At 62.2% G+C, this 115,343-nt stretch carries 84 protein-coding genes and 1 pseudogene (2 of these 85 running past the window's edge); 39 read left to right on the plus strand and 46 right to left on the minus strand.

Annotated elements, in window-relative coordinates:
- Positions 1 to 1,134 carry the 3' portion of a flavin-containing monooxygenase gene (locus ASH04_RS24615; RefSeq protein ID WP_200937364.1) on the plus strand. It extends 792 nt beyond the left edge of the window, so 1,134 of the gene's 1,926 nt are visible here — the last part of the coding sequence; its start codon lies off the left edge, out of view; the stop codon is at positions 1,132 to 1,134.
- On the opposite strand, the gene ASH04_RS24620 is transcribed toward ASH04_RS24615, so the two are convergent.
- The 3 genes from ASH04_RS24620 to ASH04_RS24630 are packed head-to-tail and all read right to left on the minus strand — an operon-like array spanning position 1,135 to position 3,118.
- Positions 1,135 to 1,767: a hypothetical protein gene (locus tag ASH04_RS24620; protein ID WP_057474802.1), complete on the minus strand. Its 633-nt coding sequence runs from the start codon at positions 1,765 to 1,767 to the stop codon at positions 1,135 to 1,137.
- Positions 1,767 to 2,399 (minus strand): hypothetical protein, encoded by a 633-nt coding sequence (locus ASH04_RS24625; protein ID WP_156394653.1) that lies wholly within the window; start codon positions 2,397 to 2,399, stop codon positions 1,767 to 1,769. The genes ASH04_RS24620 and ASH04_RS24625 overlap by 1 nt, the downstream gene beginning before the upstream one ends.
- 14 nt (positions 2,400 to 2,413) lie before the next feature.
- Entirely contained in the window at positions 2,414 to 3,118 is a 705-nt protein-coding gene (locus ASH04_RS24630; RefSeq protein WP_235580097.1) for a hypothetical protein, read from the minus strand.
- Between the two features lie 229 nt (positions 3,119 to 3,347).
- On the opposite strand from ASH04_RS24630, the gene ASH04_RS24635 reads away from it, so the two are divergent.
- Complete coding sequence (locus ASH04_RS24635; RefSeq protein WP_057474804.1) at positions 3,348 to 3,875, plus strand: hypothetical protein; 528 nt, start codon at positions 3,348 to 3,350, stop codon at positions 3,873 to 3,875.
- 12 nt (positions 3,876 to 3,887) lie between these two features.
- On the opposite strand, the gene ASH04_RS24640 is transcribed toward ASH04_RS24635, so the two are convergent.
- Positions 3,888 to 4,361 (minus strand): ArsR/SmtB family transcription factor, encoded by a 474-nt coding sequence (locus ASH04_RS24640; RefSeq protein WP_057474805.1) that lies wholly within the window; start codon positions 4,359 to 4,361, stop codon positions 3,888 to 3,890.
- A complete protein-coding gene (locus tag ASH04_RS24645; protein WP_057474806.1) occupies positions 4,358 to 5,461 on the minus strand; it encodes a serine hydrolase in 1,104 nt (367 codons plus the stop codon). The genes ASH04_RS24640 and ASH04_RS24645 overlap by 4 nt, the downstream gene beginning before the upstream one ends.
- Before the next feature lie 158 nt (positions 5,462 to 5,619).
- Here ASH04_RS24645 and ASH04_RS24650 point away from each other — a divergent pair, with 158 nt between their 5' ends.
- The gene (locus ASH04_RS24650) at positions 5,620 to 6,222 is read left to right on the plus strand and encodes a TetR/AcrR family transcriptional regulator (RefSeq protein ID WP_057474807.1); all 603 of its coding nucleotides are present in this window, start codon (positions 5,620 to 5,622) and stop codon (positions 6,220 to 6,222) included.
- A gap of 32 nt (positions 6,223 to 6,254) precedes the next feature.
- Positions 6,255 to 6,686, plus strand: a complete 432-nt coding sequence (locus ASH04_RS24655) for a GNAT family N-acetyltransferase (RefSeq protein ID WP_057474808.1) — start codon at positions 6,255 to 6,257, stop codon at positions 6,684 to 6,686.
- A gap of 56 nt (positions 6,687 to 6,742) precedes the next feature.
- On the opposite strand, the gene ASH04_RS24660 is transcribed toward ASH04_RS24655, so the two are convergent.
- Both ASH04_RS24660 and ASH04_RS24665 read right to left on the minus strand, forming a co-directional pair.
- Positions 6,743 to 7,516, minus strand: a complete 774-nt coding sequence (locus ASH04_RS24660; protein WP_057474809.1) for an 8-oxoguanine DNA glycosylase OGG fold protein — start codon at positions 7,514 to 7,516, stop codon at positions 6,743 to 6,745.
- Positions 7,517 to 7,559: 43 nt separating this feature from the next.
- Positions 7,560 to 8,434 (minus strand): annotated as a pseudogene (locus ASH04_RS24665) (helix-turn-helix transcriptional regulator).
- Between the two features lie 86 nt (positions 8,435 to 8,520).
- Between ASH04_RS24665 and ASH04_RS24670 the strand changes: the two are divergent.
- The 14 genes from ASH04_RS24670 (at position 8,521) to ASH04_RS24735 (ending at position 36,153) form a co-directional block, all read left to right on the plus strand.
- Entirely contained in the window at positions 8,521 to 9,306 is a 786-nt protein-coding gene (locus ASH04_RS24670; protein ID WP_057474810.1) for an SDR family NAD(P)-dependent oxidoreductase, read from the plus strand.
- A 405-nt stretch (positions 9,307 to 9,711) separates the two neighbouring features.
- On the plus strand, positions 9,712 to 10,116 hold the full coding sequence (locus tag ASH04_RS24675) for a hypothetical protein (RefSeq protein WP_156394654.1): 405 nt from the start codon (positions 9,712 to 9,714) through the stop codon (positions 10,114 to 10,116).
- Between the two features lie 206 nt (positions 10,117 to 10,322).
- Complete coding sequence (locus ASH04_RS24680; protein WP_057474812.1) at positions 10,323 to 10,730, plus strand: helicase-related protein; 408 nt, start codon at positions 10,323 to 10,325, stop codon at positions 10,728 to 10,730.
- A gap of 78 nt (positions 10,731 to 10,808) precedes the next feature.
- Positions 10,809 to 11,039 (plus strand): hypothetical protein, encoded by a 231-nt coding sequence (locus ASH04_RS24685; protein ID WP_057474813.1) that lies wholly within the window; start codon positions 10,809 to 10,811, stop codon positions 11,037 to 11,039.
- Positions 11,036 to 12,421, plus strand: coding sequence for a hypothetical protein (locus ASH04_RS24690; protein ID WP_235580091.1), 1,386 nt, complete (start codon positions 11,036 to 11,038; stop codon positions 12,419 to 12,421). Before ASH04_RS24685 ends, ASH04_RS24690 begins: the two co-directional genes overlap by 4 nt.
- Positions 12,422 to 12,860: 439 nt before the next feature.
- Entirely contained in the window at positions 12,861 to 14,372 is a 1,512-nt protein-coding gene (locus tag ASH04_RS24695; protein ID WP_057474815.1) for an ATP-binding protein, read from the plus strand.
- Between the two features lie 130 nt (positions 14,373 to 14,502).
- Entirely contained in the window at positions 14,503 to 15,330 is an 828-nt protein-coding gene (locus tag ASH04_RS24700; protein ID WP_162247566.1) for a PD-(D/E)XK motif protein, read from the plus strand.
- A gap of 2 nt (positions 15,331 to 15,332) precedes the next feature.
- Positions 15,333 to 18,281 carry a Z1 domain-containing protein gene (locus ASH04_RS24705; RefSeq protein ID WP_156394655.1) on the plus strand — a complete coding sequence of 983 codons (2,949 nt, stop codon included), beginning with the start codon at positions 15,333 to 15,335 and terminating at the stop codon, positions 18,279 to 18,281.
- Between the two features lie 221 nt (positions 18,282 to 18,502).
- Complete coding sequence (gene pglW / locus ASH04_RS24710; RefSeq protein ID WP_057474817.1) at positions 18,503 to 22,684, plus strand: BREX system serine/threonine kinase PglW; 4,182 nt, start codon at positions 18,503 to 18,505, stop codon at positions 22,682 to 22,684.
- Positions 22,681 to 26,292, plus strand: coding sequence for a BREX-2 system adenine-specific DNA-methyltransferase PglX (pglX, locus tag ASH04_RS24715; RefSeq protein WP_057474818.1), 3,612 nt, complete (start codon positions 22,681 to 22,683; stop codon positions 26,290 to 26,292). The genes pglW and pglX overlap by 4 nt, the downstream gene beginning before the upstream one ends.
- Positions 26,247 to 30,119 carry a DUF6079 family protein gene (locus tag ASH04_RS24720; protein ID WP_057474819.1) on the plus strand — a complete coding sequence of 1,291 codons (3,873 nt, stop codon included), beginning with the start codon at positions 26,247 to 26,249 and terminating at the stop codon, positions 30,117 to 30,119. Before pglX ends, ASH04_RS24720 begins: the two co-directional genes overlap by 46 nt.
- Positions 30,110 to 32,752, plus strand: a complete 2,643-nt coding sequence (pglZ, locus tag ASH04_RS24725) for a BREX-2 system phosphatase PglZ (protein ID WP_082519414.1) — start codon at positions 30,110 to 30,112, stop codon at positions 32,750 to 32,752. The genes ASH04_RS24720 and pglZ overlap by 10 nt, the downstream gene beginning before the upstream one ends.
- A gap of 14 nt (positions 32,753 to 32,766) precedes the next feature.
- The gene (gene brxD / locus ASH04_RS24730; RefSeq protein ID WP_235580092.1) at positions 32,767 to 34,080 is read left to right on the plus strand and encodes a BREX system ATP-binding protein BrxD; all 1,314 of its coding nucleotides are present in this window, start codon (positions 32,767 to 32,769) and stop codon (positions 34,078 to 34,080) included.
- A 3-nt stretch (positions 34,081 to 34,083) separates the two neighbouring features.
- Positions 34,084 to 36,153 carry a DEAD/DEAH box helicase gene (locus ASH04_RS24735; RefSeq protein WP_057474822.1) on the plus strand — a complete coding sequence of 690 codons (2,070 nt, stop codon included), beginning with the start codon at positions 34,084 to 34,086 and terminating at the stop codon, positions 36,151 to 36,153.
- A gap of 156 nt (positions 36,154 to 36,309) precedes the next feature.
- Here ASH04_RS24735 and ASH04_RS24740 read toward each other — a convergent pair whose 3' ends face one another.
- The 5 genes from ASH04_RS24740 to ASH04_RS27465 form a co-directional block, all read right to left on the minus strand.
- Positions 36,310 to 41,652 (minus strand): DEAD/DEAH box helicase, encoded by a 5,343-nt coding sequence (locus ASH04_RS24740; protein ID WP_057474823.1) that lies wholly within the window; start codon positions 41,650 to 41,652, stop codon positions 36,310 to 36,312.
- Positions 41,645 to 42,691 (minus strand): hypothetical protein, encoded by a 1,047-nt coding sequence (locus ASH04_RS24745; RefSeq protein WP_057474824.1) that lies wholly within the window; start codon positions 42,689 to 42,691, stop codon positions 41,645 to 41,647. Before ASH04_RS24745 ends, ASH04_RS24740 begins: the two co-directional genes overlap by 8 nt.
- Positions 42,688 to 44,772 (minus strand): hypothetical protein, encoded by a 2,085-nt coding sequence (locus ASH04_RS24750; protein WP_156394656.1) that lies wholly within the window; start codon positions 44,770 to 44,772, stop codon positions 42,688 to 42,690. The genes ASH04_RS24745 and ASH04_RS24750 overlap by 4 nt, the downstream gene beginning before the upstream one ends.
- Positions 44,769 to 45,665, minus strand: coding sequence for a hypothetical protein (locus ASH04_RS26730; protein ID WP_156394657.1), 897 nt, complete (start codon positions 45,663 to 45,665; stop codon positions 44,769 to 44,771). The genes ASH04_RS24750 and ASH04_RS26730 overlap by 4 nt, the downstream gene beginning before the upstream one ends.
- A 656-nt stretch (positions 45,666 to 46,321) precedes the next feature.
- Positions 46,322 to 46,447, minus strand: coding sequence for a hypothetical protein (locus ASH04_RS27465; RefSeq protein WP_268793688.1), 126 nt, complete (start codon positions 46,445 to 46,447; stop codon positions 46,322 to 46,324).
- A 449-nt stretch (positions 46,448 to 46,896) separates the two neighbouring features.
- Here ASH04_RS27465 and ASH04_RS24755 point away from each other — a divergent pair, with 449 nt between their 5' ends.
- The 6 genes from ASH04_RS24755 (at position 46,897) to ASH04_RS26735 (ending at position 57,615) form a co-directional block, all read left to right on the plus strand.
- Entirely contained in the window at positions 46,897 to 47,319 is a 423-nt protein-coding gene (locus ASH04_RS24755; RefSeq protein WP_057474826.1) for a hypothetical protein, read from the plus strand.
- Between the two features lie 98 nt (positions 47,320 to 47,417).
- Entirely contained in the window at positions 47,418 to 50,150 is a 2,733-nt protein-coding gene (locus tag ASH04_RS24760) for a PD-(D/E)XK nuclease family protein (RefSeq protein WP_235580093.1), read from the plus strand.
- A 1-nt stretch (position 50,151) separates the two neighbouring features.
- Positions 50,152 to 53,418 (plus strand): UvrD-helicase domain-containing protein, encoded by a 3,267-nt coding sequence (locus tag ASH04_RS24765; RefSeq protein ID WP_057474828.1) that lies wholly within the window; start codon positions 50,152 to 50,154, stop codon positions 53,416 to 53,418.
- A gap of 319 nt (positions 53,419 to 53,737) precedes the next feature.
- Positions 53,738 to 55,339, plus strand: coding sequence for a hypothetical protein (locus ASH04_RS24770; protein WP_156394658.1), 1,602 nt, complete (start codon positions 53,738 to 53,740; stop codon positions 55,337 to 55,339).
- 973 nt (positions 55,340 to 56,312) lie between these two features.
- Positions 56,313 to 56,936 (plus strand): hypothetical protein, encoded by a 624-nt coding sequence (locus ASH04_RS24775; RefSeq protein ID WP_156394659.1) that lies wholly within the window; start codon positions 56,313 to 56,315, stop codon positions 56,934 to 56,936.
- Positions 56,937 to 57,003: 67 nt separating this feature from the next.
- A complete protein-coding gene (locus ASH04_RS26735) occupies positions 57,004 to 57,615 on the plus strand; it encodes a hypothetical protein (RefSeq protein WP_156394660.1) in 612 nt (203 codons plus the stop codon).
- A 174-nt stretch (positions 57,616 to 57,789) separates the two neighbouring features.
- Here ASH04_RS26735 and ASH04_RS24785 read toward each other — a convergent pair whose 3' ends face one another.
- The 7 genes from ASH04_RS24785 to ASH04_RS24815 all read right to left on the minus strand — a co-directional run bounded on the left by ASH04_RS24785 (position 57,790) and on the right by ASH04_RS24815 (position 66,565).
- Positions 57,790 to 58,611, minus strand: a complete 822-nt coding sequence (locus tag ASH04_RS24785; protein ID WP_057474832.1) for an ABC transporter permease — start codon at positions 58,609 to 58,611, stop codon at positions 57,790 to 57,792.
- Positions 58,611 to 59,435, minus strand: a complete 825-nt coding sequence (locus ASH04_RS24790; protein ID WP_057474833.1) for an ABC transporter permease — start codon at positions 59,433 to 59,435, stop codon at positions 58,611 to 58,613. Before ASH04_RS24790 ends, ASH04_RS24785 begins: the two co-directional genes overlap by 1 nt.
- A complete protein-coding gene (locus ASH04_RS24795; RefSeq protein ID WP_057474911.1) occupies positions 59,432 to 60,196 on the minus strand; it encodes an ABC transporter ATP-binding protein in 765 nt (254 codons plus the stop codon). The genes ASH04_RS24790 and ASH04_RS24795 overlap by 4 nt, the downstream gene beginning before the upstream one ends.
- A 76-nt stretch (positions 60,197 to 60,272) precedes the next feature.
- The gene (locus ASH04_RS24800; RefSeq protein WP_057474834.1) at positions 60,273 to 61,289 is read right to left on the minus strand and encodes an ABC transporter substrate-binding protein; all 1,017 of its coding nucleotides are present in this window, start codon (positions 61,287 to 61,289) and stop codon (positions 60,273 to 60,275) included.
- 175 nt (positions 61,290 to 61,464) lie between these two features.
- Positions 61,465 to 62,673 (minus strand): amidase, encoded by a 1,209-nt coding sequence (locus ASH04_RS24805; RefSeq protein WP_327213009.1) that lies wholly within the window; start codon positions 62,671 to 62,673, stop codon positions 61,465 to 61,467.
- On the minus strand, positions 62,670 to 64,487 hold the full coding sequence (locus tag ASH04_RS24810; protein WP_082519417.1) for a hydantoinase B/oxoprolinase family protein: 1,818 nt from the start codon (positions 64,485 to 64,487) through the stop codon (positions 62,670 to 62,672). The genes ASH04_RS24805 and ASH04_RS24810 overlap by 4 nt, the downstream gene beginning before the upstream one ends.
- On the minus strand, positions 64,484 to 66,565 hold the full coding sequence (locus ASH04_RS24815; protein WP_057474836.1) for a hydantoinase/oxoprolinase family protein: 2,082 nt from the start codon (positions 66,563 to 66,565) through the stop codon (positions 64,484 to 64,486). Before ASH04_RS24815 ends, ASH04_RS24810 begins: the two co-directional genes overlap by 4 nt.
- 314 nt (positions 66,566 to 66,879) lie before the next feature.
- Here ASH04_RS24815 and ASH04_RS24820 point away from each other — a divergent pair, with 314 nt between their 5' ends.
- The 6 genes from ASH04_RS24820 (at position 66,880) to ASH04_RS24845 (ending at position 72,908) form a co-directional block, all read left to right on the plus strand.
- Positions 66,880 to 67,614 carry a FadR/GntR family transcriptional regulator gene (locus ASH04_RS24820; RefSeq protein ID WP_057474837.1) on the plus strand — a complete coding sequence of 245 codons (735 nt, stop codon included), beginning with the start codon at positions 66,880 to 66,882 and terminating at the stop codon, positions 67,612 to 67,614.
- Between the two features lie 131 nt (positions 67,615 to 67,745).
- Positions 67,746 to 68,294: a MaoC family dehydratase gene (locus ASH04_RS24825; RefSeq protein WP_057474838.1), complete on the plus strand. Its 549-nt coding sequence runs from the start codon at positions 67,746 to 67,748 to the stop codon at positions 68,292 to 68,294.
- Positions 68,291 to 69,508: a CaiB/BaiF CoA transferase family protein gene (locus ASH04_RS24830; RefSeq protein ID WP_057474839.1), complete on the plus strand. Its 1,218-nt coding sequence runs from the start codon at positions 68,291 to 68,293 to the stop codon at positions 69,506 to 69,508. The genes ASH04_RS24825 and ASH04_RS24830 overlap by 4 nt, the downstream gene beginning before the upstream one ends.
- Positions 69,505 to 70,875, plus strand: a complete 1,371-nt coding sequence (locus tag ASH04_RS24835) for an MmgE/PrpD family protein (RefSeq protein ID WP_057474840.1) — start codon at positions 69,505 to 69,507, stop codon at positions 70,873 to 70,875. Before ASH04_RS24830 ends, ASH04_RS24835 begins: the two co-directional genes overlap by 4 nt.
- A 39-nt stretch (positions 70,876 to 70,914) precedes the next feature.
- Positions 70,915 to 72,078 (plus strand): acyl-CoA dehydrogenase family protein, encoded by a 1,164-nt coding sequence (locus tag ASH04_RS24840; protein ID WP_032384865.1) that lies wholly within the window; start codon positions 70,915 to 70,917, stop codon positions 72,076 to 72,078.
- The gene (locus tag ASH04_RS24845; protein ID WP_057474841.1) at positions 72,075 to 72,908 is read left to right on the plus strand and encodes an HpcH/HpaI aldolase/citrate lyase family protein; all 834 of its coding nucleotides are present in this window, start codon (positions 72,075 to 72,077) and stop codon (positions 72,906 to 72,908) included. Before ASH04_RS24840 ends, ASH04_RS24845 begins: the two co-directional genes overlap by 4 nt.
- Positions 72,909 to 72,910: 2 nt before the next feature.
- Here ASH04_RS24845 and ASH04_RS24850 read toward each other — a convergent pair whose 3' ends face one another.
- The 19 genes from ASH04_RS24850 to ASH04_RS24940 form a co-directional block, all read right to left on the minus strand.
- Positions 72,911 to 73,288 carry a DUF6941 family protein gene (locus ASH04_RS24850; RefSeq protein WP_032384867.1) on the minus strand — a complete coding sequence of 126 codons (378 nt, stop codon included), beginning with the start codon at positions 73,286 to 73,288 and terminating at the stop codon, positions 72,911 to 72,913.
- 61 nt (positions 73,289 to 73,349) lie between these two features.
- Positions 73,350 to 74,660: a cytosine permease gene (gene codB, locus ASH04_RS24855; RefSeq protein WP_057474842.1), complete on the minus strand. Its 1,311-nt coding sequence runs from the start codon at positions 74,658 to 74,660 to the stop codon at positions 73,350 to 73,352.
- Positions 74,657 to 75,121 (minus strand): nucleoside deaminase, encoded by a 465-nt coding sequence (locus tag ASH04_RS24860; RefSeq protein WP_156394662.1) that lies wholly within the window; start codon positions 75,119 to 75,121, stop codon positions 74,657 to 74,659. The genes codB and ASH04_RS24860 overlap by 4 nt, the downstream gene beginning before the upstream one ends.
- A gap of 87 nt (positions 75,122 to 75,208) precedes the next feature.
- A complete protein-coding gene (locus ASH04_RS24865) occupies positions 75,209 to 76,045 on the minus strand; it encodes an SDR family oxidoreductase (RefSeq protein ID WP_057474844.1) in 837 nt (278 codons plus the stop codon).
- A gap of 9 nt (positions 76,046 to 76,054) precedes the next feature.
- Positions 76,055 to 77,986: a hydantoinase B/oxoprolinase family protein gene (locus tag ASH04_RS24870; RefSeq protein ID WP_057474845.1), complete on the minus strand. Its 1,932-nt coding sequence runs from the start codon at positions 77,984 to 77,986 to the stop codon at positions 76,055 to 76,057.
- Positions 77,986 to 80,085: a hydantoinase/oxoprolinase family protein gene (locus ASH04_RS24875; protein ID WP_057474913.1), complete on the minus strand. Its 2,100-nt coding sequence runs from the start codon at positions 80,083 to 80,085 to the stop codon at positions 77,986 to 77,988. The genes ASH04_RS24870 and ASH04_RS24875 overlap by 1 nt, the downstream gene beginning before the upstream one ends.
- Before the next feature lie 248 nt (positions 80,086 to 80,333).
- The gene (locus tag ASH04_RS24880) at positions 80,334 to 80,996 is read right to left on the minus strand and encodes an SRPBCC family protein (RefSeq protein WP_057474846.1); all 663 of its coding nucleotides are present in this window, start codon (positions 80,994 to 80,996) and stop codon (positions 80,334 to 80,336) included.
- A complete protein-coding gene (cutA, locus tag ASH04_RS24885) occupies positions 80,993 to 83,473 on the minus strand; it encodes an aerobic carbon-monoxide dehydrogenase large subunit (RefSeq protein WP_057474847.1) in 2,481 nt (826 codons plus the stop codon). Before cutA ends, ASH04_RS24880 begins: the two co-directional genes overlap by 4 nt.
- The gene (locus ASH04_RS24890; protein WP_057474848.1) at positions 83,470 to 84,108 is read right to left on the minus strand and encodes a (2Fe-2S)-binding protein; all 639 of its coding nucleotides are present in this window, start codon (positions 84,106 to 84,108) and stop codon (positions 83,470 to 83,472) included. The genes cutA and ASH04_RS24890 overlap by 4 nt, the downstream gene beginning before the upstream one ends.
- On the minus strand, positions 84,108 to 85,022 hold the full coding sequence (locus ASH04_RS24895; RefSeq protein ID WP_057474849.1) for an FAD binding domain-containing protein: 915 nt from the start codon (positions 85,020 to 85,022) through the stop codon (positions 84,108 to 84,110). Before ASH04_RS24895 ends, ASH04_RS24890 begins: the two co-directional genes overlap by 1 nt.
- Positions 85,023 to 85,102: 80 nt before the next feature.
- The gene (locus ASH04_RS24900) at positions 85,103 to 86,563 is read right to left on the minus strand and encodes a uracil-xanthine permease family protein (protein ID WP_057474850.1); all 1,461 of its coding nucleotides are present in this window, start codon (positions 86,561 to 86,563) and stop codon (positions 85,103 to 85,105) included.
- A gap of 129 nt (positions 86,564 to 86,692) precedes the next feature.
- Positions 86,693 to 88,360: a helix-turn-helix domain-containing protein gene (locus tag ASH04_RS24905; RefSeq protein WP_082519418.1), complete on the minus strand. Its 1,668-nt coding sequence runs from the start codon at positions 88,358 to 88,360 to the stop codon at positions 86,693 to 86,695.
- Positions 88,354 to 89,496 (minus strand): XdhC family protein, encoded by a 1,143-nt coding sequence (locus ASH04_RS24910; protein WP_057474851.1) that lies wholly within the window; start codon positions 89,494 to 89,496, stop codon positions 88,354 to 88,356. The genes ASH04_RS24905 and ASH04_RS24910 overlap by 7 nt, the downstream gene beginning before the upstream one ends.
- A gap of 141 nt (positions 89,497 to 89,637) precedes the next feature.
- Entirely contained in the window at positions 89,638 to 91,014 is a 1,377-nt protein-coding gene (locus tag ASH04_RS24915) for an amidase (RefSeq protein WP_057474852.1), read from the minus strand.
- A 21-nt stretch (positions 91,015 to 91,035) separates the two neighbouring features.
- Positions 91,036 to 92,754, minus strand: coding sequence for a PucR family transcriptional regulator (locus tag ASH04_RS24920; protein WP_032364364.1), 1,719 nt, complete (start codon positions 92,752 to 92,754; stop codon positions 91,036 to 91,038).
- 42 nt (positions 92,755 to 92,796) lie between these two features.
- The gene (locus ASH04_RS24925) at positions 92,797 to 94,245 is read right to left on the minus strand and encodes an amidase (RefSeq protein WP_057474853.1); all 1,449 of its coding nucleotides are present in this window, start codon (positions 94,243 to 94,245) and stop codon (positions 92,797 to 92,799) included.
- Between the two features lie 105 nt (positions 94,246 to 94,350).
- Positions 94,351 to 95,457: a ring-opening amidohydrolase gene (locus ASH04_RS24930; protein WP_032375321.1), complete on the minus strand. Its 1,107-nt coding sequence runs from the start codon at positions 95,455 to 95,457 to the stop codon at positions 94,351 to 94,353.
- A 78-nt stretch (positions 95,458 to 95,535) separates the two neighbouring features.
- The gene (locus ASH04_RS24935; RefSeq protein WP_057474854.1) at positions 95,536 to 97,116 is read right to left on the minus strand and encodes a carboxyl transferase domain-containing protein; all 1,581 of its coding nucleotides are present in this window, start codon (positions 97,114 to 97,116) and stop codon (positions 95,536 to 95,538) included.
- Positions 97,113 to 98,285, minus strand: coding sequence for a CaiB/BaiF CoA transferase family protein (locus ASH04_RS24940; RefSeq protein WP_032364454.1), 1,173 nt, complete (start codon positions 98,283 to 98,285; stop codon positions 97,113 to 97,115). The genes ASH04_RS24935 and ASH04_RS24940 overlap by 4 nt, the downstream gene beginning before the upstream one ends.
- 203 nt (positions 98,286 to 98,488) lie before the next feature.
- Here ASH04_RS24940 and upp point away from each other — a divergent pair, with 203 nt between their 5' ends.
- A complete protein-coding gene (gene upp / locus ASH04_RS24945) occupies positions 98,489 to 99,112 on the plus strand; it encodes a uracil phosphoribosyltransferase (RefSeq protein ID WP_027497743.1) in 624 nt (207 codons plus the stop codon).
- 145 nt (positions 99,113 to 99,257) lie between these two features.
- On the opposite strand, the gene ASH04_RS24950 is transcribed toward upp, so the two are convergent.
- On the minus strand, positions 99,258 to 99,464 hold the full coding sequence (locus tag ASH04_RS24950; protein ID WP_082519419.1) for a helix-turn-helix domain-containing protein: 207 nt from the start codon (positions 99,462 to 99,464) through the stop codon (positions 99,258 to 99,260).
- Between the two features lie 296 nt (positions 99,465 to 99,760).
- On the opposite strand from ASH04_RS24950, the gene ASH04_RS24955 reads away from it, so the two are divergent.
- Entirely contained in the window at positions 99,761 to 101,506 is a 1,746-nt protein-coding gene (locus tag ASH04_RS24955) for a TerD family protein (RefSeq protein ID WP_057474856.1), read from the plus strand.
- Between the two features lie 130 nt (positions 101,507 to 101,636).
- Complete coding sequence (locus ASH04_RS24960) at positions 101,637 to 101,924, plus strand: hypothetical protein (protein ID WP_057474857.1); 288 nt, start codon at positions 101,637 to 101,639, stop codon at positions 101,922 to 101,924.
- Positions 101,925 to 101,926: 2 nt separating this feature from the next.
- Here the strand turns inward: ASH04_RS24960 and ASH04_RS24965 are convergent, their stop codons facing one another.
- Complete coding sequence (locus ASH04_RS24965; RefSeq protein ID WP_057474915.1) at positions 101,927 to 103,552, minus strand: long-chain fatty acid--CoA ligase; 1,626 nt, start codon at positions 103,550 to 103,552, stop codon at positions 101,927 to 101,929.
- Between the two features lie 106 nt (positions 103,553 to 103,658).
- Between ASH04_RS24965 and ASH04_RS24970 the strand changes: the two genes are divergently transcribed.
- Positions 103,659 to 104,057, plus strand: coding sequence for a PPOX class F420-dependent oxidoreductase (locus tag ASH04_RS24970; protein ID WP_057474858.1), 399 nt, complete (start codon positions 103,659 to 103,661; stop codon positions 104,055 to 104,057).
- 7 nt (positions 104,058 to 104,064) lie between these two features.
- Here the strand turns inward: ASH04_RS24970 and ASH04_RS24975 are convergent, their stop codons facing one another.
- The 4 genes from ASH04_RS24975 to ASH04_RS24990 all read right to left on the minus strand — a co-directional run bounded on the left by ASH04_RS24975 (position 104,065) and on the right by ASH04_RS24990 (position 108,516).
- Complete coding sequence (locus tag ASH04_RS24975; RefSeq protein ID WP_057474859.1) at positions 104,065 to 105,120, minus strand: alpha/beta hydrolase; 1,056 nt, start codon at positions 105,118 to 105,120, stop codon at positions 104,065 to 104,067.
- 69 nt (positions 105,121 to 105,189) lie between these two features.
- Complete coding sequence (locus ASH04_RS24980; protein WP_032383251.1) at positions 105,190 to 106,074, minus strand: tagatose-bisphosphate aldolase; 885 nt, start codon at positions 106,072 to 106,074, stop codon at positions 105,190 to 105,192.
- Positions 106,075 to 106,145: 71 nt separating this feature from the next.
- Positions 106,146 to 107,501, minus strand: a complete 1,356-nt coding sequence (locus ASH04_RS24985; RefSeq protein WP_057474860.1) for an FGGY-family carbohydrate kinase — start codon at positions 107,499 to 107,501, stop codon at positions 106,146 to 106,148.
- Between the two features lie 10 nt (positions 107,502 to 107,511).
- Entirely contained in the window at positions 107,512 to 108,516 is a 1,005-nt protein-coding gene (locus tag ASH04_RS24990) for a LacI family DNA-binding transcriptional regulator (protein WP_045840794.1), read from the minus strand.
- Positions 108,517 to 108,590: 74 nt separating this feature from the next.
- Here ASH04_RS24990 and ASH04_RS24995 point away from each other — a divergent pair, with 74 nt between their 5' ends.
- Complete coding sequence (locus ASH04_RS24995) at positions 108,591 to 109,163, plus strand: AAA family ATPase (RefSeq protein WP_082519420.1); 573 nt, start codon at positions 108,591 to 108,593, stop codon at positions 109,161 to 109,163.
- Here the strand turns inward: ASH04_RS24995 and ASH04_RS25000 are convergent.
- Positions 109,156 to 110,163 (minus strand): LacI family DNA-binding transcriptional regulator, encoded by a 1,008-nt coding sequence (locus tag ASH04_RS25000; RefSeq protein ID WP_057474861.1) that lies wholly within the window; start codon positions 110,161 to 110,163, stop codon positions 109,156 to 109,158. The two genes, ASH04_RS24995 and ASH04_RS25000, sit on opposite strands and share 8 nt — an antisense overlap.
- Before the next feature lie 30 nt (positions 110,164 to 110,193).
- The gene (locus ASH04_RS25005) at positions 110,194 to 110,919 is read right to left on the minus strand and encodes an SDR family oxidoreductase (RefSeq protein WP_027497731.1); all 726 of its coding nucleotides are present in this window, start codon (positions 110,917 to 110,919) and stop codon (positions 110,194 to 110,196) included.
- Between the two features lie 406 nt (positions 110,920 to 111,325).
- Here ASH04_RS25005 and ASH04_RS25010 point away from each other — a divergent pair, with 406 nt between their 5' ends.
- The 4 genes from ASH04_RS25010 to ASH04_RS25025 all read left to right on the plus strand — a co-directional run.
- Complete coding sequence (locus ASH04_RS25010; RefSeq protein ID WP_032364377.1) at positions 111,326 to 112,105, plus strand: ATP-binding cassette domain-containing protein; 780 nt, start codon at positions 111,326 to 111,328, stop codon at positions 112,103 to 112,105.
- Positions 112,102 to 113,199, plus strand: coding sequence for an ABC transporter permease (locus tag ASH04_RS25015; RefSeq protein WP_032364378.1), 1,098 nt, complete (start codon positions 112,102 to 112,104; stop codon positions 113,197 to 113,199). Before ASH04_RS25010 ends, ASH04_RS25015 begins: the two co-directional genes overlap by 4 nt.
- 54 nt (positions 113,200 to 113,253) lie before the next feature.
- Complete coding sequence (locus tag ASH04_RS25020; protein ID WP_032364379.1) at positions 113,254 to 114,225, plus strand: ABC transporter substrate-binding protein; 972 nt, start codon at positions 113,254 to 113,256, stop codon at positions 114,223 to 114,225.
- A 103-nt stretch (positions 114,226 to 114,328) separates the two neighbouring features.
- Positions 114,329 to 115,343: the 5' portion of a mannitol dehydrogenase family protein gene (locus ASH04_RS25025; protein WP_057474862.1), read on the plus strand. It continues 464 nt past the right edge of the window; 1,015 of the gene's 1,479 nt are visible here — the first part of the coding sequence; it begins with the start codon at positions 114,329 to 114,331; its stop codon lies beyond the right edge, outside the window.

The raw sequence follows: 115,343 nt of genomic DNA on the forward strand, positions 1-115,343 counted from the left end.
ATCACCGCTACTGGTCAGCTCAATCGGCCGAAGGTGCCCCACATTCCCAGGCTCGAGTTGTTCGACGGGCCGATCTTCCACACGGCGAACTGGCCGGCCGAGCTGGATCTGGCTGGTAAGCGCGTCGCCATCGTCGGAACCGGGGCCAGTGCCATGCAGGTGCTGCCGGCCATCGCGTCGACGGTGGGGCATGCGACGGTCTTTCAGCGTTCACCGCAGTGGGTCTCGTCGAGCGACGTGTACTTCACCGAGATGGGCGACGACGCAAACTACCTGATGGATGTCGTTCCGCTGTACCGGCTCTGGTATCGGACCAGGCTCGCCTGGAACTTCAATGATCGTGTGCATAGCTCGCTGCAGGTCGATCCCGAGTGGGAGCATTCGCAGCGCTCGATCAACCCGATGAACGACGCGCATCGACGCGTGTTCACCCGCTACATCGAAGCCGAGCTCGAAGGACGACCCGACCTGATCGAAAAGTCGTTGCCCGATTACCCGCCTTTCGGCAAGCGGATGCTGCTCGACAACGGCTGGTACGCCGCGCTCAAGCGCGACAACGTCACCCTCGTCGCCGACGCCGTCTCGTCCATCACCGCCAACTCGGTTGTCGCGAGCGACGGTTCGAAGACCGAGGTCGACGTCGTGATTCTCGCGACGGGCTTCGAGACCCACAAGCTGCTGACGCCGATTGACGTGCGCGGACGATCGGGGGAGTCCATTCGCGATATCTGGGGCCCGGAAGATGCGCACGCGTATCTCGGCATCACCGTCCCGGACTTCCCGAACTTCTTCATCACCTGCGGTCCCGGAACGGTGTTGGGCCACGGGGGTAGCTACATCACCATCGCCGAATGCCAGGTGCGCTACATCGTCGATGTCTTGATAGACATGGTGGACAAGCGAATCGGAGCCATCGAGTGCAAGCCCGACGTGGAGGCGGAGTACGTCCGCAAGCACGACGAGGCGCACGCGAAGATGATCTGGTCGCACGGCGGCATGGACAACTGGTACCGCAACGATGCCGGACGCGTGGTCTCGACGCTGCCGTGGCGCATCGTCGACTACTGGGAGATGACGCGACGGGCCGATCTCAACGACTTCGTCATGGAACCTCGACGGGATGAGGCTCGCTGATCAGTTGGAGGTCGCCTGCTGTGCCGACAACACGAAACCGTGCCCGCCGCCCGCGTCGCAGACCATCGCGTCGACGCGGGAGTAGCAGGTGTAGCCGAGGTGCGAGATCGATGTGTTGTAGTCCAGCGATTGCGCGTTCTCGACCCCGAAAGCGCCTTGGTTGAAGCACATCGGGGTGACCGTGCCCGGGTCCAGGAAGAAGCCTTTGCTCATCTCGTCGGCCGAGAACGGTGGCTTGTCGCAGTCCGCGCCGTCGGGCACCGGGGCGTCCGTGGCCTGGCATCCGGACGAGAACGCTGTGGAGCCGAGCTTGCAGTAGATGTTGCCCGACGGTGACTTCCAACCGACTTCGTTGTTGATGGCGGCATATCGGGCCGGGTCGACGGGAGTGATCGGCGCGGAGTCGACCGATGGTGTTGTCGCAGAATCGGACTCGGACTGGCTGCCACCCGGTTGCGGAGCAACCGTCACCTGCGGTGCAGCCGCGGTCGAGGTCGCCGGCGCACCCGCGACCACGGTGGGGATGACCGACGGCATTGCATCGGTCGGTTCGTCCGAATTGCTGCATCCCGTCAGGAGAATGCCGGTGAACATCATGGCGACGACGACGGCGCGCCTGCTGTGTCTCGCCATCAGTTGGACGTCGCTTGCTGCATCGACAACACGAAGCCATGCCCGCCGCCGGCGTCGCAGATCATTGCTTCGACGCGGGAGAAGCACGTCATCCCATTGAACGTGATGGAGGTGTTGTACTCCAACGTCTGCGCGTTCTCGACTCCGAATTGGCCTTGGTTGAAGCAGGTCGGCGTCACCTTTCCCGGCGTCATGTAGAAGCCTTTGCTCAGTTGGTCGATAGTGAACGACGGGGTGACGCAGTTCGCGCCGTCCGGTACTGGAGCATCTCCTGACTGGCAACCGGACCCGAATTCGGAAGAGCCGATCTTGCAGTAGATCTTGCCCGAGGGCGACTTCCACCCCACCTCGTTGCCGTATGCGGTGTAGAGGGCCGGGTCGACGGGAGTGATCGGTGCGGTGTTGTTCACCGGATTCGGTTTGCTGTGCGATGAATCCGTGGTCTCCGGCGCGGCAGTGTCCGTGGTGTCGACCGGGGGGTTGGCAATGGTCACTTGCGGTGGAGCAGGAATTGCTGATGCGGCGTTGGAGGCGGGGGTCGGTGCAGCCGCGGGGGCCTCCTCGCCGCCGCAGGCGGTCAGCGCGAAGGCGAGGGCAGCAGTGGACGCGAGTAGAGCACTTCTTCGGATCATTCGGAGCTCCTTCATCAGAAAGCGATGTTGACGTCGCGGGAGATCATGAAGCCTCTGTCGCCGTCGTAGCAGGTAACGCCGGCTTCGGTGGACCGGCAGAAGTTGCCTGTCACTCCGATGACCTGGCCGTATTCGAGAACTCGTGGGCCGGGATTCCCGCCGAAAAAGATTCCCTGGTTGGTGCATATCTGTTCGACGGTGCCGTCCTGTGTGATCTGCACGCCGTAGGTGTTGTTCTCGGTGTTGAGGCACTCGCGTCCGGTGTTGCCCGGTACCGAGTAGCGGACCTGGCAGCCCACGATGGTTCCGGGTGCATTGACTGAACTGAAAGCGCAGAAGACATTCCCGCTGGGGGATTGGAAGAAGTACTGGCCACCGTCTACCTCGAAGTCGCGTGCGTCGACGTTGACGTCGTCACGATTCGGGGCAGGTGGCACGGCAGCAGGTCCCGCTTCGGTGGGCTGCTCCAGCGCCGGAGTCACGACCTCGGGAGTATCGACGGCCGGTCCGTCCGTACCGGTGCCACTACCTGTGTCGGGAGACCCACCCGCTGACGGAGCGGTAGCGGCGCTGGTGACCGGCGCTGCATCGGTGCTGGTCGGTCCCTCGGACCCGCAGGCCGTAAGAGTCAGGGTGATAGCAGCGACCAGGGCACACATGGCCACGATGTTGCGGACTTGCCTCATTCGTTCGTCCTCACCGGTGGCTGCAGAGTGCATCACCTCTGAACTATGAATCGAACGTGCCAGATGGTCTGTTAACGTCCTTCGGGTCACGACCCCGTCACGAATCGGTATACGGCTGGAACATCGGACAATTCGCCTGAGAGGGTGAAGAGAAGAAACACTCAACAGCCAGTTGATGTTTCAGCTTCAACCTGAAGTGATGGATGCCGATTCTGGAGCGACTCGGAATCCCATTGCGCGACATCGACGAAAGGCATGAGGTATGCGAAAGTCATTGCGGCGAGCGGTAGTAGGCACGGCCCTGACTGTGCCCCTGGCGTTCGGGATCGGAGCGGGTACGGCAGCGGCCACCCCTCAGGTGACGAACCTCCAGGTTCCCATCGTGACCGGTTTCCAGATCGCTCCCGGTGCCGTCCCCGGCGGCTTCTTCCAGACCATTCCGATGAAGGCCACCGTGGGCGACGAGCCCGGTGTCGCAACCTTCTCGGCTGCGAATATTGCCCCGTTCGCCGATCAGTATCCCTACCGGTACCTCAACTTGAACTGGCGAAACCTGGCGACGGGTGCGACGGGTGCAGCCGACCTACGGCATTGGCAGGACGATCCGACGCCGCCCGCGGACAACTTTTTCAGTAAGCAGTACCTTCCACTCGAGGTGGTGGCGAACACCGGTTCGGGGCCTGTTGTGGTGACGGTGACGCATTCTCGCGACTACTCGTACGGTGCCGAGTGGGGCTCGCCTTACCTCGACACTCTTCTCCCCGGTGCCGGCGTGGTGCTGGTTCCCTGATCGGGTAAGGCCTCAGGTGCCGAGGTCTCCCGCGATGTCGGCGGCGGTGAGCATCGAAACCAGGATCGGCACAACGCGTTTGGCGGCGATGCGGTAGTCGCCGCGGCCTTGCTGCTCCACGATGCTGGCCGAGCTCAGTGTCTTGAGATGGTGGTAGATCTGGCCCGAGGAGCCGACTCCCACCGCGGCATGGAGATCAGCGGCGTTCGCCGGACCGCGCAGCAAGGTTCGCACGATCTGTAACCGCACCGGATGGCCCAGCGCAGCAAGCACTTCCGACATCGAGGAGATGGGCAGATCCACGATGGCGTCGGGAGAGTAGCTGATGTCCCAACGGGCAGTGCCGTGCAAGTGCACGTCGCCCTGATAGGCCACGATGCCGCCCGTCGACGGGGCGGCATCGACATGCTCGGGAGCTTCGCGTCGTTCCAGCTCGGCGACGCGGGCTTCCAGCTCTGCCAGTCTCGACTCGAACTCTGCGCTCACACCACGCAGGCTATCCGGTCGAGGACGTCCGGCGATTGCATAGCCTCGAGGATGAGTTGCTGCTGGACTCCGATGCCGGCCATGGCTTGATCGAATTTGTCCCCTGGGATGCCGTCGATCAGCCACACTGCGGTAGCGACAGTTCCGTCGGTGCGGCGTAACTCGATTCCCTGGGTCAGTACACCAGGGAGGCTGCCGCCTTTAAAACCGACACCGAGAACGCTGTCACCTGCGGGTTGCCATTCCAGTTGGCGCAGAATGGTTTCGGACGCAGTGTCGTACGTCCCGTCCGTGAAAGCGCGATACAGTCCATTGAGTTGTTCCGCCGAGGCACCGCGAAAGTTGTTCTGCACGCGGGTGGCCTGGTCTTCGTAAGTCGGTAGTTGCGCGGCTGCGTCGACCTGGGTCCGAAACTCCGGGTCGAATGCCCACTTCTGCGCCGTCTCCCAGCGGTCTTCGTCGGCGAGGGCGGGGTCGAACACCGATAGGATGTCGGCCACCAGGCTGGGCACCTCGAAGTTCTCCCACCCTCCGGTGGCAGCTGCGTCGATGATGGCTTGGTCGCCGAGTCGGTATCGGAGGTAGTCGGGGACGGAGTTGTCGCTTTCCTGGATCATGGCCGTAACCATGTCGTCGATGCGGACCGTGGCATTGGGGTCGGTTGCGTTGGTGCCGGTGTTCGCGATTCCCAAGCGGTTCAGGGCATTCAGATGCGCGCCACCGTCGGTGCCGGGTACGTACCAGCGCTCCCAATCCGAGAGCGACACTTGCTCGTTCGGGTCGATGCTGCCGTTCGCGACGGCTTGGGCGTAGGCGGCGAGATGCACCACCTTGATCGCCGATGCGAGTACCTGCTCCTGATCGGTTCGGTGTTCGACGGTGCGGCCGCGTCCGTCGTCGATCACGAGGCCGACGGTGTCGGGTACCTGATCGATCAGTCCGATCCACCCGTCTTCGGTGGCGAGGTCGGTCGAGGTGACGGGTGCACAGTTCTCCGGTGTCGGGGTGGCGGCTTCGGCGGTGTCCGAGTCGGTGGAGGCGCATCCGCTCATCAACAGGACCGCCGCGCAGGCTGCCGAAACCAGGGTGAGGCGTCGCATCTCGAGCTCCTTGGTTGTTATTCCGTAATTACGGAATAACAGTAGAACGGATTGTGCGTCTCGGCAACCACTCCGTGTGGCGTTCGCAAGATGGCTCGTCGTAACACCTGTTACGCTTGTCCGTAACAGGTGTTACGGACAAGCGGAGGTGGGAACGAGTGACTCTCGAATCGGACGACCCGCTGCACCGCATTTCGCAGGCCGTGTGGGACACGATCGCGGAGTTGGGAATCGAGGCGACGACGGTGCGCGCGGTCGCGACTCGGGCGGGCTGCACCACCGGTCTGATCATGCACCGCTTCGGCTCCCGGTCTGCGATGTTGGTGCACGCGCGTCAGACTCTGTTCGAGCGCACGGCAGCGCGGGCCGACGAAGCCGGTACTGGTGGCACGCAGTCCGCGGCGGAGCGGCTGTATTCCGTTGTCTGCTCGGTACTTCCGCTCGACGACGAGCGCATTGTCGAAGCTCGAATCTTCACGGGTTTCGCGGCGGCGGCGATCGCGGACGCCGAGCTGCGGAACCCGCACGTGACCCACACGCGTCAGTGGCTCACGCGCACAGCGGGTCTCGTTGCCGACCTCGGCACTCACCTCACCGATGCCGAGGCCGCAGAGTACGCCTTACAGATTGCTACCGCGGTGGAAGGCATCGTGGTCCTGGCGGTACTCGATCCCGAGACGTATCCGCCGGCGACGCAGAAACGACTGGCCCAACGCACGATCGCCAACGTGGTCGACCGCTGCGCCGCAACCGGCCGGTGACCTTGTCCCTACCTTCGACTGAACGGACCCCCATGCCCACTCTCCATCACGCCCCGCTGGCACGCGTGGACCAGAAAACCCTGTACCGCATCATGGCGCTTCGGGTCGCGGTATTCGTGCATGAGCAGGGAATCGTCGACGACATCGAACTCGATGGCGCGGACCTGCTTCCGACGACGGAGTTGTTCTGGATGCAGGACGACGACGGTGAGGTGCTGGCGACCATTCGAGTCCTCGTCGACGATACGGTTCATATCGGCCGAGTCGCGACCGCCGCCAGTGCACGGGGTAAGGGCTACGCCGGAGAACTCGTGAAGGCGGCACAGGAGGCATATCCCGGGGTCGTCGAACTCTCCGCTCAGGCGCACCTCGAAGAGTGGTACGGCCGCTTCGGATTCGTTCGTGTGGGTGAGAACTACTTGGACGCTGGAATCCCGCACGTGCGTATGGTGACGCGCGGATGATGAACCCTCTTCTGTTCTGACCAATGCCGTTGGGTTGCAATTGTATTTCGAGCGGTTCAGAACAATGTGGGTGCGGTGTATCGGCCGTGTCGTGCTTCGTTGAGTCGTGCGCTCCAGCGCTGTACGAGCCACATTTCGACGAGCTCGGGGCTGGTGCCGATGTCGGTGGCCCATGCGGTGATGAGTTCGACGTAGCGGTCGTAGCGGCGACGAGTGAATCCGGTGACGGATGGGTCTTCGAGCCATCCTTCGTGGATGAGTGTCGAGACTCCGTATTGGTCGATCAGCTGCGCCGGTCCGCCGTAGACCGATGCTTTTACCGCCCATAGGAACGTGGCCATGAGAGACATTCCGACGCCTGGCGCATCGGGCCAACCGGACCAGGTGGAGTTCGGATGGTCGGGGACTACGCGGTTGCGGACGCAGCTGTCGAGCACCGCGAGAGTCTTCGCGACGGGGTTCTCGTCGGGATGGCTGAGGTGTGGGTTCATGACGTCGGGGAATCGACGTTTGGATCTGCGGTGTTTGTGGCTGCCCTGCCAGGCCGCGCAGAGAAACAACAGGCCGAGCGAATCATGTTCGCCTACGGCCAGATCGGTGCCGTGTCGAAGATCGTTGCGCTGCACGGTGGCACCGCCGTACTCGACGATTTCGCCGTCGAGGTTGCGGCCGCGCAGTCGAAGGTCATGACCGGCTCGGTCGAGGTGGTCGTTCCACCAATCGAGGTCCACCTCCACACCGTCGTCGAGCACATGCAGGTCGTAGCTGCGGTGCTGACACCACTGCACACAGGCCGTGGGAGGCGGGAACCCCTCGTCGAGTCGTGACATACCGCCATCGAAGCATCGGGTACCGACAGATCGAAGGCTGCTGTCACTCCGAGCGGGTTCCGGCTGGTTTGTCGTGGTGGTCAGTTTCGTGCGGTCCGATCATGGCCAGTATCGCCAATTTGTCGGCATCGGGGGTGCCGTGAGCAGCGGTATACAGGATCAGGTGCTGGTCGAGTTCGACGAGTTTCAGCGAATCGCAGTCCACCGTGATCTCTCCAACGGATGTGCTCCGAAAGGTCTTTCGCAGGGCGGGGGACACTCGACGTCGTGTCGTTCCCACAGTCGCGCGAAGTCGGGGCTGCCCTCGCGCAGTTCGGTGACGAGGTTGCTCACAGTCTCGTCTGTCGGATATCGGGTGAGTGCGGTGCGGAGTTCGTTGACGGCGCTGTGGCGGAAGTGGACGTCGTCGGAGATGCCGTAGAGCCGCTCGCTCGGCTGCTCGGTGCCGAGGAACGCTTTGCGGGCAAGGTTGCGATCACGAGGCGGCAGGGCACCGAAATCTTCCATGAGCGCGGCGGCGAGATCGTTCCAGGCGAGAACCTCGAACGCCGCCGACATGACGATGCCGGCGGTCTGCGGTAACCGTTCCAGGAGCGTGAGAATGCTGGGCCGAACATCGCGCCGGTGTACACCTGACCTCGCGGGCGCGGTGCCCGCCAGCGCGTGCAGATGGTCGGACTCGGTGTCGCCGAGGCACAGGGCAGCGGCAATCCCCGCCAGCACCTCTGCCGACGGGCGTGGTGCGCGGCCTTGTTCGAGGCGCACGTAGTACTCCGTCGAAATATGCGCGAGCACGGCTACTTCTTCACGGCGAAGACCCGGGGTCCGGCGGCGAGGGCCGGACGGTAGACCCACATCCTGCGGTTGAAGCTTTTCGCGGCGGCTACGGAGAAACGCCCCGAGTTCCTGCTTGTCCATGAGTTCGATTGTGCCCCGAGTCGAGCGCCGGACCCTAGTACCGTTTGTGCCTGTATCCGGTGTTGATGAGCCTTGATGCTTGCATCATGACCATCGAAACAGCTTCCAGTACAGCCGGCCTTCTGGCCGGAAAGATCGTGTTCATCACCGGTGCCAGTCGAGGAATCGGTGCCGCTGCGGCTCACCTCTTCTCGGCTGAAGGAGCTGCTGTTGTGCTCGCCGCCCGCAACGTCGACGCGCTCGATCAGCTCGTGGAGACAATCCGAACGGCCGGAGGTACCGCCGACGCGGTCTCCATGGACCTTGCTGACTCCGACAGCATCCGTGCCGCCGTCGCCCGCGTCGAGCAGCTGCACGGACGACTCGACGGCGCGTTCAACAACGGTGGCGTCAACCAGCAGCAGATAGGTCCGCTCGACACCACCACCGAAGCCGACCTCGACGAGCAGTTCACCGTCAACTTCCGCGCTCACTGGACCGCGATGAATGCCGAAGCCGCCCTTATGCGTCGGAGCGGAGGCGGTGCCATCGTGAACACCTCGAGCATCGGCAGCCGCCGTGCCGTTCCGCCGCTTCCGGCGTACGGGGCGATGAAGCGGGCGCTAAACAGCATCACCGAAACAGCAGCGGTCACCTGGGCCCCCGAGGGTATCCGTGTCAACGGTCTGATGCCCGGAGGAACTGCAACAGAAATGATGGACGAATGGGAGGCAAAGACGCCAGGCGCTATCGCGGCCAGTAGCGCTGCGTCACCGATGGGTCGCATGGCGGAGGCCCTCGAAGTTGCCGAGGCCGCCGCGTGGCTGCTGAGTGACAGGGCTTCCGCGGTGACCGGGGCGATCGTGCCCGTCGACTGCGGTTCGGGGGCCTGAACCTGATAGCCACGTTCGTGCCTTCCTGAGACCAACCTTCACAGGCTCGCACTGACGGTGAATCGGCGATGGTTCATGTCCCTGCGAACTGTCGGCACCATATGAAACTGTGGGGTCTGGTTAGCCATCAGAACGAACAGGGGAGTGCCGGTGCCCGTTGCCGACAATGCTGTCGACAGGCCACTCGTCGACGTGGTGGTCGACGCCATCGACGCGGACGATGAACTGTCCGATGGGGTCAAGGACTACGTTCTCGCAGCCCTCGAAGGCGGCCGACTGCGCTGGGCGACGGCGTCTTGGTGCCGCACATCCCTTAGGTGTCCGGCCTGTGGACCACCGAGGAGCTGGACGGCACGGTTTTGGCAGTAAGGCGGGTTACAGAGTCCAGGGGTCTCGTAACATCCAATGAAAAAACTGTTCGTAGATTTTTCTTTGAACATGTTGTACGTTTCCTTTATGACATCATTCGACGACATCCGCAAGCACGTAGCCGACGAGGGAGGCGTGGCGACCTTTGAGGCATGGGAGCTTCGCGACGCACTGCAAGCAGGGCGCCTCACCCGACGCATAAACGGCATGATTTCGGAAACGCTGCGATCGTACGGTCTAGGCCATGTACCGATTGACCCGGAGAACCTGCCGACCAACCAGTACGAATCGGTCCGCGTTTACGACGCGACACTGCCGGTGGGAAAAGCAATCGAAGCAGCTCACACTCCAGGGGAGGCAAACGACCGGCTGCTGAAAGAATCCATCAAAGGAGACGCCGCGCGAATCCTGGCTCAGATTCGCGCGCTGGTCGAGGATTAGAATCTTCGGGAGAGGCCATCGTGCATTTATCGGACGGTGCTACTTCCACCCTCAACGACTCGACATCTCCGTGACTGCAGCCTTGTCGTCAGTGACGAGACGCACCAGATCGAAAACAAAGCTTCGCAACGATCTATCGCGTCGCGCAAGCTGATCGGTAAGGCCAGACGAGTAGTTCTTCTCAGTGGGACTCCCGACGTAACCAGGTGGACGTAGTCAAGGAGCTGCCGGAACTCATCGAAGTCGAGGACTGGGTGCAACCGACGGCCGACGACAACTCGCGGTACCGGGACGCGGTGGCATCACGAAATTTCATGGCGATGCGACAGTCGGCATACGCAGGTTCGGGGCACACGAAGTCGGCCAAGATTGAACGGTTGCGGGAAATCGTGGAGGAGGCTGAGGACGACGGCGTCAAGATCATCGTGTTCTCGTTTTTCAAGTCAGTGCTCGACGCAGTCTGCCGCGAGGTGCCAGGCGTCGTATTCGGCCCACTGAATGGTGCAACGTCATCGACCCAACGGCAGCAGATGGTCGACGACTTCACATCGCACAATGGTCGGGCAGTGTTGGTCAGTCAGATCGAAGCCGGCGGCGTGGGCTTGAACAACTAGGCCGCCTCGGTGGTGATCCTGACTGAGCCCCAATGGAAGCCGAGCACTGAGGTCCAGGCGATCGCAAGGGCGCATCGGATGGGCCAGATACGTACCGTGCAGGTGCATCGATTGCTGGCGAAGGACACAGTCGACGAGCGGATGCGCGAAGTGCTCGAACGAAAGACCCAGCTGTTCGACGAGTATGCGCGACGCAGTCAGGCGAAGGAGAGGGACCATGCGTCCGTGGACGACGGGTGGGATCAGGGCATCGCTCCGGCAGAGAACTGGATCATCGAGATGGAACGCAAACGGCTAGGTCTGGCGTGACGGGAGCCAAGTTTGCCGATGCGCTCAAGAACCTGTCGGTCGGTTCAATTAATGTCTGCGCTTACAACCTCAGGAGGCTTGGTATGACCGATGACTGGATGAACCAGGAACTGACCGACTTCGACAGGGAGCTGCTCGAGTCCTCTGGAATTTCGGTGCACGTGGAGCCGGAGGGCCTGCTGATTTCGGGTGATGACGACGCGGTTGCGGGTTACCTCAGCCGAATCAAGGACCTTGCCGGCGATGGGGTGCAGGTTGCCGGCATCGACAAAACCGCTGTAGCGAACGCGGGTGGACTGATAGCCGCTGCAGCCGCAGCGAAGATGCAGCATGGTCACTTCGTGAAACTTGCTCCTCAGACTGTTGACATGCTGAAGTCCTACAAGGTCATTCCGGGACTCCCCGGATACAACCGTATGACTCTGGTCGACTCGGCACACAAGTTCCGCCATCAGATGCAGTGGCAGCCGGTCTCAATGACACCGACCCGAGCCCTGGGAATTCAGATCATGGTGGTGCAACTCGCCTTGCAGACAGCAATCAGCGAGGTGTCGGACGGAATCAGGCGCATCGAGGGCGAGGTCGACAAGATCCTCCATCTAGCCCAAGCGGCGCAAGTGGGGGATGTCGTTGGCCATCATTCCGCTTTGTCGGCCATCATCAAGGTCCACAAAGAGACTGGCGCACTCCCCACAACAGACTGGGAGAGCGTTGCCTCGTTGGGCCCTCAGCTCCAAGTGGGTATCGAGCGACTCCGGGACCATGCGAAGCGAACCGTCAACAGCTTCGATGCGGACAAGCCGGTCCAGGAGCGCGCTGCATACCTGACGCGAGCAGTCAAGGACGAGCGTCTCGGTGAGACCCTGCAGCTCTTGGTGATCGCTGAGCGCTCGCTCTACCTGTGGCAGACGCTCCGTATTGCTCGTGTGCGCGCGGTGGAGCCCGAACATCTCGACGCCGTCGTCGCGTCGGCCCGGGAAATGCTTGCTGAGCACGTCGAGCGCGATGGCGACCTATTGCGTCACGCCAGGCTCGAGCTCTCCAATTACGGAACGGTCAAGCCGCTGGAAATTGTGCGCTGGATGGCGACAGGGGATCTCAAGCGTGATATCACCCAGCTGCGCAATGACTTGGACGCTTTCGCATCGGCACGGAACAGTCAGGTCACCGGTTGGATCGACAACGAGGACCCTTCCATCAGCGATGCATTCTCCGAGCTGGGTAACCGTGCGAAAGCCATTGGTGGTGCCGCAGCTGAAATTGGTGGTAAGGCAGTCAGCATCGGCGCGGCGGGTGCAGGTTGGGTCGGCAAAGGCGTGAAGGGGATCGTATCGAAGAGGCCGGCAAAATCCGATGACGAACACGAAACTGAAAAGCACTGAGGCAGTGTTGCTAGCTGAATTGGATCGGCCCTCGGCATTGTCACATTGAAATTGCCAATTGGTGTCTATGTAAACGCCGGTCGTAGGTTGGCGGTGTCGACGCAATGTGCATGCTCTCGGTGTTATCGAGTATGTAGTCCGGGTAGCCACCAGCGTATGAGCAGCAGTGTTGCCTACGAAACCGCAGCGGCGACTTCGGATGCAGTTCTGTCTCGGCGATTCCGCTAGACATCAGCGTCGTAGTCCGTAATGTCTGTTAGGAACGCGCACCGTTTTCTTCGGGGGAAGAACGGCCCAACCAAGAGTAGGAGAGTGCCATCACCCCGATCCGACGACGTGTTGAGCTGGTGCTTCGGCAGCCATTCGCCTGCACGACAACCCTTCCGCACCCCACCGGACGCCCACGCGCCTGCGCTCCTTCGCAGGACGGAGGCCTTCGATGACAGTCAGAACAGACGTCGAAGACACGATCAGGCTTGAACCTGCTGCGGGCTTGGTTAAGAGCCTCGGGTCTCACTACTCCTTGGAGTCGGCCCTTGCCGATCTCGTCGACAATTGCGTGGATGCAAAAGCTCGCCACGTCTCCGTCAGGCTACTCACAACGGAGGACAAGCTGGCACAGGTCGAAGTGGTCGACGACGGCACCGGCATGGCGGGAAACACGGCAGATGCTGCCATGACCCTGGGCTACCAGCGCGCATACTCGACAGACGATCTCGGACACTATGGAGTCGGGCTCAAGGCCGCGTCCTTCAGTCACGCCGACACGCTTACATTGTGGTCCAGCACCGGGGACGAAGTACCGGTGGGCAGAAGGATCCGAAGAGCCGACTTTTCTCGCGATTTCGCATGTGAGCGACTGACCACGAGATCCGCAACGATCGAACGGAACAAGCGCAAGCACCAGACGGGTTCGGCTGCCGGAACAACCGTTGTGTGGTCGGACCTACGATCGTCATACGACGGCAGCAACACCGAGGAAGCGCGCACGTGGATTGCGCAGGCAGAGCTGAGGATCAGGTCTCACCTGGGTGTCGCGTTCCATCGGTTGATCAGCAGCGGTGCCTTGACTCTGTCGATTTTGGTGGACGACATAGATCAAGCGGATGACGCGGTAGGAACTCCGGTGCGCGCGGTGGATCCTTTCGGTTACGCGCAGTCAGGCAACCCCGATTACCCCAAGACCTTGATCGCTCGGGTCGGTTCTCAGAGCGTGGGTCTGCGATGTCATATCTGGCCGGGCAAGGCAGACATTCCGGGATTCCGCATCTCCGGCAAGGCCGGTGACGCCTTTCAGGGGTTCTACGTCTACCGAAACGATAGGCTTCTGCAAGTCGGTGGATGGTCCGATGTTGCCAATACTTCTAAGCAGCGACAGTTGGCTCGGGTCCTCATCGAGGGTTCGGAAGCGATCGGTTCGCTGCTCACCATGAATCCGGAGAAAGCAGGTCTGAGATTCGAACCGCCGTTCCGGCAGGCCTTGGTTAAGTCCGTGGCATCGGACGGAACCACTTTCGATCAATATCTCGAAGCGGCCGAAAGTACCTACAAAGAAGCGCATCGGAAAGTCAGTAAACGATACCCGGTTATTGCTCCCGGTCGTGGGTTCTCTCCGGACCTGACCAAAACTCTCAAGGCCGAGACCAGTCTGCGACGATCGGGATCGGTGTCCGTCAAATGGACACGGCTCCCTAGCGGTGGACTGTTCGACATCGACTTCCAAAAAAAAGAAATTCTGTTGAACAGGAAGTACCGTTCGACACTGTCTCCCGGTGGGGGAAGCTTGAATGACGCGCCGCTGGTGAAGACGTTGATATTTCTCTTGACCCACGAAATTTTCGAAGGTCTGGCCTTTGGGTCGAAAGACAAAGACAATATCGCTCTCTGGCGAGCAGTGCTCGGTAGTGCAGCAGAGACCGAGTTCAGGATGCGCAGTGCCAAGGAAAACTGACAATGCACGGGATTATTCATCGGCGACAATAGACGAGGTGTGGGCCGCGGGGGTTCCTGTGGTTCTGCCCTTCAGGGGTTCGCCGCGATGCAACGTCGACATGGACCCCAAAAGCAATACGTTGACCCTAATGACCAAGCACGTGCCTCCGGCCCCTGAGTTGGACAGGTGGGAACACCTCGGCTTCAGCGTGGGTCATGACGAGATGGCGCGCCTGACTGTCGACGTATCTGACAATCTGCATGGGGCTTTCGGGCTGCTCACAAGCATCGCCGACGAAATGCAACTCCATGGATCTTCGCTCGCCGCGGCGACCTTGTCGGCGATTGCGAAACATCGAGAACTATTCTCCAACCTGTCAGGTATGGGAACTGAAAGGGAGCTGGGGCTATTCGGTGAGCTGCTGATTCTTGAGCGCCTTGTCGACCTTGTAGGCATCGACACGGCCTTAAAGTCGTGGCAGGGACCGTCCGCGGGTCAACACGATTTCGTCTTGGAGCAAGTAAATCTCGAAGTGAAAACGACAAGCTCCGAAAAAAGGTCACACATGCTTCACGGCTATTATCAGCTTGTCCCAGTCGGGGGAAGTGAGTTGTGCCTTCTGTCCATTCAGCTGACGCGGAATGGTGCGAGCGGTGCCCTTGGCCTGCCGGAACTGGTCGACCGGGTCAGGAGTCGAGTGGGCCAATACCGGCATTTGCTGGACGGGAAGCTTGCAAAGGTTGGTTGGCATGATGCTGACGCTACGTTGTATCCATCGGCGTGGGCGATACGCAGCAATATCACTGCTTATCTCCTTGATAGCAAATTCCCTGTGCTGACGCAGGATCGATTGCGCGCGAGTGTCCCTCAAATGAATCGAATTGGCGACATTTCATATCGAGTCGATTTGACCAACTACCCGAATTACACCCTCCCCGGCCGTTTATTCGGTCTCACCAGTGAGATGGAGAAATGACCATGAGTGATATGACAGCGATTTCCCAGCCACTGAAAAACGTGCTTCAAGGACTCTCGGATCAACGACCGGTACCTCTACTGCCGACTCTCAGTATTTTCGCAGGACACGAAGTCTCAGAACCGCAACTCGTCGACTTTGTGTGGTCGGCAAATCCAAACGATGGAGGACTGGTCCAGCTTCGCCTGGCACTTGCCAAATGGGACGCGAGTGCCGAACTCGATGTCGAGGACGAGCTCGGGACAGCTACCGAACCGGGCTCACCCGCGAGGCGCCGCGCCGTTGTCCGCGCATTGGGTTTGAGTGAGAGCGCGGAGTCGAAACTTGCCGAGCTGATTCCAGTTCACGTCGATGGTGCGATCATAATTTCGAAAACATTCGAGCCGTGGTACGACAAGGCGCGGAACGAACGAAGCACCTTGTATTGGGACGACTACGAAAAGTATCTGTCGGAAGTCAAGAAGTGGCCGGCACCGCTGATTGCGGGACTCGACAGAAGCACGACCTCCGTCGTCGAGCGGCTCACCGATCCCACGCGCGCTGAAGTTAAGGCGACCAAGGGACTTGTCGTCGGCTACGTCCAGAGTGGCAAGACCGCGAACTTCACCGGAGTAGCGGCTAAAGCGATCGATGCTGGTTACCGCTTGGTGATCATCATGACTGGCACCATCGAAATTCTTCGCTCGCAGACGCAGAGGCGAATCGACATGGAGCTCATGGGTGTCGAGAACGTCCTGGCGGGTCAGGACGCAAGCGATCCAGTGGTGGCGCGTAACCTCGATTACCAGCAGGATGAGGAATGGCTTGCCGGCAATTTTGTCAGACACTCACAGCAAGCTCTCGATCAACCGGGCGCTACGCGGATCCGTCGGGTCACCACACACAAGTACGACTACAAGAATCTTCCGCAGGGTCTGTCGCAGCTCCGTTACGACCGGGTTGACAAAAGCAAGCCGCTCAACGATCCGGTGAATTTGAACCATGTTGACGCATATGTAGTTGTCGTCAAGAAAAACTCTAGCCCTCTGAAAAAATTGATAAGTGACCTCAAGCCGATCCAGTCCGGGCTTGGAGAGCTGCCGGCATTGATCATCGACGACGAGTCAGATCTTGCGTCGGTCAACACGAAGGATCCGAAGAAGTCCGCCGAACGAACAGCGATCAACAAATTGATTCGTGAAGTCATGGAGGTGGTGCCACGCGCTCAATACGTGGGATATACGGCAACACCCTTCGCGAACGTGTTCATCGACCCAGACGACGAGTCCGACCTGTTCCCATCTGACTTTGTTCTTTCGCTACCTCGGCCCACGGGGTACATGGGCGTGCAAGAATTCCACGATATCGACGTCGACTGGGATCTTGTTCCGAAAAACTTCGAAACGTCGAATGAGCTCGCATTCGTCCGAGCGATCAAGGGGGATCCGGCTACGGATCCGGCGAATCAGAGAAAAGAGCTGGCCGCGGCGCTGGATTCTTGGGTGCTGAGCGGTGCGATCAAGAAATATCGTGAGAAGTATTCCGATCGCGAATTTCGGCATCACACGATGCTCGTCCATGAGAACGTCAAGAACGCGGCGCACGATGAAGCAGCCGAGCTCGTCCGCAAACTCTGGGACAACGGCCGATTCGGGTCATCCGACGGCTTGGCGAGGCTCAAGGCTCGGTTCGAGACGGACTTTCAGCCAGTTATGCAGGCACGGGCAGAAAATGAGCCTGTGCCGCCTTCGTTCAGCGATCTGAAGAGCTTCATCGGCGAGGCTCTTGCGGAGATGACCAGTGGTGGGTCAAACCCCGTCCTGATCGTGAATTCCGATGCGAATGTCCAGCAACAACAAGAGGCCCTGGACTTCGACAAAGGCAAGGTATGGCGTGTGCTGGTCGGAGGAGCCAAGCTGAGTCGAGGGTTCACTGTCGAAGGTCTGACTACTTCCTTCTTCCGGAGGAAAGCAGGACAGGCCGACACTCTGATGCAGGCCGGGCGTTGGTTCGGGTTTAGGGCCGGATACAGAGACCTCGTGCGGCTGTATATCAGGCGGGACGACAAAGTGGACCTGTACGAGGCGTTCGAGGCGCTCCTTCTCGACGAGGAGTCGTTTCGTGAGGAACTCACGAAGTATGTCGGTGTCGACGAGGATGGTCGCCCGATTGTGGAGCCGAGACAGATCCCTCCGCTTGTCAGCCAGCATTTACCTTGGTTGAAGCCATCGGCGCGGACGAAAATGTTCAACGCTGTTGTCCAGTCGCGCTCGTCCGTGGGCGCTTTCCATCAGCTGAATTCAGTCCCCCCCAGAAACGAACGTGGCAAACACGCTCTGAACTTGTCGACGGCGCTGATACCAATGCTTCTGTGCGCGACCAAGCAGGTGAAACTCCCATACGTTGATTCTTCGACCGGCAAACGCTCGTCGCAGCCAGTTCTGGTCGGTCTCATAGACGCTGACAAATTTCTGTCACTGTTCGAAACGATGACATGGCATCCGGACTATATGGATGTGATCAAACCTCTCAAAGCCTGGATCATCGCAGCCACGAAGGATGGGCGTATTCAGGACTGGGCGGTGATCTGGCCTCAGTCCAGAACCGGTTCCGATGCATACTTCGTCGAGTTCGAGGAACTCGGTGTGAGCGCACCTATCTGGAAACGTAAGAGACGTACCGAGCAACGAATTGATTTCACTGGTGAAAACAAGAGAAACATTTTGGCCGCTGAAGCCGTTCCGTCCGGTGCGGATGTGGAAAGCCTGGGGCGCAGTGAAACCCGAGGTGCTTTGGTCATTTCGCTCGTAGACGACCGTGTTCAGACGGATACCCAGCCAACACGTGGCGACGTTACGGGGTTGTTGTCCTTGCGTGCGCCGGACAAGGCGGTACGAAACAAACGGGGCCTGATTCAATATGGGGTTCTGGTCAAGGCGAAGGCCGGCGCGGTGAGTGTTGACAAAGAATGAACACCTGTGTGCAGTCAAGGTCCGCCGGCTCCAGGTCGCGTCAGAGGCACTCGGGCGGCGGACACCGACGTTTTCCATCGTGACTGCATCGAGCTTGCGCGCGAACTGGGCGTACCGACCGCTTCGGGCGGGCTACCGTCGAATAGGATTTGCATGATGATTGTGGTCGAGCCCGTCTCTGGCACCAGGATCGCGCCCATGCCTGGGCATGGAGTGGCGAGATGAAGCATGACTCCCCGTTGTGGAAGGTGATGGGCGACGCGGCCAGCCCCGCGGAGGCTGCAGCGCTCGATATCTTCCGCGACCTGCTTCCCGACGACGGTATCGCTACTGCATGGGCGAACCTTACGTTCATCAACGATCAAGGGCGTACAGCCGAGGTCGATGTCCTCTTGCTGACCACCCAGGGGATGTATCTGGTCGAGCTCAAGGGCTGGCACGGCAGGGTCACCGGAAACGCGCAGCGGTGGAATCAGGGGCAGCGGAACTCAGAGAATCCCAGACTGCTCGCCGACCGCAAGGCGAAGTGGCTCAAGGGCCTTCTACAGGACCGGGCACCCCAGGCAGCGAAGGCGCTGATCCCGCGAATACATGCGGTCGTTGTCATGCATGGTGAGGGCAGCACCGTCGACATAGCGGCTCCGGGCGACATCGGTGTCCTCACACTGGACGGCTACCACGTCAAGTCGTCGCCGCGACTTCGCAAGTTCTCCGAATTCCTTGCTCAGCCGCCCCACGACTTTCGTCAGCAGATGGACCTCCGAAGAGTCAGAGAAGTGCGCAAGCTCTGTGACGCTGTCGGCTTTACTCCGACGCCGAAGACCCGAATGGTGGGGGACTTCGTCGTGACTGATGACGAGCCGATTGCGCAGGGTCGGGATTGGCAGGATGTGCTGGTCAGCCTCCCCGCTTTGCCTGGGGTCAAACGGCGACTGCGACTGTACGACGTACCAGCCACGGCGTCTTCTGCCGACCGGCAACACGTCGAGCAGCTTGCCCAGCGCGAATTCCAGCTCACGCAGGACCTGCGTCATGCAGGTATCGCTGTCCCGCTCGACTTCAAGCGAACCGATGACGGTCCTGCCTTGGTGTTCGAGCACGATGCACGAGAACTGCCGCTGGACGCGTACATGGCGGGGGAGGGTGTCGAGTTGGATCTCAACCAGCGAATCGCCTTGGTGATTCGCTTAGGCGAGATCCTCCGGTTTGCGCACAACGTCCACTTACGTCACCGTGCGCTGTCGCCCCGACGTGTTTGGGTAACGCCCGTGAAAGACGCATTGCCCCAGCTCACCATTCGCGACTGGTATTTCGCCCAGCGCGACAGCTCCACCCGCAATGGGTCACGACTCACCGCGATCGGCGCTGGCGTTGATGACTTGATGGGTGTCGCCGACCAGAACGACTGGATTTGGCTCGCCCCTGAAGCTCGTCACTCAGTGGAAGGGCTACCGCCCATCCCGCTTGACATCTACGGCTTGGGAGCGCTTGCCTATCTTGTTTTGACGGGTAGGCAACCGGCCGAGACCTTTGTCGAGTTGGAGCAGAGGCTTGTCGAGGCGGGTGCGCTCGATCCGCGCGCAGCCTCCCCCGGTATGCCCGACGATGTGGCCGAAGTGATCACGAAGGCGACCAGCGCGGTGGAATCGACGCGCCCGTCCACGATCGAGGAAGTGCTCGACCGCCTCCGGAAAGCAAGCGACGATCTGCGGCGGGGAGAGAAGGTCGACGGTCCGACGCCCATCGATGATCCCGTCGATGCGCAGAGGGACGACATCATTGCCGACCGGTTCATTGTCGCCGGCCGCCGCGGCGAGGGGTCGAGTGGTGTCGCCCTCGGTGTCTACGACACTGACTCTGACGACCCCAATCGTGAACTGGTAATGAAAGTCGCTCGCACCGAGCCTGCAGGCCGGCGACTCTCGCTCGAAGCCGACGTGCTCCGCGCACTCGATGATCGCCGTATCGTGCGGCTCATTTCCGGTCCGCTCGAAGTCGGGGACCGCCGTGCCATCCTGCTGAGTGACGCAGGAAAGGAAACGCTCGCTACTCGGCTGTCCAAGGAGGGACGTGCCACGGTCGGCCAACTCGAGCAATTCGGAAGCCAGCTCCTGGAAGCAATGATGTATCTGGAAACCCAGGGTGTCTTTCACCGTGACATAAAGCCGTCCAATCTGGGGATCATTCCGGATCCTGGTACCAGGCGGCCGTCACTGGTGCTTTTCGATCTTTCGCTCGCAAGCGAAAGTGTCGATAACATTGCGTCGGGAACACCGAGCTACCTGGACCCGTATTTGGGCCGAGGTCGCCGGCAGAAGTACGACCGCGCCGCCGAGCTGTGGGCGGTATCGACCACCTTGTTCGAGATGGCGACCACCCAGCTTCCTTGGTGGGGAGAGGGGGCGGGGCGTCCTGCTGACCAGAGCGACGCGCCCATCATCGAACCAACGAGTTTCGAGCCGGCTGTAGCGACTCAACTCACCGCGTTTTTCCAGCGAGCACTGCACCCCCAGGCAACAGCAAGATTCAGCAGCGCGGATCAACTGGCTGTCGCGTGGCAAGGAATCTTCGCCGACCTCGACACGCAGGAAGACGGGGCAGGCGGTAGCGACGAACTCGCCGACAGTGCAAGCCTTGACACTCCGCTAGATCGTGCGGGTTTGTCTGCTCGAGCGTTATCTCCTCTCGCACGGTTGGACGTGACGACCGTGGGTGAACTTCTCGGCGTGCATCCGACTCGAATCAACTCGATTCGCGGTCTGGGGGAGAAGTACCGCAAGGAGATTCAAGCAAGGATCCGTGGCTGGCGGGCAAGGCTCAGTAGTCCGCAAGAGACTCCCGCAGATCAGCCGATGGGTACCGAGCGACTGGTCGGTGCCCTGGTCGGCCAACTCGCCGGTGCAGAGAAGGTAGTTGTCGAGCGTCTACTCGGATTGACGGGAGACGTTGTGGCAGGCGACTGGCCGTCGACTGCGGATACAGCACAGTCGCTCGGGAGAACCCGAGATCTGGTTAACCACTCTGTCGACAAGGCGGTTGGGACATGGAGTAGGTCGACAGGCCGCGCGCTCGATGCCATGCTTGCCGAAGTTTCCACCCTGATGGCACGCACTGGGCGCGTGGCGACTGTGCCGTGGCTAGCGAACGCATTGGTTGTTCAGCGCGGCTCTCTGCTCGATGGCGAAGAGCGCCTTCGTCACGGCACTGCTCTGCTACGAGCCGCGTACGAGTTCGATGCTCGCAGCACGAACGAGCCGGCATTGGAACTACGACGCGGAGTCGGTAAGCGCGCCAACGTCATAGCGTTGCGCGAGACAGCGGACCCCGACGAATCGGGAGAAGATTTTCCGCCGGCGGAGGTGTTGACGGAAGCAGCGATCGAATTAGGGCGCAAGGCGGATGAGTTAGTTACTACCGGAGTGGTCCCGTATGCGACAGCGAGCGGTGCGCTCACGGATCTCGTGAACGACGTCGGCGCGACTACACTCGCCGCCCTGACTGGTCGTCAATTACTCACATTGGCGGCGTCGGTCTCGATAACAGCCACGGTCTCGAGGTTCGATGAGCTCTACCCAGTCGACCTTGATCCCCGGCAGGCGGTCGAACTCGCACTACGCGGCAAGCCCGGCCGGAGCATCAGTGAGTCCGCGGTCCGGAAGAGTGTGACTGCGCGGTTCCCGCAAGTCGGCCTACCGTCGGCGCGATCTGAACTCGACAAGCTCGTCTACGAGGTCTTGCCTGGAGTTGTAAACCACGACGGCGTGTACGAGCTTGTTTCCGAGAGGAATTCGACCTCCCATACAGCAACCGGCCTGACTGTGTATGCGCCGGACGCTATCTCGGAGGCTGCGACGAAATTGGAAGGATCACTCTCTCGCCACGGCGCAGTTGTGTTGACAACCCCGCCTAAGCGTTACGAGAAGGCAACGCGCGAACTTTGCAGCAGATACGGGATCAACGTCTTCGACGTAGCATCTTTGGTCGTCTCTGCCGCGCGTGCCCATGCAGCGGAGAACAGCGTGCCGTGGGAAGTAGTTCTGGGGGCAGATGCCCTTGACCGGAGTCAAGGCGATTGGGCGAATCTCGTCCGTCTAGTTCGGGAGGCCGTAGCTCCCCGCTGGCACGAGCAATTGGCGAGAACCGAGCCGCTGCTCATCATCAACGCCGGCCCTCTCGTCCGATACGGCATGGCTGAACTGCTGTCGCATCTGCTCGACGTTGGTACCCCTCGTCCGGCCGCCCGATGGCTACTTGTGGCCAAGCAAGGCAGCCAGGCCTACCCGTCACTTGAAGGCGCGAAAGTGCTGACCGGGACGAGCCCCTGGGTCGAGCTGCCATCCGACTTTTCGTCCCTGACCGCTGCACCCGCAATCACCAGAAGTGCCCCAGGAGCCCAAAAGTGATCAATTCGTCCGCTCTGCTCGCTGACCTGAAGGGGCAGTTGAAGATTCTCCAGGCTGATTTGAAGGACCGTGCAGAGGACCCGACGAACTCGTGGGGCATGCGCCTGAAAGAGGAGTACGCCGAAGCCCTCGGTCGGGAGCGGACCGGCTGGTCGTGGGTGAACTGGCGCGATAACGAGGTCGATCAGGCCGCAGTCGCGTGGATTGTCTCGTCGACGTTTCTGCGCTTCTGCGAAGACAATGACCTGCTCGCCGGTGCCAAGATCGATGGCTTGCCGACCGCCGTCGGGTGGATCGCTGGGCCCGGCGACCGTGTGCATCGCGCCGAGGAGAACCTCACCGCGTACTTTCGAGAGAATCCCACCCATAACCGTCGACATTGGCTTCAGCAGGGGTTCGGCGTACTCGCCGCACAGCCTGCAGGTGCTGCTCTGATCGACCCGAAGCACAACCCAGTGTGGACCGCCGAAATCAGTCCCGAATCGGCGACCGCCTTGATCGCGTTCTGGCGTCGAACCAACGAGAATGGCCTGCTCGTTCATGATTTCGTCGATGCAAGGTTGGAGACACGTTTCCTCGGCGACCTTTACCAAGATCTATCAGAGCATGCCAAGAAGACTTATGCACTCCTGCAGACTCCGGTGTTCGTCGAGGAGTTCATCCTCGACCAGACGCTGACGCCAGCGATCGCTGAATTCGGCCTCAAGGGGCTCAAGGTCATCGATCCTTCCTGCGGGTCGGGCCACTTTCTTCTGGGCGCGTTCGAGCGGCTCAACCAAGCATGGCTGGAAGCTGCACCTGGTCTCGACGCCAAGGAGCGTGTCCGTCGTGCCATGGGTTCCGTCCACGGCGTCGATATCAACCCGTTCGCAGTTGCGATTGCCCGGTTTCGGCTCACCGTCGCGGGTCTGAATGCAATGGGTGAAAGTTCTCTGGTCGGAGTCTCTGCAATCGGGTTCCGCCTCGCTATCGGTGACTCACTGTTGAGTGTCCATGGCAGCGTCACCCAGACCTTCGATTTCGATGAGGATGAGCAGCTCCAGAATGCGTTTGTCTACGACACCGAAGACATCGACGAATACCTGGGGATACTCGGGCGCGGTCAATACCACGTAGTCGTGGGCAACCCTCCATACATCACGCCGAAGGATAAGGCGCTCAATGCGCTGTACCGGCTTTCGTATGTATCGGCAGCTGGAAAGTACGCACTTTCAGCGCCTTTCATGGAGTTGCTCTTCCGGCTCGCGATTCGCGGAGAGCAAGGTCAGGGGGCTGGGTACGTCGGGCAGATCACCTCGAACTCGTTCATGAAGCGTGAATTCGGCAAGAAACTCATCGAGTATTTGTTTGCGGGTCACGATATCGGCAACCCGATCGACCTCACAGCGGTGATCGACTCCTCGGGCGCGTATATCCCTGGGCACGGGACGCCGACAGTAATAATTATCGGCCGTCGACGCCGTCCCATCGCTGATCAAGTTCGTGCGGTCCTTGGCGTGCGCGGCGAGCCGGGGCGGCCGGCGAACGCTTCGAGGGGCCTGGTCTGGACCGAGATCGTCGAACACGTTAGTGAGCCGGGCTATGACGGCAGCTATGTCTCAGTCGCTGATCTCGACCGGTCGACGCTCACCAGCCATCCGTGGTCTCTTAGTGGTGGTGGCGCGTCTGGCCTGAAGGACGCGATCGAGACCGTTTCGGTTTTAACTTTGAAGGACACTGGCGTCGACATGGGGATGACAGACCTCACTGGCGAGGATGAGGTCTTCGTAGTGCCAGATTTCGTGGCGACCCGCCTAAGTTGGGCTGAATTCAGTCCGATTTTGGTGGAAGGCGACCAAGTTCGGGACTATCAAGTTAAAGCCCAGGCACGGAGTTTACTACCAGCCACTGTTCAGGGCCTCGATCTCGAACCTAGTTCGGCCCTCGCAAGGTGGTTCTGGATTTTTAGAGCCAACTTGAGCAGCAGGCTCTACTTTGGGCAGCGCCCGGAGGAACGCGGTAAGCGGTGGTTTGATCACGCGATGTTCTTCGCCAATCGCCACGTGACGCCGCTCTCCATCACCTTCGCCGAAGTGGCAACCCATAACCACTTCGTCCTCGACAGAGGCGGAAAGGTGTTTAAACAGACAGCACCAGTGATCAAGCTGCCGGAGGGTGCGACCGAGGACCAGCACTTGGAGTTACTAGGAGTACTCAACTCGTCCGCAGCCTGTTTCTGGCTCAAGCAGGTTAGCCACAACAAAGGCAGCACGGTGGACACGAAGGGTGCTCGTCAGACGCAGGTGCCGTGGGAGGATTTTTACCAGTTCAATGCCACCAAACTCCATCCGTTCCCCCTGTCCGCAGAACTTCCTCTTGAGCGCGCGCGGACGCTAGAAGCCTTGGCAGGTGATCTTGGTGTCAACACGCCCTCGTCGGTCGTCGGACATTGGCTCATTGACGGGGCCGGGAACCTCGCCGAGGCGTTGGCTGACGCGGCTGGCAACTGGAGTCAGATCCGCGAGCGGCTGATCTTTCAGCAAGAGGAACTCGATTGGGAGGTCTATCGCCGGTACGGCCTGCTTGCTGACGACTTGACGTACAGCGGATCGTCGATCGATGCGGTCGCATTGGGGCAGAGGGCATTCGAGATTGACCTCGCGCGCCGCGTGGTTGCGGCCGAGGAGACGACTGCGTGGTTCGAGCGTCACAATTCGACACCGGTCACCGATGTACCCTCTTCCTGGCCGCACGACTATCGGACACTCATACAGGGGCGCCTGGACCTGATGAAATCCGATCCAAGAATCAGACTGCTTGAGAAACCTGAGTTCAAAAGACGCTGGGCCACATCGGATTGGTCGGTACAACGCAATGAGGCTTTGCAAGACGCGATCCTCGATCGGCTCGAGGACCCCGCGCTGTGGAGAGATCCACAGGGCCCGGTCGCACGTTCGATCACTGAGCTCGCCGACCTGCTCCGGGCGGACTCGGTAATCAAGGAACTCGCTAGGGCACTCACTGGCAGCGCTGAGCCTGATCTGGCTGCTGTTGTCGGCGGCCTTGCGCCTGGTGATGCAGTGCCGTTCCTCGCCGCGTATCGCTACAAGTCGGCCGGCGTAGAGAAGTATCGGGCGTGGCAGAGCGTGTGGGCACTTCAGCGGCGCGAGGATGCCGGTGAGAAGGTCACCATCCCTGTGCCGCCCAAGTACGGACAAGCTGATTTCGCCAAGACGACCTATTGGAGGGTGCGAGGCAAGCTCGACGTTCCCAAGGAGCGTTTCATTGCCTACCCAGGCCTTGCGCGAGAAGGGGACCCGACACCGGTGCTCGGATGGGCTGGCTGGTCGCACCGCGATCAAGCGCTCGCGCTGGCACGCGAGATTCCAACGCAGCAAGCACTGGGGGCTAACGATGCTGCGCTCGTTCCGCTCGTCGCAGGGCTGGTGGAGCTGGAACCGTGGCTCAATCAATGGCACTCGGAGATCGAGCCCGCGTTCGGGGCCAGCCCGGCCAAAGTCATCTCCGGCGTTGTAGATCAGTACCTTGCCCGTATCGAGACCACCCGCGATCAGGTGACGGCATGGACGCCGCCCGTCGCTACCCGTGGACGGAAGGCGTCAAAATGACCGACCTGTCTTTACCTTTGCGCGATGCGATCAACATCCCGCTCGCGGTCCATGACGACGACTTCGTTTTGCAGATTCACCGCGCGCAGGAGGCCGCATCCCAGACGCTCACCGACTATGTCGTCACCGAGTCAATCGCGGAATCGTTCGAAAAGGGCCTGACCCTGGTCGAGGCGACCCTGAGTTCAGGTTCGTCGAAGGGCGCGTTCATCCACGGGTCGTTCGGTTCCGGTAAGTCGCATTACATGGCGGTCATGCATCTGCTGCTCACCGGCAATGCTCAAGCCAAAGCGCTTCCGGGACTCCAGGAACAGGTCGAGAAGCACAAGATGTTGCTCGAGCGGAACCTCCTTGCACTCGACTACCACCTGATCGGAGCCGAGACATTCGAGTCGGCGCTCTTCGGTGGGTACCTTGCCACGATGAAGGCACGACATCCAGGAGCGCCTGCTCCCGTGCTTCACCGCTCGGACTCGCTCTTCGAGAACGCGGACCAGTGGCGCGCGCAACTCGGTGACGAAAAATTCTTTGAACGCTTCAAAGCCGAGGCAGCGGGCTCTTCTGGCTGGGGTAGTTTCGCGGCTGCGCTAACCCCGGAGTTGTACGACGCCGCACGCGTTAAGCCGGCAGGTGATCCAGATCGGCAGCGTGTTGTCGCGGACCTGGTGCGCACGTACTTTCCCGGGTTCGAGAACACGGGCACGTGGTTGGAGATGACAGAGGGCCTTCGTGCCATGACCGAGCACGCGAAAAGCTTGGGCTATGAGGGAGTCGTGCTTTTCCTCGACGAGTTGGTTCTGTGGTTGGCCAATCACCTGGGCGACACTTCGTTCATTCAGACGGAGACCTCCAAAGTGGCCAAGCTCGTCGAGACCGGCATCGGAGTATTGCCCATCCCACTGGTGTCCTTCGTGGCTCGCCAGCGCAACCTCACAGACTTCCTCGGCGGGGGCGGGGTTGGCGCAGAGCAGGTTGCGCTGGACGAATCCTTCCAATGGTGGGAAGGGCGTTTCGAGAAGATCACTCTCGCCGCCGCCAACCTCCCGCAAATTGTGCATAAGCGTCTCCTCCTACCGACGAGTGACGGTGGCCGCGATGCGCTGGGCGCAGCGGTGGCTCGGGTGCGATCGAACCCGATGGCCTGGAAGCACCTTCTCACCGACGAAATAGGTTCAGCTGCAGTTGATTTCGAGCAGGTCTACCCATTCTCGCCGGCGTTGGTGGATGCAATGGTGGCACTCTCGGCGATGATGCAGCGGGAGCGTACGGCGCTCAAGATCATGAGCGAGCTGCTGTCTCGGGGCAGAGACGAACTGACAGTCGGCGACGTCATACCCGTCGGTGACCTTTTCGACGTGGTGGTGCTCGGCGACGCCGAACCGCTCGACCTCGGCATGAAGAACCTCTTCCGTTCTGCACGCACTTTCTACACACGCAAGATGCGCCCATACCTCCTGAACAGACACACCTTGACGGAAGACGAAGCGAAGGGGCTTGTGCGCAACCACCCATTCCGTCGTGACGACCGGCTCGCCAAAACACTCCTCATTGCGGCGATCGCGTCGGGCGCCACCTCGTTGAAGGATCTCACTGCCTCGAAATTGTCGGCGTTGAACTTCGGCACCGTGGTGTCGATGATTCCGGGTCAGGAGGCGGTCCAAGTTATTGCGCTCGCCAGGGACTGGTCGGGAGAGTTCGGCGAACTCACCATCGGCTCCCAGACTTCTGACCCTGTCATAACCTTGCAACTATCAGGTGTCGACTACGACTCGGTGCTTGTCCACGTCCAAAACGAAGACACGCACGAGAACCGTCGCAGTCTGCTGCGACGGCTTCTCGCAGACCAGATCGGGGCCTCGCTTACTGGGACACTTGGGAGCGAGTATTTGCTCACACACGTGTGGCGCGGGCAGAAGCGTGAGGTTGACGTCGTGTTCGGGAACGTCCGCGATGCGCGCGCACTTCCCGACGTCGCGCTCACCGCCAGCGGTGATCGCTGGAAGTTGGTCATCGACTTCCCGTTCGATGATTCGGGACACCCGCCGTCGGACGACGTGCTCAGACTGTTGCAGCTCAAGCAGGATGGGTTGGAGAGCGACACGATAGCGTGGCTGCCACACTTCTTGACGTCGGCGCGGATGGACGACATCGGCAAGCTCGTCATCCTCGACTACCTGCTGACCGGGGCGCGATATGACCAGTACTCGACGTCGCTCCCGGTGAACGACCGTGAACCCGCACGGAGGCAGCTCAGCAACCAGCGTGATTCACTGCGCGAGCAGGTCGTTCTTGCGCTGCGGCAGGCATACGGTGTCGATGCGGCAACTGATGACCACCTGGGCGACCGCGTTCCGGAGGGAAATATTTTTGTCACCCTCGCTCTCGGTTACGACCCGCAGAAGCCGTCCTCGCCGTCCTTTGCCGACACTGCTGTTTCGGTCCTCGGTGGCGCTCTCGACGCAAGATTTCCGAAGCATCCGACTGTGGACCGAGGGAGCGAAGAGGTCCTCAAAACTGAACTGGCTCGTGTGTTGGACCTGGTTCGAACCGCGATGGCTGCGGGGGGCCGCATCGACACCCTTGATAGAGATACGGCCAAGAAGGTTCGCCGGGTCGTAAGTGGTTACGGAGTGGGCACCTTGAGTGAGGTCACCTATGTGCTCGACTCAGTTCACTTCGGATGGAACGACACCTTTACTCAAGCGCTCGCCAGCGCACCTCCAACCGTCGGAGCGTTGCGCGCCGCGCTCGAGCCAACCGGTGTGACGTCGGCCGCCCAGGACTTATTGATCCTGGCATGGGTCGCGCTGACAGACCAAGAGCTGCTCCGTCACGGATCGCCTCTTGATCCCCCAGGGATTGGCAGCCTTGCCAACGACACCACACTCCGGGAGCCGGCGCTCCCGGATCCCGGAGATTGGACCCGTGCACTTGCCCGATCCAAGATGTTGTTCGGAATCGGAGTCAACGAGCACCATCGGTCCACCGCTGCAGTCCGGCGACTCGGCGACCAACTCAAAGTCAAAGTCAGCGAACTCGATACGGGCGCGAAGAGCCTTGTGGGTCAACTGGAATCCCACAGTGCCACGCTCGGATTGCGCGAGACGAGTCAACGCTTGGGCACAGCACGCCGGTCGGTGGAACTGTTGAGTGTTCTGCGCGACGCGTCCGACAATGTCGAGCGCATTCGCGCCCTCGCCAAGTTCGACCTCCCCGAAGAACTGCAACCGCTTGCCAAATCGCTTGCCTCCGGCGCACAGGTCGCCGCGGTTCTGCAGGGCGCGAACTGGCAACTGCTCGAACAGCTTCCGAGCCTTACAGGCAAGCGTGCGGAGGGTGCTCTTGCGACACTGCGCCGCGACGCGGAAGCCGAGCAAATGCATGAAGACCTTGCTCCCTCGTTGCACGCGGCAGCGCGCGAGGTTACGCAGATACTTGTCGAGAAGCATGACCGTGATGGCGAGGACACGGATTTGGGTGACGACGAGGCCGCCGAAAGGGAGCGCGTTCGCCGTGAGGAAGAAGAGAAAGCGCGTCTTGCGGAGGAAGCGGAACGTCTCGAGCGGAAGCGAGCACTCGAGAAGCGTGAGCAGGAGGCGGCTGATCGCGAGCAACGGCTTCGCGAGCAGGAGGACGAGCTGCGTCGGCTACAAGAGAAGGAACGACAGGAGCAGGAACGACGGGAAGCAGAGAAGCGGGCTAGCAGAGAGCACACCGTCGAAGTCGATGGCGTCCAAAAGCTCGAGACGCTGCTGGCGAACCTGACAGCCGAACTGCGCAAACCAGTCGAGGGCAAAACACTGAGAGTGGACTGGCGATGGTTCTGAGCGAGCAAATCCGCGCGGTGTCCGTCTCGCCGGCCATGGTGCGGCAGCGAGCGTCTGACCTCGTCAAATCTGACGCCCATATTATGTTGCTCCGCGCTCGGCCGGATTGGAAGCACGGGCCAGTCAGGGTTGGCGACGTCTCTGTCCGCGTACTTGCGGGGGTGTCTCAACTTGCGATCCTCGATATCCTGTCGTCTCTCACAGCCGGCGAACAGGCTTTAGTCCTCACCGACCGGCCACTGGGCGATCTCGGTGATGCCGTTCTCGCCCGTGCCTACAAGCAAGGAATCGAGTTCCCCGACGAGTGGCAGGCGCTGCCCCGCCTCTTCCCCGGTGCACTCGAAGTCGGGCAAGACTTGCGGCGGATCAGCTGGGCTGCAACATCTCTGCTCGACTATCAGCCCCCGGGTGGCTGGCCACGGTCACCGGAACCCGCGCTGACCAGCCGTCACGCTCTAGGGTCGCTGCTCGCTCATGTATTGATAATCGACGCTGGTGCGCAACTCGACGGTGTCGTTCTCTTTACTGAACTCGGTCGACGTAACGTACGAGCCGCCTGGGCTTCTGTCAACGACCAGCTCAGACGCCATCTGATCGAATGGGCGGCGACCGAGTTAGGTGATGCGGCAGCGCTGGCCCTGCAGATCGTGGCGCGAAATGAGCACATCACACCGCTGGCGGTAGGCCTGGTAACGGATGTCTTGTGGCCGGACAACGGCACCCCGCCAAACGAAGCTCAGGTTGCAGCGAGGGTGCGTATCGAACGCTTCATCGATGGAAGAGCTGTGTCGATCGACGGAGCGAAAGCTCTTGCAGGAGTTGCCAGAGCGACGGTTCTGCGGCTGGAAGGCAATGCTTCATCCGAGCTGGGCCTGGCGCTACAACAGGCTGAGAAGCTGTTCGACGATGTCGAATGGCCGGAGGGAGCGGAGCGTTCCGCATTCCTCCGGGCCGGGTACAGCGCGCGCGTCCGTGTGCTTGCCTCGGCGCTCACCTCCGGTGTCGGAGTGGAAGATGCGTTGGCCGGCATCAACGAACATCGTGATGCGGCCCTCTCGATGGCACCAACGATGGCCGTGCGGCTTCATCGTTGGCTCGCCACAACAGAGGGTTCATCGTCTTCGCTCGGCAGCGACCTCCAGCGGCAGCTGAGCGACGGCGCGTGGGTGGACGCGGCTGTTGGTGCCGTGTGGACCGGATCAGATGACGCTCGTGTCCGTGAGGCATATCAGGGGCTTCTCGACAAAGTTCACGAACGCCGGAAGCAACGTGACCGCGTCTTTGCGTCGAGACTGGACCAAGTCAATAGGAGCGACGGAGAAGGAGCGTTAGGAGTAGAGCGGTTGCTCTCAGAGGTCGTCGCCCCATGGCGTCGCCCTAGCGGCGTACTGCTCGTGGTGCTCGACGGAATGAGTGCGGCCATCGCCACCGCGCTCGCCGCAGAGGTCGCCCGAATGGGTCTCGTCGAATGGGTCCCCGCGACGATCCATCAGCGGCAATCGGTGGTTGCGGCGTTGCCTTCATTGACCAGCGTCTCTCGTACCTCGTTGTTCTGCGGCGAAGTGCGCTCAGGAGCAGGTGACGACGAAAAGCGTGGTCTGGCTACGGCTTTCCCGGGTGCAAAGCTCTTCCATAAGAATGATTTACGATCTGAGGGCGGTGCTGCGCTACCAGAGGCCGTGACTGAGGCGATCCAGGCAGAGGCAAAGGCAGTGCCGGTCGTCGGGGTCGTCATCAACGCGATCGACGACGCAACTCACAAGAACGACACATCCGCTCAGGAATGGGATATTCGTTCCCTCGATCCCCTTCGATCACTGTTGGATGCCGCACTTGCCGCTCAACGCACTGTCATCTTGACTTCTGATCACGGACACATTGTCGAGCGAACAAGCGAGGCTCTGAATGTCTCTGGTGCTGAGTCGCGTTGGCGCACAGCGGTAAGTGGGCCGGCAGTCGACGGTGAAGTCGAGGTGTCCGGTCCTCGGGTCGTTGCACCCGGCGGTGAAGCAGTCCTGCTGTGGCGTAGCGACGCGCACTACGGACCGCGGCACGCGGGCTACCACGGTGGAGCCAGCCTGGCGGAGCTTGCGATTCCAGTTCTTGTATTTCAGGCGGCGATTGTTACGACCGGCGCCGATGGTTGGGAACAGGCTGCTCCGCAGGTTCCGCTGTGGTGGAACGACCCCGTTGACAGGGCCACGTCCATCGAAATCATCTCGAAGGCAAAGCCGCAGTCTCGGAAGGCCAAGAAGCCGGTACAGCCGAGCCAAGGTGAGGGGCTCTTCGAGATCGATGGTGAACAAACAGGTCCGACTGGACTGGTCGAGGCAGTGCTCGCTTCCGCGACATACACGGAGCAGAAGCGGATGGCAGGCCGTCGAGCGCTCGACGACTCGACCGCGGGGGCGGTACTGGGCGCACTCGTCGATCGCGGCGGCCGTGCTCATCAGGACACTGTGGCTGCCGCTGCGGGCATAGCTGCTATCGAGATCAGCCAAGTATTCGCCGCTGTTCGACGTCTGCTCAACGTCGACGGCTACGGGGTCATCGAGCTCGACGCAGATGGTGTCACCTTGAGGCTCGACGAGTCGCTCTTGCGGGAGCAGTTCGAGATCAGGAATGTGCAATGAGTGAGCTGCCTGGCATGAGCCCACGTCGCCGAAAGGACATCGTCGATGCTCTGCGGCGTGGAACCGTGCCTCAGCAGGGCCTCGATATCTTGGCGGTAGGGTTGGCCAAATTCCAGGATGCGGTCGACGAGGAGTTGCAGACGGTTTCGGGTGGTGGTGCCGTATTCAAGGCGGTCCGCGGTGAATATGGTTCTGGTAAAACGTTTTACACGCGTTGGCTGACCGAACGCGCCAAGCGTGCGGGATTCGTAACCACTGAGATACAGATCAGCGAGACCGAAACTCCGCTTCACAAGCTCGAGACTGTGTATCGCCGGCTCACCGAGAATCTCGCCACACCGACTACCCCGTCGGGAGCGCTGCGCGATGTTGTCGATGGGTGGTTCTATATTCTCGACCACGACGCGAAGGATGGCGTGACCAAAGCCGGCGAAGAGGGGACACTCGACCTGCTACAACGTCGCCTGTCTGGTATCTCGAAAGAGGCACCCGCGTTTGCTGCGGTACTTCGTTCCTATTGGCTCGCGCAGACGGCGGGCGACTCGTCTACCGCGGATGGTTTGTTGGCGTGGCTCGGTGGTCAGCCACACGTGGCGTCTTCGGTGAAGCGTGCTGCAGGAGTCCGTGGGGATCTCGACCACTTCGGTGCCCTGGGATTTCTTCAGGGCCTCCTGACGGTTCTTCGCGACTCGGACTATGCAGGGCTCGTCGTCGTGCTGGATGAGGTCGAGACGTTGCAACGCATGCGAAGTGATGTCCGTGAGAAGTCTCTGAATGCGTTGCGGCAGCTCATGGATGAGATCGACGGCGGCCGCTTTCCCGGGTTGTACCTCGTCCTCACCGGGACGCCGGCATTCTTCGACGGTCAGCAAGGAGTTCAGCGACTCCCTCCACTCGCTCAGCGACTACAGACCGACTTCACAACCGACGCGCGCTTCGACAACCCGCGCGCTACTCAGATCCGCCTCGCGGGATTCACCCCCGATTCGCTTCTGGAGCTCGGTAGTCGTGTTCGCGACATCTACGCGTCTGGTGCGAAGGACCCTGACCGCGTCAGGGACCTAGTCGATGACGACTACTTGAAGGATTTGGCCTCTGCGGTCGGTGGAGAGCTCGGAGGACGTACCGGCATCGCCCCCCGACTCTTCCTCAAGAAGCTCGTGTCAGACGTCTTGGATCGCGTTGACCTTTTCGACGACTTCAACCCCCGGCGCGACTACAAGCTCACAGTCGACGTCGGCGAACTTACTCTCGCAGAGCGCGAAGCCCACCTGCGCGGCAACAGGTCTGCTGCTGGGAGCGTCGATGAAATCGAGTTGGATATCTAACGGATGACCGCTCCAACAGGTCTTGACGCGGCCATTGAATACCACGTCGTCAACTCGTTGGGCTGGCCCGGGTTGCGACCACTACAGACCGCGGCGGTTCTGCCGGTACGGTCCGGAACCGACTGTGTACTCGTCGCACCCACGGCAGGAGGCAAGACCGAAGCAGCCGTTTTCCCACTGCTGTCGGAGATGGTCGACGGCAATTGGTCGGGGACGTCGATCCTCTACGTCACACCGCTTCGTGCACTCTTGAACAACCTCCATCCCCGGTTGATCGCCTACGGCTCATGGCTCGGCCGCAGCGTCGGGCTGTGGCACGGGGACGTGGGCCAGTCCGAACGTCGCAGAATGCTCGGCGATCGGCCCGATATCCTCTTGACCACCCCAGAATCTCTCGAAGCCATGCTCGTGTCGCGTCGGGTCGACCACGAGCGATTCCTTGGGTCGGTGCGAGCCGTTGTGATTGATGAGCTGCATGCGTTCGCCGCCTCTGATCGGGGCTGGCACCTCCTTGCGGTGTTGGAGCGGGTGGAGCGGATAGCGGGTCGCACGATCCAACGGGTTGGATTGTCAGCCACCGTGGGAAACCCCGAGACCGTCGGTCTCTGGATGCAAGGGTCGACTGATGGTCGTCAGCCGGTTGCCGTGGTGCGCGAGGACTCGAAATCCGCAATGGAACCGGAAGTCACCCTTGATTACGTCGGCAGTATGGAGAATGCGGCGACGGTGATCTCTCGACTGCATCGCGGCGAGAAGCGGTTGGTCTTCGCGGAGTCGCGTCGTTCTGCGGAGGAACTTGCGTTTCTTCTCCGCGAGCGCGACGTTCAGACGTACGTGTCCCATTCGTCACTGTCAGCTGACGAGAGACGGATGAGCGAGCAAGCTTTCGCGGAAGCCAAGGACACCGTCATCGTGGCGACCTCGACGCTCGAGCTCGGTATCGATATCGGGGACCTCGACCGCGTAATCCAGATCGATGCCCCGCGCACTGTGTCGTCGTTCTTGCAGCGACTCGGCCGAACTGGAAGGCGTCCAGGGACAAGTCGAAACACCCTGTTCCTGTCGACCAGTCTCGACGGTTTGCTCGACGCTTCCGCGGTGCTGCTGCTGTGGAAACGAGGATTCGTCGAAGACGTTGTCGCTCCACCCCATCCACGTCACCTGGCTGCTCAGCAACTCCTCGCGTTGGCTTTGCAAGAAGGTGCGTTCGGCGCATCCGATTGGTCGAGGTGGTGGGGGGACCTGGCTCTGATGGCGGATGGCCAGGAAGTGCTCGACTTCCTATGTGAACGCGAATTCTTGGTCGAGGATTCTGGTTTGCTGATGATCGGTCCACGCGCTGAGAAGGAGTTCGGGAAGCGGCACTTCATGGACCTGCTTTCGACATTCGTGGCAGATCTGGAGCTGCGGGTTGTCGCGGGGGTCAAGGAGATCGGGTTCATTTCGCCGCTCGCTATCCCTGCCCCCGCAGACCGTAGTCAACGGCCTCTCGTCCTTGCTGGTCGCAGCTGGCTCATAAAGCATGTCGACTGGGAGCACTTCACGGTGTGGGTCGAGGAAGTCCAGACGAAGGGCGACGTGAAGTGGCCGTCCAGCGCGGTCACGCAATCGTTCGACATTTGTCAAGCGAAGCGTGAGGTATTGCTGGGCGCGGTCCCCCCCGTTGCACTGTCGAAACGTGTCCCGGATGCTTTGGGGGGTCTTCGCACCGAACGCGCTGCGGAAGTCAACGCGGACGGCATCGTTCTGCAAGGTCGTGCAGCCGGAGGAACGCGGGTTTGGACATGGGCAGGATTGAAGGCAAACGCGACGCTGCTAGCGGGACTGAACCTCGTTGCACGTGGGACGGAGAATGAGAGCGTTCTCCTTCCTGATGGCATATCGGGAACAGACATCAGAGGAGCTGATCCCGACGCAGTCCCGAGAATCGACGAAGAAGCAATTACCGGACTCAAGTTTTCGGTTGCACTGCCGGTTGAACTCGCCGCAAGAACACTTGGTGAGCGACTCGCTGATCCGCGCGGGGCCAGGGCAACTGCCAATTCCGCCGTCGTCCGATACGGAGACCGGTGATTCAGACGGCGAGCTTCCCTGGTGCGGTGCAGAGTCAACTCGCAGTTGGCCTCAGGGTGTGATCGATCGGTTCACGCAACATTGCCGCGTGCGTCGTCGACAGCGGCAGAATATCGAGCACGAATAGGCTGGCCGCTTTGGGCTGATTGTTGGCGGCTAACCCAGAGGTGTCCCACTGACGACGTGGCGATGCACGGCCGGCAAGTCGCGCAAGATTGCGAAGTCCGGGATTGCAACCGCGCGTTCGCCGGATCGAGGTGTAAGCCCGAGTGACGTTCCGGCTGACGCTTGATCAAGCAAGCTTGGATACACGCCGACTACGAATTTTGCACCGGGCTTCGAGATCGCCAAGGGCCGTTCGCGCGATCGATCAGTGCTTGCTGACCAACCATCGAGTTCGAAGAACCTCCTGAGAGGGGCGAGCAGTTCCTCCTGATGCTCCGACCCAAGCAGCCCAGGCACCGTCCCGTTGATTGCGTAGTCGAACAGGCTTAGAGCAAGTTGCCGATCCAAACGGCTGTGAATGAACCGGTTGCGGTAATGTCGCAGGCATCGGGTGCACGACTGAGCACAATCGGCTGGGCAGTCGACGAGCAATTTGCGTACTTGGTCTACGACGCCGTCAATTTCGCGACCCGCATCGGCAGAGTATCCGGCACCTCCCGCTGCAGTGTCGTACAGGAAGATCTCGGCAACGCTGGTGCCAGCCACGTCGGACATCCGATGGGAGTAGCCGGCGCTGATTTCACTATGGTCGATGTCTAGATGAATCGTGGTGCCGAGCGCGAACGCTTCCGCGAGGGTCAGCAGCGCATCGTTGACCCAGGGATGCGTCGGCCGAAGGTCCAGAGGCGATTTGCTGTTGATCTGCAAGAGCAATGTGTCTGTCCTGAACTGGTGAGACAGGAAGAGCCGCTTCTGTATTCGACCATTGCAGGACGAACGAACAGTTGGGGGTGTCAAGAACGGGACCCGATGGGACCCGTCGGACGGAATTGTCTCGTTGGGCCATGCGGCACCGCACTTCTCGCACACGCCGAACCCTTCGTCGTCATCGCCGCGGTTGACAACGATCAACTCGACGTCGCGATGGAAACAGGTCCGGAAATTGGTCCCTGAGCTCTCGCGCCATTGCAGCTTCGAACGGTCGACGAACTCTGGCATCTGTGCATTTCCGGCCGACGTATAGATCTGCGTTTCGTTGCTTTCGTCGACGTGCCGACCACCCTCGGGGTAGAAACCCCCAGGGGAGAGGAGGCTTCGCGCAATGAGTTGGCCACCGCAAACTGGGCAGGGCTCTAATTGGCCTTCCGCCGGCGAGGTTTCTTCGAGTCGAACATAAGGACAACGGACACATCCGACGTGTTGTTCGAGTTGCTGCTCGAAGTAGGGAACTGCGGGGTTCCAGCGATGTTTTCGGTCCGTTGGCGGAAAGTAGATTCCGCCACTTCGATACGTCCGCTTGTTGACGACAATTGTTCTGCCGGGTGCATACTCGCTCAATGCCTGCAGCTTCGCCAGCTGGGGACGTTCTTGGATGATTATCCGGTCCTTCTCATTGCGACCCTCGATATAGAAGGAACACACGTCTGTCGGGAATGCGTATTTCGGGAGCAGGCCGGCGTCGAACAGTGCATCGAGAAGAGTGATGGGACGGGTGCCCTCCTGCAGTGCAATGACATGCGACTGGCCGATCTCGTCCAGCGATGCCAGGAAGTTGCGCGCTGTCTCGACTATGTAGATTGCGAGTCCAGATTCTTGGCCGACGCCGAGAAGGTTGTTCGGAAGCCAGGACACGGCGCGTGTCGTTTCAACGGCTTTGGGGGAGCCGAAGTTGCGTTCAGTCCAAGCCTTGAACGAGCCAAACGAAAGTTGGGAATCGGACTCTCTGAAGAAGTCCGTCGCTGCTCCGAGAGCTGCCATGACGTCTCCGGCCTGAACTCCGGGATGTTCGGTGTCGATGTTTTCGTGAAAGAACGTCTGAAGAATGTACGAGTGGACGTGCCGCCGAGCGAGCTTCTGGTTGTCGTCTTTGATGCGGAGTGCTGATACTGGTCCGCTGATCATCCAATGCGGATGCTGGAAGTAGTACCCGTCGTGAGGCGCGCCGTCGGAGTAAGTCAGGACGGTCGAAACCGCGCTACCGCGCCTGCCGGCGCGTCCTGCTCGCTGTTGATAGTTTTCGCGCATCGGCGGCATGGTCCGCAGGGCTACCGCGGTGAGGGAACCGATGTCGATGCCGACTTCCATCGTTGTAGTGCAGCTCAGGACATCGACGACAGGAGTTCCGTCACCCAGGTCAACGTTCTGGAAACGGAGCTCGAACTTCTCGGTGGTGGCGAATGCAGTTGAGTCGTCGCGCTGGGAGAGCTGTGCGGTGTGTTCTTCGGCGTTGATGTGCATGGGGGTGCGTCCACCCAGGACGTCCATGAGCGGTGCGCGTAGGTGGTTCTTAGGTGCCCATGCTGAGGAGTGCTCGGGGCGGCATTCTTTGAGGTTGACGGAATTACACCGGTAGTTGACACATTTGCCGAAAAGGCCCACTGCGAAAATTGACCCGCAGTCGCCACAGCGTATCCACGTTTCGTCCAAGGCGAGATTGATTTGGAATCGGTTGAGATCCAGGGCATCTGCAGAGGCGTTGTCGGTCTCAGTGGGTTGGGTTAGGACGCCGAAGAGTTGCTCGCGAAGCTGTTCGTGCGGCTGGCCAGATCGTGAGCTGATCTCGCCGAAGAAAGTTTTGAAGGCGTCGATCCGTCGGGTCTCTTGATAATACGGAAGCGCCTGTCGACGGACGGCGTTCGGCAGGCGTGGATCGAGCGCACCATGTTCGAGCATCTGGCCGACCCATGCAGAGACGATCTCGTCGATCTGCGAGCCATCAAAGCGTACGTCAAGACGATCAAATTGCTTCAGCAGCAATCGCCGCGCTTTCGGTGATGGTGATAGCTGCACTGCGTTTGCCGCAGTGAGTGACTTAGTCTGGTGGCACAACTGACGGAACACGGCGAGGCGGAATGACAGGGGAGCGTTTGGCTGCCATTCGAAATCGAAAGCGTCCGCGAGATCGCCCTCGTAAGATTCGGCGAATTCGTTCCTATCTTTGTTCAACCGAATTTGGTCTTCACCGTCGAAGAATGTGAGGTCCTCGCGCTCGCACACCCCAACGAAGCCTGCATATAGCTCGGTCAGTGTCGGCCAGCGGTCCAGTGCACCTTTCAAGTCGTGAATGGCAAGGACCAAGGCCTCGCGTATTGTGGAATCTTCTACGTCTCGTGGTAGGTCCCTTGCTAAGCGGGCCGCTTTTTGCCGGCCGTCAGAAAAGACCAGAACCTTACGTCCGCCGTTCGGATGGTGCGGGCTCCGTGGAAAGGCTGCTGGTTGAGTCGCAAATTGCTGACGTATAAGATCTGCGAACGCAGACTCACCGGTCGTAGCGAGGCTCGTCAGTGTGGAGAAATTAGCACGCTCCGCGGATTCGAGGCAGCGGGCGCACTTGGAAAATTGTTCCGTGACACCTTTTTTTCGCAAGCTTGCACGGAACAGAAGTCGCGTCCCCTGCGTGCCCGGCTGCTCGATCCGCCCAGTCGCCATGTCGAGCCCAATCGGTCTAACGCCCAGTTTCGCCGCAGGGTGCGGTTCGCCAAGGAAGAGCTTCACCTCTTTCAGCGGTCTGCCGCCCCCGAGTCGGCCCCCGGGCTCGTGCCACAGGAAGCCACCTTCCTCGTTGGATTCGTATCCGCGGATGTAAATTGCTCCGCATCGTTTGTGAGAGAGTATTTCGTAAACGCGGCTCCCACAATCGCATTGCACGCGAGGACTATCGTAGATCTGCCCGAGGAGATGGGGTTCTGGTCGTTCACGAACCGCACCGCACTGGTCGTCGATGCATCCGAACAATGTGGGAGCGGCCCGGTACATCATATGGACGCGCGAGGGCAGTACCGGCTGGTGCTCACGCCCGGGCTGAACGCGGCGTGCGAATGCCCCGAGTGTGAGTAGTCCGTCGAGTGCGTTCTGCTGCTGCGGTGCGGAGTCCGCAGCTTCGAAGACCGTTCTTGCGAGCTCGCGCAATTCGGTCGCGTTACCGGAGCATTGGGAGATAACCATGTTGGCTGGTCCGAAATCCGCCAGTGTGCGTCCGAGTGCCTGTCTTGCATCTTCGACCCCACCGTCGTCGTCGATGTCGACATAACCAGCAAAATCACCAAGAGCATGTTTGACCTGCTTCGGGGACTCGGCGAGCGACAATGCAGATCCGTCGACTGTGGCGAGCAACGTGGCCTCTTTAAGGGTGGCCTTGGCTGGGGCGGCCACCGTTTCGACGGTGCCACGTATAACGGAGAAGGGCCTAGTTGCAGATTCCCCCGTCAGCGCGTGCGCGAACTTGATGGCACTAGCATCGCCGTCGTCCGCACTTAGGCTCGCGCTGGTGAGAATGCATCTCATTCGGTCGCGCGTCACCCCAAGTCGCGCGCCGAGCCGACGAATCAAAAGCCCTACTTCGGCTCCGGTCGCGCCGCGATACATATGCGCCTCATCGAGTACGAGTAGAAGCTCATTTTGCTGGTCTGCCTCGAGCCACGCCCGTGTCTGGTCGAAGATCGGCCGTTCGATCGGGCGGAGCAACATGTATTCCAGCATCGAGTAGTTGGTCACCAAGATATCCGGTGCCGACTGCTGCATTTCGTGACGTGTGAACAGCTCTCGGTCGTGCAGTCCCGTCGTGTACTGATCCCGACCAGGCCGTGAGAACTCGGTCAGGTCTTTGGATGGCCAGCGTCCTCGCTCCTTGAGCTCTCGGACGAGTTTGTTGTCCGACTTGTCGAGGTTGGAGTAGTAGTTGACCAGCTCGGCCAGCCTTCGTTTATCGCGTTCGTTGGTGCGCGTGTTCGGATATGGCGTTCTACCCGTGTACATGCCGAAGTATGGGTGGCGTCCGCCATGATCGCGAAAGTATTGTGCAACACGTTCGTCGCCGAACAGTCTTCGGAGGCGGGATGTTTGATCGCTGACGAGCGCGTTGAGGGGGTAGAGCAGTAGAGCGCGAACCCCGTGTTGCTTGATGCTCGGACGATCCGCCTCGCGTGCGAGCATACCGAGAATTGAATACAGGAAGGTTTCGGTCTTGCCCGATCCAGTACCGGTTGCGACGATGAGGTCAGAGGGTGACACGGGGTTGAAGAAGTGTTCGAGCGCTTCAGTCTGATGCAGGTACGGCGGGTGAATGCCAACACCAGGTGACAAATCACGCAGGTCGGTAAGAACTGCTTTGACGGGATCTGGCACATCGAGTTCCGTGAAGGACGGCCCGTACATATAGGACGGGGTGATCTCCACATGCGGAGTCTGAGCGATTACTCCGGGGCGTTCGAGCAATTCTCTGCGTCGCTCAGCGAGATCGGCGTTGTCGATCGGTGAGTTCGTTTCGATCGACCGTTGGAAACTTGCCCGGACCTGACTCGCGATCTGGGTTGCGCCGACGTCGCCTTCAGCCATGCCTCATGTCCTTACCAAGATCAATGCCCAAGTCTTCGAGCATCTGTCGGATCTGATCGCGATGGGATGTCGCGTCAAACTTATAGTTGTACTTGGACGCGGGTAAGCGTCTTCCCAGAGCGGTCAAGGCGCGTATTTCAGGTGCGGGCACAGAGTTGTGCAACGTCACTTCGGCGACACCGTTCGGGGACTCGTACCATGTGGCTTTCGTGGGATTGCCGGCGTGCAGATCGAAACCGTACATGAGCCGACGAGCGTCGTCGCGATCGATTTCGCATGTCCCAACTACTTTTCCAGACTCGACTCGCGCGAGACCGTGAACGCGCCAGTGATTGAGCACTGTATGCCTGTACAGATAGGTGCCAAACAGGTTCTTGTTGCTTGGCATCCAGCGAACCGCTTGTATCGAACGACGTTGCGCGGAATCGGGGAGGTAGAACTCGGGTTCACTGAGCGGGCCATCGGAGATTTGGCTTGCTGCAAGGAAGTCCGATGTCCAGGTCGATAAGCCAGTGTCCGGCCGCCGGGCCCAGAACCAGAGACCGACCTTGGGCAGCGTCAGGCGGGTGCCGAGTGTGGCGTTCGTGATATGGCGGGCCGCGCCCGCACACGTTATTGAATCCCGAGAAACGTGGTCGAGCAGCCGAAGTGGGATTCCGCTGACCAGCATGTTCGGCTCTGCGGTCTCAGACTCCACGATGACACCCGGGATGCTGACCCAGTACCCGTTTCCGAGTTCCGCCAGGTCGCCGAGATCTGCCAGAACGTCGAGCTGTGCCCTCAACAGGTCGCGTCGCTCGCTAGCAGAAATCTCTGGAGCAGCTGTTTCGAGCGACTTGTCCACTGCGACTGCGCGGTCTAAAAGCGTCCGAATGTATACAGGTGTTTCAGCGTAGGTTGATGCCCAGGTGACTGCACGCAGCATTTCGTACCGGCGGCTGTCGCCGTCGAGCTCATCTTGCAACGCGAGACTTCTTGCGATCTCCTTCCTGGCGCTCCGTGTATCCACTACGTGTAGACCGATATCAGTGCTGGTCATCCGAGCCGCATTCGTAGTCTCTGTACCAGCCCTGAATACCGCAGAGACATCTCCTCGGTCATCGATATGTTTTTCGCGATGCTGTTGGCGAACTCTCTGTACTCAATCTCGGTGAGTGATGTTGCTGCGGCAGGCAACAATAAGCAAACTGCTACGGAGCGACGCACATGATCGTCGGGCTGCAGGTACGAAAGCCACGATGCAAAACGATCCGCTGCAAGGAAGATATCGTCGGTAATCGGCCAATGTGGCTCGACCCCGCTGAGCAGATCTTCAGCGATGTTTGTCGCTGGTTGTTCAGGTTCAGGCAGTTCGATATGTGAGTATTCCGCGCTTGACGTCCATTGCGGAAGCGTCGGTGTCTCTATGGCTACGGCATATCCCCAGAGGTCAGGGCTGATGCGGGCAGACGTGACGCCAGTCGCGATGGTGCCTGCGATTCGGATGTTCCTGGTGTGGTCAAGGCCTTCCAATTCAGCACCGTTCCAACGGTTTTGGAGCCACGGAACAAGGTACGACTCTGTAGGTGCTTGATTGAGTTGCTCGAGTACCACAACGACTTCTCCGCTATCTGCCGCCGCTGTTGCGCTTGACAGCAGCTGGTAGTTGCTGCGGAGCTTTCCTGGCTTTCCGGAATGCAGGCCGACAAGGTCGTTCGGGTGCAGGAAATCGTGCGCGATCGGCATTCGAGCATGGCGGCCACTGTAGGCGATGTCCGCGGCCGTGCTGATCGATGCAGCCCCACCGTTGCCTAGCGTTACAGGTATAAGGCCTGCGAGGAATGCGCTGATCATCCGCTGCAAGGCTATCGACTGAAGGCCATATTGCGTTGCCGAGGCACGAATCCTTTTTTTGATTGCCGCACTGCTGGTGAGCAATGATGGTGACACCGTCCGGATTTTGACATCATCAGCTGGTCCAAGGCCAACCTGGCCAGTCTGTGACGGCGAATGAATGGCCAGGGCGCGGCCGATCACGGAAGACGCCAACCTCTCTCTACTGCCCTCGATGATTTCCTCGACCGCAACTGCGACGTCTGCGCGTACCTCCTCGCTCCGGGCTTTCGCGGCCTGGTGGGCTGTGTCGAATTCGAGTTGGGCACTCGCAACTTGCGTACGTAGTTTCCCGAGTTCGTTCTGAGCCGTAAGTTTCTGCCTTACAAGGTCGTCGAAGCGCTCGTGCTCTTGCTTGACTTTCTGTTCGATCCTCAGTTGCTCACCCCGTTCAGCATTGAATCGGGCCTCTTCGATTGCTTGGTCCATGAGTCTGACGACGTTCGGGAGGCCGCAAAGCTTCGATGCAACCACCCCAGCCAGGCGCTGCGCTGTGGCAGCATCTTCACAAGCTTGTAGGGTCCGTTCAATAAGTTCGTTGTTCAGCGTTTCGTTGTCTTCGGATCGGTTGGCGAGCCAGTCTCCGATCTTGCGGAGTGTGGCCGCAGCCGCTTGCATTTCAGCCTCATCGACGTCGAGGTTCGAAAGCGTCGAAACTGCAAGGTCTGCGACAGAATTTACTATCTCGTCGTCCGAGCGGCTGTCGTAGTACCCGACGACGGGCAAACGATCGATTCGGTCGCCAACGAGATACCCATCGATAGGTGTCGTGATCATGCCGGCGGCTCGACGCATTTCGAGTCGTGCTGGTTTCGGGGCATGGAGCTTTCTGCGGTTCAATCGAAAAGGTCCGAGCAGAATACCTCCATCAGATTCTACGAAGATATCTGTTGAAGCGCCCGCCCATCGAGGTGCAATTAACTCGTCAATTTTCTCGGCAACGCTTCGTGCAGTCTCGGGATTTTTCGGGGCAACTACGACGTCGGCCGGGCGAGCAGGGCCTAATTTGAAAACTTCTTCAGTTTTTCCAGGACGGCTGGGCGATTTCAGCAACTCGGATACTACGAATGCATTGTTGTCTACGTTCGGATCGTTTGGTGCCTTGAGCGGCAGGCTGGCCTTGAAATCTTCGGGGTCGGCGGCCTGCCATGCATTGTCTACAAGAACAAAGAGCGGTTCGATCCTCTTGTTCGTGCGGGTCTTGACAATAAGCTTGCCGAGAACAAGTGTTCCTTCTTGAACGGTCATCTCTGTTTTCTCCATTGCCAATCCGAGTCGGTTTGAACACCGTCGCGTCGATGAGTCTGTTCAAGCCCTCTCAGGGTCCGGTAGGCGAAGCTCCACGCGGTGTGTCTGCGAGTGCTTCGACTGGGCGAGCGCACAGGCTTGGGCGTAAGCAGATCTTCGAGCTCGGCCGACAGTGGCTCTGATACCAGATTGGTGTCCACCGCTTGTTGACTCTTGTGTGCGTTTTCCCCAAGAAAAGTTTCGCCGGGAAGGCCTGTGTGATCGATCCGAAGTACTCCAAAGCTGCCGGCCGAAATTTCTAGTGATTGAGCATCGGTCCCGATTAGTTGAAGCCACTTGTTGAGTCCGTCTGCGCCTATATGCGAAATCCGAGATGGGAGCTGGTCTGGATATCGAACGAATGCGGAGAAGTCCAGCGGCATTTGGTTCGTGACTTCGAGCCTCATATTCTCGATTTCATTTACTTCGAGCGAGCAATAGGGTTGACAGACCTGTGTGCCGACTCGGAGGAACCATGCTTGCGCGAATCGACCATCGAGCGAGTGAGATTGACGCTCAATGTGTAAAATATCGCCCGATCTTGTCCTGATTCGGATGTTTTGCGAGCCTCCGGTCACTCGAGCAAGCTGGCCGGTTGCATCAAGGCGCAGTGCCGCGATCACTCCATTCGATTCGGCGACGAGTGAATCGGCGACCGAAGATGGCGCAACGATAGGACTGTCTCCATCATGAATCACATGAGTGCCGTCGTTCCGATAGTAGGTCGGCGGCGTGATCACGACGGTAGGGTCGCGCGCTTCCGTGATCGTAATTCCCGCGGTTGCCAGCCACTGACGGGCCTTGGAAACGGTTCCAGTCGTGACAACAAACTTCCATGCCGCGAATCCGTTCAAGTGGCTCAGTCTCTGGGGATTGAGTGACTCCGGCGGTTCTGCCGCCAACGGTGAAACCCATAGTGCTGTGGTTCCTAAGTAGAGGTGTCGACTAGGTGTGCACATTTGGTAGTCGCCGCCTCGGTCCTGCCCGAACACTGCTCCATTATGGGGGATCTGTTGCACTTCCCGATTCCAGCGGTCGGAGTTCCAGGGCCAGTTGCCCTCTGTGTACACGCGACGAACCTGATTGGCGGGGTCGACACTAGCGGTCGTAGTTCCTGACCCGGGCCACAGGCAGAGCCCGTTCATCCGTGATACGTCTCCGTTCTGGTGCTGTATCGCAAGCTGCCGCGTTTGAAGCTCCGTCACGGACGTCAACGCGAGCTCTTTCTCAGTGAGATCCGGCAACTTGAGGTATAGGTTCCAGTCCATCTCGTGCACTGCTACACGGAGTTCCAGGCGCGAGTCCGCCGATCCTACCCACGAAGAGCCACCGAGTCCGGCATGGTAATCGGGACATCCAGGAGACGCGTCGTTGTGCCTGAAGTAGGCGGCGTTAATGTCACCCCGTGCGGGGATCACGTCTTTGAAGCATTGAGGACAGCTGAACGGATGGTTCCGATCCGCGTGCGCGGCATCGACGAGCGCCTCGTCGTGCCAATCCAAAGCGGTTTTCAAAGACGACTCCGGTCGAAGCTGTTGATCAGCGGGACGCCGCGGCCGGCGAGTTCGAGGATGGCAGCCGGATCCCCTTCGTCCACCTTGTGATGCACCGTGTTGTCCTTGCCATGATCCTGCATCTGTCCTCCGAACCTCGTCGTTCATCACCCGACGCTGCCAGGCAACAGAGCGCGCTAGCGCCGTTATCAATCACACGCTATGACACGACACCGACCGAGTGCTGTAAAAACGGTATCGGACATTTCGACAACGAGCTTAGTGGTGCTAAGGGTGTGTTGGGTGGTTCATTCGGATGAATGACATGCACCCGTGTGCGTTGTTCGATGCTGGACTGTCTGGGTGCTCAAATAGTGGGCTGCTTGTTCTGTGAGATGAGGGGAAAGGACGTGTCTACTCGGCAAATCGGCGTCCTGTATGAAGCGGTGCGGTGATCGACGGCTGCAACAGTCACAGAGCACCGCGTCACGACGTGATGAAACACTTTGCCGCGTGAACGAGATGAACCAGAACGTACGTTTTATGTCGATCGAGGAGTACCGAAATTACCGCAACTGATGTCATCTATGGAGTGCACGAAGGTCAGCTCGTCTTTGTCGGGCAGTCGCTTGGCGAGGAGCTCGTCATGCTTCGCACGGGGGTCGCAACCTGGGGAGAGGCAAAGGCAAGTCTGAATCCAACCCGGTGGAAGCAGATCATTGACAAGCTGGCCGACGCCGAAATTGCTGTGCCGGAGAATGACCAGTTGTTTGTACTGGACGACATTCCGGGCCACCTGGACGGTGACTGGCCCGAATGGCCGGCTCAGCTGATGCTGACCCTCGTTCCTCATTCGATCGCCGATAAATACGGTAGAAAAATCGACAGTGTCTTGAACGGACAGTTCCTCGAATTCGACGCAGCCGACGTGGAGAAGATCGTTGCCGAGATGACCGCCGCAGGGTTCACCTGCGTCAGGAACGACGGCCTCGTGGCAGCCGCGAGCGGGTTCTGAGTCGTGAAGAAGCGATGAGTCGCGATCTCTACCTAGAAATTTGTGAAGCGGCACTTCGGGCGAAGGCTGCGAACCCACTCTCGCGGGTCACGGTGATCGTGCCCAGTCGAGGTGCCATACGAGACGTTCTGCAGTACCTCGCCCGACACGGCGGGGTTGCCAACGTCCGAGTCCTGACACTTGACCTGGCCGTCGAGACACTGGCTGCCCCTGCACTGGCACCCCGAGTGCCACTGGCGTTCCCGCATCTTGCCGCGTCCGTGCAGAAGGTGCTCGCCGACGACCCCGGAGTCTTCGTCGATGTTGCGGATCAGCCCATCACCGCCGAAGCCTTGGCCGCTGCCTCACGCACGCTCGGTGCGATTGCTGGTCCATCACCCGCCGACGCGACTCCGCTCGTGCGGGACATGCTCCGTGTCCACACTGCCGCCACCGCCGCGCACACCGATACGCAATACCTTCCGCACGAGGCATACGCCGCCGCAACATCTCGCATCGATGAGCTGGGTGAGGTGGTTGTGCTTCTCCCGACGGCCGCGGACGCAGGAGCATCGCAGTTTCTCGACGCTCTCTCCAGTCGGGCTCACTTGATCGAGAGCGATGTTGACCCGCTCGGCACCATGGTGATTCACGCATCGGACGCCGACGACGAGGTTCGGTCCATCACGAGACTTGTCCGTCAGCATCTCGCAGACGGGGTTCCCGGGCACCGGATCGGCGTGTTCTATGCGAACGCCGATCCTTACCTACGCTTGATCCACGAGCACTTCGACAGCGCGGGAATCGAATTCGCCGGCGAACAGTGCCACACCATGAGACATCGGCCGGCCGCACGATCACTGCGCCGACTGCTCAGCATCGACACCGACGTCATGCCCCGACGTGAATTGCTGTCGATCCTGTCCGAACGCGTCGTGACCTGGTTCTACGGAACTCCTATCGCAGCTCTTCCACTTCGGCGCGTCGAGCGTCTGACGCGCGCGCGGATCAAGATTGTCGGCGGCTCCGACTGGGAAAGACTCACGGAGCTGGACTCAGAGGACCGGGACGCTAACGTCGCCACAGCATTGCATTCCTTGGTGACCACCCTCCGCGATGATCTCAATGCGGTCGCAAGCGCCGCGGCGTGGTCTGAGGTATCGCGATGCGTGATTGACGTTCTAGGGCGGTACTTCAACAGCCGGTTGAAGCAGTCAGATGATCCCACCACCAAAGACTTACGTGCCTTGACGATGATTTGCCAGGAGCTTGGCGAGCTGGACGGCGTGGCACCGCCGCCTACCTTGTCGGGAATCGTCAATGCGATCTCCGTGCGAATAGATGCTGTGCCGGAGACAGTCGGAAACACGACATCCGCCGTCACCGTCGGCACACTGGCCGCCGGCGCAGGACGAGACTTCGATGTGAGCATCGTCCTCGGCGCGGCCGAGGGCATTCTCCCAGCCACACGACGCGAGAATCCGCTGCTGCCGAGCGCAGTCGTCGGCCGCACTCTCTCCGACGAGATCCAAAACCAGAAGGCGCAATTCCTGGCCACGCTGGCGTCGGGACAGAAGCACCGAATCGTGTCCTTCCCTCGCGGGAGTATGCGCGGGGGAGCAGAGAAGGTTCCGTCGCGGTGGCTCATGCCCACGCTGGATGCCCTGTCCGGAAACAAGATCGGCGTCGTCGACTGGCAGAAGCAGACTGCCGACGTCGAGTCCATCGTCACGGTCGAGTCGTTCGACGTCTCGACGCAGACCGTCGATCCTCGCATCGGCGTCAGTGCCGCCTCGGAGACCGAATGGCGGCTGCGAGCACTGGCAGAGCACGCAGCAGATGACCGCCGGGGCGCTCTGGACGACTCGATCGTCGATGCGGGGATGGAACTTCGCAGCGACAGACTGAAGGGCAAATTCACCCGCTTCAACGGCAACGTCTCCCACATCGAGAACGCCGTCACGTTCTTCGATAAACCGGTGTCGGCGAGCAGGCTCGAAGACTGGGTGGCGAGTCCGTACCGCTTCTTCGTCAAGACAGTCCTCGGCGTCGACACACTCGATGACCCCGACGACGCCGCGCAGCTCGATCCGCTGACCCGCGGCAACCTGATTCACCTTTCCCTCGAGCGCTACGTCCAAGGAACGATCGACGGCATCGACGCAAGTCTCGAGCACCTCATCGAGGTCTCCGAAGAGGTCCTGGCCGACGCCCGCGTCGACGCTCCCGGATGGCTGCCGCAGCTGTGGGAGAAAGACAGCAGCATTATCCGTCGTGAACTCGTCGAGTGGTTCGAGCTCGACCGAACCGACCGCGAAACGGGATGGACACCAATGCACGTCGAACAGAAATTCGGAGTCGAACCCGATGTCGTGGTGCTCGACCTAGCCGGCGAGAAGATCGCGTTCGCCGGGAAGATCGACCGGATCGACCGGCATACCGACGGCCGAATTCGGGTAACCGACTACAAGTCCGGTCAGTCGACGTCGTACAAGAAGCTCTCCGGATCCGAGCCGACCGACGGCGGTACCAAGTTCCAGCTTCCCGTGTATGGACTCCTGGCGCTGACGATGGGTGACGACGTCACGACGCGCTACTGGTTCGTCAACCACAAAGCGAGGTACGAGACGATCGGCTATCCGCTCACCGATGCCGCAGTCGAGGTGCTTAAAGCAGACATCTTTCGGGTGCACCGGATGATTCGCGCCGGGTACTTCCCGCCGCGTCCACCGGACAGCTTCTGGGCCAACCCGCTGATCGACCTCATCGGGACAGCCGGACTGGAACGAGCGTGGTCGAGTCTGCGAGACGTGCCCGAGCTCGCCGACTACCGCGCGAAGTACGGAGACTGACATGGCAAACCAAGACACCCTGTTGGTCGACCGCGTCGATCGAACACGCATCGCAACCGACACCTATGCAACGCTGTTCGTCGAAGCCGGCGCAGGAAGCGGCAAGACGCACTCACTCGTCGAGCGCATCTGTCACCTCGTACTCTTCGATGGGATAGAACTCGACCGCATCGCAGCCATCACGTTCACCGAGAAGGCTGCGGCCGAACTTCGCGAACGAGTCCGCACACATCTCGCGTCCTTCTCCGGTGATGCTGCCGAGAAGGCGATGGAGCAGATCGATACAGCGGCGATCGGGACGCTGCATTCGTTTGCCGCACGCATCGTGAGCGAACATCCGCTGGAGGCAGGGGTACCGCCGCGTGTGGCCGTCGTGGATGCCATGGGGTCGCAGCTCTCGTTCGAACGCCGCTGGCGGAGAATGCGGGCTGCGCTCTTCGCCGATGAACACGCCGCGCCCAGCGGCCTCACCGACGCACTGCGCATCATCCTGGGCGCAGGAGCGTCACTCGATCAGGTACGTATTCTCGCTGACGCTCTCGATCGAAGCTGGGACAGATTGGTCGTCGCCGACGTTGCCCCTTCGATGGCCGCCGCGAATATCGATGCTCTCCTGCGTGCTGCCGATGAGGTGGTCGATTCTGGAGTTGACTGCTCCGACCAGTCCGACAAGCTGGCTATGCGGTTGTCCTCGATCGCAGAGTGGCGAGTCGCTATGGCAGACGCCCGGTCCTCCACAGCCTGGATCGCACTCGCGGCGGAATGCCCGTCGAAAGGCAGCGGCGGCAAGGGATCCAACTGGGTCGGCGGCGCTTCGCAGGTCAAGCAGATCAAGAACTCGATCGACGACTTGAACGCTGCGGCCACTGCCGAGAGGACTCGGTATGTCGCGTCAGCTCTGGCGATCGTCGTGCATCATCATTCCCGGGTGATTGTCGACGAGGCCGCCGAGCGTCGTCGACGGGGCGAGCTTGAGTTCCACGATCTGCTCGTCTACGCCCGAAACGTGTTGCGTGATGACGACGTTCGTCGGATCGTCCACAGCTCCTATCAGCGGATCATGCTGGACGAGTTCCAGGACACCGACCCTCTGCAATTGGAGATTGCCCGGTTGATCGTCGACGGACCTGACGAGTCGGGCCGACTGTTCACGGTGGGGGATCCGAAGCAGTCGATCTACAGGTTCCGTCGCGCAGACATCGCGTCCTACATGGCGGCGCGTGATGCCACGGATACCGCTGACGTGGTTCGACTCACCACGAACTTTCGCTCCACGAAACCTGTTCTGAGTTGGGTGAACTCGGTGTTCCGATCCCTGGTCGTCCCCAACGGCTATGTTCAGCCCGACTACACGCCGCTCGATCCAGCACCGGGTCGACCGGAATGGTCTGTCGGAACAGATTGGGGTCCGACACCATTCGTCTTCGACGACTCCGGTGACGCCGTCGACGACGAGCACTTGTTGACTGCCTCGGAAGTGCTGCGGGCTCGGGAATCACGGGATGTCGCGCGCATCATCGCCACCGCACTCGACCAGGGGTGGCAGAAGGAGGCCGGTGGGTTCGGCGAATACACACATCGACCAGTGAACCTCAGCGATATCTGCATCCTCATCCCGTCGCGCGCTGTTCTGCCCTTTCTCGAGCGCTCTCTCGATGACGCCGGTGTTGAGTTCCGCTCCGAGGCATCATCGTTGGTCTATTCGACGCAGGAGGTCCATGATCTGCTCGTGACCTGCCGCGCCCTGGCAGATACTGCGAACGAAGCTGCGGTTGTTGCTGCACTGCGGACGCCGCTGTTCGGTAGCGGGGACGATGATTTGCTGCGGTGGAAGGCAGTGGGAGGACGGTGGGACTTTTTCTCTGACGCACCCGCGGGTCTGGAAGATTCGCCGGTCGCGGCGGGACGTGCGTATCTGAAGTCGGTCTGGTTCGAGCTGGGGTTGTTAAGCCCCGGTGCTTTGCTGAGTCGTTTGGCTGCCGACCGTCGGGTGTTCGAGGTGTCGATGGATTCACCACGGCATCGGGACGTGCGGCGTCGACTGCGGTTCGTCATCGATCAGGCGCACGCGTGGTATGGCGAGGACGGCGGCGATCTGCGGGACTACCTTGCCTGGGCACAAACCCAGCAGGACGAGAACGCGCGCGTCACCGAAGCGGTGTTGCCTGAGGTCGGGGTCAATGCTGTGCGGATCATGACCATGCACGCCGCCAAGGGACTGCAGTTTCCGATGGTCATCGTTGCGGGAATGAGCGGAGGATTCCGGACAACGTCCGATCCGGTGGTGTGGGGCGATGACGGGACGATGCATCTGAATGTCTGCGCTGCAGTGCAATCCGTCGATTACACGAGCGTGTCCGCTATTGAGAAGGCGCACACCGAAGCCGAACGAGTTCGTCTCCTGTATGTGGCGTGTACGCGGGCGGAGAGCTTTCTTGCTGTTTCGGGCTATGTCGGTGCGAAGGGGAGTTGGGGCAAGACTCTGGCTGCGGGAACCGCGGGCGTTCCCAATGTGGTTCCCGATCTGATCGAGCCAGTGCGGATCGAGGACAGGGGTCAGTCGAGTTCGGTTGCTTTGCAGAGCTGGGACGAATGGCAAGCCGAGACTGCGCGAGTGACCGAGACATCTGCGCTGCCGTCGACGGTGTCCGCGACGCAGATTGCGCATCCGGTTCTGCCTGTACACGAAGCAGTGTTGGAGGAGTACCGGTCGGCAGACCTTGTCTTCCCTGCGAGCTCTATCGAGGTGGTTGCGCCACTGGTCGGGTCTGTCGAGAGCGGCAAGACGCTGGGTATCGCGCTACACGCGCTGCTGGAAGCGGTGCCACTCGATTCGGGACTGTATTCTGAGTTCGACGAGAAGGCCAGGAACGCAGGCGCCTTGGCCGGTTTGGTCGATCTCGATCGGTTCGTGCTTATGGCGAAGTCGGTGTTCAGCTCCGAGCCTGTGCAGCGCGCTGCCGCGCGAGAGTATTGGCAGGAAATGCAGCTCGCGGGAATGTCTCCGAACGAGACCATCGTCGTCGAGGGAATCGCGGACCTGGTGTATCGCGAAGACGACGGGTCGCTGGTGATCGTGGACTACAAGACCGATGTGGGGGTTACGACAAAGACGCTGGAGGCCTATTGGACCCAGTTGTCGGTGTACGCGGATCTGCTCGGTCGGGCGACTGGGGAGACCGTGAGTCGGGTTGTGTTGGTGTTTGCCAGAATTGGATCTCCGGCTGTGGTGGAACGTCCTGGCCTAGGATTCCGCTCAGTCCCCTGATGGGCGGTGGTTAGACATCAGCCGCACACTCTGTGTAATTTATCCGGGCGCTTCCGCGCCGGCGACGTCCGCGACAGCAGCGCGCATGTGTCCCTGACGTCGGTTCTGCGCAATCCCTCAAAGTGGACTGACGTAACCTGCCGTCGGACAGACGCTGAGAATACCGACTAGGCGAGTCAACCATTGCACCCTCAGGCGGTGCGGCGCGCTGTCTGAGGGCAGCATGGTGAGCTTACGGAAAGAGCCAATCCGAACTGTTTCCGTGCTGTATGGTTCGGCTGACCATAAGTGAGTCAAATCGTGGATGTGCGGAGGCGCGGTGACCCTTCTCTACCGATCAATATGGCGTGATGACCGCCCCCATCTGGTTGAGGACGTACGCGCCGAGTTCGCTGAGTGGGTGCTTGATCGTTCAGGCGGTCTCATCGAAGCTATGGATCCCGGCGAGTACAGGGCGGAGGGAATCGGGACCCGCGGGGCGCACAGTGATATCGATGTAAATGTAGAGTACGCCGATACGGGCAGTGGGGTCTTGCGAGCTTCCTACGTATTGCATACCGGACGGCGCGAACGTTGGCACACTGTGGTTCGATCGTGGGTCGATGCAGGAGGTCAGGGTTGGTGTTGGGTTGACAACTCGGTAGTGGGTGATGACATCTCCCACCTGCATTCTATCGATGTCATAGCGCCAATGATCAGCTCGCTACTTCTTCGCAAAGCGGTCAACCCTCGGATCGGTGAGACTCCGATCTCTGATAAACCACTGTACTTCGACTCCATCGATCAAGTAGATGACCTCGACGAGATGGTCACCTCTTTCGAGCGCACCGCACCAGTGGTGGTGTTCGCGCGGAACGATAATCGGTTCAAGCAATACGGCGGTGACTTCGCGTATCAAGAAATAGTAGAGCGCGCCGCGCGGCGGACAGCGGGGATGGCGCTCATTATTGTCGCGAATGAGCGCGTCGCAAATGAACTGACCGATCGGTGGGGGCGGGAGTTCGGAGTTTACAACGGCGCATTTCGCATCTATGCGCGCGACGTAGATCCAGCGGTGGCGGAAACGGCAAAACGCCACAGATATGTCACTGCCGACAGATACATGCGTAGCGTCGACGCGGCAGCATCTCAAGTGGGACGAATCGTTGGTCCTCAATCAGCACTTCGGCGTCCTCCGGAGAGTTTCGCGACTGCTAAAGCGCAACTTGACACCGACCGATCAGGCGCGGTTGATGTGGCGAAACTTCAGCGCGATCTTGAAGCGGCTCGTGATGAGGTTATTTCAGCGCGTCAGGAACGAGAACTCCTCTTGATGAGGTCTTCGACAGCGGATCAGCTTCAGAGTCTGCTAGATCATGCTCTCAAGTTACTTATCCGGGCAGACGTCTACGACGTTTTCGACGACGACGGAAGGGGCGGTTTCGCCGAAGTGCCACCGCAGACCTGCGGCGAATCGGTGGACCGGGCGAATCGATTCTTAAGTGACCGATTGGTCATTCATCCGGAAGCGCTCCGGGGTGCCAAGCAAATGGATAAAGGACAATGGCCGGCGCGCGCGTGGTCGGGGTTCCGAGCGTTGCACACTTATGGAAGTTATATGGCCGAAAATCCTCAAGCGCGAATGGATTTTTCTGACTGGGCCGAAAAGTTTGGCGCATCGACCGGCTGGAAGCCCGGTGATATAGCAAAAGGTGAAACTGGTGCCGTCAAAGGGAATAGCAAGTTTATGCGGGCGAGGATGTTTCCGATCGATACTGCCGCTGTCGAAAGCGGAGAAACGGAGATGCTAGCGCACCTGAAAGTCCAGAAGCGCGGCGGAAATGATATCCCTAGAATATACTTTGTCTGGTCACAGCTGACGCAGAAAGTTCACATTGGATTCTTTGGTCCTCATGAGCTGGTGCCGAACACGAAGAGCTGATTGCGGTCAATGTGTTGGCGACATTCTTGATATTACGTGTTATGAACAGTTTGCAACTGCCGTTCGTAAAGCCTCTCGACGCTCGCGTATTTCCTCTCTGATTTATCGAAGTTTTTCGACTACGTTCGATACTAGCCTCGCTCAAGTGACTTTGTGCGGATAAATTTGGTCAATATGCTCAGGCGTTTCGGAAGGTAGATCGTTTGACATGCGAGTGGGATTCGGTGATTTTCCGCTGCCATTGAGCGGTCCTTTTGGTGCTGATTGGTCGCGTTAGCGAAACGAAGAAAATCAAACTTTTTGGTGGCGATCCTGCATTAATTTGGAAATTCGATTTGGCGTGGTCGGTATGAGGTGCGTTACGATGCGATAGATGCACTTGACGTATTCTTTTATTAGGATCGCTTGATTTGTTTATCTGCCAAAAACGAAACACTCATAATCGCCATTTATTAAACTGATCGGAAATTGTGGTATATGGTCGAACCGGTTCGGTGACAGGCCTTTTGTCGAGGGCTATAATCTACCACCAGTCTGGAGCGGACGGCGAAGCGAAGAAGCTGAGCCAAGACACCGTTGGCGCGAGTAGTTGCCGACACTAGCAGCGTTGCAGGCACTCTCATATGATCGAAACTCGGCTCATATCAGCCAGAGTCGCGATGTAGAAGCATCGAAACCGCTGTTGTCTGCCGGCAGGCGGGGAGGCTCTGGTGTTCCGGCCTTTGGCATCGGTGATGACATAGCGAAGATCGATGATCTGTTGATTTGGTAGGCGTGTGGTCGTGGGGTCAGCTAGGCGATGTGCTTCAGTGCCGGATCGCAACCAAGAATTCATTTGATAGCTTGAAACTGTATGGACTGATAGCAAGGCTAATCTCGCTCACTTCACGAACCGTCGGACTCGCCGAATCTCGGAACCGATGTATGCTCTCTGAGTCCGCGACAAGCGCGGAGGGGATGCACGGGGGGCCGCATGCGGGTGGTTTATTTGGCAACGGTGGTTTTGGTAGCCGGCTTGGCGGCGGGATGCGGCGATGAGGGCAGTCAACCCAACTCGTCCGCTGCCAGTGCAGACGCTGCGACGACCACCTCCGTTTCGCAGCGAGCTCAATCAACGAGTACGCCGCCCCAGGCCACGATTTCGCAGTCCACTGCTGCACCCGCAACGACGACTGGCGTACCTGTGATCCGTAGCGGCAAACAGTCACTCACTCTGGCAGACGCGCAAAAGACAACCAGCTGGCGTGAGGGCAGTTTCGATGTGCCGAAGGTCGCCGGCCCCGTGCAAGCGATTGCGACGGATGTCGGGTGTTACTCCACGCGCGAGTTGGAGTTTCGGTTCTCTCTGCAGACCGGCGTACTGAATGTGGCGGTGGCGCAGAGTCAAGACAGCGAAAATTCTTCGGTAAGTCTTCAATTCAGTCTCTTGGCAGACAATCGTTCCGTCGACGTGAAGAAGATTGGTTTTGACCAGCAAGCTGTGCTGTCGACACAGCTGGACGGCGTGAGTGTAGTCAAGGTCTTGGTGGATCGAGTAGATGGTGTCGGGAGTTGTTCGGATACCACTGCTCTGCTCACCTCGGTTGAGACCGCCTGAGGGATTCCGAGTGACGGATGGGCCTAGCAGCAGTTCCCGGCTACGGTGGTTGACGAGAGCGGCTGAAGTGGCGGCAATAGTTGCGATTCCGACTGCAATCGCAATTGCTTTCTGGCAGACGGCAGGCGGTTCTGAAGGTCAGCCTTACGGCACAGTAATTGATTCACCCGGTGGCTCAACGACCGCCGAGGATTTCGGTCAGCCGACAAACACAACCGCCGCAAACTGCTCGTTAGATGGTGTTATCGCTGCATGGGGGCTGGATCCGCAGCTTGATTCCTTGCTTCTCGACGTCGAAGGCGAGGGTGGCACGTGCACTGTCCGTCCGAACTTGACTTCACAGGGGGCAGGTGGGTCGGAGCGCGACATCGAAGCGGCATCTGCGGGTGTCGTGGCTGATGTTCTGCGGGAGTGCGCACGCGAGGCGGGTCAACCGATTGTTCCGTGTAGCGAACTGCATGAGCTTGAGTTTGTCGGAGTTTCGTTCGAAATCGATCCGAGCAGCAATCCCGACGTACAATGCTCGGTCTCCGGCAGGAAATATGCTGCCATTAATTTCGTCCCAGGCGCGATCGCGAACTTCGTCGTATTGGAGTCCAATGAGGGTCGCGTGGGCAGATGTGCATTAGCGATCAAGCACGGTTCGTCGACGACGTCCTTGCGTGCACCGACCAATTAGGGTTTCAAACCGGAACTGAAGCTGACAGACGAAGTTTCAGCGGCGGTCTCTGGCCACTTAGCCGGTGGCGTCGGAACAGCGGATGCACCTAGATGCCGACCACCCAGCTGCGCAAGATGACGCGCAAGAAATTTTGCGGCCCAACCCCCACGGGGTAGTCATATATCCCGGGAATTAACGACCGCCGTACTTCGATGTGATGCGGTTTTCTAACCACTGCAGGGCAATCGTTGGTGGTAGCGCCATCGCCAGGATCAGTACAACGGTGCCCATGATGTTTTCCATGCGTACCAGGCTGACGTTGCGAAGTAGTTCGTATCCGATGCCGCTGGACGACGAGAACATCTCGGCCAGAAGCAGTCCCAGAAACGCCAAGCCGAAGGTCATGCGCATACCCGTCGCCAATGCCGGCAGCACCGCGGGGATGACGATCTGACGGATCAACCTGGGCCAGCTCACCTGCAACGATGCGGCCATCTTGAGGTGGATTCGTTGGACCGATGCTGTGGCCTCGACCGCGACGAGGAACATCGGGATGAAGGCGGCGTAGAAAGAGAACCCGAACCGGCTCAATGCGCCGATGCCGAGGAACGACAGGAAGATCGGGTACAGCACGATCTTCGGAATACTGTTGATCGAGTAGACGATCGGGGCGATGGTTCGAGTCCAGAACGGGCTCAGGCCCAGCGTCAGGCCAAGCAGCGAACCCACGACGGTGCTCGCCAGGAACGCGAGCACGAGAATGCGCAGGGAGTCGCCGACGTTGGCGCGGAAGTCTGCCTTGCCCAGGTCCTCGACTAGCGAGGCCATGGCCTCTGCCGGCGTCGGGAAGATGAGACTGTCGACCAGAACCGCCGCGACCCACCAGATCAACACCGCGAGTACGGCAACGACCACGGGTGGCAGGAACCGTCGGGCGTTGGTGCGGCCTGCGGACGAGGTGACCTTCGGGGGAATTGTTGGGGTGGTGGCAACTCTGTCCAAGGTGCTGCTCATCAGCGGCGCCTCCAATCGAATCGGTTGAGCGCGAGAGAGATCAGCGAGGTCGAGAGCAGAGCGATCAGCGCCACGACGAGGATCCCGGCGTACATGTCGGCGATGTCGAACCCGTCGTAGGCAATGGAGATGAAGTGCCCCAGACCCTGCGTCGATAGGATGAACTCACTGGCCAGCACCGAGATGACGGCATACGAGAGCCCGAGCTTGAGCCCGGTCACGATGCTCGGCAACGCGTACGGAAGTAGCACCGACCGGAAGTACTGCCACCGTGTGAGCATCAGCGTTGTGCCGAGCTTGGTGACGATCGGCGACACCGAGTTGAAACCGGTGCGTGCGTTCAATGCGACCACGCCGAACGCAAAAATGGTGGACAGAATGGCGATCGGAGCCACACCGGCACCGAACAGTACCACCATGATCGGGTAGAGCGCGAACGTCGGGACGGCATAGTACACGTTGAGGTACGGCTGAAACGCTCTGTCCCACAACTCGTACCGCCACAGAACGTACGCGGCGGCAACACCGAGTACGGAACTGAGCACGAACGCGAGAACGATGATCCCCAGTGTCCGGCCCAACTCGTCGATCAGGAAGTCAGGGTCGGTCAGCAAGCTCAGTGACGTCGAGATCATGTCGGTCACCGGGACGATGTCCAGGGGTGAGGCGAAGAACCGTGCCGAGATGTCGATGGCCACCAGTGCCGCGACGAGGATGAGCACGGTCCATCCCCATGCGGGGAGGCCGAGTTGTCTGGAGGGGGCCGGCCGGATGTATCCGGGGACCACGGAGGCGCGCGTGCTCTCGCGCGTGGGGGCACTCATGGTTCGATGCTCATCGTCTTCTTGGCCTCGTCCCGTAGCCGCGACCAGATACGTTCGTGCAGAGAGACAGCCTCGGGACTGGCCAGTACGTCCTCGGACCGTGGACGCGGGAGATCGATGTCCACCTCGTCGATGAATCGACCGGGCCGCGCACTCATCACCAGCACTCGATCGGACAGCAGTACCGCTTCCTGGATGCTGTGGGTGATGAACAGGACTCCGCACGTGAGCTTTTCGACGATCTTGAGTAGCTCGTACGACATGACCAGTCGCGTCTGCTCGTCGAGTGCACCGAACGGCTCGTCCGCGAGAATCAGGTCGGGCTCCATGGACAGGCAGCGCGCGATGGCCACACGCTGGCGCATACCGCCGGACAACTGGGTGGGGTAGTGGTTGCCGAACTTGCTCAGCCCCACAGTGTTCAGCAGCTCGTCGGCGCGGGACCGACGTTCTTTCTTCCCGACACCCCGGACTTCGAGAGCGAACGCGACGTTGTCGCGGACGGTCCGCCAGGGCAGCGTCGCCGATTCCTGGAAGATCACTGCTGTCTTGGACCGAGGGCCGGTCAGTGGTTGGCCGTCGACATACACGGTGCCGCCGTCGTGGTCCTGTAGGCCGGCGAACACTTCGAGGAGAGTGGACTTACCGCAGCCACTGGGTCCGACGACGGAGACGAATTCGCCTCGGCCGATGGACAAGTCGATCTCGTGGAGGGCGGTCACATCACCGAAGCGCCGCGAGACCGACGAGGCGACGGCGATGGCAGAGGTGGTGTCGGGGCGGGGTCGAGTCGCTGCGTGAGTCACGTCGATACCTTCTGGTGGTGGGAAAATGCTGTCAGGAGTCGCAGTCGCCGGGAACATCGTTCTCGAGTCCTTCGGCGAGGAACTCCGGGTCGAACAGAGTGCAGAAATTGGGTACACGATCGCTCCCCGACGCTTCCACGCCGTCCTGGGCGGATTCGACGGACGCGGTGTCGAAGCCGCCGCCCCACGTGCCGACCGAGGACGCGCGTTCGACCACCGCGGTGGCCGACTCGACGTCGAATCCCGTGTACGCCGCGTAGATCTCGGCAGCCGCAACAGGATCGGCCTTGATGGATGCGACCGCCTCGGTGTAGCCGGCGTTGATGGCGCGTACGACGCCCGGGTTGCTCGCGGCGTAGTCCTTGGTCGTGGTGATCGTCGACTGCAGGAACCGCGACATGTAGTCGGGACTACTGACGATCAGTTTGAAGTCCTCGGGTCGCTGTTCGGCGACGATCGAGGGGACGAGGGCGATATCGACGTTGCCGGCTTCGAGCAGTGCAAACCCTTCGCCGATTCCGCCGGAGGCAACCCGCTCGATCTGGCCGGCGTCGACGCCCGCGAGTGAGGGAATGAGGCGGGTGAGGGCGTCGGAGGCCGAGTTGGGTCGGGTGTACGCCCAGCGGCGGACGTCCTCGATGGAGTTGATGTCGGGGTTCGAGGCGAGCGCGTAGAAGTTCATCGGGTACGGCCCCTGAGTGCCACCGCCGACGATGCGCAGTTCGGAGCCGGCCGCGTCAGCCTGCACGATCGACGGGTAGCTGACTTCACCGATGGGAATGTTGCCGTCGAGCAGCGTGCGCATGGTCGCGCTGCCGCCCTTACCCGGCACGATGTTCTCCACGATCACACCGTGCTTCTCGAACAGTCCCTGCTTCTGCGCGACAAGCCAAGGGATGCTGTAGATTTCGGCCGCTGCCGAGACGGTGACATCGATCGTGACCGGATTGGCGGGGTCCGCGTCGGGGCCGGGATCCGATCCGCACGCCACCAGCGCGCCGGATAGCGCCACTGCTGTCATGATCGAGGTGATTCGGCGTAAATGCATCTGCGTCCTCGCTTGCTGATCGGCGTGACGGTGCCGAAGTGGGAGTGTCGGCTGTCGCAGGCCCACCCGTAGTGAGACGTACGTAACAGCTACTAACCACTTAAACATAAGATGTTTTAGGCGTCAAGGTGAGGTAAATCCGGACAAAGCCCATTGATTTACCACACGGCACGAGTTAAAGATCAGATGTATGTGGTGGCGTGGCTCGATGCCAGTCCGTTACCGACTGATAGCGCTCGCCCACGCCGAACAGCGCGCCCTCACGGTGCGCCGCAGCGGTGAGCTGCGCACCCACCGGCATGCCCGAGGACGGGTGGAACCCGACCGGCAGAGCCAGCGTTGGGCCGTCGTGCAACGACCACGGGTACGTGAATTGTCCCATCCGGCGCGAGAGGGCAACAACGTCGTCGCCCCCGTCCCTCGGGGGAACATCGACGGGCATGGCCGGGGTCAGCACCACGTCGACCATCTCGAACGTGCCGGTCATGGCCCGACGGAACAGATCGCGGCCGGCGAGTGCACGGGCACGGTCGAACTCGGAGATGCTCAGGCCCAACGCTATTCGCTCGTAGGTCGCCGGCTGGAAACGAGAAGGCTCGGTGTCGAGCCGGTGGCGATGGCGACGAGCGAGGTCGCTGTAGACGATGGTGTAGACGATGTCCTGGGCATCGGCGGCATGCCCCAGTTCGATGGGGACGATCTCGTACCCCAGTTCGGCGAACGTGCGCACCGCGGCTGCGACGGTCTGCGCGACGCCGGGGTCCACGTCTGCGGTGAGGAACACGGTGGGCACACCGATGCGCGTCACCTTCGAGGGCTCGGATGGACTGGCGGACATGACGTCGAAGAGTGCTTTCACCTCGGCGACCGACCGCGCCATCGGGCCGACGGTGTCGAATTGCTCGCTCACCGGGAACACACCGTCGTTGCTGATCGAACCCCAACTCGGGCGTAGACCGGTGATTCCGCACGCCGCGGCGGGGAGGCGCACCGACCCGCCGGTGTCGGTGCCCAGGGACGCGTCGACCGATCCGGCGGCGACGGCAATCCCTGAGCCGCCACTCGATCCGCCGGGCACCCGAGTGCGATTCCACGGGTTGTACGACGGTCCGGCGGCCGAGTTCTGGGAGGTGACGCCGACGGCGAACTCGGCCATGTTCAGTTTCGCGACCACCGACCCGCCTGCGCACCGCAGGCGGGTCACTACCTCGGCATCAGCGTCGGCGATGTTGTGCTCGAAGAATTCCGACGCGCAGGTCGTCTCGACGCCGGCCACGTCGATGTTGTCCTTGACGCCGATGCGCAGGCCGGACAGGGGCCCCGGGGTGTCGTTCCGGTCGTCGATCCACCGGACGACACCGCCGAAGGTCCCGTCCTCGATCAGGCTGCGCTCCGGGCGCGCAGCTCGGCCGTCGCGTCCTCATCGACCGTCCACGAATCGGTGTTCACGACCACACCGTAGTCGCGTCGAGCATCGTCCTCGGTGAGGTACTCGTCCCAGACGTCGCTGAGCACCTGGAAGGGATCACGCTCGAACGGGTTTCCGAAGCCACCGCCCGAGGGCAGTTTGATCTCGAGCGTCTCACCGGAACGAATCGTCTCCTGAGTGACTTTGGAGTACAACACTTCCTCGCGATCGGTCCCGGCGTTCTTGGTGAACGAGCCGGACACACCGTTGTGGCCACCGAGGGCTCCGGCCGGCGGATCCGACCGGTTGTCGGCCTCGGAACCGAGGAACGTATCGGTCTCCATCAACCACTTGCGCACACTGCCGATGCCGCCGCGCCACTTCCCCGGTGCGGGAGCCTCGTCGCGCAGCTCGTACCGCAACGCGCGCATGGCGTGGTTGAGCTCGAGTTCTTCGATCGGGTTGTTGCGCGTGTTGGCCATCAGGGCGTCGACGGCGTCCATGCCGTCTTTGCCGTTGCGGCCACCGTAGGAGCCCTCGTTGATTTCGATGTAGACCCAATAGGATTCACCGTCCGGCGCGATACCGGAATAGGCGATGGCGCACAGAGCGGCGGACGATCCTGCGATCGCGTGATCGGGAAGAACCGGGGCCAGCGCCAGGTTGATCGAGTCGAACACCCGGTTCACCTGCGAGAACCGCGCGAAGCACGACGCGGGGAAGTCCGGGTTGAAGATCGTGCCCTCGGGGGCATAGGCCTTGACGGGTCGGAAGCACCCGTCGTTCTGGGGAACGAATTCCTCGGTCAGGTCCTCGTCGAGCAGAATCGTACGAATGGCCGAGACGGCCACCGGCAGAACCGAACCCTCGAACGGGACGTTGAACGCGGTGGGCACCTGGCTGTTCGAGCCCGTGAGGTCGATGAGAATGTCCTCGCCCTCGACCTGCACTCGGACGGCCACCTTCAGCGGTTCGCCGCGGTTCTTGCCGTCGTCGTCGAGGTAGCCGATGGGTGCGGTGTAGCTGCCGTCCGGAATCTCTCGGATCTTCTTGCGCAGCATGGACTCGGAGTAGTCCATCCAGCGTTCGCCCGCGCTCATCACGGTGTCGAGGCCGTACTTCTCGAGGAGCTCGGTGAATCGTTTCTCGCCGATCCGCGAGCACGCGATCAGTGCTTCGAGGTCGCCGCGGTTCTGCTCCGGGGTACGGACGTTGTCGAGGATGTGCTGAATCAGGTAGTCGTTGCGGACCCCGGCCTCGTAGATCTTCATCGAGTCCATCAGCTTGCCCTCGGCCCACACGTCGACGACGTCCATGCACAGTCCGGGGAAGTTGCCGCCGACGTCGGACACGTGACCGGTACACCCGGCGAAGCCGATGTGCTCGCCCTGCCAGAAGATCGGAATGATCACGCCGTAATCGGGGGAATGAGCCGCGCCGTGGTACGGATGATTGTGCAGCACCACGTCTCCGGGCTTGTACGTTCCGGCGAGGCGACGGTTGACACCCTTGATGTAGGCGGGGATCGAACCACAGTGCATCGGAGTCGAATCCGATTCACACAGTTCGCGTCCGTTGATGTCGAAGATGCCCGCGCCGAGGTCCTCGGACTCGCGGATGAGCGACGAGTACGCCATGCGGTAGAGCACCTGGGCCATCTCTTTGGCCATCGACTGCAGGGCTCCGCCGATGACGCGCAGGGTGATGGGATCGACCTCGACGTCGTTCCAGGTTCGAGTGGATTCGCCCGCCAGTGACACTCCGGTGGTGGGCATCAGCGCCTTGCTCATGCGGGGTTCCTCTCGATGATGATGTGGCCGACGGCGTCGACGGTGGCGTGCTGATTCATGCCGATGATAGTGGTGGAATCGAACTGCTCGACGATCGCAGGACCGTCGATCTCGTTGTTCGCCAACAGGAGCGACCGCTCGTAGACCGGGGTGTCCACCCACTGCGGCGCGGACGTCTCGTCCTGCCAAAACAGTGCCTGGGTGGTCGTTTTGATCGCGGCCGAGGAGTCGGCGGAGCCCACGGCGATGTCGGCGATCTGCACGTGCGGGACCGCACCCACGCCGGTGACGCGAACGTTGATCAGCTGCACGGGCTTGTCGTCGAACCGCTGAGAGTAGGTGCGTCCGTGCACCTCGTGGAATGCCTCGGCAACGGTCTTGACCCACACGTCGTCGATGTCGCCGTCCGGCGCGGCGACGCGCAATTCGTAGCCCTGGCCGACATAACGGCAGTCGACGCTGCGTTCGAGCGAAATATTCTCGGCTGCAACGCCGTCCTTCTCGAGCTGCGCGACGGCCAGTGCGGACAGACGCTCGACCTGCTCCTGCAGCAGTTCGATGTTCGGGTCCGCAGACGACGTCCACACCGTCGTCGGCTCCTCGTAGCGGATGTCGGTGGTGAGCAGGCCGACAGCGGAGGTGATGCCGGGGTGACCGGGCACGATCACGCGCGGAATACCGAGCTGGTCGGCGATCTGCCAGGCGAACAGCGGGCCGGCACCACCCTCGGCGATCAGTGAGAAGTCGCGCGGGTCATAGCCTTTGCGCACCGAGTGCAGGCTGATCGCCTCGGTCATGGAATGGGCGAGGATCTTGAAGATGCCCATCGCGGCATCGTCGAGTGGGGTGTCGAGTTTGTCGGCAATGTGAGTCTGAATCGCCTCGCGTGCCAGCTCGGGCTTGACCTCCATGGTTCCGGACAGGAAGCTCTTCTCGCGCAGCCATCCCATCATCACCATGGCGTCGGTGGAGGTCGGTTCGGTGCCGCCGTGTCCGTAGCACGCCGGTCCGGGAACAGCACCCGCGCTGCGAGGACCGACGCGGAACATGCCCCCGTCGTCGACCACAGCGATGGAACCGCCTCCGGCACCGATGGTGTCGACCTCGGCCATCGGCACCATCGCGTGGTAGTCACCGATCCGCGTGTCGAGCAGATGCTTCATCCGCAGCGCGCCGTCCGGGGCCACGCCGACATCCGCGGAGGTGCCGCCTACATCGAGAGTGATGACACTCGGGAACCCGGATGCCTTGCCGATGGCGCAGCCACCGAGCAGGCCGGCGACCACACCGCTGGTCAGGAGTGAGACCGGTATTTCGCTGGCGCTGCGCGAGGTGACGAGCCCGCCGGCCGAGGTCATGAGGTGTACGTCTTCGCCGACCTGCGCCGCCTTGGCCTTACCGGCCAGGTTCTCGATGTACTTCGAGGTCTTCGGTCCGATGAACGCGTTGAGCGCTGCGGTCGAAAAGCGTTCGTACTCGCGGTATTGCGGAGCCACCTCGCTGGAGAGTGAGATGAAGACGCCGGGAAACTCTTCCTCGATGATGGCTCGCACGCGCTGCTCGTGCGTGGGGTTGCGGTACGCGTGCAGGAATGCGACGGCGATGGCCTGTACGCCGCGCTCACGCAGCAGGCGAACCTGCTCGCGCACCGCATCTTCGTCGAGTGGGGTCAGAATATTTCCCGCGGCATCGATGCGCTCCGGGACCACCCGACGGTTGCGTCGCGGCACGAGCTGCCACTTCTGCCACGGAAGATCCTGGTAGTTCGAGTAATTGAGAGGACGCTTCTTGCGCGCGATGTGCAGCAGGTCGCGGAAACCCTCGGTGGTGATCATGCCGACGTCGCAGCCGTTGTGCTCGAGCACGATGTTGGTGGCCACGGTGGTGCCATGGAAGAACATGTCGATTTCGGACGGGTCGATCCCTGCGCGTTCGGCGAGGACCTTGATTCCGTCCATCGTGCCGATCGAGGGGTCGTGGTTGGTGGACGGGGTCTTGTGCACGACGACCGTGCCGTCGTCGTCCCACAGGACGAGGTCGGTGAACGTGCCGCCGACGTCGACTCCAATGCGTTTCATGCTGCGTCCGTTCTGTCGGTGCCCGAGTGGAGCGGGAAGGCGTGCTCCGCCTGTTTACGAAGTCGTGGGGTCACCGCTGAGGTGACATGAGTCATAGTGCTGATGATCGGCCAGAAAAGCAATACCTCTGATGTATTGCGTCGGCTTTGTCCAAATATTCAGTCTCGTCTGCCTCGTTGTGCGTGTTTTCTCGCTAAAGAGCGGATGTATCGGTGGTCGCGATCTCTGCATCTCGAAGCATCGGCCAGGCTAAGCTCGAGCCGACCAGTACCCACCGGTCAGCAGAAGCAGTCGATCGACATCAGGGGGAAGACGTGGCCCAATCGGCTCCGCTCAAGGCCACCACCAAGAGCATCCCCGCGTATGCGGTTCTCGCCGGCCATCTTCGGAGCCGCATTCTGTCCGGTGAGCTGCAACCGGGGGAGCGGCTGCCCGGCGAGGCCGAGCTCACCGCCGAGTTCGGCGTCGGCCGTAGCACCATTCGTGAAGCTCTCCGGTCCCTGGCCAGTCAGAACCTGATCGAGACGACCAGGGGAGTGACCGGAGGAAGCTTCGTCGCCGTCCCCAGCGTCGGACACATCAGTGAGCATCTGGAAACCGGTGTGGCCCTGATGGCCGCCGCCGAGACCGTCACCGTCGACCAGCTGATGGAAGTGCGCAACCTGATGGAGGTGCCGGCCGCAGGCATCGCTGCGTTCCGCCGCACCGACGAGCATCTCGAGCAGCTCAACGCGACGATCTTCGACCCCAACGAAGTGCAGGGGCCCGAAACCTTCGCCAAGAACCAGGAATTCCACCTCGTCTTGCTTCGCGCAGCCCACAACCCCCTGCTCGAGCTCATCACGGCACCCGTCTTCCGTGTCCTGTCCGGCCGATTCGGCCGCGACCATGCACCGGAGGGATTCTGGCAGTGCGTCGACAGCGACCACCGGGGACTGCTCGACGTGGTGGAGGCCGGTGACTCGATGGCCGCCATGGATCTGATGCGTAAGCATCTCGACCACCTCGGCGACTCGTACCGGCAGATGGATCGACTCCGCAACACCTAAACATCTGTTCTTTACCGAGTCGATCTCCGTGAAGTTCGCTGATTTCCAGTTTCCTCGAACCCTTGACGACGTAAACGTCTGATGTTTATGGTCTAAGTAAGGCACTCGCCAAACCGACACGAGGAGACACGGTGGCAATCCATCCGGCCGTTCTGGGGCGCTTCTTCGACGACTACACCGTGGGGGACGTCTACCAACATCCCTTCGGGCGGACGATCACGGAGACCGACAACACGTGGATCACGCTGCTGTCGCTCAACACCAACCAGAACCACTTCAACGCGCACCTGGCATCGCAGAACCCCATCACCGATGGGAAGGTCATCGTCAACTCCGGCTTCACAGTCTCTGTGGTACTGGGACTTTCGGTCATCGACATGAGCCAGAACGCGATCTCGAACCTCGCCTTCACCGACATCAAGATGTCCCACCCGGTCTACGCGGGCGACACCCTGTACGCCGAAAGCATCTGCACCGGGCTGCGCAAATCAGAATCACGACCCTACGCCGGCATCGTCTCGATGATCACCCGCGGCCTCAATCAGGATGGCGTCGAGGTCATTTCATGGAAGCGCTCGGTCATGGTCGCCACCCGCGACAGTGGCATCGGGCAGAACTACTTCCCCGAAGCGCAGAACGGCCCGCTCGAACTCCCCACTACGAAAGATTCCGACGCATGAGGCCACTCGAAGACGTCCGCATCATCTCCCTCGAGCAGTACGGCGCAGGCCCGTTCGGTAGCTTGCACCTCGCCGACCTCGGCGCGGATGTCATCAAGATCGAGGACCCCAGCGTCGGCGGTGACGTCGGCCGCTACGTCCCGCCCTACAACGAGGGCGAGGACTCGCTGTTCTTCGAGAGCTTCAATCGCAACAAACGCTCACTCTCCCTTGACCTCTCGACCCCGAGTGGCCGAGCGGTGTTCGAGGACCTCGTCCGCACCAGCGACGCCGTCTACTCCAACCTTCGCGGTGACGTGCCGGAGAAGATCGGCATCACCTACGACCAGCTCAAGCACCTCAATCCCGCAATCGTGTGCTGCAGCCTCACCGGCTTCGGTATGACCGGCCCCCGCGCGAAAGAGCCTGGCTACGACTACATTCTGCAGGGCCTCGCCGGCTGGATGAGCGTCACCGGCGACCCGGACGGCCCGCCCACCAAATCCGGTCTGTCGCTGGTCGATTACTCCGGTGGATTCGTCGCCGCGATCTCGCTGCTGTCGGGACTGCACGCTGCCCGACGCGACGGTATCGGCGGTGACTGCGACGTCTCGCTGTACGACACCGCGATGTCGCTACTGACGTATCCCGCGACGTGGCATCTCAACGCCGGCTTCGAGCCGATCCGCACGAAGAACTCCGCTCACCCGTCCCTGGTTCCGTTCCAGGCCTTCGAGGCAACGGACGGCTGGCTCATCGTCGGCTGCGCGAAGGAGAAGTTCTGGGACCGGCTCGTCGTCGCCATCGACCGCCCGGATCTCGGTGCCGATCCACGGTTCACCAACTTCTCGCTGCGTGGGAAGAACCAGGACGCGCTGCTGCCGATCCTGGAAGAGGTGTTCGCTACCAACACCGTCGAGCACTGGCTCTCGAAGCTCGGTCCGGCCGGGGTGCCTACCGGTCCGATCAACGATGTCGAGCACGCACTGACCGAACCGCACACGCTCGCACGCAATCTCGTGGTCGAGACCGAGCATCCGGTGTACAACACAGTGCGCCAGGTCGCCTCACCGGTGAACTTCGGTGCCGAGGCCAAGCAGTATCGCCGAGCGCCGCAGCGCAACGAGCACTTCGACGACATCGTTCGCGACCAACTGGGTTACGACGACGCACGCATCGCCAAACTGAAGGCGGAGGGAGCCTTCGGTACCGCGAGGGACGAGGTGCGGGCGTGACCTCGACAATCCTGGCGGAGTGGGCATCGGGTGTCACCGTTGCCGATCTGTCCGAGGACGTCCGGCACGCTGCCGCACGGCACCTTCTCGACGGCGTCGGTAATACCGTTGCGGCTCAACGGCTGGGCTACGGCCGACCGGGGTGGACAGTCGCCGACGCTCTGGGCGGACCACCGGAGGCTCGGCCCCTCACCGGCACCCGTGGCCTGTCCGCGCCGGCAGCCGCCTTCGCGACCGGGGTGATGCTGCACTCTCTGGACTTCGACGACACGCATGCGGGCGCACTGGTGCACGCGACGGCCGTATCTCTTCCTGCGGCATTCGCCGTCGGGCAGCAGGTATCGGCCTCTGGTGCAGATGTGCTGACCGCCGCAGCTCTCGGGCTCGAAACCGCCTGTCGCCTCGGTGAAGTCAGCCCGCACGGATTCCATGCTCGGGGTGTGCATGCCACGGCAGCGGTGGGACCGTTGACAGCCGCCCTCGTCGCCGGACACCTCTCGAAGTTCGACACCGAGACGTTGGTCAACGCCCTGGGGATCGCCGGATCGTCGAGTTCGGGACTGCTGGAGTTTCTCGATACCGACGCCGATACCAAGGCACTGCATCCGGGATCAGCGAGTATGAACGGTGTTCTCGCTGCTCGGCTCGCGGCCGCCGGTGCGACCGGCCCGTCGTCGGTTCTCGAAGGTCGACGCGGGATCTACGCCGCGTTGACCGACCGGCCGACGAACTTCGCGGCGCTGACCGAGGGGCTCGGCACGCGGTGGGAAGCCACCCGGATCGGCATCAAGCCGTATCCGAGTTGCCAGCTGATGCACGTCACGCTCGACGCAGTGACGAAGGCGCTCGGGGACAGCGCCGTTCACGCAGGAGACGTGGCCGACATCGAGGTGTTCGTTCATCCCGATTCGAGTCCGTTCGTCTGCGGACCCAACACCGGCGTCGCGTCCCCGCGCAGTACCTACGACGGCAAGTTCGATCTGCCGTGGAGTGTGGCGGCACTGCTGCACGACGGTGCCATCACCGTGTCGACCTACACCGACGAATCCATCGCACGCGAGGACGTTCTCGTCACCGCTCGCAAGGTGCGGGTGACGAACCTGCCGTCCGATGTTCCCGCAGCGGCCGCGTCGGGCAGGGCGGTTCTTACGCTCACCGACGGCCGAGTGCTCGACGCCTCCGTCGGCGGCAGCCAAGGATCTGCCGGTTTCCCGCTGAGCGACGATCGTCTGCTGGAGAAGTTTCTCGGCAACTGCGGCAACGACTCTCGCGCCAACGAGCTGGCCGACCGCGTCCTCGGGTTGGTCGACGAAACCGACTTGATCGCCATCCTCGACCTCGCCGCAGCCATCGCGCCGGCACCTTGACACTTTGATCGACGACACTTCAATCGACAGGACTTCATCATGGACTTCACGTACGACGAGCAGCAGACGGCCTTCCGCAAAGCATTGCGCACCTTCGTCGACAAGGAAATCATCCCGGTCGCTAACGAGTGGGAGAAGACGGGCCGATACCCCACCGAGATCGTCGAGCACATGAAGGCCATGGGCCTGTTCGGCATCACGACACCGGAGGAGTACGGCGGCCTCGACCTCGACAAGGTCTCGTTCACTTTGGTGTACGAGGAGCTCGCCCGGGGATGGATGGGTGTCGCCGGAATTCTTGGCAGCCACAACCTCTCGTGCTGGATGATCGGCAAGCACGGTACCGACGAGCAGAAGAAGACACTGCTGCCCAAGCTTGCGACCGGTGAATGGCGTACGGGAGTCGGCCTGACCGAGCCCGGTGCCGGAACCGACCTGCAGGGCATCAAGACCACCGCCAAGCGCGACGGCGACCACTACGTCGTCAACGGTGCGAAGACCTGGATCACCAATGCCCGACACGCGAATGTGCTTCCGGTACTGGTCAAGACCGACACCACAACGACGCCTGCACACAAGGGCATGTCGCTGCTACTGATCGACACCACGACCGACGGGTTCGAGGTCCAGCGCGACATGGGCAAGCTCGGCTACAAGGGAACCGAATCGTGTGAGATCACGTTCACCGACGTACGCGTTCCCGTCGACGCAGTACTCGGTGGCGTCGAGGGTCGCGGTCTGCAGCAGGCACTGTCGGGTCTCGAGATCGGCCGCCTCAACATCGCCGGCCGCAGCGTCGGTATCGCGCAGGCTGCCTACGACGCCGCCCTCGAATACGCCAAGCAGCGCACCGCATTCGGTCAGCCCATCGCCGAGTTCCAGGCCATCCAGCTCAAGATTGCCGACATCGCGACCCAGCTGCAGGCCGCACGCTTGATGACGTACTGGGCAGCGTCGCAAGCGGATTCGGGTAAGCGCGTGGACATGGAAGCGGGCATGGCGAAGTACTTCGCGTCCGAGGCCGCCATCACCGCCAGCCTCGAAGCGATGCGCATCCACGGTGGCTACGGATACTCCACCGAGTTCGTCGTCGAGCGTCTCTACCGCGATGCGCCTCTCATGGCTATCGGTGAGGGCACCAACGACATCATGCGCACCGTCATTGCCAAGTCCCTCGTAGCGGGCACGGGCGTCATCGGATGAGGACCGCTCTGACGTACCTCTACGTCCCGGGGGATGTGCCGGAGCGGTTCGACAAGGCGCTGAATTCGGGTACCGACGCGGTGGTGTTGGATCTCGAGGACGCCGTCACTGCGGCGAACAAGGACCATGCGCGTGCGACGGTGGCCGCGTGGGTTGCCTCCTGCGAGCCGGGTGACGTGCAGATCTGGGTGCGTGTCAATCCTGGGGCGTTGCAGGAGAGCGATATTCGCGCGGTGTTGCACCCCAATCTGACCGGTATCTGGTTGCCGAAGGTGTCGTCTGCTCGGGAGATAGAGCAGGCCGACGCACTCCTCGGTGCGAGCGGCGTCGTGGTCTCGCCACTGATCGAGACGGCCGCCGGAGTGTTTGCCGCTCTCGAGATTGCCCGTGCCCCTCGGGTCAAGTTTTTACAGATCGGTGAGGTGGACCTGGCCGCCGATCTCGGCGTCGACGGCTCGGCGGAGTCATTGTCGTTCGTGCGTGCTCAGGTGGTGGCGGCCAGCGTCGCGGCGGGGATCGATCCACCGCCTGCTGCGGTGTCGCGGAATTTCCGCGATGCCGAAGCGTTCGAGGCCGATACCCGCACTTTGGCCGGTCTCGGTTTTGTCGGGCGTGCGTGTATTCATCCGGCTCAACTCGGGCCTGTGCGAACGGTGTTCGTGCCGTCGGAGTCGGAAGTTCTCGAGGCAGAGCAACTGTTGGCCGACTTGGAACGTGCCACCTCAGGAGTGGCCGTCGACAGCAAGGGATTTCTGATCGACGAGGCTGTGGCCCGAACTGCTCGTCGAGTGGTGGAGCGCGGTGCCGCGCGGGAGACGATCAACAACTGACGTCAGCCGAAGGCGATGCGAAGCCCGACACTCGCTGTGGCCCCGCCGGCGCTGAGGATGAAGTTGTGCCGTCCTTCGTCCCGGAAGACCATCTGCATCGGCAGGAACCAGAATCGATTCTCGCCGGTGAAGCCGGCGCCGGGGATTTGCAAGCCTCGTTGATTGACGATGTGTTCGCCGTTCGCATCGAGCACCTCGAGTGTCGCGGGGAAGTCCTTGCCGATGTCGTCGGGTCCCGTCTGCAACAGCGCGACCAGACGGCATTCGAGCATGCGGGTGTCGCGAGGAACCGTGCAGGTATCCCAGACACCGCCGAGAATGTCGAGCATGTCTTCGCTGACTCGCGCGTACTCGGCGAAGAACAGCCCGGTGATGATCATCGGCTCCCGCCACCCCTCTCGACCAACACTGGATTCGGGATCAACAGTCGTGTCGACAACCCTAAGCGGCCAGGGCGCCATGTGCTGACGCAGAACCGCGTCGATGCAGAACCACCGTCAGCGCGATGGCAACCACGATGCCGATCAGGGGTGGTATTCCGAATTCGAGTTCCCCGGACAGCCAAGCAAGGAATGCCGCGAAGGCGTAGACCGCGAGATGTCGCCAATGCACGAGCGGGGGAGTGTGTCCTTCGGGGATGCCCTGACGCCAGCGGCACAGGAAGTCACCGATGAGAACACCGCCCAGCGGGGGAATGAAGGTGCCGAGCAGGCTCAGGTAGTCGACCAGATGGTTGTGCACACCGACGAGCGCGAGCAGGGTCCCGATGACGCAGCCGCCGATGATGAACGGTGCCTTGCGGGGATGCCGAAACATTTCTGCGCCGGCAACACCGAAGGCATATGCGGTGTCCGCGTTGCTCTTCCACAGGTTACCGAAGAGCAGAATCAGGCCCCAGCCGACGAGTCCCAGGTTGTAGAGAACCAGAACGAAGTCGCCCTCACCGAAGGTGATCGCTCCGATCGCCCCGAAGAGAATCATCATTCCGTTGCCGACGAGAAACCCGATGATGCACGCCCACGCTGCTTGCGACCCGGATCGCGCGAACCGAGTCCAGTTGGGTGCCTGTGTCCCCGCGGAGACGAAGGTGCCGACGACCGTCGTGATGGCGAGCGTGACCGTCATGGTCGTCGTCGGTGCGATCGACGTCAGACCGGAGAACCCACCGACCTCGTCGAGAGATCTAGAGACCACCCAACACGCCAGGGCGATGATCAACGGCGTCGACACAACCGAGACCCAATACATCCCGCGGTATCCGTAGCACGCAGTGATGCACATCAGGATGCTCGCACCGATCATGACGGCGGCACGTGCTGCATACGACTCCCAGCCCAACGCCTGCGAGGTGAGCTCACCGATGGTGCCGATGATGACGCCGTACCAGCCCACCTGGGTGCCACCGAGAAGCAACGACGCGAGCTTCGACCCGCGAGTGCCGAAGCTGTACCGCGCCATGAGCACGGTCGTCAAACCCGTACGCGCACCGGCAAATCCCATCATGGCCACGTATGCGCCCAGAATCGCCGAGCCGGCGGCGATCACCAGGATCAACGTCCAGAAACTGAACGCCGTGCCGAGTGCGGCACCGGCCAACATCGTCGGCGTGAAGATCGTGAAGCCCAACAGCACGATGGCCAACGAGAAGAACGGCTTACGGGCACTACGGGGAACCGGCGTGACGGGATAGTCCAGGTCGACCGGTTCGTCGGACGTCTGTGCGGTGGAGTCTCGGTCGGCTCGGTTGCTCATGCCTCCTCACCGATGTCTTCGAGCCACAGGCCTGGTCGCTCCTCCAACATGCGTTCCATGAGCTGCAGACAGGCGGGGTCGTCCACGACGTCGAGCTGTACCCCATGCTCCCGCAACAAGCTTTCCGACATCTCGAACGAGCGGTTCTCACCGATGACGATTCGCGGAATCTCGTACAGCAGGGCGGTTCCCGCACACATGAAGCACGGGGACAACGTGGTGTACAGAACGGACTTGCGGTACACCGACGCCGGCAACCGTCCCGCTCGCTCGATGCAGTCGGTCTCTCCATGACGGATTGCGCTGTCCATCTGGACACGTCGGTTCCGTCCCACCGCCAGTACTTCACCGTCGTGGACGAGTGCCGCGCCGATCGGAACGCCGCCTTCCTCCCAGCCGATCTGGGCCTGCTCGATGGCGAGTCCGAGAAAGTACTCATCGGTGCGTGCGGGGTCGGTCACGGTTCCTCCTAGACGTCTACGAACTGTGAACATTGTGCGCGTCGACAGCCGATCAGGCATCGCAAAGATTTCCGAGAGCAGAGCGTCTTAGCGAATCAGAGCGCGCATCGGTGTCGGCGACCTCCCCAGCAGAGCAGCAGTGACAATCCCGCTGGCGAGGAAATCGCGGTCGTTGTAGTACTCGAACATGGCCGAGAGACGCTGTTGCGCATCGGTACCCAAACCGGTGCTGTGAAGGTTCATCCACTCGTCGACACCGATGGACTCCATCGACACCGTCCGACCCGTCATTGCCTCGACCAGACGCATCACATCTCGGACACTCAAGATCTCCGGCCCGCCGAGTTCGTACGTCGCCCCGTGGTGCAGCTCGGGCCCCTCGATGAGGACTCGAGCTGCCACCTCGGCCACATCGTCGAGGCTGATGAACGAGAACGTGGTGTCCAGGCTGTAGGGCACAGCAAGATCGGCAGCAGTCCCGTCCAGAACCGCCTCGAAGTTCTGCGCATAGGCACACGGCTGCAGGATGGTCCAGTGCATTCCGTGCTCGTTGCAGAAGGCACGCAGCTCGTCCTCGCAGCGGGCCTTGTCCATGTGATGCGGCATTCTCGGGCTGTAGGGCCAGGCCACCGAGTGATAGACGACGTGGTCCACCCCAGCGGACGCCGCCGCCTCCAGCGCCCGTAGAAGTAGAGCCGGCTCGTCCGGATGCACATTGGGTGCAATGAAATACACCCCACGGCACCCGGTGAAGGCCTCGGCAAGGCCTTCACCGGTCTCCAGGTCCACCGGATAGCCCGGCGCAGAACGGCTCAGTCGCCGTACCACCGCCACACCGTCGAGTGCGTCTGCGACGGCTCGTCCGGTCTTACCCGTGGCACCGACGATCGCGATGTCGGTGCCACGGGAAACATCCAGCTCCATCAGTGAATCTCAGCGATCGATGAAGTCGTACTCGGCGAACTTCGCGCCACCGGAAAGCTGCTCGTACCCCGGTCCACGATCGAAGAACGGCTCATCGAGGCCGCGTGCATTGCGCATCTCCGCACGCAGCTTCTCCGATGCCTCCACATCCGCGGTCGCCGTCTCCTCGGCTATGACAACGCCGTAGTCGTTGGCCGCGAACTCGCGAGAGACTTTGCCCCACAGCACGTCCTGCTCCACCGACTCGATGGGGCGTTCCAGGGGATCGCCCCAGCCGCCGCCACCGGTAGTACGGATGCGGATGGTGTCGCCCGCGAGGATCGGCTCGGCATCGGTCAACGCGTCGAATTCACGCTCGTTGGGCTGACCCGGATTCAGCGTCACCGAGAACGATCCGCCGGCCTTGCCGCCCTTGACACCCCAGCACGCGAGAATCGAACGGTCGGCGATGGACATGAAGTGCGCATCCTTGAGCATCCGGATGTGCTTCTCGTAACCGAGGCCGCCGCGGTAGCGTCCGGCACCACCGGAATCCTTGGCGAGACCCAGCTTTTCGACGATGAACGGGAATCGGCTCTCGGTGAACTCGGTGGGCAGGTTACGGGAATCGGGCACGACGTGGATGGTGTCCTCACCGTCCGCGTAATGCCGTCCACCGGAGCCGCCGCCGAGCACCTCACGCATGAGATACGAATTGCCGTCGAAGTCGTCGCCGTAGACACCGGTGTAGCGGATGGTCTCCTGATCGGCAGGCATGTTGCCGTCCACAGCCTTTGCCACCACGCCGGCGAGCACACCGAGCAGACGCAGGATGACGAACGTCCGAGCGTTGGTCGGGGCCGGGAAGATCGGGGTGATGAGCGTGCCCTTCTCGGGGAACTTCATCTCGATCAGCGGGATGACGCCCTCGTTGACGTCGAGCTCGGCCATGCGCTCGGGGGAGTCCGCGAGGTTGCGCAGCACCGGCGCAAGCCATTTGGCCAGGAAGTTGCCGTCCGCGTAATCACCGCAGTGGTTGATCGGGCCCTTGGCCTGCGGCCCGGTACCGGTGAAGTCCAGGATGAGTCGCTCGCCGCGCTCGTCCTCGGGGCCGGTCTTGGTGAGCGTTATCCGCTGAACGTGCAACATGGGCTCGTCGACGCCGTCGTGCTCGGCGTAGTCCTCCCAGGTGTACTCGCCCTTGGGGATCTTGCTCAGAATTTCGCGACGGTAAATCTCGGTGGTCGCGTCCATCATCGAGTCGAAGCACGCCTCGACGGTGTCGATGCCGTAGCGCTCGTACAGCTCCGTCATTCGCCGAGCGCCCATCAGGCACGCAGAACATTCGGCGTCGAGATCGGCGGCCAACGCGTCGGGCATGCGGGAATTGCGCGTCATGATCGTCAACGCGGCCTGGTTGGGTACGCCCTGATCCCACAGCTTGATCGGCGGAACCATCAGGCCCTCTTCGTACACGGTGGTCGCACCGGACGGCATGGATCCGGGGCAGCAGCCGCCGATGTCGTCGTGATGGCCGAAGGCCTGGACGAAGGCAACGACCGACGGCTCGGTGTCGCCGGGCTTGGTAGCGAACACCGGCACCGTGACGCAGAGATCGGGCAGGTGGCCGATGCCACCCTCGGAGAGGTAGACGTCGTTGTGGAAGTAGACGTCACCCGGCTTCATGGTCTCGAGCGGGAAGTCGCGGGCAACCGGATGCACCAGCGCGGAGTAGGAACGCCCCGTCAGCTTGCGCAGATTGCGGTCGTGAATTCCGGCGCGGAAATCGTGGGCGTCACGAATCATCGGGGACCGCGACGTCCGTGAAATGGCCGTCTCCACTTCCATTTCGACGCTTGCGAGGTAGCCGGCCACGATCTCGACGAGAACGGGATCAGGCGCAGGCGCGTCGACCGGAGAGAGCCGGTAGGGCTTGTTGTTCACCATGTCGATGACGGTCATCAGTTCGCTCCGTTCGAGTCGAGAGTGCGGGTGATGCGGACGTTGCCGAACGTGTCGATGCGGGCGGAGAAGCCCGGATCGATCGGCACGGTGGAGCTGAATTCTTCGATGACGGCCGGTCCGGTGATCGTGTCACCGGCACCGAGATCCGCACGGCTGTAGATCGCGGTCTCGTGCCAGCCGTCGAAGTACGCCTGACGCGTTCCGGTGCGGGCACTTTCGGCTCCGGTTCCGGCGGCGATCTCCGACAGCACGGGGCGCTTGATGGGGCCGATACCGCTGACGCGCAGGTTGACCCACTCGACGAACTGACTCTGATCTCCGCGGAAGTCGTACCCGTACAGCTCGCGGTGAGCTTCGTGGAAGGCCTCGGCTGCTTGATCAATGCTCGCCTGGGTGATCTCGCCGTCGGCGATCGGGACACGCACCTCGAAGGCCTGCCCGAAGTAGCGCAGGTCGGCCGAGCGTGCGTAGCGACGATCCTCGGCGGCGAAGCCTTCACCGGCGAGTGCCTCGTCGGCCCGAGAGGCCAGCACTGCCAGCTCCGATTCCAGATCCTCCGCGCGCAGACGGTCGTGTCGACTGACGTGCGTCTGCACGTAGTCGTTGCGCACATCGACGGTCAGCAAACCGAATGCCGATACGTTGCCCGGGTTGAGCGGTACCAGAACATCTTTCAGGCCCAGGATGTCCACCAGGCGGCAGGCGAGCAGCGACCCGGATCCGCCGAAGGTGACGAGGGTGAAGTCGCGGACGTCGAGGCCACGCTTGACCGAGATCTGTCGCAGCGCATTGGCCTGGTTCCAAGCGGACACTTCGAGGATGCCGGTGCCGCAGGCTTCGACTTCGAGCGAGAGCTGGTGCGCGAGGTCTTCGATGCCCTTGCGTGCCAGGTCGGTATCGAGGGGGATCTCGCCGCCGAGCAGGTGGGGAGGAATCCGGCCGAGCAGGACGTGGGCATCGGTGATGGTGGGCGCGGAGCCGCCGTTTCCGTAACACATGGGCCCGGGATCGGCACCGGCCGAATGTGGCCCGACGCGCAGCGTGCCCTCGGGTGTCATCCAGGCGATCGAGCCGCCGCCCGCGCCGACGGTGACGACGTCGATCATCGGGATCTTCGACGGGTAGTTGCCGACGCGTCCCTCGGTGGTAAGCGCGGGCTCGCCGCGGACCACGACGGTCACGTCGGTGGAAGTGCCGCCGCCGTCGCAGGTCAACACCTGTTCGACGCCTGCAGCGCTGGCCACCAGGGCCGCACCCAGCGCGCCGGCGGCCGGCCCGGAGAGCACGGTGGTGATGGGCTGGTGCACAACCTCTTTGGCGGAGAGGACGCCGCCGTTGGACTTCATGACGTAGAACGGCACGTCGCGTGCATCACCGGATTCGGTGGCGAACTCCCGCAACCGGTTCGCGATGTTGTTGACGTAGCTGCGAATGTTCGGCTTCACGGCCGCGTCGACCAATGTGGTGATGGCGCGCTCGAATTCGCGGTACTCGCGCAGCACCTCGGTGGAGATGGAGACCGTGGCCTCGGGGTATTCCTCGAGCAGGATGTTGCGGACGCGCTGCTCGTGATCGGGGTTGGCGTAGGAGTGCACCAGGCACACACCGAGCGTCTTGACGCCCTCCGTCTTGAAGAATGCTGCTGCCGCGCGTACGTCGTCGTCGTTGAGAGGGCGAATCTCGTTGCCGTCGAACGAGAGCCGACCGCGGATGGTGCGGACGCGGTGTGCGGGCACGATGCGATCGGGCTTGACCCAGAAGTACGAGTTGCCGTAGCCGTCGGGTACCGACTGGCGCGCGATCTCGAGTACGTGCTCGTAGCCCTCGGTGGTGATGAACCCCAGGTTCTCCACCTTTCCTTCGAGCAGCTTGTTGGTGGCGACGGTGGTGCCGTGGCTGACGGCACTGAGCGAATCGCCGGATACGCCGAGCTGGCGGAGTACCTTGTCGATGCCGGTCAGGAATCCCTCGGCCGGATCACTCGGCGTCGACGGAGTCTTGGTGGTCACCATGGCTCCCGACTCCTCGTCCACTGCCACGACGTCGGTGAATGTGCCACCGGTGTCGATACCGACCCGAATCTTTCGTGGTTCCACGCTTCCTCCTCGATATGGTTCGTAGGCCACGCGTCCGTTGATCGGATCGGCGGGTACCTGACGTGTACTCACATTCGACCCGTTCTGCGTCTCAGTATCTTTGGCACAAGGTGCCAAACTCCAGCCGAGCATTTGAGCTTCGCGCGCCCTGCACCGGCGTCGAATTGGCAGTACTTGCAACGACAAAGGCCGCTCACCCCCGATGGTTGGGATGAGCGGCCTTTGTCGTGAGCCGTGACGGCGCGAAGTTACCGGTTGCAGGACGAGCGCGTGAGCAGTCCGCCCAACACGACTCCGGCCAGTGCGAAGCCTGCGCCGGCTGCGGCGGCCAGTAGTGTGCCGCGGACGGACTGCGCGGCGACGGGTGCACCGGCACTCACAGCGCGTCCGGCCGCGACAGGCAAGGCAGTGGGGGTGGTGCCGGAACCGCTGGCTGTTACCTCCGCGGGCGCAGCAGCGGCCTCCGGCACCCCGTTGGCGATGACGCCGTCGAGGCCGTTGAAGAACACTCCGGCCATCTTCTTGGCGACACCGGTGATCATGCGCTGACCGACCCCGCCGACCATGCCGCCGACCACGGCGTCGGCGTCGTAGCTGAGCATCGTGCCGCCGCCTTCGGTGGGCTCGAGCTTGATGGTGACGTCGGCGCGCACCGTGCCCGGTGCGCCGGCACCGGAGGCGGTCATGACGAACGACTCGGGCCGATTCTGTTGCGAGAGGACCACTTCACCGTCGTAGGTGCCCTTGATGGCTGCGACGCCTGCGGTGATCGAGAGCTTGTAGTGATCGTCGCTCAACTGCTCGAGCGACTGCACTCCGGGGATGGTCGCGGCCAGTACCCGGCCGTCCTGCATGCTGTCGTACACCTCGGCGGGAGGTGCGGCCAGCGTGGCGGTTCCTGCGATTCTCATGAAATCTCCTCGGTTGTCTGAGCGACCGCGTGGGTCAGCCGCAGCTCGTACAGGTCGGACGGTGAAATGGGCATGGAGGTGATCGAAAAGCCCTCGGCGTCTTCGACAGCGGCCGCGATGACGGCGCTGGTGGGGATGACGCCGGCTTCGCCGGCACCCTTCATGCCCAACGGGTTGAGCCCGGACGGGGTGACGGTGTGGTCCATCTCGATGGTCTCGGGAACTTCGGTGACGAACGGCATCAGGAAGTCCATGAACGAGGCGTTCAGGAGTTGCCCGTGCTCGTCGTAGGCGATCTTCTCGTACAACGCGCCGCCGATTCCCTGGGCGACGCCGCCGTGAATCTGGCCCTCGACGATCCGGGGGTTGATGACGTTGCCGCAGTCGTGCACCACTGCGTAGCGCTCGACGTGGATCTCGGCCGTCACCGGATCGGTCTCGACGATCGCCGCGTGGATGCCCGACGCGAACGTCGAGCGCGGGGGAGAGTAGTACCCGGTGGCTTCCAGGCCCGGCTGCTCGCCTTCCGGCACCGGCGGGATCGTCATGTCGGTGTCCATCTTGGCGAACCCGGTGGCCTGCCTCGACTCCTTGTCGAAGGCATAACGCAGCGGATTGGACAGTACGGCAACAACACCGAGGGAGATGGACGTGCCCTCTGCTCCGGGTTCGGTGCCGATCTTGCAAACGTAGCCCCCGCGCAATTCGAGCTCGACGGGGTCGAGATTGAGCGCACGACCGGCGATGACCTTCGCTTTCTCGGCGACCATCTGCGCGGCCACGTGGAACGCCGAACCGGACATCACCGCACCACGGGAGGCAAATGTGCCGACGGCATAACCGAATCGACGAGTATCGCCGGTGGTGATCTCGACGTCGGCGATGGAGACACCCAGGTCATCGGCGACGATCTGCGCGAACGTCGTCTGATGGCCCTGGCCCTGCGTCGTCAAGCCCGTTGCGCCCTTGATCTTTCCCGAGTTCTCGATGAGCACGTGCGCGCCCTCGTACGGCCCCGGGCCGGTGCCCTCGACGTAGGCACCGACACCGATACCGACGGTGCGGCCCTGCGCTGCAGCCTGCTTCTTGTATTCGGGGAATCCGTCCCAGTCGATCAGGGCCTTGAGCTTGTCGATCCCGGCCTGGTAGTCGCCGGTGTCGTAGATCAACGGTCGACCGTCCTGGAACATCAATCCGAAGTCGTAGGGCATCTCCTCGGGCCTGATGAGGTTCTTCTCGCGTACCTCGAGTCGGTCCTTGCCGAGGTACTGCGCAATGGCGTCCATCGAGCGTTCCATCGCGAACACACCCTGCGGGCGGCCTGCTCCTCGATACGGAATGACGATGACGGTGTTGGTGTACAGCGAATAACCGTTGCAGCGGAACGAGACCGGCTTGTAGGGCCCGAGTACCTGCGTCGCGGTGTTGATCAGCACGATGATGCCGTAGGGCAAGTACGCACCGTTGTCGTGCCAGACGGTGAAGTCGAACGCCAGCAGCCGTCCCTCGTCGTCGAAACCGAGGGTGACCTGTTGGACCTGTGCGCGTTCGTGGGCGCTCGAGATGAAGTGCTCGCGGCGGTCCTCGACCCACTTGACCTCGTTGGAGATGCCGGCGCGGCCGAGCTGCCGAGCTGCCCACGTCACCATCACCTCCTCCGGCCACGGGTGCATGATCTTCACGCCGAAGCCGCCCCCGACGTCCGGGGCGATGCAGTGAATCTTGTTCATCGCCATGCCGAGTCGCGCCGCGACGGCCGCGCGCACCGACGTGGAGGTCTGCGTGGACGACCAGAAGGTCAGCGTCTCCTCGTCACTGTCCCAGCGCGCGTAGACGCCTTTGCCCTCCATCGGCATCGCCGCCGAACGCTCGATGTTCAGGTCGAGGGTGATGCGGTGTGGTGCGGCGGCCAGTTCGGCGTCGATGTCTCCGAAACCGTGCTGCAGGTGCGCGGCCACGTTGTCCGGAACGTCGTCGTGTACTCGTCGAGCCGCGACGCGCGCAGTATCGATGCCGACCACGGGTTCGAGGATGTCGTAGCGGACGTCGATGACCGCGCAGGCATCCTCGGCCACGTAACGGTTCGTTGCGATGACCATGACGATGGCCTCACCGACGTGGTTGACCTCGTCCTTGGCGAGCGGGAAGCCGTTGCGCGGAGCGATGATTGCCGGATGGGGAATCAGCAGCGGTAGCCCTTCGGCCATCTCGGCGGAGTCCGCTTCGAGATCGTCGTAGGTGTACACCGCGTGCACGCCCGGCATGGCCAGCGCGTCGTCGATATCGATGGCAGTGATGCGTGCATGTGCGTGCGGGGAGCGCACGAAGGCAGCGATCAGCGCCCCGTGACCGAGGTCGTCGAGATACTTGCCCTTGCCGCTGAGCAGGCGCTCGTCCTCCGACCGCGACAGCGGCTGGCCGAACAGGGGAGCGGTGTTGGTGGGAGTGTGCGGCGGTGCGGTGCGCGTGGTGCTCATGCTCGGCCCATCCGTCCGCCGACGGGACTGGTGGATCCGCGTACCTTGCGGTCGAGTGCGGCACGACTCGACTCGTCGTCGGGACCGAGCGGAAACTCGCCCGCCCGTTCGCGTTTGATCTCGGCGGCGCGGAGTACCGAGGCCTTGATGTTCTGATAGCCCGTACACCGACAGATGTTGCCGGCGATGGCCTCGGTGGCCTCCTCCTGCGTCGGCGATTCGTTCTCCTTGAGGAACGCGGCGATGGTGGTGACGAATCCCGGTGTGCAGAAACCACACTGCAGACCGTGGCAGTCCTTGAAGGCCTGCTGCACGGGATGCAGAGTGCCGTCCGGCTCGACGAGGCCCTCCACCGTGGTGACGGTCTGGCCTTCTAGGCTGGCGGCGAGCATCAGGCAGGCCCGGACCGGCTTGCCGTCGAGAAGCACGGTGCACGCGCCGCACACGCCGTGCTCACATCCGACGTGGGTGCCGGTCTGACGAAGGTCGTGGCGGATGGCGTCCGACGCGAGGGTGCGGGCCGGGACGACGATCGTCTGCTTGGTTGCGTTGAGGGTGAACGTCACCTGTACGTGTTGTTCACCGGTCTCCGCCATCAGATCGTCCAACTGCTGTTCGATATCTGTTGTCTTCATCAGTGGTTCACTCCGGAATCGGCGTGCTGCGGGTGAGTGGACATCGACGACGCGCCGTCGACTGCGGCGGCCATCACCACCCGTGCGGTCAGTGCTGCGACGAGTTGGGATCGGTACGCCGCGGTGGCGTGAATATCGGACTCGGTCTCGACGCGTCGACGTGCGTCCTCCGACAACGCGTTCCACTTCGGATCACGTGCGTCGGACACCGCGGCCCCACCGATGACGTCGGTGTAGTCGACGACCTCGCCGAATTCTCCGGCGGACACGTACGTGACGTGCGCGGTGCGCACCGCGTTCTCGGCAACGGTGACGCGGGCCGCGACCCCGACGAGCGCGTAGTCGCCGTGGCGGCGCGCAACCTCGTCGATGGCCGTTCCTTCTCCGACCCGGGCAGCGGGAACCGTTGCGGCGATCGCGATCTCGTCCGTCTCGAGCGAGGACTCCAGCGGCCCGAGGAACAGATCCTTCGCCGCGATCTCTCGGCGGCCGCGGACGGACTGCACAGTCACCGAACCGTCGAGCAACCGGATGACGGCAGGCATCTCGGCCGACGGGTCGGCATGGACGATGGATCCGACGGTGGTCCCACGGTTCCGGATGGTCGCGTGGGCCACCAACTGCAGCGCCCGTCCGAGCAACGGCTGCGTCTGAGCGGCAGCACGGTTCGACGCCAGCGACGCGTGCGTGGCCAGAGCTGCGAACGTGACGCCCGACTGGGTCGACCCGGTGATGTCGTCGAGACCGTCGATACCGGTGATGTCGACCAGGTTCCCGGGAGCGGCCAGGCGCATCGACAGCATCGGAATGAGGGACTGACCGCCGGCCAGCACCTTGCCGTCGACCTCGGCCAGGATTCGGCACGCCTCCTCGATCGACCGCGGCCGATGGTATTTCAATGGAGAAGGTTTCATATCCCGATCCTGCCTGCCTGTGCCTGGAAGTGTTTCGTCAAGAGGTGACAAACGTCACGCCCCAGTGTTGCAATCGCTCGTTACCGCAACGGCTTCAGGGTGTCGACCTCGCCGGCAACCCCGTCTCCCTCGCTGCCGTCGGAACGTGCTGTGGTAGAGGAGGATCGATGCCGCGGCGACGCGTCGACCGGTGTCTTCATGTGCGCCGGGGCAATGCGAGCGCACAGGTGGTAGAGCCCTATGACGACGATCGTGCCGAGGGAGATACCGCTCAACGAGAACGAATCGCTGAAGACGAGCGAGGTATCGCCGATCGCGATGATCAGACCCGCGGCAACCGGCATCATGTTGAGCGGGTTGCCGAAGTCGACACCATTCTCGCGCCAGATCTTGGCACCCAGCAGACCGATCATGCCGTAGAGGACGACGGTGATACCGCCGAGTACGCCGCCGGGGGTGGCCGAGATCAGCGCGCCGAACTTCGGCGAGAATCCGAGGATCATGGCGATGATTCCGGCCGCCGTATATGCCGCCGTCGAATAGACCTTGGTCGCCGCCATGACGCCGATGTTCTCGGCGTAGGTCGTCGTCGGTGAACCACCGACCGAGCTGGCCATGACCGTCGCGATGCCGTCGGCAGCGAGTGCCCGGCCCATCATCGGGTCGAGATCGTCACCGGTCATCTCCGCGACAGCCTTGACGTGGCCAGCGTTCTCGGCGATCAGAGCGATGACACCGGGGAGGACGAGGACGATGAACGCGAGACTGAACGACGGTGCGTGAATGCCGACGATGCCGTTCGCCTCGTCGCTGAACGGCGGAAGTCCGAACCATTGCGACGCCTCGACACCCGACCAGTTGACGCGGAAGTGCTCGGTGACCTCGCCGGCCGTGGCGTCGTAGGACGTGATGGGCCCGGATACGAGGTCGAGGATCCAGGACAGCGCGTACCCGAAGACCAGCGACAGCAGAATCGCGATCCGTCCGAGGAACCCGCGCAACGCCACGCTCATGACGATGAGCACGAACATCACTGCGAGAGCGACCCATTGATCCTGTGGCCAGTAGGTGCTGGCAACGACGGGCGCGAGATTGAAGCCGATCAACATGACCACCGCACCGGTGACGACCGGGGGCAGCACCCGCACCACGACGCCGCCGCCCATGAAGTGGATGGCGAGTCCGGCGAGCGCCAGGACGAGACCCGATACGAGGATGGCGCCGGTGACCTCGGCCGACGTTCCACCCTGCGCTCGGATGGCGGCGACGCCGCCGACGAACACCGCGGACGTGCCGAGGTAGCTGGGGATGCGGCCCTTGACCATGAGCAGGAAGAAGATGGTGCAGAAGCCCGACATCAGAATGGCGAGTTGAGGATTGAGCCCCATGATGATGGGGAAGACGAACGTGGCCCCGAACATCGACACCACATGCTGGCCGCCGAGACTGATGGTGCGGCCCCAGTTCAACCGTTCGTTCGGCGCGACGACGTCACCCGGTCGAACATTCTTTCCGTCTCCGTGAATCTTCCAGATAGGCATGTCGAGCCTTTCTCCAACGTATCGAACCGGGGTGGTTCGCGGGATGGGTAAAGCATTGTCCTGCAACGTTACTGACGCATTTCCTAATCGCTACGAGCGCAATCTGCCAAGCGCTCGATGGCGGGTCCGTCATATGTGGTGGTCGGTTCCACGCATGGCCATGATTTTCAGTGCGAGGGATAGATCCAGGCGTAGATCGGCGTGATCGGTGAAGGGGCCCAGTATCTTTTCGAGTTTCGTTATTCGGTATCGCAGGGTGTTGTAGTGAAAGTGCAGTGCCCGAGCGGTTTCGGCGATGTTGATGTTAGTGGCCAGCAACGTTTCCAGGGTTCTGCGCATGTCGCGTGCCTCGTCGTCGTGTCCGGCGAGGTCGTGCAGGGTTTCCCGGGTGAACGATTCGAGCTCGTCGACGTTGTCCACCAGGCTCAGTAGTCGAAACACGCCGAGTTCGTCGAACGTGGTGACGGCCCAGTCCCCGGATACCTGGCGGCCGACCTTCAACGCGGTACGCGCCTGGCCGTACCTGCTGGGGATGTCGGCCACCGTGGTGCACGGTCGCGAAATCCCGACCGTGAACGGTTGCCGACCACCGCCGCCGTCTCCGTGCACTCGTTCGACGATCTCGTGCACGTCCGCGACCGCCGTGGGACGTTCGCCCATGATGATGACGGTCTCGGTGCCGAGGGCGGCGATGGCGGCCTGCGGATCTCGTTGTGCCAGAGCCCCTGCGAAAGCCGACATCTGCCGATCGACGAGTGGCCTGCGGCCGGGCGTCGGTTCGTCGTCGAGGTGTGGGATCGGTTCGATCGCGACGATCACCACCGGCCTGCCGAGATCCCAGCCGAAGCGTCGGGCGTGCGCCACCGCGTGTGCGTGCTCGCCGCCTCGGCCCAGGAGGAGATCGCGTAGAAAGTTCGATCGGTGTTTCTCCTCGACTGCCGACAGCGCGAGATCGCGAGTAACGACCATCGCCAACACGCCTGCGGCCGCGTCGGCGGTGTGCAGGTCCGATTCCGTCAATGGCCGACGTGAGGAGAACAGGACGATGCGTCCGTGGTCGATTCCGTTGGCCGTGATGGCGCATACCGCGATCGAACTACCCTGTTGCGAACGCAGACCGAGGCCGCCGTCGACGGAGTCGGTGCGCAGTCTTCCGGTGGGATCGAGGGCGGTGCTGGCGCGGAGGGCGGACAGTTCGTCGTCACTGCCTGCCGAGGCAAGTTCGCGTCCGTCCACCGTGGTGATCGACACTGCCACATCGCATTCGACCGAGGTTGCGAATGCCAGTTGTGTCACCCCGCCGCCGGCGAGTGTGATGTCGGTCAGTGCCCGGCGCAGACGCTCGGACCGAAACATCGCTCGCGCCTGCGTCTTTGCGTTGTCGCGTAGGCCCGCGGTGAGATCGTGTCCGGGGTCGAGTTCGCTGCAGACCTGAACCAGCGGCAGACCCAGTTTCTCGGCACTCACGCCGACGCAGTCCGGAACGGCGATGTCGTCGTCCACCCGCACCAGAATCCCGGCAACGCCGAGGGAATGCGCTCGGGACAGCAGCGCTGCCGTCGGCTCCGTCAGGTGCGTGAGGGCCTCGCTCGTCGTGGACAACAGGTCGCCCGGCCGAATCCAGAACCGAATGCCGGCGGGGTCGTCGACATGATTGATTCTGCGTACCGGCCGGCCGAGGCCGGCGCGGCCGGCGAGCAACGTGGCGTGCGCCAGCAGGTTCGAGCCCAGAACGGTCTCGACGGTATGCGGTACCTCCGTGGTGGGCGAGCGCTGCTCGTCGTGCAGTGTCAGCACCTGACGGCCGATCGAACGGGTGACGTCGCGTCGATCTCGGCAGCAGCATCGCGGTGGATCGGCCCACTGAGACTTCGCAATTCGAGCCCGGTCGTCTGCCGTGAGACCTTGAGGATCTCGGCCACGATGGAGATCGCCGTTTCCGGTGGAGTGGAAGCACCGAGATCCAGCCCGATGGGGGAGTGCAGCCGCGCCAGCTCGCTCTCGGTGACCCCGCGCTCGCCGAGCAGTTCCACCCGGCGGCGGTGGGTGGACCGACTGCCCAGCGCGCCCACGTAGGCGGCACCACTGCGCAGAGCGACCTCGAGCAACGGGATGTCGAACTTCTCGTCGTGGGTGAGAACGGTGATGACGGTGCGCTCGTCCACCGGCGCAGTAGCGAGGAACGTGTGCGGCCACGCCACCACGACGTCGTGCGCGTCGGGGAATCGGGCCCGGGTGGCGAACACCGGGCGGGCGTCGACGACGGTGACGGCGAAGCCGGCGAACGTGCCCAGCCGACACATCGCAGCGGCGAAATCGATGGCACCGAACACGTACATCCGGGGCGGTGGCCCGAACAACTCGACCAGGACGGACCGCGCTGCGTCGTCGGCGATGCGAATGTCCAAGCCGGACTCCCCGCGGTGCAGTCGGTCGAGAACGGCGAGACCCATGCTCGAACCGTCGGACTCGATGTCGGTGAGACCGTCGGAATCGACGGTTGCCTCCGCTCCCAGAACCGCCAGCCGCGTCGGGGCCCCGGTGGTGAGGTCGGTGAGCACGGCCACCGGCTCGCCGCCCGAGACCAGACGAGCGACGTCTTCGAGTGCCGCGCACGCGTCGCTGTCGATGAGACGAACGAACACCTCGATGGTGCCGCCGCACGTGAGGCCGACGCCGATCGCGTCGTCGTCCGCCACCCGGTAGGTCTCGCTCCTGGCCATGCCGTCGGCGAGGACGTCGTTCGCCAGCTCGTACAGGGCACCTTCGATGCAGCCGCCGGACACGCTGCCGATGACCTGACCGGACGCGGCGACCGCCATGGCCGCACCCGCAGGGCGCGGTGACGACTGCCACGTACGTACCACCGTGGCCAGGGCGAACGGCTCACGTTCGCGCAGCCACGGGGCCACGTCGTCGAGAATGTCGCGCATGCCGCCGCCTTTCGACCGGATGAGTGATGCCCATCACGCTAGTTGCTGGCGCGGGCCGACCATGAAACACATTTCGACCAAATCGACAGCGGGTCGTTGTAAGAACCTGCCGTCGCGGTACGGACGCACGGACCGCGCGGACTACGTCAGAGCGGCGGCGACGGCGAGAGCGTGATGCTCGTGCCACGGCTTGGCGATGATCTGCACTCCGATCGGCAGACCGCTACTGGAGGTGGCAACGGGAATCACCACCGAGGGCACCCCGAGGATGCTGATCGCTCGGCTGCTCGCCAGCGCCTGCGACCACGACAGAGCCGCACCGTCGACCTCGAAGCTCGTCTCACCGAGAGGAGGGGCGAGGATCGATGCAACGGGAAGTATCAGGACATCGCCCATCGTGGACACCAGCTGGTGCTGCATCTCGGCGCGTCGAGCCCACAGTGCCTCGACGTCTGCGGCTGTGGTGGTTCGGACGGCAGCAAGGATGGCCCGGATGTTGGCGCTGAACTCGGCGGGGCCGTATTGCTCGATGTCCGTTTGGGTTTCGCAGGCCCGCATCCGAGTGAACAGGTCATGAGCGCCGTGTAATGCGGTGCCGTCGTACGGCGTCACCGATCCGACGAACGGCTCTGTACACAGAGCTGCGGCCTCGACGGCGGCGCGGATCTCCGCATCGACCGGGATCGTGCCTTCTCCTGTGGCCCAACGAATATCGAGCTCGTGGAGGTCCACGCTCGCAGGGTCGGTCCAGGTGTACTGCGGCGACGACAGCACGCGCAGCAACAGGATCACGTCGTCGAGAGTGCGGGCCATGGGTCCGATGGTCTGCACGGTGCCGTGCATGGTCGCCGGATTCGTCAGCACTCGGTTGTCGCTCATGACACCGGGATACTGCCCCTCGGAGTCGATTCGGCCCGGTGTCGGCCTGATCGAGCACAGACCGGTGCAGTGCGCGGGCCACCGCACCGAGCCACCGAAATCGGTGCCCAGTCCCACCACGCTCATGCCTGACGCTATGGCCGCCGACTCGCCGCCGCTGCTCCCGCCCGGTGACAGCTTCGTGCCGGCAGGGGAGAGCGGGTTGACGGTGTAGCCGAACAGGTCGTTGTGTGTGAGTCCGCTGGCACCGAACTCCGGTGTGTTGGTCTTACCGATCAGGATTGCGCCCTCGGCGCGCATCCGAGCAACGGCGGGAGCGTCGACGCGAGGGACATTGTCCGCGAGCGCATGTGAACCCGCCGTGGTGCGAACTCCGGCGGTGGCGATCAGGTCCTTGACCGTGAACGGCACTCCGGCGAGGTCGCCGACCCGCTCGCCGCGGGCGATGCGGGCATCGATTCCGTCGGCTGCCAGCAGTGCCGATTCGGCAGCGACGGTGACGATCGCATTGAGTTCGGTGTTGATTCGGCCGATGTGTTCGAGGTGCTGCTCGGTCACCTCGCGCGCGGACACGGTGCCGGCGCGCACTGCTGCCGCGAGTGCGACGGCATCGGTTCCGATCGAATTGCCCTCAGGCACTGGGTGTCTCCTCGGGTGGTGTCACAGCCCCTTCATCTCCGCGACCCGCAGCGCCAGCGCTACATCCAGGCGCAGAATCGGATCGGTGGTGAACGGGCCGACGATGGACTCCAGCTTGCCGATGCGGTAGCGGAGTGTGTTGTAGTGGAAATGCAAGACGCGGGCGGTCTCTGCCACGTTGCAGTTGGTGTCCAGCAGCGCCTGCAACGTCTGGCGCAGGTCGACGGCATCGGCGTCGTCGCCCGCGAGTGAGCCCAACACCTCGGTTGCGAAGGCCTGCAGCTCGGCTCCGTCGGTGACCAGTGACAGCAGTCGATGCACACCGAGGCCGTCGAAATGCGCTACCGATCCGTTTCCGCGCATACGGCGTCCTACGACGACTGCTTTGCGGGCTTGATCGTAGGCGCGCGGAATGTCGGCAACGGAGTCGATGACGCGGCTTACGCCCGCGCCGAACGAGTTTCGTCCGCCGCCCTTGTCTCCGGCGACGGAGGCGATCAGATCCTCGACGACGTCCCGTTCGGTGCCGGGTTCGGCCGGCATGAGCGTGACGACCTCGTTGCTGAACCCCACGACGGGAGCCCGTCGATCGCGCCGGCGAACCACCTGCTGCCATGCCGCGGTCAGCCGCTCCTGCGGCAGGCGGCCGGACACGGCCGGCTTCACCGAATTGCTCACGGCAACTTCGGCGATCTCGTCCAATTGGGCCACGATGACGACCATGCTCCGGTCCACGTCCCAGTCGAGCTGGGCGCAGTACTCGATGATCTGTTCGGGGGATTCGGTTGCGCCGTTGAGGACGTCCCGAAGGAAGTCGCCGCGAAACTTGGACTCGACGGCAGAGACCGCGAGCTTCTTGATGACCGCCAACGCCACGACGGTGGCCGCGCGTTCGAGGGACTGCATCGTGACGGGACCGAGTCGTTCGGCGGCGGCCACCGCCACGATCAGTCCGTGGTCGGTGCCGCCCGCGATGATCGGTGCGACGGCAATTCGGTGCCCGCTGTCGCCCGGGACCGGTTGCAGGCCTTCGTGGAGTCGTTCGGTGAGCAGGCGACCGGACGGGTCGAACAGCGGCATCTCTTCCAAAGCCGCGAGATCTGCGTCTGTTCCTGCTGTGGCCTGGACTCGACCGTCCGGAGTGCAGATGAGTACCGTCGCCTCGAAGAGCGTGGCGACCTCGTCGGCGATCTGCGGTAGATCGCCGCCTTCGAGCACGATCGAGGTCAGTGCTCGATGCATGCGATCGGCAATATCCAACGCCCACGCCTGCCGGTCGACGAGGTGTGTGAACACCTCAGAGATGACCTCGTCGAAGCCGACATCTCGGCGAATGAGGAAGAGCGGCAGGCCGAGTCGATCTGCTGCCTCGATCATCGCAGCGGGCACGTCTCCGAAGTAGCGTCCTTCTTTGACTCCGAGCGCTGCCGCGCCGCGTTCGGCGAGTCCTTCGACCAGCTCCACCAGGGCACCGGCATCGAACGGGCGGCCCGAATCTGCATGCCGCAGTGGGAAACCCGTCGTCAACAGCAGTTCGTTCGGTTTCACCCACGGCAGGATGTCGGGAACTTCGATGACGTTGACGCGTCGAACCACATTCTCGAGTCCCTGCTCGCCTGCGACAAGAGTGGACCCCGAGAGGCTGGGGAGCGCAAGCAATTCTGCGACGGTGAGCGCGTAACTCGCCGAGGCCGGGAAGTCTCGTACTCGTGGCCGAAGCGCACCGACCATGTCATCCATTGTTCAACAATACTGTGTAGGGCATGTCGCGACGGCGGGGGATCAGCCGACGTGCAGTGCCGGCGGGAGAACGCGCTCGACCCACCGCGAGGCCTGCTCGTAGGCATAGGCGAGCTGCAGAACCGCCCGGTCGGCACCGTGCCTGCCGATGATCTGAACACCCATCGGCAGACCGCGATCGTCGAACCCGACCGGGACGGCGGCGGCAGGAACACCGGTCATCGTCCAGGGCACCACCGTTTCCATCCACCGGTGATAGGTGTCCATGGGTCGACCCGCGATGGACTGCGGCCAATGTTGGTCCTTGTCGAACGGGAACACCTGAGCGGTGGGCGCGAGAACGAAGTCGTAGGTCTCGAACAATGTCGTCAGTGCGCTCTGCCAGTCGTTGCGAGCCTGCGCTGCCTTGGTGACATCGAGTGCGGTCAATGCGACGGCATGCTCCATCTCCCACAGCATTTCGGGCTTCATCAGCTCCCTCGTGCGCGGGTTCTCGTACAGATCGGCCATCCCGAGCTGCGCCCACCACCGCCACGTCAGGAACGAGTCCCAGATTTTCGCCGGGTCGTACGACGGCACGGTGCTCTCCACTGCGCAGCCGAGGTCCTCGAAGACGGTGAACGACGACACGCACAGATCGAGGACACCGGGTTCGGTAGCCAGGTGACCGTTCCAGTCTCCGACCCACGCGATGCGGGCACCGCGGAAGCTGCGTTCGAGAGTGCGGGTGAAGATCTCCGGATCCTCGTCGATTCCGAGGGGCGCGTTGGCATCCGGGCCCGCCATCGTCGACAGCAGATGTGCGACATCGGTGACCGATCGGCCCATCGGTCCGGCGACCGCGCCCTGAGCGATGAAGCCGGGCTCGGGAATGCGTCCCCACGACGGGCGAAAGCCGACCACATTGTTGAAGGCTGCGGGGTTGCGCAGCGATCCCATGTAGTCGGTGCCGTCGGCGACGGGAAGCATGCGCAGGGCCAATGCTGCCGCCGCACCTCCGCTGCTTCCGCCTGCAGTGCGCGAGGTGTCGTAGGGCGAGACGGTGGTTCCGTACACCGGGTTGTACGTCTGAGATCCGAACCCGAATTCCGGTGTGTTGGTCTTGCCGATCACGATGGCACCGGCCGCTTTCACGCGGGCGACGAACAGATCGTCCGCCTCGGCGATGCGATCGGCGAAGATCGGTGACCCCGATGTGAACGGTAGCCCTCGGGCTGCCGACAGATCCTTGACCGCATGGGGAAATCCGTGCATCCACCCGAGATACTGCCCGTCCGAGAGCTGCCGATCTCGCTCGTGTGCATCGGCCAGTAGCTCGTCGCGATCACGCAGGGCGACAATGGCATTGACCGTCGGATTGTGTGCCTCGATGTGGTCGAGGTACGCCGTCATGGTCTCGACGCAGGAGACCTCGCGGCGCTTGATCTTGCCGCTGAGCTCGACCGCGTCGGACATCAGAAGTTCGGCAGCGGGTCCGACGGTGGTTGCCATGGTGGTTCCTTCGTTCGAGAGAGACGCAGAAGCAGGGAGGGCCGGACGCCGCGCGAACCCGAGACTGTCGGGTTCGCGCGGCGCTGTTCGATATCGAAACCGGCGTTATCCGAGGTCGACGATCGCGGCGACGGGGCCGCCACCTTCGGGGCCCTGGTGCGCTGCCGAGACCGACACGAAGACCGCTGGGTCGCCGGTCACTGCTGCGGTGACGCCGCCGACGCACGCCTTGATCTGGCGGTGCCAATGGACGTCGGAATCGTCGAGCATGGCGTTGCGCCGTCCACGGACCGTACCGTCCTGGCTTGCTTCGCATTTGAGGAAGACGTTGACGAGCTTGCCGCCCAGATCCTTCGTGTGCGGCCGCTCGGGAAGTTCGAGACCGGCATCCTTGATCGCGTTCCAGATGCCGTCCTGATCGAGCGCGTCGTTCATCACGCTGTGTCCGATGCGGTACCGGCCGCCGATTCCGCGAGTGTTACCCACGACGACGATCTGCGCACGGTCCAACTCGACGCCCGAGGAGCACGACGCCACCGAGGAGTACAGCTCACGACTGTGCATGACGTCCTCGTCGGTCGGCATATCGATTTCACCGAGTGCGACAGCGATACCGAGAGCGGTGCCGCCGTTGGACAGATCCATCGACTCGTGGGTCTGCTCGGTCCAGACGGTCTTGCCACGGCTCTTGGCGTCACGGATGGTGTGAATCGTCAGCAGCGGGGTCTTGGTCTGCACGTAGTGCACGTCTGCGGGATCGGTGATGCCTGCGTTGGCCATCGCATCCTTGACTGCCGCAGCCACTTTGGTGATCATCGCGGTGCGGCCGATGTCCTCGGGCATCAACTGCTCGCTCATCGCGACGCCGACCGTCAGGCGCGGCTCCTCGGTCTGCACTGCCTTGTCCGACGGTACGGTCGCGAAGATGGTGGCGTGGGGGCTGATGACTCCGTCGGTGCCACCGGACCAGACGATCGGAACCTCGCCGACGTCGTGTGCGCTGCGAGTTCCTTTCGCGGACAACACTTCGCGGAATGCTCGGTCGGCGATGATGCGGGTGTAGTCGTTGACTCCGCCGTTGCCTTCGGTCTTACCGATGACTGCAATGACCCGGTCGGCGTCGAGCACCCCGTCGTCGATGAGCTTCGCCAGCTCGCTGGCATCGGACACGTTGTGGAGCGGGACCTTGCGGACCTCGATTGCGTCGGGCACTGAAATCTCCTTCATCGGGATCTGTGGGTACTGCAGAGTCGGCCGGCGTTCGCGCGGCGGGGGCTCGCCCCACGAACGTTATCGACCGTTGAACCGGGGGTGCACTGGCAAGCTTTGCCCAATCAGCGCACTTTTTTGGTTATCGGACATCCCCAGGTAGCGGTAGCGCTGCAGCCGGGAGGTCGCCAGTTCGGCCGGGTCGGCGGCGAGGAGTACGGCCAACTCGTGTTCGAGCACGGTCCCGAGGCGTGACAGGAACGCCGCAGGTTCGTCGGAGGCATCCGGCCGTTCGGCCACGATCCGGTCGATGACGCCGTTACGCAGCAGGTCCAGGCTGCGCACGCCCTGCTCCTCTGCCATCTCGGCTGCGCGGTCGGTGGTGTGGAACTTGATCGCCGATGCACCCTCCGGCGGCAGTGGCGACAGCCAACCGTGCTGAGCACACAGCACCCGATCGGCGGGGAGCAGTGCGAGTGCGCCGCCGCCGGCTCCCTGGCCGAGCAGCAGGCAGATCGTCGGTGCCTTCAGTGTCGTGAGTTCGACCAAGCAGCGGGCGATCTCGCCCGCGAGGCCACCTTCTTCGGCCTCCTTGCTCAACGCGGCACCGGCAGTGTCGATGACTGTGACGAGTGGGAGTTGCAGCTCTTCCGCCAGCCGCATTCCGCGTCGCGCTTCCCGGAGGCCGGCGGGACCCAACGGCTGATCGGCGAAAGTGCGGTCCTGGCCGAGAAGGACACACGCCGAGGCCCCGAACTTGGCAAGGGCCAGAAACAATCCGGGCTCGATCTCACCGGCTCCGGTGCCCTGCAACGTCGTCACCGTGTTCGCGGCCGATCGCACGAGGTGGCGTACTCCCGGCCGTTCCGGCCGTCGAGAACGACGGATGGATTCCCATGCAGGCACATCGTCGAGGTGCTCCAACGGGATGTTCGGAACCGGCGGAGGTGGCTCGTGTGGCGCACACAGGACGGCGAGCGCCGAAATGGCAACCTCACGGAGTTGTTCGGGAGGGACCACCGCGTCGACGAGGCCACGGGCAGCGAGGTTTTCGGCTGTCTGCACTCCCTCGGGAAACTTTTCGCCGTACAGCGCCTGGTACACGCGCGGACCGAGAAAGCCCAGGAGCGCACCCGGTTCGGCCGCAGTGACGTGGCCGAGTGAGCCCCACGAGGCAAGTGCTCCACCGGTCGTGGGATGGCGAAGGTAGACGGCGTAGGCGAGACCCGCCGACTTGTGCGCAGCGATGGCCGCCGAGATCTTGACCATCTGCAAGAAGGCGACCGTGCCCTCCTGCATCCGTGTTCCGCCGGAGGTCGGCGAGGCGAGCAGCGGAAGCTGTTCTGCTGTCGCCTTTTCGACGGCCTGTACCAATCGTTCGGCGGCCGCCGTTCCGATGGAGCCGGCGAGAAACCCGAACTCGCACAGGACGAGTGCAACCCGGCGCCCTGCGAGGGTGGCTTCGCCGGTCAACACCGACTCGTCGCAGCCGCTCGTTTCACGGGCCGCGGCGAGCTCGTCGAGATAGCCCTGATCCGCCGGTCCGTGCACCCCGATCGGGGGAAGCGGGTCGGTGTCCCACCGGACGAAACTGCCGGCGTCGACGACCATCTCGACGAGTTCGAGTGCGCCGAGCCGTGCCGGCGCGCCGGTGCGGGTCATGGTGTCGTCTCGAGCCAGGCGCGGATCGAGTCGCCGTGCTGGTCGAGGGTCGGCGGGGCCGCGTGTGTCGTGCGCATCGCGGCACCCTCGCAATCCTCGTCCATGCGCAGCGGTGGGCCGGGCAACGTGATGGTGCCCAGGGCCGAATGATCGACGTCGATCATCAGTCCTTGCGACCGTGTCTGTTCCCAGGTGTAGACCTCGGCCAGATCACGGACGCGTCCGGCCGGTATGCCGAGCTCACCGAGTAGTCCGAGAAGTTTGTCGGTCGGCCAGTCCGCGAAAACGGCATCGACAGCGGCGATGACGGCCTCTCTGTCGTCGACGCGTTGGGGGTTGGTGGCCCACTCCGGACGGTCCAATCCGAATGCGGGAGCGAAGCGTTGCCACAATCCCTCGCTGCCCACGGCAATCTGAACCAGACCCTCGGACGAGTGGAACAGACCGTACGGGCAGATCGACGGGTGATGTCCGCCGGTGGGGCGGGGCACCTCGCCGGCCACGGTGTAGCGAGTGCCTTGAAATGCGTGCACCCCGACGATGGAGGCCAACAAGCTGGTTCGCACGACGCGGCCGCGTCCGGTGGTGTTGCGCTCGTGCAGTGCGGCCACGACGCCGTATGCGCCGTTCATTCCGGCGAGCAGATCACCGATGGGAACGCCGACTCGAGTGGGTTCGTCCTTCGACGGCCCAGTCAGGGACATCAATCCTGCTTCGCCCTGAGCGATCTGGTCGTAACCGGGGCGCGTGCCTTCTGGGCCGTCGTGGCCGAAACCGGTGATGGACAGGATCACCAGACGGGGATTCAGCTCGTGCAATGCCTCCATGCTGTAGCCGAGGCGAGCGAGAACGCCGGGGCGAAAATTCTCGACGAGTACGTCGGCGCGGCGGATCAATGCGGTGAGCGTTTCTCGACCGTCGACAGCTTTCAGGTCGAGTGCGATGGATTCCTTGTTGCGATTGCACGAGAGGAAGTACGTCGAGTGCCGATCGCCCTCGTCGTCGGCGACGAAGGGCGGGCCCCAACTTCGGGTGTCGTCACCGCCGCTGGGTGACTCGACCTTGATCACTCGTGCGCCGAGGTCCCCGAGCATCATCGCCGCATGGGGTCCGGCAAGTGCACGCGAGAGATCGACGACCAGGCAGTCGGAGAGCGGTCCGACCGTCATCGGATTGCGTTCCGAGACAGGGGAGCGATGTCGGTGTCGAACTCGAATCGATCGTTGCGAAGCGTCATGCGTCCGAGTCAACGTGCCGGTCGCGGCTCCGTCGTGGGCAAAAGTTGCCGACGCTGAGGGGTCGCTTTCGGACAGTTCGAGCGAGCGCGAGCCGTGTGGACGGATGGCCGACGAGGGGCCCATAATCTGCGACCATGGATACCCACGTAGTCGACCATCCCTTGACCGCAGCGCTTTTGACGACGATGCGCGACGTCCACAGTGACAACGCGACCTTCCGTTCGGCGCTGCGGCAGCTGACACACACGTTGGTGTACGAGGCTTTGCGTGATGCCCCGGTGGACACCTTCGAGGTCGACACCCCGGTTGCCCGCACCACGGGTGTGCGGTTGGCGAACCCACCTCTGCTGGTTCCTGTTCTCCGGGCAGGGCTGGGCATGGTGGAGCAGGCGAGTGCGCTCATTCCGCGATCCGGTGTGGGATTCATCGGCATGGCACGAGACGAGAAGACACTGCAGCCGGTGCCGTACCTCGAGTCTCTCCCCGCAGATCTCGCCGGCACGCCGGTGTTCGTTCTCGACCCGATGTTGGCCACAGGCGGGTCCATGACCGCGACGATCGACTTGCTCGTCGCTCGCGGGGCAACCGACGTGGTCGTCGTGTGCGTCGTCGTGACACCCGAAGGTCTTGCAGCGCTGGAGAAGTCAGGACACCCCGTCCGAGTGGTGTGTGCCGCCGTCGACGACGAGCTCAACGATCAGGGCATCATCGTGCCCGGACTGGGGGATGCGGGGGACCGTCAATTCGGGCCTCGGTGACGCTCCGACGCAGAGGAGTCGTCGAGGTAAGTGCTGTCGTATCGAAACACCATGTCGTTTCCCGCATGGGTCAGTCAATCGGGAAGAAGGGGTCTTCCCTGGTAGTCATCGGCTGCATCGAACTCTCGTAGCTCGAATGCTTGAATCATGTCGGATCCAGCGGCGGCACAAACGATCCGGCGCGCGTGAGCAGTGCGATATCGCACCCCAGAGCATCCGCGACCGCGACCACGCTGTCGAGCTGCACTGTGTTCTTTCCTCCTTCGAGTGCTTGAACGGTGGAACGACCCACCCCGGCGAGCAACGCCAGTTCTCCCGAGTGCTTACGGGCTCGTCGTCGCGGTTCCGCCATCATCGCTCCTTGTGCTTGCCCTGGCATGCATATTGGAACTTCCCCGAAGGTTTTGCCGACAATGAGCCCCTATGCCTGCTTCAGCAGGCAGAAAATGTGGAAACGTCGTCTCGCAGGGGGAGGGCTCGCTATGCGTGCGTTGGCAAGCGCACTGATGGTGCGAGGTACGCCAATGTGCTGTGGAACGGCCGTCGGTGGCCAGGAACCGTAGGTGTTGGCCCGAAGTCGACTCGCGTGCAGCATCTCGTGCGGCATAGTGGCCTCCATTGTCCGATGCGGTCGAAAGCGGTAATCCTGTGAAGAATTCGGTTAGAACCGGCAGCGACAAATGGGTCGTCGTCGATGTCGAGACCTCGGGTCTGAAGGCATCCCGTGATCGAGTGCTCAGTGTGGCCGCTCTGACGATCGACGAGGACGGACGTGTCGGACGCGAACTGTCGACTCTGGTCAACCCGGGTTGCGATCCTGGCCCGGTGCACATTCACAAACTGACGCCCGAACGGCTTGCCGGTGCGCCGACGTTCGACATGATCGCTCCGCAACTCATGGATCTGCTGGATGGTCGAACTTTGGTCGCGCACAACGCGAGTTTCGATCACGGGTTCTTGAAGCTCGAATCGATGCGTGCGGGCATCGACATGCCGACGAAGCAACGGTTGTGCACCGTGGCATTGTCGAGGCGACTACAACTCGATACTCCCAACCACAAGCTGTCCACCCTGGCCGCGCACTGGAAAGTGCTGCAGTCCAATGCGCACGACGCCTACGACGATGCCCTAGTGCTGGCGCAGGTGTTCACCCACAGCGCTCGGCTGGCCAGGTCGCTCGAACTTCCCCTTCCAGTCGTCACGTGCACCGAGCGTCTGACGCTGTATCCGGATACCGTTCCCCGCACACATTGCGCGTGGGAGAACCCAGGTCCACTTGCCGAGGACGGCGGTCTCGTTCAGGGCATGCGAGTCGTGATCAGCGGCGACACGCGAATCCCGCGATTGCGCTTGGCCGCTCAGCTCACGGAAGCCGGACTGGACGTGATGAATTCCGTCAGTCGATTCACGAGTGTGGTGGTGTGTTCGGATCCCACAACGGAAAGCGGAAAAGTCGAAAGGGCGCGCGCCCATGGCCTTCGCATCATCTCGGAGTCGGAATTGCTCGACTTGCTCCGGAATGTGCAGCCAGGAACGCCGAAAGGTATTCGGCCGCAGACCCAGCCGAAACCAGCCGAGCAGCAGCCCGATCCAGTCGTCAAGCCCTGGCAGACAAGAAGGGTCTTGGTCATGGGCGGTTCGCACGCCGAGTCGGTACTCATGCGGTCGCGCCTGATCCAACTCGGTGCGACACCGGCTGTGAATCTCAGCGCCGGCGTGACCGACATCCTGATCTTGGACGGCGGCGATGGAGACCCGCGGATGCCGAAAGTGAAGGAACGGGATCTCACGTTGCTGACACCGGCAGCGATCGACCGAGAACTGAATATCGAAGTTCCCGCGCCGCTCCCTGCTCGGCGGTCCCGAATCGCTCCGTTGGTGCCACGGGGTGGCGTCGTCGACCTCGATCCTGATCAGGCAGTGCTGACGGTCAACAGTTCCTGGCGTGCCGACGACTCCGATCGGGTCGGTGTAGATGTAGTCGCGTTCTTGCTGTCCGACGATGAATTGGTCGCCAGTGACGAGGATTTCGTGTTCTACAACGCTCCGGTCACCTCGGACGGTGCCGTCTCGATGTCGATCGATGGTGACAGCGAACAGGGTGTGCGGATCGACCTTTCACTCGTTCCCGAGGATTGCGTGCGTATCACCGTCGCCGCAGCAATCGACGGTGACCACACATTCGGTGACCTAGGCGCGGTATCGGTGTCGCTCGATGGACTCGATTCGGCGGTCGCGACAGCGGTGCTGGATGCCGCGACCACGGAACGATCGATGCTGCTCGCAGAGATCTACCGCCGCGGGAGTGGCTGGCGCTTCCGGCCGATCGGTCAGGGCTACGACGACGGATTGGCAGAATTGGCGGTGCGGTTCGGCGTGGAGGTCGATGAGTAGCCGCGCTGCGTCGCGTCGACCGGTAACGCGAGTCGGCCGTCGAGCGACGTCACCAATGAACGGATCGAGTCGGTGGCCGGACCACGGCCGGCGACGTTGTGCAGGACGTGCCGCCACGAAAGGCCCTCGAATGAACCGCATCAGCCGACGTATTGCCGTATTGACCGGACTTCTGGCGCTTCCGCTCGCCGCCGGTGCCACGATGGGAGTTGCAACCGCCAGTGCCGACGAATGGCATTACGGCCCTGTCTATCGCGCCGAGCAGTCCGGGGAAGGCGCGCAATACTTTTGCAACAAGGCGCTGTCACTCGAGAAGGCGTCGCAGTCGTACATCGTGGTGCCGTGCACCAACGTCGAGAACACCGATACCTGGTACCGAATCGTGGTGAACCCCTACAACTGGGGTTGGAGCGGATAGCCCTACACCAGTTCGATGACCTCCAACGCACCGTCGGCGTGGGAACTCCGCAGCCTTTTCTTGTCGTATTTGCCGACGCTCGTTTTCGGGACCTCGTCGATGAAGGTCCATCGTTCCGGCAACTGCCAATGCGCGACGCGGCTGTCGAGGAACTCTTTCAATTCTTCGGCCGTCACCGACGCACCCTCGCGCACGACGACAGCGACCAGTGGCCGCTCGTCCCACTTCGGATCGGGCACACCGATGACCGCGGCCTCGCGAACGGCCGGGTGTCCCATCACCTGGTTCTCTAGTTCCACCGAGGAGATCCATTCACCGCCGGACTTGATGATGTCCTTGGAGCGATCGGTCAGGCGGAGGTAGCCGTTCTCGGAGATGGTGCCCACGTCACCGGTTCGCAGCCAACCGTCGTCGAACTTGTCGTCCGCGTCGGCGCGGTAGTAGCTGCCGGTGATCCACGGGCCACGGACCTCGAGCTCGCCGACGGTCTTCCCGTCCCACGGCAGGACCGTTCCGGCGTCGTCGACGAGTCGTGCCCGAACTCCGGCAACGAATCTGCCTTGTGTGCAACGTAAGTCGAACTCGTCCTCCGGCGACAGTCCTGCGTCGGGCCTACCGGAGGTGCCGAGCGGTGACGTCTCGGTCATGCCCCATGCCTGCGAGATGTGGACGCCGTACTTCTCGTGGAATGCCTTCATCAGACTCGGTGGGCATGCGGCACCGCCGACCACCACATCACGCAGACTCGACAGATCCGCCGGATGCTCGTCCAGATGAGCGAGCAGGGCCTGCCAGATCGTCGGGACAGCAGCCGCCGCCGTCGGACGAAGCGTCGACATCATCTCTGCCAACGGAGCCGGCTGCAGAAACCTGTCGGGCATGATCAGTGACGCACCGACCATCAGCGCCGCATACGGGAGCCCCCACGACATCGCGTGGAACATCGGCACGATGGCCAACACCTTGTCGGACTGCGCAATTGCCATCGCGTCGGTCATGCACGCCTGCATCGAATGCAGGTAGATCGAGCGATGCGAGTACACGACCCCCTTGGGATCGCCGGTGGTGCCCGAGGTGTAACACATTGCGGCAGCTGATCGTTCGTCTAGTTCGGGCCAATCGAACTCCTCCGGGTTGCCCGCCAACAGGTCCTCGTAGCCGAGCACCTCGATACCGTCGGGTGCAGCGACCTGCGCCGGGTCGACCCCGACGACCACGAGGTGTCGCACGGTCTCGAACGTCGGCAGCAACGGCGTCAGTAGGGGGAGCAGACTCGCGTCGGCAATGATCACCTGATCCTCGGCATGATTGACGATGTACGTGAGCTGCTCGGGGAAGAGTCGGATGTTCAGGGTGTGCAGCACTGCGCCCATCGCCGGAATCGCCATGTAGGCCTCCATGTGCGGGGCGTTGTTCCACATGAATGTCGCGACTCGCTGATCATCGTCGATCCCGATGGACCGCAGGCCGTGAGCCAATTGTGCTGCCCGCCTGCCCAACTCCCCGAATGTCACCGTGGTAGGGCCGGTGTCGGTCCACGTGGTGATCTCGGCCGAGGAGTGGATGGACGTCCCGAATCGAACCAGCTGGCCGATGGACAGTGGGGTGTCCTGCATGGTGCTCTTCACGACGATCTCGCTTTCGATGTCCCGGCGCGGCTGCACGTCGTTGTGCTCCGCGTCACAACATGCACACTACGGACTCGACGCGAGGAGGGTGCGTAACTTGGTACTCATGGCCACTACTTCAAATGACGCTCGTGCCCTCGGCGACGAGGCATTCGTTTCGCTCACCACCTTCCGTCGATCCGGTGCGCCGGTATCGACGCCGGTGTGGATCGCCCGAGACGGCGACAACCTGGTCGTCATCACTCCCGCGGAGAGCGGCAAGGTCAAGCGCATCAGGAACTCCGATCGCGTGGAGCTCCGCCCGTGCAGTCGGCGCGGAGCGGTGCCCGATGACGCCGTGGCGGTGACCGGCTCGGCAACCATCGTTACCGGAGACGCCGCCTCGAGACCGACCTCGGTATTGAAGAAGAAATACGGCATCGAGTACCGCATCGTCATGCTCGTCGAACTGGTCATTGCTCGACGCCGCAAGCCGCGGGTGATTCTGTCGATCACCACAGACTGAGGTCGGTTCACATCAGGGCAGCATCCACCGCCGCAACGATGTCGACCCAGATCTCCGACGTGGGATCGACGACGGCGAAGTGCCCGCCCGGTCCTTCGACCGAAGTAACGGAATCGGAAGTCGTGGATGCGGCAGCGTAGTACGCGCGGCTGATCTCGAGGAGATTGGGATCGTCGGCCACTGCGGACACCACCAGCTGTGGAACGCCGAGGGGCAGTCGAGACATCGGTGACGACTCCTCGTAGATGCGCCGCGCCTCCGCATAACGGGCGCCGATCGCGTTCGATACCGCACCTTCACCGAGCCACCGCTCGTCGCCGACTTTCAGGTCGAGCACCCCGGCCAGACTCACCGCCAGAGCAGGGGCCACGAGTTTGCCGACGGAATCGGCCGCAAGCCGCAGGGCCAGTTGGCCTCCCGCGGAATGGCCCATCAGGACAATTCGAGACAGATCCAGCGAGGCGGGTGCCGTCTCCAGCGCGGCGAGAGCAGCCGCGACATCTCCGGTCGTCGTATCCCACCCGTGTTCGTCGGGTCGGCGGTATTCGACATTCCAGGTGGCGTAGCCGCGTGCGGTCAGATCGACCGCCATCGCATCCATCAGGTCGAATTCCCACCTCGAACGCCAGTATCCGCCGTGAATCAATACGGCGACGGGGAACGGGCCATCGCCTTCGGGCACCCGCAGTTCGACGCGTTGTTCGGGGTGATCTCCGTACGTCACGATCGTGCCGGGGTGGAAGCGATGAAAGTACACACTGTCGATCGCGAACCTGAGGCCGTCGAGACCGCGGCCCCGGATGTGTGCGCGAATACCCTCGGACCGATCCGGCGCGCACTGACCGAAGTCGACGCGAACGACGCTGCTGTACAACGACGAATCGACCTGCGCTCCATCGCCGGGAACGACGACGACCTCACCAGAACCGGTTGCAGCGTCGACAATTCCGCCCGACAGACCGCGGGCGGACAGGGCCCGTGCGACCAGCTCCTGTGCGGTCTGCAGATCGGCGAACACTCCGGGCGCGGCAACGATATCGATGTGGTTAGAGTCTTCCGTCATGGGTTCACGCTACCCAGACGGCGTCGACCGAGCCCGTGTTCGCGCACGGGCTCGGTCGAAAAACGCCGATCAGGCGTCGACGGCCGCGTTCAGTTCACGCAGTCGGGGGAGTGCGCGGTTGGTGAGCAGATCCTCGCGGGTCTCGGCAGAGACAGCCATGCTGTCCTTCCACAGTGACCGGCCTGCCATCGCTCCACGTGCACCGTTGGCGACGGCGATGCGGACCTGCTCGATGAACGTCTCGTGATCGACGCCCGCCGACAGCACAGCCCACGGAACACCCTGTGCCGCTTCGGTGACGGCAGCACAGGCCTCGGCGGAACCGGGGTAGGGGAGCTTGAGTACCTTGGCGCCGCACTCGACCGAAATGCGCGTGGAGTCGGCGATGATCTTTCCGAAGCCGGCCTTGTAGTCCTCGTCCGACTCGCCTTCGAGCTGGTAGGTCAAGATCTCGACGATGAGGAGCAGACCCTCGGCGGAGCAAGCCTTGACGAGGTCGCGGATCTCCTCGGCAACACGGGAGTCGACGCCCTGCTGCTCGGGACGCATGTAGAACAGCATCTTGGCGACGTCGCCGCCGAGATCACGCACGACGCGCGGGGTCACGCCGTCGACGAAGCGGGTGTAGCGCAGACCGTCGGTCTCCTCGAAGCCCGACGCATCCATGCCGACCACCAAGGCGGTGCCCCGCGAGAGCACACCGTCGTCGACGATCTTCGGCAGTGCCACCTCCGGGTCCAGCAGGATCGCCGGCGCGTGGTTGCCGAGGTAGCGAACCAGATCGGCCTTGGCCTCGGCGAGCTGCTCGACGGTGATCGAGCCCGGCCCGTCGACGGCGTCCTTCATGACGGCCTTCATGCCGTTGCGCTGATCTCCGGCGACGATGAGCATGTTGCCGCCTTCGGTGGAGATAGCAGCCATTCCGCGACGTTCGAGGGTGGTGAGTTCGTTCATCTTCTTCTCCTGGTGGGGTGTTGGGGTCGAGCGCGAGTGAGACAACGTTGTCTCACTGCAGCAATGTGGGCTCAGATTTCTATGAGCGTCAGTAGTCGGGCCGCGAACAGTGCTGCGCCGTAGGCAGTGTCCTGGGATCTGGTCGAGACCGAGACATCGGGCAGCACCTGAGCCCGGGCATCTCGTACGCTGGCCATGCCGGCCCAACCGCCGGTGAGCAATGTCGTCCTGGCGGGTGGCACCTCGGCGTCGAGTGCCTCGATGAGGCGAGCCACTTCGTTGTTGCCGTGCAACAGAATCGAACGGAACAGCTCGGCCGAATCGATCCCGTCTGTACGGACCGTGATGGACAGCACGCCGTCGTCGTTGCGGGCACCGGCGATGTCAATACCGCCGTCGGTGAACGGTCCGCCTGCAGGCAGGGCGCACACTCGCTGGTCCAGTAGGTCGCGACCGGCACGATCGCTGATGTCGCACAGCTGCAACGCCCGTCGCATCAGCAAGCCGGTCTTCACTCCCGCGACGAGCACATGTTGCCCCGGAACCACGTGGCGCACCGAGTTGATGAGGTGTTCGGCCAGCCTGCTCCGTGCGTCGGTGGTCAACGGAGTGTCGAGTACCCGCAGCAGCACCTCGGCAGTGCCCATCGACACGTGGTAACGGTCGTGCGGGATCGCTCCGCCGGACACCGCGGACACGAGATGATCGTGACCGGCCACAGTCAGACGAGCGCCGGCGATGGACTCGGGAAGTGTTGGTGCGTCGGCAGTTCCGAGATCGGTTCCGGCGTCGACCAGTGGCGGCATGAAGTCGGTTCCGACACCCAGGTGCGCCAACATCTCCGACCACGGCTCGCCGCTGTCCTGATCGAGTAGTCCGGTGCGCGAACTCAGTGAGTAATCGGCCACGGCACGACCGCCGAGGGACAGTACGACGAACTCCGGCAGGTTGAACCATCGCAGCCCGGTCAGGCTCAATCCGTTGTCACGAAGATGCGCAATCTTGACGATGGACACCTGAACGCCGACGGGAAGTCCGGTCTTGCCGGCGAACTGATCGCGCAATTCGGCCGGCAGGTTGTCGACCTGCTGCTGACCACGCGGGTCGAACCACGCGAAGGCCGGTGCCCGGACAACGTTGTCTTTATCGAGAAGAAAGCCCGTCTCACCCATCCCGGACACCGCGATGGCGTCGATGCGGGCGGCTGGGTCACCGGTTGCCTCGGGCAGCCGGCGAGCGACCGCATCGAGTAGCTGCCCGATGGTGGACAACAGATCCTCGGCGGCCAGGTCGGTGGTTCCGCCCGGTCCGTGCCGCCACGGTGTGGGACTCTGCTCGATGAGCAGCTCGGTGCCTGCATCGTCGGTGACGAGTACTTTGACGCCGGTGCTCCCGAGGTCCAGTCCCGCAACAAGTCTGGGGTTCACGGAGTAGTTCTCATTTCTCTACGGGTAGGGGGAGTGCGTGTGAAAGTCGTTCCACGAGAGTGGTCGGCGCTATCTGCTGCTCGGGTTCGAGATAGGGATCGTCGAACCGCTGCACCAGGCGGTCGAATGCGAGGGTGCCGATGCGATACGGGTCCTGGTCGATACAGGTCACCGACGGGCTGACGGCATCGGCGAGCGAGAAATTGCCGAACGACACCATGGCTACGTCGGTGCGACCGATCTCGTGCAGAACCGACACCACGGCGGTCGCGTGTCGCGCGTTGGCGACGAAGAACGCAGTCGGTGGATTGCGCTGTGCCAGTAGCGTCTTCACTACAGGCCGCACCGAGTCTGCGGCGTGGGATACCGGAGGGGCGAGCGCGGACTCCGGCTCTTGGCCGAGATCGGCGAGAACGTCGAGATACGCCTGCCTGCGCAACTGCGCAGTCTGCAGGCGATCGTCGAAGCCGAGCAGAGCAATTCGCGTGTGCCCGCTTGCCACCAACTTCTCGACGGCTCGCTTGGCGGCACCGTAATCGTCGACGATGACAGAATCGAAACCGGTGATCGAGCGGTCGATGGTGACCGTGGGCAGTGTGCGACGCCGAGGTACGAGGAAATCGCTGTGGTCGCCGACCGGCGCGAGAATGATGCCCCGCACGTGTTGTCCGGCCAGGAGGGCCAGCTGATCCCGTTCGCGCTGGGCATCGAAGCCGGTGCTGCCGACGATGACGGCGAGCCCGTGTTCGAGTGCGCGATCTTCGACGGCACTGACCAGTGATGCGAAAAAGACATCGTCGATGGAGTCGACGACGATCCCGATGGTGTTGCCCGACCCCGATTTCAGGGACCTGGCGGCGGAGTTCGGAACGTAGTTCAGTGTCTGCACCGCAGCCTCGACCCGCTCGCGCAGCTCCGGCAGGACCGTATCCACGCCGTTGACGACGCGTGAGACGGTCTTGAAGCTGACGCCCGCCAAGGCGGCGACGTCTTTGATGCTGGCGCGCTCGGTCACGTGAACTCTCGATCGGAGGAAGTGTGTCGCTGTAGCACGTATGCGAGACAACGTTGTCTTGTATGATTCCCGCTATGCCTCATGTCTGTCAAGACGTCCTCGGAATCGAACGGGAATCTCTACCGGTCCTGGTGGTTGCCGGCGCGGCGGGCAGTGGCAAAACGACGCTGGGTAGAGAGCTGGCGCGCCGTCTTGGTACCGCTCTGCTCGACCTGGACACCCTCACCAATCCGCTTCTGGAGGAGATGGATTCGCTGATGGAAGGCCCGCACTGGAACAGTGCCGGTCCACATTCGGAGCGGATTCGCGCCGGGCGCTACGCCGTGGTGCGCGCCGCTGCCCGGGATCTCGTACAGCTCGGTCAGCGGCCCGTCCTCGTTGCGCCCTTCACCCGCGAATTGACGGGCGCGCCCGAATGGACGCTACTGGTGAACGAATTGTCCCCAGCCGCAACGAAGGTGATCCACGTCGACGGATCGCCGGAGCTCCTGGCGCGACGCCGGGCCGCTCGTGGCGCGTATCGCGATGCTCATCGGCCGGTGGATCCGCCGGCTCGGACGCCGAGCATCCCGCACTTGCGCGTCGACGCCGAACTGACGACCGCGCAGCAAGCCGATCTCGTCGCCCGAGAACTCGGGCTCAGCTGATGGTGTGAGTGATTCCAGGAGTACAGGATTCGCGCTCGATCAACTCGACACCGAGGATGTTGCGTCGTTTGTAACGACGTCCCGGATTCTCGATTCGACCCAACAGTCGTTCGATGGCCAGATGGCCGAGTCGAGCCGGGTTCTGATCGATCACCGTCACCGGTGGCATCACTGCATCGGCGAGGGGAAAGTCGCCGAATCCGACGAACGCCAGATGCAGCAAGTTCATCTGCTGTAGAACAGGCACGCAGGCCATTGCCACTCGCGCGTTCGACAGGAACAGTGCGGTAGGGGGACTGTCGAGTGCGGTCAAGTCGGTCAGTGCCACACGGGCGTCCTCGCGGTCCAGCACACCCAGAGCGACGAGGGCCTCGTCGAATTCGATTCCGCTTGCCTGCAACGACTCTCGATATCCGGCCAAGCGATTGCGGCTGGTCGGAATCCCGGCACTGTCGCCGATCACGGCAATGCGGGTATGACCCAGATCGAGGAGATGATCGGTGGCCAACACCGCCCCGCCGTGATCGTCGTCGACGAAGCTGTCGGCTTTGAGGCCGTCGGGTGCGCGGTCGACGAACACCGTCGGAGTCTTGTCGATCCAGCGCTCCAGATATGCGTGGTCCGCACCCGTCGGCGCGATGATCAAGCCGCTCAACTGTCTACGCAGCAGCGACTCCACCAACGCCTGTTCCTGATCTCCGTCGTGACCGAGGCTGGTGACGAGAACTGCCATGTCGTCCTGGCGGGCCCGTTCCTCAACTGCGCGTGCGATGGAGGAGAAGAAGGGGTCGTCGATGTCCGGGACGGCGACACCGATGGCCGCCGTCTGGCCGTTGCGAAAGGAGGTCGCCATCGTGTTCGGCACATAGTTGAGCGACTCGAGCGCTTCGGCAACGCGGGCACGAGTATCGGGATCGACGTGCGGGTCGTTGTTGTACACCCGTGAGACGGTCTTGGCACTGACCTTGGCCAGCGCCGCGACGTCTTGCATGGTGGTCATGATCTACCCCGTCTGCTCGTCCTCGTCCCGTCAGCGACTGGTGTAGCCGCCGTCCACCGGCAACGACACTCCGGTCACCATGGAAGCATCATCGCTCAGCAAGAAGGCAATCGGCGCGGCAATCTCGTCTTCGGTGGCCCAGCGTCCCAGCGGCATCTGCGCCAGGAACGGCTCCTCGATCTCCGGGCGACCCCAGTAGAACGCCGACATCTCCGTCATGACGACCGTCGGGTTCACACCGTTGACGCGAATGCCGTGGCGGCCGAGTTCGAGTGCGGAGACCCGAGTGATGTTGTCCAAGGCTGCTTTCGAGGACCCGTAGGAGATGTGTCCGGTCAGAGCGACGAGACTGGCCTGGCTCGAGACGTTGACGATGGCTCCGGTGCCCGCGGCGATCATGGCGGGGACGGTGTATTTGATGACCAACAGTGCGCCGCGCGCATTGATGGCGATGACCTTGTCGAAGATCGAGATGTCGGTGTCCTGAGGCGTGGCGATCTCGCCGCCGAAACCGGCGCAGTTGACCACCCCGTACAGCTCGAGGCCCGCGACGGCGTCGCGAACACTGTCCTCGGACGTCAGATCGAACGCCAGGGGCGTGGCCCCGGTCTCGTCGGCCAGCTTGTCGAGCGCGTCCACCGACTGGCCCGCCGCGACGACGTCGGCACCGTCGGCCACCAAGCGCCGAACCGTTGCCGAGCCGATGCCTCCGCTGGCACCTGTCACCAAGATCTTGCGGCCGTCGAACTTCGCCATGGGGGTCTACCTTCACTGTTCCGAGTGGTCATGTCATCGGTGTCATTCGTCCCGGAGTGGACGCGTATGTCATCGGTGTCATGGACGGTACCGCAGCGCGTCGTTCCCGTCGCGAAAACGGTGTAGATCGTCCATTTGTCCAGTTCAGAGACGGTACTCCGTGGTCGGATATCGGCCTCGTACTGCGGCGGAACAACTGCCGGGTCGACAGGCCATGTCACCGGTGACATGAATTTTCGCGAAACACGTGACAATGCGAGTTGTGTGGGTCACACTCGTTAACACAGCGAGCCCCGCAGGGAGCTCGACATGCCGCGCAGGCCCAGTTCTCGAACCGTGCTGCACCGGCGTCGGCGGGGGCGTCCTGTCCCACACCCGAACGTTTCCATTCGACCGAGGAGTACCCATGGCCACCGTTGCACCTGCTGCGACACCGATCCTCGAAGCGAGGGGATTGTCGAGGAGCTTCGGAAACGTGCGCGCCCTCGACGACGCAGACTTCGACATCTACCCGGGTGAGGTCGTCGCCCTCATCGGCGACAACGGCGCAGGCAAGTCCACGATGGTCAAGGCTCTTTCGGGCAGCCTGGCCGTCGACACCGGAGAGATCCTGTTCGACGGCACCGCAGTCGATCTCGACAGTCCGACGGTGGCGGCAGAGCTCGGAATCGAGACGGTGTTCCAGGATCTCGCGCTCGCTCCGCATCTCAACGCGCAACAGAACATGTTTCTCGGACGCGAACTACCGGCCAAAGGGCCGCTCGGCCGCCTCGGTTTCCTCGACGTCTCCACGATGCGCAAGCAATCACAGGATGCGCTCGACGAACTCGGTGCCACCGTCCGCAGCCTCACCGTCCCGGTGGGATCGATGTCCGGCGGCCAGCAACAGGCCATCGCCATCGCGCGTGCCGTCGCCTGGGCCAAGGGCGTCGTCTTTCTCGACGAACCGACCGCCGCCCTCGGTGTGGTGCAGACGCGCAACGTCCTCGACACCATCCGCCGGGTGGCGGACAGGGGAGTGGCCGTGGTGTTCATCAGCCACTCCATGCCGCACGTGATGGAAGTAGCCGACCGCGTCCAGGTGCTGCGGATGGGCAAGCGCGTGGCCACCCTCGACGCCAAGAACACGACCATGGAAGAACTCGTCGGTGCGATGACCGGCGCAACCACCGGAGCAACACGATGAGCAACCAGACCATCTCCCCATCGCTCGAGCCGTTGCCTCCCGGCGACAGGCCGTCACGGCACACGTTCGATCTCGTCGAGTCGCTCGGAAAATTGGCGCGAGTCCAGGTTTTTCAGATCGTGCTCGTGCTGGCGGCGATCTGCCTGGTGTTCTCGATCATGGCCCCCGGCAGCTTCCCCGAATGGGGCAACATCCGGCAGATCATCCAGAACGTCTCCATCCTGGCCGTCCTCGGGATCGGCATGACGTTCGTGATCGTCACCAGCGGCATCGACCTCTCGGTCGGCTCGGTGCTCGTCTTCTCCGGCGTGGTGTCGGCGAAGACGATGGCCGCGATCGGCGGCGACGGCTGGGGCGTGGCGGCCGTCGGCATCGTGGTGGCGCTGGGATGCGGCCTGTGCTGGGGCCTGCTGAACGGATTTCTGATCGGTAAGGCGAAAGTGCCTCCGCTGATCGTCACACTCGGCACACTGGGCGGGGCGCTCGGTCTGTCGCAGGTCATCACCGGCGGCGTCGACATCCGCGACGTACCACCGGTTCTCGTCGACACGATCGGCTACGGAAACCTGCCTGCCACCACCATCCCGTTGATCTCGAGCATCGCCTTGGTGCTGGTCGTCATCTTCGGAATCGTTCTGCACCGCACCAAGTTCGGCCTCTACACCTTCGCCGTCGGCTCCAAAGAGCAGTCCGCTCGCCGCGTCGGCATCAAAGTGGACATGCATCTGGTCAAGATCTACGCACTCTCCGGCACCCTCGCCGGATTGGCGGGCATACTGTCGCTGTCCCAGTACGGCACCACCGCGATCGCCGGCCAGTCCCAGACCAACCTCAATGTCATTGCGGCAGTGGTCATCGGTGGAACAAGCCTCTTCGGCGGCATCGGCACCATGTTCGGCACCGTCGTCGGATTGTTCATTCCGGCCGTACTGCAGAACGGCTTCGTCATCGTCGGAGTACAGCCCTTCTGGCAGCAGGTCGCCGTCGGTGCCGTTCTCATCGCCGCGGTGTACTTCGACCAACGTCGACGCGACGCTGCAAGTCGAGGCCAATCGCCCAGCTCCCTCAAGAGACTCTGGTCTCGAAGTCCCTAGCTTCGGACCGGCCCTGAACTCCCTCACTCGCAACCCCTTACAAGAAAGTCGACCATGATCACATCACGCACCGCCGTCGTTGCACTGAGTGTCGCTTCGGTCTCCGCCATGTTCCTGGCGGGTTGTTCGTCCGACTCCGGAAGCGGTGGCGGCAGCGGCAAGATCGCCTTCATCCAGGGCGTCAGCGGCGACGAGTTCTACATCAGCATGCAGTGCGGAATCGAGGCCGCAGCCAAGGACGCAGGCGTCACCGTCGACACCCAGGGGCCGGTGAAGTTCGACCCGACGCTGCAGAAGCCGATCGTGGATTCGGTTGTGGCATCACGGCCGTCGGCCATTCTCATCGCGCCCACCGACGTCGCCGCCATGCAGGCACCCCTCGAGGCAGCCTCCAAGGCCGGTATCAAGGTCGTCCTCGTCGACACCACTCTCGAAGATCCGTCCATCGCGGTGTCCTCCATCTCGTCCGACAACAAGGGCGGTGGCGCAGAGGCATTCAGTGCCATCGAGCGGCTCAGTCCGGCAGGCGGCAAGGTACTGGTGATCTCCACCGATCCGGGAGTCTCCACCGCCGACGCCCGAGTGGAAGGCTTCGAGGAAGCCGTCGGAGCGAACTCGGCCTTCGATTACCTGGGCGTGCAGTACAGCCACAACGATCCGGCCGAAGCCGCCCGGCTGGTCTCGGCTGCACTGGCCAAGGACCCCGACATCGTCGGCATCTTCGCTGCCAACACCTTTGCGGCCGAAGGCACCGCAACCGGAGTTCGGCAGGCGGGCAAGCAGGATCAGGTCAAGATCGTCGGCTTCGATGCGGGCCCGGCGCAGGTCAAGCAGCTTCGTGAGGGAACGGTGCAGGCCCTGATCGCTCAGCAGCCCGGCACCATCGGCACCGATGGCGTCGAGCAGGCCATGGCTGCCATCGACGACAAGCCGGTCACCGCCGACATCTCCACCGGTTTCCACGTCATCACCGCCGACAACATCGACGGCGAAGGCGCACAGTACGTCTACAAGTCGTCTTGCTGATTCACCCCTGAACTGCGGTGGTGCTCCTGGTGGCGGAACCTGCCCGGGAGCGCCACCGCTCACCACGTCCGTTTCATCTTCAGCCGACTCGAGGACCGAAGTCATGACCGAGCTTCGTCGCACCACGTTGGAACACCTACCGGCGACCGTCGCGAGGCCCGAGTACGATGCGGAGGAACTGCACTGCGGTGTGGTTCATTTCGGTGTCGGTGCGTTTCACCGCGCACATCAGGCGGTCTACTTCGACCGATTGCTCGCGGCCGGGCACCTGGACTGGGCGCTGTGCGGGGTAGGAGTACTGCCCCAGGACAAGAGAATCGGAGAGGTCCTCGACGCCCAGGACTACCTCTACACACTCGTGACCGTCGACCCCGACGGCAAACGTGACGCCCGAATCGTCGGCTCCGTCGCCGATTTCGTTTTCGCACCCGACGATCCGCAGGCCCTCATCGATGTGCTCAGTTCACCGTCCACGATGATCGTGTCCCTGACCATCACCGAAGGCGGTTACGGCGTCGACGATCTGACGGGAGCGTTCGAGCCCACCGACCCGTCGGTGCTGGCGGATCTCGAGGATATCTCCATACCGACGAGCGTCTTCGGTTTTCTGACCGTGGCTCTCGCCACCCGTCGATTCCACGGAGTTCCGCCGTTCACCGTGATGTCGTGCGACAACATCGTCCACAACGGAGCGGTCACTCGCACCGCGCTGACGTCCTTCGCGCGCCACCACGACAGCGACTTGGCCGACTGGATCGATGCCACGACCGCGTTCCCCAATTCGATGGTCGACCGCATCACCCCGGCCACGACGCCCACCGTCGTCGACGACCTACGACGTGATTTCGGCATCGACGACCGCTGGCCCGTTCAGTCGGAATCGTTCTCGCAGTGGGTACTCGAAGACACCTTCTCGTTCGGGCGGCCACCGTTCGACGCAGTAGGAGTGCAACTCGTCTCCGATGTCGCACCGTACGAGCACATGAAACTTCGGCTGCTCAATGGATCCCACCAGGCCATGAGCTACCTCGGCATCCTCGCCGGATACACCCACGTTCACGAGGTGATGGCGGATCCGGACATGCGTGAATTCGTCGCATCGTACATGCGTGCGGAGG

The sequence above is a fragment of the Rhodococcus sp. Leaf233 genome (genome assembly GCF_001426165.1).
GTDB lineage: Bacteria > Actinomycetota > Actinomycetes > Mycobacteriales > Mycobacteriaceae > Rhodococcoides > Rhodococcoides fascians.

Excerpts from the sequence above, each read along its gene's own strand:
- ASH04_RS24870 (WP_057474845.1), bottom strand. The coding sequence starts at position 77,986 with ATGACCGTCATCGACATGGTGAACAACAAGCCCTACCGGCTCTCTCCG.
- ASH04_RS24830 (WP_057474839.1), top strand. The coding sequence starts at position 68,291 with ATGAGGCCACTCGAAGACGTCCGCATCATCTCCCTCGAGCAGTACGGC.
- ASH04_RS24845 (WP_057474841.1), top strand. The coding sequence starts at position 72,075 with ATGAGGACCGCTCTGACGTACCTCTACGTCCCGGGGGATGTGCCGGAG.
- ASH04_RS24980 (WP_032383251.1), bottom strand. The coding sequence starts at position 106,074 with ATGAACGAACTCACCACCCTCGAACGTCGCGGAATGGCTGCTATCTCC.
- ASH04_RS24960 (WP_057474857.1), top strand. The coding sequence starts at position 101,637 with ATGAACCGCATCAGCCGACGTATTGCCGTATTGACCGGACTTCTGGCG.
- ASH04_RS24810 (WP_082519417.1), bottom strand. The coding sequence starts at position 64,487 with ATGAGCAAGGCGCTGATGCCCACCACCGGAGTGTCACTGGCGGGCGAA.
- ASH04_RS24720 (WP_057474819.1), top strand. The coding sequence starts at position 26,247 with ATGGACGCCGCCCGTCGCTACCCGTGGACGGAAGGCGTCAAAATGACC.
- upp (WP_027497743.1), top strand. The coding sequence starts at position 98,489 with ATGGATACCCACGTAGTCGACCATCCCTTGACCGCAGCGCTTTTGACG.
- ASH04_RS24785 (WP_057474832.1), bottom strand. The coding sequence starts at position 58,611 with ATGAGCAGCACCTTGGACAGAGTTGCCACCACCCCAACAATTCCCCCG.
- ASH04_RS24790 (WP_057474833.1), bottom strand. The coding sequence starts at position 59,435 with ATGAGTGCCCCCACGCGCGAGAGCACGCGCGCCTCCGTGGTCCCCGGA.
- ASH04_RS24660 (WP_057474809.1), bottom strand. The coding sequence starts at position 7,516 with ATGTCACGACTCGACGAGGGGTTCCCGCCTCCCACGGCCTGTGTGCAG.
- ASH04_RS24705 (WP_156394655.1), top strand. The coding sequence starts at position 15,333 with ATGAGTGATATGACAGCGATTTCCCAGCCACTGAAAAACGTGCTTCAA.
- ASH04_RS24865 (WP_057474844.1), bottom strand. The coding sequence starts at position 76,045 with ATGGAGCTGGATGTTTCCCGTGGCACCGACATCGCGATCGTCGGTGCC.
- ASH04_RS24670 (WP_057474810.1), top strand. The coding sequence starts at position 8,521 with ATGACCATCGAAACAGCTTCCAGTACAGCCGGCCTTCTGGCCGGAAAG.
- ASH04_RS24655 (WP_057474808.1), top strand. The coding sequence starts at position 6,255 with ATGCCCACTCTCCATCACGCCCCGCTGGCACGCGTGGACCAGAAAACC.
- ASH04_RS24635 (WP_057474804.1), top strand. The coding sequence starts at position 3,348 with ATGCGAAAGTCATTGCGGCGAGCGGTAGTAGGCACGGCCCTGACTGTG.
- ASH04_RS24815 (WP_057474836.1), bottom strand. The coding sequence starts at position 66,565 with ATGAAACGCATTGGAGTCGACGTCGGCGGCACGTTCACCGACCTCGTC.
- ASH04_RS25005 (WP_027497731.1), bottom strand. The coding sequence starts at position 110,919 with ATGGCGAAGTTCGACGGCCGCAAGATCTTGGTGACAGGTGCCAGCGGA.
- ASH04_RS24645 (WP_057474806.1), bottom strand. The coding sequence starts at position 5,461 with ATGCGACGCCTCACCCTGGTTTCGGCAGCCTGCGCGGCGGTCCTGTTG.
- ASH04_RS24765 (WP_057474828.1), top strand. The coding sequence starts at position 50,152 with ATGGCAAACCAAGACACCCTGTTGGTCGACCGCGTCGATCGAACACGC.
- ASH04_RS24695 (WP_057474815.1), top strand. The coding sequence starts at position 12,861 with ATGACAGTCAGAACAGACGTCGAAGACACGATCAGGCTTGAACCTGCT.
- ASH04_RS24935 (WP_057474854.1), bottom strand. The coding sequence starts at position 97,116 with ATGACCCGCACCGGCGCGCCGGCACGGCTCGGCGCACTCGAACTCGTC.
- ASH04_RS25020 (WP_032364379.1), top strand. The coding sequence starts at position 113,254 with ATGATCACATCACGCACCGCCGTCGTTGCACTGAGTGTCGCTTCGGTC.
- ASH04_RS24895 (WP_057474849.1), bottom strand. The coding sequence starts at position 85,022 with ATGAAACCTTCTCCATTGAAATACCATCGGCCGCGGTCGATCGAGGAG.
- ASH04_RS24890 (WP_057474848.1), bottom strand. The coding sequence starts at position 84,108 with ATGAAGACAACAGATATCGAACAGCAGTTGGACGATCTGATGGCGGAG.
- ASH04_RS24920 (WP_032364364.1), bottom strand. The coding sequence starts at position 92,754 with ATGGATGACATGGTCGGTGCGCTTCGGCCACGAGTACGAGACTTCCCG.
- ASH04_RS24925 (WP_057474853.1), bottom strand. The coding sequence starts at position 94,245 with ATGGCAACCACCGTCGGACCCGCTGCCGAACTTCTGATGTCCGACGCG.
- ASH04_RS25000 (WP_057474861.1), bottom strand. The coding sequence starts at position 110,163 with ATGACCACCATGCAAGACGTCGCGGCGCTGGCCAAGGTCAGTGCCAAG.
- ASH04_RS24910 (WP_057474851.1), bottom strand. The coding sequence starts at position 89,496 with ATGCGCGACATTCTCGACGACGTGGCCCCGTGGCTGCGCGAACGTGAG.
- ASH04_RS24880 (WP_057474846.1), bottom strand. The coding sequence starts at position 80,996 with ATGAGAATCGCAGGAACCGCCACGCTGGCCGCACCTCCCGCCGAGGTG.
- ASH04_RS24685 (WP_057474813.1), top strand. The coding sequence starts at position 10,809 with ATGGGCCAGATACGTACCGTGCAGGTGCATCGATTGCTGGCGAAGGAC.
- ASH04_RS24940 (WP_032364454.1), bottom strand. The coding sequence starts at position 98,285 with ATGACGGTCGGACCGCTCTCCGACTGCCTGGTCGTCGATCTCTCGCGT.
- ASH04_RS24900 (WP_057474850.1), bottom strand. The coding sequence starts at position 86,563 with ATGCCTATCTGGAAGATTCACGGAGACGGAAAGAATGTTCGACCGGGT.
- ASH04_RS24950 (WP_082519419.1), bottom strand. The coding sequence starts at position 99,464 with ATGGCGGAACCGCGACGACGAGCCCGTAAGCACTCGGGAGAACTGGCG.
- cutA (WP_057474847.1), bottom strand. The coding sequence starts at position 83,473 with ATGAGCACCACGCGCACCGCACCGCCGCACACTCCCACCAACACCGCT.
- ASH04_RS24675 (WP_156394654.1), top strand. The coding sequence starts at position 9,712 with ATGAAAAAACTGTTCGTAGATTTTTCTTTGAACATGTTGTACGTTTCC.
- brxD (WP_235580092.1), top strand. The coding sequence starts at position 32,767 with ATGAGCCCACGTCGCCGAAAGGACATCGTCGATGCTCTGCGGCGTGGA.
- codB (WP_057474842.1), bottom strand. The coding sequence starts at position 74,660 with ATGAGCAACCGAGCCGACCGAGACTCCACCGCACAGACGTCCGACGAA.
- ASH04_RS24850 (WP_032384867.1), bottom strand. The coding sequence starts at position 73,288 with ATGATCATCACCGGGCTGTTCTTCGCCGAGTACGCGCGAGTCAGCGAA.
- ASH04_RS25015 (WP_032364378.1), top strand. The coding sequence starts at position 112,102 with ATGAGCAACCAGACCATCTCCCCATCGCTCGAGCCGTTGCCTCCCGGC.
- ASH04_RS24620 (WP_057474802.1), bottom strand. The coding sequence starts at position 1,767 with ATGGCGAGACACAGCAGGCGCGCCGTCGTCGTCGCCATGATGTTCACC.
- ASH04_RS24995 (WP_082519420.1), top strand. The coding sequence starts at position 108,591 with ATGCCTCATGTCTGTCAAGACGTCCTCGGAATCGAACGGGAATCTCTA.
- pglZ (WP_082519414.1), top strand. The coding sequence starts at position 30,110 with ATGGTTCTGAGCGAGCAAATCCGCGCGGTGTCCGTCTCGCCGGCCATG.
- ASH04_RS24800 (WP_057474834.1), bottom strand. The coding sequence starts at position 61,289 with ATGCATTTACGCCGAATCACCTCGATCATGACAGCAGTGGCGCTATCC.
- ASH04_RS24775 (WP_156394659.1), top strand. The coding sequence starts at position 56,313 with ATGCGGGTGGTTTATTTGGCAACGGTGGTTTTGGTAGCCGGCTTGGCG.
- ASH04_RS25010 (WP_032364377.1), top strand. The coding sequence starts at position 111,326 with ATGGCCACCGTTGCACCTGCTGCGACACCGATCCTCGAAGCGAGGGGA.
- ASH04_RS27465 (WP_268793688.1), bottom strand. The coding sequence starts at position 46,447 with ATGCAGGATCATGGCAAGGACAACACGGTGCATCACAAGGTGGACGAA.
- ASH04_RS24975 (WP_057474859.1), bottom strand. The coding sequence starts at position 105,120 with ATGACGGAAGACTCTAACCACATCGATATCGTTGCCGCGCCCGGAGTG.
- ASH04_RS24840 (WP_032384865.1), top strand. The coding sequence starts at position 70,915 with ATGGACTTCACGTACGACGAGCAGCAGACGGCCTTCCGCAAAGCATTG.
- ASH04_RS24630 (WP_235580097.1), bottom strand. The coding sequence starts at position 3,118 with ATGCACTCTGCAGCCACCGGTGAGGACGAACGAATGAGGCAAGTCCGC.
- ASH04_RS24700 (WP_162247566.1), top strand. The coding sequence starts at position 14,503 with ATGACCAAGCACGTGCCTCCGGCCCCTGAGTTGGACAGGTGGGAACAC.
- pglW (WP_057474817.1), top strand. The coding sequence starts at position 18,503 with ATGAAGCATGACTCCCCGTTGTGGAAGGTGATGGGCGACGCGGCCAGC.
- ASH04_RS24970 (WP_057474858.1), top strand. The coding sequence starts at position 103,659 with ATGGCCACTACTTCAAATGACGCTCGTGCCCTCGGCGACGAGGCATTC.
- ASH04_RS24735 (WP_057474822.1), top strand. The coding sequence starts at position 34,084 with ATGACCGCTCCAACAGGTCTTGACGCGGCCATTGAATACCACGTCGTC.
- ASH04_RS24625 (WP_156394653.1), bottom strand. The coding sequence starts at position 2,399 with ATGATCCGAAGAAGTGCTCTACTCGCGTCCACTGCTGCCCTCGCCTTC.
- ASH04_RS24740 (WP_057474823.1), bottom strand. The coding sequence starts at position 41,652 with ATGGCTGAAGGCGACGTCGGCGCAACCCAGATCGCGAGTCAGGTCCGG.
- ASH04_RS24745 (WP_057474824.1), bottom strand. The coding sequence starts at position 42,691 with ATGACCAGCACTGATATCGGTCTACACGTAGTGGATACACGGAGCGCC.
- ASH04_RS24750 (WP_156394656.1), bottom strand. The coding sequence starts at position 44,772 with ATGACCGTTCAAGAAGGAACACTTGTTCTCGGCAAGCTTATTGTCAAG.